The sequence below is a fragment of the Kitasatospora sp. NPDC028055 genome, assembly GCF_040637885.1.
Classification (GTDB): Bacteria; Actinomycetota; Actinomycetes; order Streptomycetales; family Streptomycetaceae; genus Kitasatospora.
In genome coordinates this window covers 1-113,872 of the sequence record NZ_JBEZXE010000002.1, presented here as the reverse complement: position 1 = coordinate 113,872, position 113,872 = coordinate 1, and the positions used below count along the sequence as shown (strand labels likewise).

102 protein-coding genes, 1 pseudogene and 3 riboswitches (1 of these 106 cut by a window edge) are annotated in these 113,872 nt (G+C 73.2%); of the genes and pseudogenes, 59 read left to right on the top strand and 44 right to left on the bottom strand.

All coding sequences use genetic code 11. The features are described 5' to 3' along the window. The 3 genes from AB0F71_RS04460 to AB0F71_RS04450 form a co-directional block, all read right to left on the bottom strand. Window positions 1-394, bottom strand: the 5' end (the start) of a protein-coding gene (locus tag AB0F71_RS04460) for a GAF domain-containing protein (RefSeq protein ID WP_360228001.1). The gene continues 1,634 nt to the left of window position 1, outside the view; 394 of the gene's 2,028 nt are visible here — the first part of the coding sequence; its start codon is at window positions 392-394; the stop codon falls past the left edge of the window. A gap of 81 nt (window positions 395-475) precedes the next feature. Beyond that, window positions 476-1,834: an MFS transporter gene (locus AB0F71_RS04455; RefSeq protein WP_360227998.1), complete on the bottom strand. Its 1,359-nt coding sequence runs from the start codon at window positions 1,832-1,834 to the stop codon at window positions 476-478. A gap of 138 nt (window positions 1,835-1,972) precedes the next feature. Further along, window positions 1,973-2,734, bottom strand: coding sequence for a 3-hydroxybutyrate dehydrogenase (locus AB0F71_RS04450; RefSeq protein WP_360227995.1), 762 nt, complete (start codon window positions 2,732-2,734; stop codon window positions 1,973-1,975). 310 nt (window positions 2,735-3,044) lie between these two features. Here AB0F71_RS04450 and AB0F71_RS04445 point away from each other — a divergent pair, with 310 nt between their 5' ends. Then, on the top strand, window positions 3,045-4,928 hold the full coding sequence (locus AB0F71_RS04445; protein WP_360227992.1) for a regulator: 1,884 nt from the start codon (window positions 3,045-3,047) through the stop codon (window positions 4,926-4,928). 28 nt (window positions 4,929-4,956) lie between these two features. Here AB0F71_RS04445 and AB0F71_RS04440 read toward each other — a convergent pair whose 3' ends face one another. The 3 genes from AB0F71_RS04440 to AB0F71_RS04430 all read right to left on the bottom strand — a co-directional run bounded on the left by AB0F71_RS04440 (window position 4,957) and on the right by AB0F71_RS04430 (window position 9,000). Beyond that, on the bottom strand, window positions 4,957-6,177 hold the full coding sequence (locus tag AB0F71_RS04440; RefSeq protein ID WP_360227989.1) for a cation:proton antiporter: 1,221 nt from the start codon (window positions 6,175-6,177) through the stop codon (window positions 4,957-4,959). 239 nt (window positions 6,178-6,416) lie between these two features. Beyond that, entirely contained in the window at window positions 6,417-7,748 is a 1,332-nt protein-coding gene (locus AB0F71_RS04435; protein WP_360227986.1) for an NAD(P)/FAD-dependent oxidoreductase, read from the bottom strand. Window positions 7,749-8,094: 346 nt separating this feature from the next. Beyond that, window positions 8,095-9,000 carry a TIGR01777 family oxidoreductase gene (locus tag AB0F71_RS04430; protein WP_360227983.1) on the bottom strand — a complete coding sequence of 302 codons (906 nt, stop codon included), beginning with the start codon at window positions 8,998-9,000 and terminating at the stop codon, window positions 8,095-8,097. A gap of 65 nt (window positions 9,001-9,065) precedes the next feature. Here AB0F71_RS04430 and AB0F71_RS04425 point away from each other — a divergent pair, with 65 nt between their 5' ends. Both AB0F71_RS04425 and AB0F71_RS04420 read left to right on the top strand, forming a co-directional pair. Next, on the top strand, window positions 9,066-9,566 hold the full coding sequence (locus AB0F71_RS04425; RefSeq protein ID WP_360227980.1) for a GNAT family N-acetyltransferase: 501 nt from the start codon (window positions 9,066-9,068) through the stop codon (window positions 9,564-9,566). Between the two features lie 109 nt (window positions 9,567-9,675). After that, complete coding sequence (locus AB0F71_RS04420; RefSeq protein WP_360227977.1) at window positions 9,676-10,764, top strand: DUF2510 domain-containing protein; 1,089 nt, start codon at window positions 9,676-9,678, stop codon at window positions 10,762-10,764. 13 nt (window positions 10,765-10,777) lie between these two features. Here the strand turns inward: AB0F71_RS04420 and AB0F71_RS04415 are convergent, their stop codons facing one another. The 7 genes and pseudogenes from AB0F71_RS04415 to cobU all read right to left on the bottom strand — a co-directional run. Continuing rightward, the gene (locus AB0F71_RS04415) at window positions 10,778-11,293 is read right to left on the bottom strand and encodes a DUF4240 domain-containing protein (RefSeq protein WP_360227974.1); all 516 of its coding nucleotides are present in this window, start codon (window positions 11,291-11,293) and stop codon (window positions 10,778-10,780) included. A 138-nt stretch (window positions 11,294-11,431) separates the two neighbouring features. Further along, the gene (sucB, locus tag AB0F71_RS04410) at window positions 11,432-13,204 is read right to left on the bottom strand and encodes a 2-oxoglutarate dehydrogenase, E2 component, dihydrolipoamide succinyltransferase (protein ID WP_360227971.1); all 1,773 of its coding nucleotides are present in this window, start codon (window positions 13,202-13,204) and stop codon (window positions 11,432-11,434) included. A 75-nt stretch (window positions 13,205-13,279) separates the two neighbouring features. Beyond that, window positions 13,280-14,668: a dihydrolipoyl dehydrogenase gene (gene lpdA, locus AB0F71_RS04405; protein WP_360227968.1), complete on the bottom strand. Its 1,389-nt coding sequence runs from the start codon at window positions 14,666-14,668 to the stop codon at window positions 13,280-13,282. A 406-nt stretch (window positions 14,669-15,074) separates the two neighbouring features. Then, window positions 15,075-16,580, bottom strand: a complete 1,506-nt coding sequence (locus AB0F71_RS04400; RefSeq protein WP_360227965.1) for a leucyl aminopeptidase — start codon at window positions 16,578-16,580, stop codon at window positions 15,075-15,077. A 257-nt stretch (window positions 16,581-16,837) separates the two neighbouring features. Next, a complete protein-coding gene (locus AB0F71_RS04395; protein ID WP_360228949.1) occupies window positions 16,838-17,629 on the bottom strand; it encodes an adenosylcobinamide-GDP ribazoletransferase in 792 nt (263 codons plus the stop codon). 214 nt (window positions 17,630-17,843) lie between these two features. Then, a complete protein-coding gene (locus tag AB0F71_RS04390; RefSeq protein WP_360227963.1) occupies window positions 17,844-18,959 on the bottom strand; it encodes a nicotinate-nucleotide--dimethylbenzimidazole phosphoribosyltransferase in 1,116 nt (371 codons plus the stop codon). Between the two features lie 11 nt (window positions 18,960-18,970). Continuing rightward, a pseudogene (gene cobU, locus AB0F71_RS04385) lies at window positions 18,971-19,543 on the bottom strand (bifunctional adenosylcobinamide kinase/adenosylcobinamide-phosphate guanylyltransferase); the annotation flags it as partial. A gap of 105 nt (window positions 19,544-19,648) precedes the next feature. Here cobU and AB0F71_RS04380 point away from each other — a divergent pair. Continuing rightward, entirely contained in the window at window positions 19,649-19,849 is a 201-nt protein-coding gene (locus AB0F71_RS04380) for a hypothetical protein (RefSeq protein ID WP_360227960.1), read from the top strand. A gap of 26 nt (window positions 19,850-19,875) precedes the next feature. On the opposite strand, the gene AB0F71_RS04375 is transcribed toward AB0F71_RS04380, so the two are convergent. Together AB0F71_RS04375 and AB0F71_RS04370 are read right to left on the bottom strand one after the other, a co-directional pair. Further along, window positions 19,876-20,616 carry a methyltransferase domain-containing protein gene (locus AB0F71_RS04375; RefSeq protein ID WP_360228946.1) on the bottom strand — a complete coding sequence of 247 codons (741 nt, stop codon included), beginning with the start codon at window positions 20,614-20,616 and terminating at the stop codon, window positions 19,876-19,878. A gap of 158 nt (window positions 20,617-20,774) precedes the next feature. Then, window positions 20,775-21,368, bottom strand: a complete 594-nt coding sequence (locus AB0F71_RS04370) for a DUF3043 domain-containing protein (RefSeq protein ID WP_360227957.1) — start codon at window positions 21,366-21,368, stop codon at window positions 20,775-20,777. Window positions 21,369-21,684: 316 nt separating this feature from the next. On the opposite strand from AB0F71_RS04370, the gene AB0F71_RS04365 reads away from it, so the two are divergent. Together AB0F71_RS04365 and AB0F71_RS04360 are read left to right on the top strand one after the other, a co-directional pair. After that, window positions 21,685-22,485, top strand: a complete 801-nt coding sequence (locus tag AB0F71_RS04365; RefSeq protein WP_360227954.1) for a PspA/IM30 family protein — start codon at window positions 21,685-21,687, stop codon at window positions 22,483-22,485. 34 nt (window positions 22,486-22,519) lie between these two features. Then, on the top strand, window positions 22,520-22,819 hold the full coding sequence (locus tag AB0F71_RS04360; RefSeq protein WP_360227951.1) for a hypothetical protein: 300 nt from the start codon (window positions 22,520-22,522) through the stop codon (window positions 22,817-22,819). A 236-nt stretch (window positions 22,820-23,055) separates the two neighbouring features. On the opposite strand, the gene nadA is transcribed toward AB0F71_RS04360, so the two are convergent. After that, window positions 23,056-24,240, bottom strand: a complete 1,185-nt coding sequence (nadA, locus tag AB0F71_RS04355; protein WP_360227948.1) for a quinolinate synthase NadA — start codon at window positions 24,238-24,240, stop codon at window positions 23,056-23,058. A 442-nt stretch (window positions 24,241-24,682) separates the two neighbouring features. Between nadA and AB0F71_RS04350 the strand changes: the two genes are divergently transcribed. Together AB0F71_RS04350 and AB0F71_RS04345 are read left to right on the top strand one after the other, a co-directional pair. Continuing rightward, window positions 24,683-25,147, top strand: a complete 465-nt coding sequence (locus AB0F71_RS04350; protein WP_270147404.1) for an Lrp/AsnC family transcriptional regulator — start codon at window positions 24,683-24,685, stop codon at window positions 25,145-25,147. 194 nt (window positions 25,148-25,341) lie between these two features. Beyond that, window positions 25,342-26,709 (top strand): pyridoxal-dependent decarboxylase, encoded by a 1,368-nt coding sequence (locus AB0F71_RS04345; RefSeq protein ID WP_360227945.1) that lies wholly within the window; start codon window positions 25,342-25,344, stop codon window positions 26,707-26,709. A gap of 81 nt (window positions 26,710-26,790) precedes the next feature. Here the strand turns inward: AB0F71_RS04345 and AB0F71_RS04340 are convergent, their stop codons facing one another. Next, the gene (locus AB0F71_RS04340) at window positions 26,791-27,654 is read right to left on the bottom strand and encodes a GNAT family N-acetyltransferase (RefSeq protein WP_360227943.1); all 864 of its coding nucleotides are present in this window, start codon (window positions 27,652-27,654) and stop codon (window positions 26,791-26,793) included. 244 nt (window positions 27,655-27,898) lie between these two features. Between AB0F71_RS04340 and erpA the strand changes: the two genes are divergently transcribed. Next, a complete protein-coding gene (gene erpA / locus AB0F71_RS04335; RefSeq protein ID WP_030061066.1) occupies window positions 27,899-28,252 on the top strand; it encodes an iron-sulfur cluster insertion protein ErpA in 354 nt (117 codons plus the stop codon). Window positions 28,253-28,357: 105 nt separating this feature from the next. On the opposite strand, the gene AB0F71_RS04330 is transcribed toward erpA, so the two are convergent. Beyond that, window positions 28,358-29,050 carry a hypothetical protein gene (locus tag AB0F71_RS04330; RefSeq protein WP_360227940.1) on the bottom strand — a complete coding sequence of 231 codons (693 nt, stop codon included), beginning with the start codon at window positions 29,048-29,050 and terminating at the stop codon, window positions 28,358-28,360. A 91-nt stretch (window positions 29,051-29,141) separates the two neighbouring features. After that, a complete protein-coding gene (locus AB0F71_RS04325) occupies window positions 29,142-29,351 on the bottom strand; it encodes a hypothetical protein (protein ID WP_360227937.1) in 210 nt (69 codons plus the stop codon). Between the two features lie 312 nt (window positions 29,352-29,663). On the opposite strand from AB0F71_RS04325, the gene AB0F71_RS04320 reads away from it, so the two are divergent. Next, window positions 29,664-30,638: a carbohydrate kinase family protein gene (locus AB0F71_RS04320; protein ID WP_360227934.1), complete on the top strand. Its 975-nt coding sequence runs from the start codon at window positions 29,664-29,666 to the stop codon at window positions 30,636-30,638. A 10-nt stretch (window positions 30,639-30,648) separates the two neighbouring features. On the opposite strand, the gene AB0F71_RS04315 is transcribed toward AB0F71_RS04320, so the two are convergent. Then, window positions 30,649-32,067 carry an aminotransferase class V-fold PLP-dependent enzyme gene (locus tag AB0F71_RS04315; RefSeq protein WP_360227931.1) on the bottom strand — a complete coding sequence of 473 codons (1,419 nt, stop codon included), beginning with the start codon at window positions 32,065-32,067 and terminating at the stop codon, window positions 30,649-30,651. Between the two features lie 369 nt (window positions 32,068-32,436). Here AB0F71_RS04315 and coxB point away from each other — a divergent pair, with 369 nt between their 5' ends. The 4 genes from coxB to AB0F71_RS04295 all read left to right on the top strand — a co-directional run bounded on the left by coxB (window position 32,437) and on the right by AB0F71_RS04295 (window position 36,921). Continuing rightward, on the top strand, window positions 32,437-33,291 hold the full coding sequence (gene coxB / locus AB0F71_RS04310) for a cytochrome c oxidase subunit II (protein ID WP_360227928.1): 855 nt from the start codon (window positions 32,437-32,439) through the stop codon (window positions 33,289-33,291). Then, complete coding sequence (gene ctaD / locus AB0F71_RS04305; RefSeq protein ID WP_360227925.1) at window positions 33,288-35,063, top strand: cytochrome c oxidase subunit I; 1,776 nt, start codon at window positions 33,288-33,290, stop codon at window positions 35,061-35,063. The genes coxB and ctaD overlap by 4 nt, the downstream gene beginning before the upstream one ends. Continuing rightward, window positions 35,063-35,485, top strand: coding sequence for a cytochrome c oxidase subunit 4 (locus tag AB0F71_RS04300; protein WP_360227923.1), 423 nt, complete (start codon window positions 35,063-35,065; stop codon window positions 35,483-35,485). The genes ctaD and AB0F71_RS04300 overlap by 1 nt, the downstream gene beginning before the upstream one ends. Before the next feature lie 179 nt (window positions 35,486-35,664). Beyond that, window positions 35,665-36,921, top strand: a complete 1,257-nt coding sequence (locus AB0F71_RS04295) for an Ig-like domain-containing protein (RefSeq protein ID WP_360227920.1) — start codon at window positions 35,665-35,667, stop codon at window positions 36,919-36,921. A 222-nt stretch (window positions 36,922-37,143) separates the two neighbouring features. On the opposite strand, the gene AB0F71_RS04290 is transcribed toward AB0F71_RS04295, so the two are convergent. The 5 genes from AB0F71_RS04290 to AB0F71_RS04270 form a co-directional block, all read right to left on the bottom strand. After that, window positions 37,144-37,515 (bottom strand): GntR family transcriptional regulator, encoded by a 372-nt coding sequence (locus AB0F71_RS04290; RefSeq protein ID WP_360227918.1) that lies wholly within the window; start codon window positions 37,513-37,515, stop codon window positions 37,144-37,146. Window positions 37,516-37,630: 115 nt separating this feature from the next. Further along, on the bottom strand, window positions 37,631-39,289 hold the full coding sequence (locus tag AB0F71_RS04285) for a ubiquinol-cytochrome c reductase cytochrome b subunit (RefSeq protein ID WP_360227915.1): 1,659 nt from the start codon (window positions 39,287-39,289) through the stop codon (window positions 37,631-37,633). Next, complete coding sequence (locus tag AB0F71_RS04280; RefSeq protein ID WP_360227912.1) at window positions 39,286-40,338, bottom strand: Rieske 2Fe-2S domain-containing protein; 1,053 nt, start codon at window positions 40,336-40,338, stop codon at window positions 39,286-39,288. The genes AB0F71_RS04285 and AB0F71_RS04280 overlap by 4 nt, the downstream gene beginning before the upstream one ends. A gap of 8 nt (window positions 40,339-40,346) precedes the next feature. Then, window positions 40,347-41,156 carry a cytochrome c gene (locus AB0F71_RS04275; RefSeq protein WP_360227909.1) on the bottom strand — a complete coding sequence of 270 codons (810 nt, stop codon included), beginning with the start codon at window positions 41,154-41,156 and terminating at the stop codon, window positions 40,347-40,349. 187 nt (window positions 41,157-41,343) lie between these two features. After that, entirely contained in the window at window positions 41,344-41,964 is a 621-nt protein-coding gene (locus tag AB0F71_RS04270; protein WP_360227907.1) for a heme-copper oxidase subunit III, read from the bottom strand. 406 nt (window positions 41,965-42,370) lie between these two features. Between AB0F71_RS04270 and AB0F71_RS04265 the strand changes: the two genes are divergently transcribed. The 3 genes from AB0F71_RS04265 (at window position 42,371) to AB0F71_RS04255 (ending at window position 45,772) form a co-directional block, all read left to right on the top strand. Next, window positions 42,371-42,796 carry a hypothetical protein gene (locus AB0F71_RS04265; RefSeq protein WP_360227904.1) on the top strand — a complete coding sequence of 142 codons (426 nt, stop codon included), beginning with the start codon at window positions 42,371-42,373 and terminating at the stop codon, window positions 42,794-42,796. A gap of 119 nt (window positions 42,797-42,915) precedes the next feature. Further along, complete coding sequence (gene trpD, locus AB0F71_RS04260; RefSeq protein ID WP_360227902.1) at window positions 42,916-43,992, top strand: anthranilate phosphoribosyltransferase; 1,077 nt, start codon at window positions 42,916-42,918, stop codon at window positions 43,990-43,992. A gap of 245 nt (window positions 43,993-44,237) precedes the next feature. Beyond that, a riboswitch (SAM riboswitch) is annotated at window positions 44,238-44,355 on the top strand. A gap of 52 nt (window positions 44,356-44,407) precedes the next feature. Then, window positions 44,408-45,772, top strand: coding sequence for an aminotransferase class V-fold PLP-dependent enzyme (locus AB0F71_RS04255; RefSeq protein WP_360227899.1), 1,365 nt, complete (start codon window positions 44,408-44,410; stop codon window positions 45,770-45,772). A gap of 3 nt (window positions 45,773-45,775) precedes the next feature. On the opposite strand, the gene AB0F71_RS04250 is transcribed toward AB0F71_RS04255, so the two are convergent. Beyond that, window positions 45,776-46,057 (bottom strand): Lrp/AsnC ligand binding domain-containing protein, encoded by a 282-nt coding sequence (locus AB0F71_RS04250; RefSeq protein WP_030240061.1) that lies wholly within the window; start codon window positions 46,055-46,057, stop codon window positions 45,776-45,778. A 42-nt stretch (window positions 46,058-46,099) separates the two neighbouring features. Then, window positions 46,100-46,882 (bottom strand): rhomboid family intramembrane serine protease, encoded by a 783-nt coding sequence (locus tag AB0F71_RS04245; RefSeq protein ID WP_360227896.1) that lies wholly within the window; start codon window positions 46,880-46,882, stop codon window positions 46,100-46,102. A 230-nt stretch (window positions 46,883-47,112) separates the two neighbouring features. Here AB0F71_RS04245 and AB0F71_RS04240 point away from each other — a divergent pair, with 230 nt between their 5' ends. From AB0F71_RS04240 to AB0F71_RS04215, 6 genes are all read left to right on the top strand, one after another. Beyond that, complete coding sequence (locus tag AB0F71_RS04240; RefSeq protein ID WP_360227893.1) at window positions 47,113-47,376, top strand: hypothetical protein; 264 nt, start codon at window positions 47,113-47,115, stop codon at window positions 47,374-47,376. 289 nt (window positions 47,377-47,665) lie between these two features. Then, window positions 47,666-48,967 carry an NYN domain-containing protein gene (locus tag AB0F71_RS04235; protein WP_360228943.1) on the top strand — a complete coding sequence of 434 codons (1,302 nt, stop codon included), beginning with the start codon at window positions 47,666-47,668 and terminating at the stop codon, window positions 48,965-48,967. 200 nt (window positions 48,968-49,167) lie between these two features. Beyond that, entirely contained in the window at window positions 49,168-50,202 is a 1,035-nt protein-coding gene (locus tag AB0F71_RS04230; protein WP_360227890.1) for an NlpC/P60 family protein, read from the top strand. A 338-nt stretch (window positions 50,203-50,540) separates the two neighbouring features. Next, window positions 50,541-50,697, top strand: a riboswitch (cyclic di-AMP (ydaO/yuaA leader). A gap of 10 nt (window positions 50,698-50,707) precedes the next feature. Further along, window positions 50,708-51,823 (top strand): NlpC/P60 family protein, encoded by a 1,116-nt coding sequence (locus tag AB0F71_RS04225; protein WP_360227888.1) that lies wholly within the window; start codon window positions 50,708-50,710, stop codon window positions 51,821-51,823. Between the two features lie 227 nt (window positions 51,824-52,050). Further along, the gene (locus tag AB0F71_RS04220; RefSeq protein ID WP_360227885.1) at window positions 52,051-53,097 is read left to right on the top strand and encodes an NlpC/P60 family protein; all 1,047 of its coding nucleotides are present in this window, start codon (window positions 52,051-52,053) and stop codon (window positions 53,095-53,097) included. 53 nt (window positions 53,098-53,150) lie between these two features. Beyond that, a complete protein-coding gene (locus AB0F71_RS04215; RefSeq protein WP_360227883.1) occupies window positions 53,151-54,293 on the top strand; it encodes a hypothetical protein in 1,143 nt (380 codons plus the stop codon). Window positions 54,294-54,340: 47 nt separating this feature from the next. On the opposite strand, the gene AB0F71_RS04210 is transcribed toward AB0F71_RS04215, so the two are convergent. Continuing rightward, the gene (locus tag AB0F71_RS04210) at window positions 54,341-55,696 is read right to left on the bottom strand and encodes a glycosyltransferase 87 family protein (protein ID WP_360227880.1); all 1,356 of its coding nucleotides are present in this window, start codon (window positions 55,694-55,696) and stop codon (window positions 54,341-54,343) included. A 212-nt stretch (window positions 55,697-55,908) separates the two neighbouring features. Here AB0F71_RS04210 and AB0F71_RS04205 point away from each other — a divergent pair, with 212 nt between their 5' ends. Continuing rightward, complete coding sequence (locus AB0F71_RS04205; protein ID WP_360227877.1) at window positions 55,909-57,045, top strand: glycosyltransferase family 4 protein; 1,137 nt, start codon at window positions 55,909-55,911, stop codon at window positions 57,043-57,045. A gap of 96 nt (window positions 57,046-57,141) precedes the next feature. On the opposite strand, the gene AB0F71_RS04200 is transcribed toward AB0F71_RS04205, so the two are convergent. Then, the gene (locus AB0F71_RS04200; RefSeq protein WP_360227874.1) at window positions 57,142-58,935 is read right to left on the bottom strand and encodes an AMP-dependent synthetase/ligase; all 1,794 of its coding nucleotides are present in this window, start codon (window positions 58,933-58,935) and stop codon (window positions 57,142-57,144) included. A 370-nt stretch (window positions 58,936-59,305) separates the two neighbouring features. Between AB0F71_RS04200 and AB0F71_RS04195 the strand changes: the two genes are divergently transcribed. From AB0F71_RS04195 to AB0F71_RS04175, 5 genes are all read left to right on the top strand, one after another. Then, window positions 59,306-59,740, top strand: a complete 435-nt coding sequence (locus tag AB0F71_RS04195; protein ID WP_360227871.1) for an SRPBCC family protein — start codon at window positions 59,306-59,308, stop codon at window positions 59,738-59,740. 34 nt (window positions 59,741-59,774) lie between these two features. Beyond that, the gene (locus AB0F71_RS04190; RefSeq protein WP_360227868.1) at window positions 59,775-60,947 is read left to right on the top strand and encodes an ArsA-related P-loop ATPase; all 1,173 of its coding nucleotides are present in this window, start codon (window positions 59,775-59,777) and stop codon (window positions 60,945-60,947) included. A 95-nt stretch (window positions 60,948-61,042) separates the two neighbouring features. Then, entirely contained in the window at window positions 61,043-61,456 is a 414-nt protein-coding gene (locus AB0F71_RS04185; RefSeq protein ID WP_360227865.1) for a DUF5304 family protein, read from the top strand. Window positions 61,457-61,648: 192 nt separating this feature from the next. Further along, window positions 61,649-62,590 (top strand): ROK family glucokinase, encoded by a 942-nt coding sequence (locus AB0F71_RS04180; RefSeq protein WP_360227862.1) that lies wholly within the window; start codon window positions 61,649-61,651, stop codon window positions 62,588-62,590. Between the two features lie 117 nt (window positions 62,591-62,707). Beyond that, window positions 62,708-63,454 carry an endonuclease/exonuclease/phosphatase family protein gene (locus AB0F71_RS04175; RefSeq protein ID WP_360227859.1) on the top strand — a complete coding sequence of 249 codons (747 nt, stop codon included), beginning with the start codon at window positions 62,708-62,710 and terminating at the stop codon, window positions 63,452-63,454. A gap of 48 nt (window positions 63,455-63,502) precedes the next feature. Here the strand turns inward: AB0F71_RS04175 and AB0F71_RS04170 are convergent, their stop codons facing one another. Beyond that, complete coding sequence (locus AB0F71_RS04170) at window positions 63,503-64,360, bottom strand: hypothetical protein (protein ID WP_360227856.1); 858 nt, start codon at window positions 64,358-64,360, stop codon at window positions 63,503-63,505. A gap of 10 nt (window positions 64,361-64,370) precedes the next feature. Then, a complete protein-coding gene (locus tag AB0F71_RS04165; protein ID WP_360227853.1) occupies window positions 64,371-65,165 on the bottom strand; it encodes an alpha/beta fold hydrolase in 795 nt (264 codons plus the stop codon). A 176-nt stretch (window positions 65,166-65,341) separates the two neighbouring features. Between AB0F71_RS04165 and AB0F71_RS04160 the strand changes: the two genes are divergently transcribed. The 3 genes from AB0F71_RS04160 to AB0F71_RS04150 are packed head-to-tail and all read left to right on the top strand — an operon-like array spanning window position 65,342 to window position 68,144. After that, window positions 65,342-66,157, top strand: coding sequence for a lysophospholipid acyltransferase family protein (locus tag AB0F71_RS04160; protein ID WP_360227851.1), 816 nt, complete (start codon window positions 65,342-65,344; stop codon window positions 66,155-66,157). Window positions 66,158-66,192: 35 nt separating this feature from the next. Next, window positions 66,193-67,437 carry a DUF5931 domain-containing protein gene (locus AB0F71_RS04155; RefSeq protein ID WP_360227848.1) on the top strand — a complete coding sequence of 415 codons (1,245 nt, stop codon included), beginning with the start codon at window positions 66,193-66,195 and terminating at the stop codon, window positions 67,435-67,437. Beyond that, the gene (locus AB0F71_RS04150) at window positions 67,434-68,144 is read left to right on the top strand and encodes a response regulator transcription factor (protein WP_360227845.1); all 711 of its coding nucleotides are present in this window, start codon (window positions 67,434-67,436) and stop codon (window positions 68,142-68,144) included. The genes AB0F71_RS04155 and AB0F71_RS04150 overlap by 4 nt, the downstream gene beginning before the upstream one ends. Before the next feature lie 58 nt (window positions 68,145-68,202). On the opposite strand, the gene AB0F71_RS04145 is transcribed toward AB0F71_RS04150, so the two are convergent. Beyond that, window positions 68,203-70,161, bottom strand: a complete 1,959-nt coding sequence (locus tag AB0F71_RS04145; protein ID WP_360227842.1) for an anthranilate synthase family protein — start codon at window positions 70,159-70,161, stop codon at window positions 68,203-68,205. Between the two features lie 304 nt (window positions 70,162-70,465). Here AB0F71_RS04145 and AB0F71_RS04140 point away from each other — a divergent pair, with 304 nt between their 5' ends. Both AB0F71_RS04140 and AB0F71_RS04135 read left to right on the top strand, forming a co-directional pair. Then, a complete protein-coding gene (locus AB0F71_RS04140; protein WP_360227839.1) occupies window positions 70,466-71,815 on the top strand; it encodes a class II 3-deoxy-7-phosphoheptulonate synthase in 1,350 nt (449 codons plus the stop codon). A gap of 171 nt (window positions 71,816-71,986) precedes the next feature. Continuing rightward, window positions 71,987-72,286 carry a (2Fe-2S)-binding protein gene (locus tag AB0F71_RS04135; protein ID WP_360227836.1) on the top strand — a complete coding sequence of 100 codons (300 nt, stop codon included), beginning with the start codon at window positions 71,987-71,989 and terminating at the stop codon, window positions 72,284-72,286. A gap of 9 nt (window positions 72,287-72,295) precedes the next feature. On the opposite strand, the gene bfr is transcribed toward AB0F71_RS04135, so the two are convergent. Next, window positions 72,296-72,775, bottom strand: a complete 480-nt coding sequence (gene bfr, locus AB0F71_RS04130) for a bacterioferritin (RefSeq protein ID WP_188303977.1) — start codon at window positions 72,773-72,775, stop codon at window positions 72,296-72,298. 231 nt (window positions 72,776-73,006) lie between these two features. On the opposite strand from bfr, the gene AB0F71_RS04125 reads away from it, so the two are divergent. Further along, on the top strand, window positions 73,007-73,642 hold the full coding sequence (locus AB0F71_RS04125; RefSeq protein WP_360227832.1) for a molybdopterin-dependent oxidoreductase: 636 nt from the start codon (window positions 73,007-73,009) through the stop codon (window positions 73,640-73,642). A gap of 59 nt (window positions 73,643-73,701) precedes the next feature. Here the strand turns inward: AB0F71_RS04125 and pknB are convergent, their stop codons facing one another. The 4 genes from pknB to thiO form a co-directional block, all read right to left on the bottom strand. Then, on the bottom strand, window positions 73,702-75,480 hold the full coding sequence (gene pknB, locus AB0F71_RS04120; protein WP_360228940.1) for a Stk1 family PASTA domain-containing Ser/Thr kinase: 1,779 nt from the start codon (window positions 75,478-75,480) through the stop codon (window positions 73,702-73,704). 88 nt (window positions 75,481-75,568) lie between these two features. Then, window positions 75,569-76,366 carry a thiazole synthase gene (locus AB0F71_RS04115; RefSeq protein WP_360227829.1) on the bottom strand — a complete coding sequence of 266 codons (798 nt, stop codon included), beginning with the start codon at window positions 76,364-76,366 and terminating at the stop codon, window positions 75,569-75,571. Window positions 76,367-76,369: 3 nt separating this feature from the next. Beyond that, window positions 76,370-76,570: a sulfur carrier protein ThiS gene (gene thiS, locus AB0F71_RS04110; protein ID WP_360228937.1), complete on the bottom strand. Its 201-nt coding sequence runs from the start codon at window positions 76,568-76,570 to the stop codon at window positions 76,370-76,372. An 80-nt stretch (window positions 76,571-76,650) separates the two neighbouring features. Then, window positions 76,651-77,826, bottom strand: a complete 1,176-nt coding sequence (gene thiO, locus AB0F71_RS04105) for a glycine oxidase ThiO (protein WP_360227826.1) — start codon at window positions 77,824-77,826, stop codon at window positions 76,651-76,653. 3 nt (window positions 77,827-77,829) lie between these two features. After that, window positions 77,830-77,942: riboswitch (TPP riboswitch) on the bottom strand. A 133-nt stretch (window positions 77,943-78,075) separates the two neighbouring features. On the opposite strand from thiO, the gene AB0F71_RS04100 reads away from it, so the two are divergent. From AB0F71_RS04100 to thiE, 3 genes are read left to right on the top strand one after another with little or no spacing between them, the layout of a single operon-like run. Further along, window positions 78,076-79,284, top strand: a complete 1,209-nt coding sequence (locus AB0F71_RS04100) for an FAD-dependent oxidoreductase (RefSeq protein ID WP_360227823.1) — start codon at window positions 78,076-78,078, stop codon at window positions 79,282-79,284. Window positions 79,285-79,326: 42 nt separating this feature from the next. Further along, window positions 79,327-79,692 (top strand): Rv2175c family DNA-binding protein, encoded by a 366-nt coding sequence (locus tag AB0F71_RS04095; RefSeq protein WP_360227820.1) that lies wholly within the window; start codon window positions 79,327-79,329, stop codon window positions 79,690-79,692. After that, complete coding sequence (gene thiE, locus AB0F71_RS04090; protein ID WP_360227817.1) at window positions 79,692-80,345, top strand: thiamine phosphate synthase; 654 nt, start codon at window positions 79,692-79,694, stop codon at window positions 80,343-80,345. Before AB0F71_RS04095 ends, thiE begins: the two co-directional genes overlap by 1 nt. A 31-nt stretch (window positions 80,346-80,376) precedes the next feature. Here thiE and AB0F71_RS04085 read toward each other — a convergent pair whose 3' ends face one another. Continuing rightward, on the bottom strand, window positions 80,377-81,483 hold the full coding sequence (locus AB0F71_RS04085) for a polyprenyl synthetase family protein (RefSeq protein WP_360227814.1): 1,107 nt from the start codon (window positions 81,481-81,483) through the stop codon (window positions 80,377-80,379). Window positions 81,484-81,667: 184 nt separating this feature from the next. On the opposite strand from AB0F71_RS04085, the gene metF reads away from it, so the two are divergent. Both metF and AB0F71_RS04075 read left to right on the top strand, forming a co-directional pair. Then, entirely contained in the window at window positions 81,668-82,582 is a 915-nt protein-coding gene (gene metF / locus AB0F71_RS04080; RefSeq protein WP_360227811.1) for a methylenetetrahydrofolate reductase [NAD(P)H], read from the top strand. A 165-nt stretch (window positions 82,583-82,747) separates the two neighbouring features. Continuing rightward, window positions 82,748-83,647: a hypothetical protein gene (locus AB0F71_RS04075; protein WP_360227808.1), complete on the top strand. Its 900-nt coding sequence runs from the start codon at window positions 82,748-82,750 to the stop codon at window positions 83,645-83,647. A 16-nt stretch (window positions 83,648-83,663) separates the two neighbouring features. Here AB0F71_RS04075 and AB0F71_RS04070 read toward each other — a convergent pair whose 3' ends face one another. Further along, entirely contained in the window at window positions 83,664-85,157 is a 1,494-nt protein-coding gene (locus AB0F71_RS04070; RefSeq protein ID WP_360227805.1) for an NAD(P)/FAD-dependent oxidoreductase, read from the bottom strand. 214 nt (window positions 85,158-85,371) lie between these two features. Continuing rightward, on the bottom strand, window positions 85,372-85,995 hold the full coding sequence (locus tag AB0F71_RS04065) for a DUF4126 domain-containing protein (protein ID WP_360227802.1): 624 nt from the start codon (window positions 85,993-85,995) through the stop codon (window positions 85,372-85,374). A 593-nt stretch (window positions 85,996-86,588) separates the two neighbouring features. On the opposite strand from AB0F71_RS04065, the gene AB0F71_RS04060 reads away from it, so the two are divergent. From AB0F71_RS04060 to AB0F71_RS04050, 3 genes are all read left to right on the top strand, one after another. Next, complete coding sequence (locus AB0F71_RS04060) at window positions 86,589-87,164, top strand: SAV_6107 family HEPN domain-containing protein (RefSeq protein ID WP_360227799.1); 576 nt, start codon at window positions 86,589-86,591, stop codon at window positions 87,162-87,164. Window positions 87,165-87,209: 45 nt separating this feature from the next. After that, window positions 87,210-87,962 (top strand): methyltransferase domain-containing protein, encoded by a 753-nt coding sequence (locus AB0F71_RS04055; RefSeq protein WP_360227796.1) that lies wholly within the window; start codon window positions 87,210-87,212, stop codon window positions 87,960-87,962. A 361-nt stretch (window positions 87,963-88,323) separates the two neighbouring features. Continuing rightward, a complete protein-coding gene (locus AB0F71_RS04050) occupies window positions 88,324-88,713 on the top strand; it encodes a DUF3040 domain-containing protein (protein ID WP_360227793.1) in 390 nt (129 codons plus the stop codon). A 94-nt stretch (window positions 88,714-88,807) separates the two neighbouring features. Here the strand turns inward: AB0F71_RS04050 and AB0F71_RS04045 are convergent, their stop codons facing one another. The 4 genes from AB0F71_RS04045 to AB0F71_RS04030 all read right to left on the bottom strand — a co-directional run bounded on the left by AB0F71_RS04045 (window position 88,808) and on the right by AB0F71_RS04030 (window position 94,386). Further along, on the bottom strand, window positions 88,808-91,246 hold the full coding sequence (locus tag AB0F71_RS04045; protein ID WP_360227790.1) for a DUF3488 and transglutaminase-like domain-containing protein: 2,439 nt from the start codon (window positions 91,244-91,246) through the stop codon (window positions 88,808-88,810). After that, on the bottom strand, window positions 91,243-92,565 hold the full coding sequence (locus tag AB0F71_RS04040; protein WP_360227787.1) for a DUF58 domain-containing protein: 1,323 nt from the start codon (window positions 92,563-92,565) through the stop codon (window positions 91,243-91,245). The genes AB0F71_RS04045 and AB0F71_RS04040 overlap by 4 nt, the downstream gene beginning before the upstream one ends. Window position 92,566: 1 nt before the next feature. After that, on the bottom strand, window positions 92,567-93,511 hold the full coding sequence (locus AB0F71_RS04035; protein ID WP_360228934.1) for a MoxR family ATPase: 945 nt from the start codon (window positions 93,509-93,511) through the stop codon (window positions 92,567-92,569). A gap of 332 nt (window positions 93,512-93,843) precedes the next feature. Continuing rightward, entirely contained in the window at window positions 93,844-94,386 is a 543-nt protein-coding gene (locus AB0F71_RS04030; RefSeq protein ID WP_360227784.1) for a carbonic anhydrase, read from the bottom strand. Between the two features lie 541 nt (window positions 94,387-94,927). On the opposite strand from AB0F71_RS04030, the gene rsmH reads away from it, so the two are divergent. The 16 genes from rsmH to AB0F71_RS03950 all read left to right on the top strand — a co-directional run bounded on the left by rsmH (window position 94,928) and on the right by AB0F71_RS03950 (window position 113,586). Then, the gene (gene rsmH, locus AB0F71_RS04025) at window positions 94,928-95,902 is read left to right on the top strand and encodes a 16S rRNA (cytosine(1402)-N(4))-methyltransferase RsmH (RefSeq protein WP_360227781.1); all 975 of its coding nucleotides are present in this window, start codon (window positions 94,928-94,930) and stop codon (window positions 95,900-95,902) included. 132 nt (window positions 95,903-96,034) lie between these two features. Beyond that, complete coding sequence (locus tag AB0F71_RS04020) at window positions 96,035-96,592, top strand: cell division protein FtsL (RefSeq protein WP_360227778.1); 558 nt, start codon at window positions 96,035-96,037, stop codon at window positions 96,590-96,592. Continuing rightward, the gene (locus AB0F71_RS04015; protein WP_360227775.1) at window positions 96,589-98,862 is read left to right on the top strand and encodes a penicillin-binding transpeptidase domain-containing protein; all 2,274 of its coding nucleotides are present in this window, start codon (window positions 96,589-96,591) and stop codon (window positions 98,860-98,862) included. Before AB0F71_RS04020 ends, AB0F71_RS04015 begins: the two co-directional genes overlap by 4 nt. Before the next feature lie 93 nt (window positions 98,863-98,955). Beyond that, window positions 98,956-100,521, top strand: a complete 1,566-nt coding sequence (locus AB0F71_RS04010; RefSeq protein ID WP_360227772.1) for a UDP-N-acetylmuramoyl-L-alanyl-D-glutamate--2,6-diaminopimelate ligase — start codon at window positions 98,956-98,958, stop codon at window positions 100,519-100,521. Further along, a complete protein-coding gene (gene murF / locus AB0F71_RS04005) occupies window positions 100,518-101,921 on the top strand; it encodes a UDP-N-acetylmuramoyl-tripeptide--D-alanyl-D-alanine ligase (RefSeq protein ID WP_360227769.1) in 1,404 nt (467 codons plus the stop codon). Before AB0F71_RS04010 ends, murF begins: the two co-directional genes overlap by 4 nt. Then, a complete protein-coding gene (mraY, locus tag AB0F71_RS04000; RefSeq protein WP_350504707.1) occupies window positions 101,921-102,982 on the top strand; it encodes a phospho-N-acetylmuramoyl-pentapeptide-transferase in 1,062 nt (353 codons plus the stop codon). The genes murF and mraY overlap by 1 nt, the downstream gene beginning before the upstream one ends. Then, a complete protein-coding gene (gene murD / locus AB0F71_RS03995) occupies window positions 102,979-104,421 on the top strand; it encodes a UDP-N-acetylmuramoyl-L-alanine--D-glutamate ligase (protein ID WP_360227766.1) in 1,443 nt (480 codons plus the stop codon). Before mraY ends, murD begins: the two co-directional genes overlap by 4 nt. Window positions 104,422-104,684: 263 nt before the next feature. Beyond that, on the top strand, window positions 104,685-105,950 hold the full coding sequence (ftsW, locus tag AB0F71_RS03990; protein WP_360228930.1) for a putative lipid II flippase FtsW: 1,266 nt from the start codon (window positions 104,685-104,687) through the stop codon (window positions 105,948-105,950). 6 nt (window positions 105,951-105,956) lie between these two features. Further along, the gene (gene murG, locus AB0F71_RS03985) at window positions 105,957-107,063 is read left to right on the top strand and encodes an undecaprenyldiphospho-muramoylpentapeptide beta-N-acetylglucosaminyltransferase (protein ID WP_360227763.1); all 1,107 of its coding nucleotides are present in this window, start codon (window positions 105,957-105,959) and stop codon (window positions 107,061-107,063) included. Further along, entirely contained in the window at window positions 107,056-107,862 is an 807-nt protein-coding gene (locus tag AB0F71_RS03980) for an FtsQ-type POTRA domain-containing protein (RefSeq protein ID WP_360227760.1), read from the top strand. Before murG ends, AB0F71_RS03980 begins: the two co-directional genes overlap by 8 nt. Before the next feature lie 363 nt (window positions 107,863-108,225). Continuing rightward, a complete protein-coding gene (gene ftsZ / locus AB0F71_RS03975; protein ID WP_360227757.1) occupies window positions 108,226-109,458 on the top strand; it encodes a cell division protein FtsZ in 1,233 nt (410 codons plus the stop codon). Next, entirely contained in the window at window positions 109,455-110,186 is a 732-nt protein-coding gene (pgeF, locus tag AB0F71_RS03970; RefSeq protein WP_360227754.1) for a peptidoglycan editing factor PgeF, read from the top strand. The genes ftsZ and pgeF overlap by 4 nt, the downstream gene beginning before the upstream one ends. Further along, on the top strand, window positions 110,186-110,974 hold the full coding sequence (locus AB0F71_RS03965; RefSeq protein ID WP_360227751.1) for a YggS family pyridoxal phosphate-dependent enzyme: 789 nt from the start codon (window positions 110,186-110,188) through the stop codon (window positions 110,972-110,974). Before pgeF ends, AB0F71_RS03965 begins: the two co-directional genes overlap by 1 nt. A 226-nt stretch (window positions 110,975-111,200) precedes the next feature. Next, on the top strand, window positions 111,201-111,809 hold the full coding sequence (gene sepF / locus AB0F71_RS03960; protein WP_030282899.1) for a cell division protein SepF: 609 nt from the start codon (window positions 111,201-111,203) through the stop codon (window positions 111,807-111,809). A gap of 98 nt (window positions 111,810-111,907) precedes the next feature. Beyond that, window positions 111,908-112,189 (top strand): YggT family protein, encoded by a 282-nt coding sequence (locus AB0F71_RS03955; protein ID WP_030282903.1) that lies wholly within the window; start codon window positions 111,908-111,910, stop codon window positions 112,187-112,189. Window positions 112,190-112,248: 59 nt separating this feature from the next. Further along, window positions 112,249-113,586 (top strand): DivIVA domain-containing protein, encoded by a 1,338-nt coding sequence (locus AB0F71_RS03950; protein WP_360227748.1) that lies wholly within the window; start codon window positions 112,249-112,251, stop codon window positions 113,584-113,586. Window positions 113,587-113,872: the final 286 nt, after the last annotated feature.

The window sequence follows — 113,872 nt, the reverse complement described above, 5'->3', positions numbered from 1 at the left end:
GGACGGAGACCGAGCCGTCGGTGACTCGCATGTAGGTGTCGCCGGCGGCCTCGTCCGGCAGGGTCAGGTACGCGGTGTCGGTGCCGAGCAGCATCCGGGCCCGGCGGACGATGGCCTGCAGCACGGTGTCCAGGTCCCGGGAGGCGGCGAGGTCCCCGGCGGTGTCGAACAGCGCCGTCAACTCGGCTTCCCGGCGCCGGTGTTGGCGCAGGGTGCGGTGCACCCGCAGGGCCTGCCAGGTGGCTTCGTCGATCTCGGCGAGGACGCCGGCCGGCGCCCCGCGGCGGCGGGCGTCGGCCAGCACCTCGGCGAAGTCCTCGGTGGCGGAGCCGGAGGCGAGCAGGTCGAGCAGCCGTCGCAGCGCGGGCGCGGCGCTCTCGTCGGGCCGGTTCATCCGGGGTGGTTCATGGTGCGGGCCGCCAATCGGCGTCGGGTCCGTCGGTGCCGAGGAATCGCGATGCTATCGGCTCGACGTTCAGGCCACGGCGGGCTTTCCGACCGTCGTACCGTCCGTCGACGGCTCCTCCGCGACCTCCGCCAGGTCCTGCCCCCTGGTCTCCCGCCCGCACAGCACCGCCAGCACGGTGACCGCCGCCGCGATCGCCACGTACACCGAGACGGGGGTGGCGCTGCCGTAGTCCTTGAGCAGCGCGGTCGCGATCAGCGGTGCCGGCGCACCGGCCGCCACCGAGGCGAACTGGGCGCCGATCGAGGCCCCGGAGTAGCGCAGCCGGGTCGCGAACAGCTCGGAGAAGAAGGCCGCCTGCGGGGCGTACATCGCGCTGTGGAACACCAGGCCGACCGTCACCGCGACGACCAGCTGCCCGAACGAGCGAGTGTCCACCAGCCCGAAGAACACGAACGCCCAGGCCCCGACCCCGGCCGCGCCCACCAGGTACACCGGCCTGCGCCCGACCCGGTCGGACAGCGCCCCGAACAGCGGGATCAGCGCGAACTGGATCGCGGAGCCGATCAGTACGGCGTTCAGCGCGCTCTGCTTGTCGAAGTGCGCGTGGGTGACGGCGTAGGCCAGGACGAAGGTGGTCATCACGTAGTACGAGATGTTCTCCGCCATCCGTGCGCCCATGGCCACCAGCACCTCCCGCCAGTGGTGCTTCAACACCCCGACCAGCGGCGCCTGTTCGGTCTCGGGCCGGTTCGCGACCGCCTGCCGGAACAGCGGCGACTCCTCCACGGCCAGCCGGATCCACAGCCCGACGCCGACCAGCACCGCCGACAGCAGGAACGGCACCCGCCACCCCCACGCCAGGAACGCGCTCTCCGACTGCACCGCCGTCATCAGCGACAGCACGCCCGCCGCCAGCAGGTTCCCGGCCGGCGCCCCGCCCTGCGGCCACGACGCCCAGAACCCCCGCCGCCGCCGGTCCCCGTGCTCCGACACCAGCAGCACCGCCCCGCCCCACTCGCCGCCGAGCGCGAAGCCCTGCACCAGCCGCAGCGCGGTCAGCAGCACCGGCGCCGCCACCCCGACCGAGTCGTACGTCGGCAGCAGCCCGATCGCCGTGGTCGACCCGCCCATCAGCAGCAGGCTCACCACCAGCAGTCTCTTCCGGCCCACCCGGTCGCCGAAGTGACCGAACACCAGCGCTCCGACCGGCCGGGCCGCGAACCCGATCGCGTAGGTCAGGAACGACAGCAGCGTCCCGGTCAGCGGGTCGGTGTTCGGGAAGAACAGCTTCCCGAACACCAGCGCCGCGGCCGTTCCGTACAAGAAGTAGTCGTACCACTCGATCGTCGTGCCGATCAGACTCGCGGCCACCACTCGCGGGAGTGAACTGGTGGTAGCCGCCGAAGCTCGTGCGGGGGCGTTCATGGTCACCACTTCCAGGTGCAGGGGGACGGGGACGGTGTCGCCACAAGGTAGGGAGCCCACGCTCGGCGGCCTATGTGGGCGACCCACACAGCCCGCCGGCCCCCGGTGGCCGGTCACTCCACGACGGTCGAGCACGCCCTAGTGCGCCGTCCAGCCGCCGTCGATCGGCAGGCTGGCACCGGTGATGTAGGCGGCGGCAGGGGAGCAGAGCCAGAGGGCGAGTTGGGCGACCTCCTCGGGTTCGATGAGCCGCTTGACGGCGGTCCGGTCGAGCATGATCCGCTCGACCACCTCCTCCTCGGGGATGCCGTGGGCCAGTGCCTGGGCGGCGATCTGCTGCTCAACCAGGGGGGTCCGGACGTACCCGGGGTTGAGGCAGTTGCTGGTGACCCCGTACGGGGCGCCCTCCAGGGCGACGGTCTTGCTGAGGCCCTCCAGGGCGTGCTTGGCCGTGACGTACGCGGACTTGAAGGCGCTGGCGCGCAGGCCGTGGACGGAGGAGACGTTGACGATCCGGCCCCACCCCCGCTCGTACATGTGCGGGAGGGTGCGGCGCAGGATCCGGAACGGGGCCTCGACCATGACGCGTTGGATGAGGGTGAAGCGTTCGACCGGGAACTCGTGGACGGGGGCGACGTGTTGGAGGCCGGCGTTGTTGACCACGACGTCGGCGTCCGCGGGCAGGGCGTCCACGGCCGCGGGATCGGCCAGGTCGGCGACGATCGCCCGCCCGCCGATCCGGTCCGCGAGCTCCCGGGCCGGGGTGGCCGCGAGGTCGACGACGTAGACCCGGGCGCCGGCCCCGGCGAGGGCTTCGGCGCAGGCCCGGCCGATGCCCGAGGCGGCCCCGGTGACCAGGGCCGTGCGGCCGTCGAGCGGGCGGGCAGTAGAGGTGTCCATGACCGAGAACGGTAGGAATCCGGCGGCGCCGCTCCCATGTGGCGGACCGACACAGCATCCCGCTGTGTCATGGCATCGACCACCACCGACGCCGGTTGACGGTTCGCCCCCGTACGGCCAAACCCATCCTGGCTTCGCTTCCCCACAATGGGCGCGCTTGCTTCACCCGTTCGGAGGATTGGTCGGTCAGATCCACCCATAGCGCCCGAATGCTCGCTACATTCACGCCGATTCCCGACAGGGGGCGCCGCCCCGGGCGAGCCGAACTGCTGGTGGAGCCCGGTGCGACGTCCGAGAGGTGTTGACTGACATGTCCCAACGGCCTGCAACCGACAGCCCGGCGTACGGACCGCTCGACCCGCTCGGCCAGCGCCGAGGCCCGGTCGGCCGGGCCCTTCCGGACGCGCCCGACGCCCTGACCGCCGACACGCTGACCGCTGATCCGCTGACCGCTGACCCGATGGCCGCCGACGCCCCGACCGCCGAGGAACTGCGACTGCCCGCGCAGGCCACACCCGCCCGGCACGAAGCCACCGCCGCGCCCGCCCCCGCGACCACCAGCGGCCACGGCAGCCACACCGGCCACTCCGGCCCGACGCCGCAGAACGGCCAACTCGCCGCCCTGATCGAGGAGGCCGGCTTCTCGCACGCGGGCCTGGCCCGCCGGGTCGACCAGCTCGGCCTGGAGCACGGCCTCGACCTGCGCTACGACAAGACCTCGGTCACCCGCTGGCTGCGCGGCCAGCAACCCCGCGGCGCCACCCCGGCGCTGATCGCCGAGGTCTTCACCCGCCGCCTCGGCCGCCGCCTCACCGCCCAGGACCTCGGCCTGGACGCCTGCGCCCCGGTCTACGCGGGCCTGGAGTTCGCCGAGACCCCGCAGGAGGCGGTGGACATCGTGGCGAGCATGTGGCGCAAGGACAACGGCCCGCAGTCCGAACTGCGCCGGATCGCCTTCACCCCGGCCGGCCTGGTCGTCCCCAGCCGGGACTGGCTGATCGGCCGCACCGACGAGCGGGTCGCCCGGGACGGCTCCACGCTGACCCGCCCGGACACCGCCACCGGTCCGCCCGGCGCCGCCCCCGGCGCGCCCGCGTCGAGCGCGCCCGGCGCACCCGCCGCGAGCCCGGCGCGCACCCAGCCCACCGGCGCCCCGGGCGTGCGCAGCACCGCCGGAACCACCGGCACCGCCGCCACCATCGGCCGGGTGCCCACCCAGAGCCGCCGCCCGCCCGCCGCCGTCGAACCGCCGTACACCGACCCGACCCGGGAGGCCCGCCCCGCCCTGCGGGTCGGCCGCGGCGACATCGCCGCCATCCGCGCCGTCGGCGACCTCTTCCGCGCGCTCGACCACGCCTACGGCGGCGGCCACGCCCGCCAGGCGCTGGTCCGCTACCTGGAGAGCGAGGCCGAGCCGATGCTGCGCGGCCGCTACGGCGAGCAGATCGGCCGCGCCCTGTTCGGAGCTGTCGCCGACCTCACCAGGCTGGCCGGCTGGACGTCCTTCGACATCGCCGCGCACGGCCTCGCCCAGCGCTACTTCGTCCAGGCGCTGCGCCTCTCCCAGGCCGCCGGGGACCGCGCGCTCGGCGGCTACGTGCTGGTGACGATGAGCCAGCAGGCCGTCCACCTGGGCCACGGCCGGGAGGCCGTCCAGCTCGCCCGGGTCGCCCAGCAGGGCGTCGGCACCGCCGTCCCGCCGGTGGTCCAGTCGCTGATGCACGCCGCCGAGGCCCGGGGCCACGGCCTGCTGGGCGACGTCCGCTCCTGCACCACCGCGCTGGTCCGGGCCGAACGTTCACTCGCGGCCTCCCGTACCGGCGACGAACTGCCCTCCTGGGCGCGGTACTTCGACGAGGCCCAGCTCTCCGACGAGTTCGCCCACTGCTACCGCGACCTCCAGCAGTGGCGCACCTCCGCGCAGCACGCCGAGAAGTCGCTGCGGCTGCGCTCGCCCGCCTACGCGCGCAGCCGGATCTTCTGCCGGCTGGTGCTGGCCACCGCCCGGCTCGGCATGGGGGACCTCGACGAGGCCTGCACCATGGCCACCGACGCGCTGCGCGCGGCGGGGGAGATGCGCTCGGCCCGCTCGCTGGAGTACGTCCGGGACTTCCACCGCCGCCTCACCCCGTACCGGGGCAGCCAGGTGGCCCGGGCCTTCGAGGAGACGGCCCGCCAGGCGGGCGTGATCTGACGGAACCGGCCGTGCGAGGGCCGGGAGCTCACCAGCTCTCGGCCCGGACCCTCGGCCGCTCGGCGTCGGCCGGCGCCTGCCGCCCGCCCCGCACCCGCTGCGCCGCCAGCGGGAACACCAGGACCGACAGCATCCCGGCGCCGACCAGCGCCGCCGCCGTCGAGGAGGGCAGGTGCCCGGCCTCCACCTCGATCGTGGTGATCACCACGACCAGCGGCAGCGCCGTCGACGCGTACAGCCCGAGCGCCGCACGGTCCCGCCCGCCCAGCCCGCCCGGGGCGAGCAGCCCGGCCGGCAGACCGCGTACGGCGAGGAACAGCAGCAGGAACACCGGGACGAGCAGCAGCGTGCCGGGGTCGTCCAGCAGCGCGTTCAGGTCGAAGTTCATCCCGCTGACCACGAAGAAGATCGGCACCAGGAAGCCGAAGCCGATGCTCTCCAGCTTGGCCTCGATCACCTCCTCCTCGGCCCGGCGGATGTCGGAGAGCAACAGCCGGGAGACGATCCCGGCGGTGAAGGCGCCGAGCAGCATGTCCAGGTCGAGCCAGAGCGCGGCCGCGACCATGACGGCCAGCACCAGGATCACCGCCCGGATCGCGAACTGCCCGGAGGTGCGCAGGGTCCGCTCGATCAGCCGGGTGGCCCAGGCCGGGCGCGGCCGGCGGGCGCCGAGCACGGCGACGGCGGTGATCACCGCGAAGGCGCCGAGGATGACCGCGGTCCGGGCGGGGGAGTTGCCGCTGAGCAGCACGGCGATCGCGATGATCGGGCCGAACTCCCCGACCGCACCGGTGGCCATCACCAACGAGCCGAAGGGAGTGGGCAGTTCGCCGGAGTCGCGGAGGATCGGCAGGATCGTGCCGAGCGCGGTGGTGGTGAGCACCAGCCCGGCGAAGGCGCCGTCCCACGGGTCCCGGTTGACCAGGGCGCCGATGCCGAGGGCCAGTACGAGCGAGACCAGCCACGCGGTGCCCGCCCGCTTCAACGGGCCGCCGCGCAGCTTGGCGAAGTCGATCTCGTACCCGGCGAGGAACATCAGCATGGCCAGGCCGAACTGGGACAGCGCCTTCACCAGGTCGTCGACGTGCGCCCAGTCCAGGACGTCCGGGCCGATCAGGACGCCGAGCACGATCTCGAACACCACGGTCGGCACGGCGATCCAGCGCAGCAGCCGGTCGGCGAGCAGCGGCGCGGTGACGGCTGCGGCGGGGATCAGGATCAGCGTCACCGGGTGGGCGGAGGTGCTCACCGGGCGGCCGGCCGGGCGACGGCGGTCGCTCGGACGGCGCGGGCCGCCCGAGCCATCCGATGAGCGGTCAGAACGGTCATGCCGGGCATCCTGGCACGCCGTCGGTCTGTCACCCCGGCAGACCGCTGGCGTGTCCCGGCACCCGCACCACCGCGCCCGCCACCGCCCCCGTCACCCCTCAGCGCCGCCCGTACGCACACACCGGTACTGCCGGGCGGCCCCGAGCGGCCCCGAGCGGCTCAGGCCGCCGCCTCGGCCTCCCGCTCCCCGGCCGGCAGCCCGAGGTCGCCGAGCACCGCCCGCGCCGCCCGCCGCCCGGAGACCAACGCGCCCTGCACGGTGCTGGTGTCCCGGTGGTCCCCGGCGACGTACAGCCCGGCCAGCAGCCGCACCGGACGGCGGAGGTTGTGCGGCGGCGGCATCGCGGGCAGCGCGTCCGGGACGTGCCGCACGCTGAGGAACTGCCAGTCCGCCGTCGAGGTGCCGTACAACTCGGCGAGCCGGGTGCGGACGGCCGGTTCCAGCCCGGCTGGGCCGCCCGCGTCGAAGGAACGCCGGCCGAGCACGGTGCTGGCGACCAGCGCCTGCCCGGCCGGGGCGTAGGACGGGTGCAGCTCGCTGAGCACCAGCGAGTGCGAGACCAGCGGCGGGTGTCCGTTCGGCCGGTCGGCGTCCAGCAGCAGTACGGCCTCGGCGAGCGGGGCGCGGTCGGCCGCGTGGAAGAAGGTGGTGACGGGGTGGAAGTCGGGCAGCCGCAGCCCCGGCAGCAGCTCGGCCGCGGAGCGGGCGTCGGTGGCGACCACCACGGCCTGGGCGCCGATCCGCCCGTGCGCGAGGGTCTCCACGCCGTCGGCGCCGATCGAGGTGACCTGCACCCCGGTCCGCACCGTGCCGACGGGCAGCGCGGCGGCCAGCTGGGCGGGCACGGCCGCGATCCCGTCGGCGGGCAGACAGAGCCGGCCGCGGGCGTACGAGCGCAGCACCAGGTCGGCGATCCGGCTGCTGGTGCCGAGGGCCGGGTCGCCGAGCAGGGCGCTGAGCAGCGGGCGCAGGAAGCCGTCGACGGTGCGCGGGGCGAGGCCGTGGCCGGCCAGTGCGCGGGCGGCGGTGGTCTCCGGGCGGGCCTGCGACCGGGCGGCGGGGGTGGTGGCGATCCGGTTCAACCAGGCGCCCAGGCGGGCCTTGTCCAGCGGGCTGCCGAGCGGGGCCCGGAGCGCGGCCTGGCGGGCGGCGGTGAGCTGGGGGTCCCCGGCGCGGTAGCGGCGGCCGGCGCTGTGCACGAGTACGCCGGGCGCGAGCGGGCGCAGGTCCAGGCGGTCGAGGTCGAGCGCCCGTCGCAGCTCCGGGTAGGCGGTGTTGAGCAGGTGGCTGCCGTCGTCGAGGCGGAAGCCGTAGAGCTCGCGGGTGGCCATCCGGCCGCCGATCCGGTCGGTGGTCTCCAGGACCTGGACGGTGAGGCCTTGGCCGGTGAGCGCGCGGGCGGCGGCCAGGCCCGCGAGTCCGGCGCCGACCACGACGACGTCCGGGTCGGACGGGCGGCGGGCGCGGCGGGTGAAGTCGTACGTGGGCACTGGCGTGCTCCCTCCCTGGGGTTCCCGGGGCTCCGGCCGACGCAGGCAGCGGGGTGCCGGGCACGGTCCGAGGAAGGTGATGCCCCGTCAGTGTGAGCATCAGACAAGCGGAGCGGACTCGATGCTGGGCTCGTGCGGGTCGTGCGCCGCCGGGCGGGGGCGCGGTCACGGACAGTGCGCCGTGGCGGCCGGGATGCCGGGTCGGCGGGCGCGCACGGTCACCGGGGGCGTGCGACGCGCCCGCCGTGTGCTCCCGTGCGCCCCCTCCCGGAGCCCCGTCCGACCCCGCCCGGCATATGCCCCTGGCCAGGGTGAATGCCGTAGCGGGCCTACGTAGAACGAGGGGTCACAGCGCCGCCCGCACCGCCGAGTCCAGGTCCGGGTGCGCGAACCGGAAGCCCGCGTCCAACAGCCGCCGCGGCACCACCCGGTGGCTCCCGACCACCTCGATCGCCAGCTCCCCGAGCACCGCCTTCAACACCGCCTCCGGCACCGGGAACGGCGTCGGCCGCCGCAGCGCCCGGCCGAGCGCCGCGGTCAGCTCGGCGTTGGTGGCCGGCTCCGGCGCGGTGAGGTTGAAGGCGCCGGAGAGGTCCTCGCGGTCGATCAGGAACCGCAGCGCGGCCACCTCGTCGGCCAGCGAGATGTAGCTCCAGTACTGCCGGCCGCTGCCGAGCCGCCCGCCCAGGCCCAGCTTGAACAGGGGGAACAGCCGCCCGCCCGCGCCGCCCGCGGCGGACAGCACCATCCCGGTGCGCGGGTGGACGACCCGGATCCCGGCCCGCTCGGCGGGCCGTGCGGCCGCCTCCCACTCCAGGCACACCTCGGCCAGGAAGTCGTCCCCGGCGGGGGAGTCCTCGTCGATCACCCGGTCGCCGGTCTGCCCGTACCAGCCGACCGCGGAGGCGCTGACCAGCACCTGCGGCGGCCGGGGCAGCTCCGCCAGCGCCACCGCCAGCGTCTCGGTGCCGTACACCCGGCTCTCCCGGATCTCCCGCTTGTAGGAGTCCGTCCAGCGGCGGTCGCCGACCCCGGCGCCGGCCAGGTGCACCGCGGCGTCGATTCCGGCGAGCCCCTCCCGGTCGACCTCGCCGAGCAGCGGGTTCCAGCCGATCGCGGTGCTCCCGTCGGGCTGCGGGCCCGTCCTGGAGCGGTGCCGGACCAGCCGGACCACCTCGTGGCCGTCCGCCAGCAGGGAGCGGACGAGGGCCGAACCGATCAATCCCGTGGAGCCCGTGACAGCGATGCGCATGGGCCCATCCTCGCAGGCCTTATCGCCTGTCACCTTTCGCACGCGCCCCAGTAGCATCACGCGGCATGACCCGCGAAGACGATCTGACCATCCGCCCGGCCCGCCCCGAGGACGAGCACGGGCTCGCCGAGCTCGACCGCGCCGTCTGGTCCCCCCTCTCCGAGGTCTCCCCGAAGCCGCCCGTCGGGAAGCGGGTCTTCGACGAGAGCCGCACCCCCGACCAGTTCCTGCTCGCCGTCCTGGACGGCCGGATCGTCGGCTACGTCCGCCAGATCCCGCCGACCCGACTGGCCGTCAACCGGCACGTCCGGCAGATCCAGGGCCTGGCCGTCGACGGCTCGGTCCGCGGCCGGGGCATCGGACGACGGCTGGTCGAGGCGGCCTGCGAGCAGGCCCGGGCGCTCGGCGCCCGCAAGCTGACCCTCCGGGTGCTCGGCTGGAACGCCCCGGCCCGCCGGCTGTACGAGAGCTGCGGCTTCACGGTCGAGGGCACGCTGGCCGAGGAGTTCCTGATCGACGGGCAGTACGTGGACGACGTGTGGATGGCCCGCCGACTGGCCGACTGAGCCGACCGAACCGCCGCCCGCTGCCCTGACGGCCCGTCAGGGCAGTTGCGGCGCAGTCGTGACGTACCTGCCCTGTCTGGAGCGGCGGACCGCCGGGTACCGTACGCCCGTGAGCAACTCGACGCCTCCCGGGTGGTACCCGGTCCCGGGTGCGGACGGCACCCCCGGTCACGAGCGCTGGTGGGACGGCAACGCCTGGACCGCCGAGGTCCGGCCGCTCCAGGCCCCCGGCGGACAGCTCGCCGACGCCCCGACCCAGGGCTGGCAGCCCCCCGCCCCGCAACCGCCGCAGGCCGGCTACGGCTACCCGGCACAGAGCGGCTCACCCGCCCCCGGCTACGGCTACCCGGCGCAGGACGCGCTCCAGTCACCCGGCTACGGCTACCCCGGCCAGGGCCCGTACGCCGGCCAGCAGCAGTACCCGGGCCGGCCGGGCTACCCCGGCCAGGAGGCCTACCCGGGCGCCGGCTACGGCTACCCGCCGCCCGCCCCCCGGAAGAACCGGACCGGCGTGATCGTCGGCAGCGCGGTCGCGGTGCTGGTCGTCGGCGGGATCATCGCCGGGCTCGCGTTCAGCGGCGGCGGGGACACCAGGGCCGACCCGACCCCGAACCCCACGGTCACCGTCACCCAGAGCGACAACCCGACGCCGAGCCCCACCCCGACCCGGAGCACGCCGGCCCCCAAGCCCGTCCCGTCGGTCAAGAGCACCGTCCCGGACCCGCAGCACGCGATCACCGTCCCGGTCCTGGACGGCTGGGACGCGGCGACCAACTCCGCGCACTCCACCGTCTACCTCGGCAGCGGCCGCTACTCCTGCGCCGACGGCAACTCCTGCATCCGCGGCCAGTTCTCGATCGAGAAGGACACCGTGCAGGGCGACACCCCCAAGGGGGCCGCCGACTCGGTGATGCCGACCTACGCCGGGACGATCTTCTCCGGGATCACCTCGCACACCGACTCCGGCTCCGGCTACGTCTCCGTCGCCGGTGTGCTCGGCTACGCCACCCGCTGGCACGTCCGCACCTCGGACGGCACCCAGGGCTACGTCCTGCTGGCCGCCGTCCCGGCCAAGGGCGGCGGCTACGTGATCTTCGAGGGCGGCGTGGACGACGACCCGGCGGCGCCGGACCCGGCGGTGCTCGACCAGATCCTCAAGGGCATCAAGCAGGACAGCTCCGCCGGCAGCAGCACCTGACCCCCCGAGAGGACTAGTCCCCGTACCGCTCCCAGAGTTTGGGGAAGCGCTTCGCCATCACGTCCGGGTCGTCGAAGTCCAGGAACGCCCCGGCCGGCCGCCCCGCCTGCCGCCCGCCCACCTCGGGCAGCGGCAGGCCGGTCAGCCGCTCGTACGCCTCGTCGGCGGCGTAGCCGAGGTCCTCGGCCTCGCCGTCCTCCTCCTCGTCGAACTCGGGCAGCAGGTCCGCCAGGTCGTCCGGTTCGGCCAGCCCGCCCTCGAAGACCTCCCGGCCCTGGCCGATCAGCCAGCAGCGGAAGTAGTCGAAGGTGTCCTCGGAGGCGCCGTCCAGCAGCAGGTGGGCCGCACCCCACAGGTCGTAGCGGTAGGCGCGCTGGAACCGGGCCTCGAACAGCCGCCCGAAGTCGATCACGTCGTCGGGGGTCAGCTGGACCAGGCGCTCCACCAGCCGCTCGGCCTGTTCGTCGGGATCGCCGTCGGCGGCCTCCCAGGTGTCGTCGATGATCTGCCAGAAGTCGGTCTCGTCCATCACCGCTCAAGCATCCCTTTTCTGTCGTCTCCACGCATGCCATGACCCGGCGGGAACCGCATCCCGGGAAGCGGCGGAGCCCCGCGCCGTCCGGTGACGACACGGGGCTCCGTAGGACCGCGCTGCGGTCGTGCTGTGCTACAGGCCGAGCTCGACCTCGAACTCGCCGGCCTCCAGGATCTCCTTGACCGCGACCAGGTAGCGGGCGGCGTCGGCGCCGTCCACCAGGCGGTGGTCGTAGGAGAGCGACAGGTAGGTCATGTCACGGATGCCGATGGCGGTGCCGCCGTCGGCCTCGATGACCACCGGGCGCTTGACGGTGGCGCCGATGCCCAGGATGGCGGCCTGGTTCGGCGGCACGATCACGGTGTCGAACAGGGCACCGCGCGAGCCGGTGTTGCTGATCGTGAAGGTGGCGCCGGACAGCTCGTCCGGGGTGATCTTGCTGTCGCGGACCTTGGCGGCCAGCTCGGCGGTCTTCTTCGAGATGCCGGCGATGTTGAGGTCGCCCGCACCCTTGATGACCGGGGTCATCAGACCCTTCTCGGAGTCCACCGCGATGCCGATGTTCTCGGTGTCGAAGTAGGTGATGGTGCCCTCGGCGTCGTTGATCCGCGCGTTGACGACCGCGTGGACCTTGAGCGCCTGGGCGGCGGCCTTCACGAAGAACGGCATCGGGGAGAGCTTGACGCCCTCGCGGGCCAGGAAGCCCTCCTTGGCCTTGGCGCGCAGCGACATGATCTTGGTGACGTCCACCTCGACCACGCTGGTCAGCTGGGCCTGCTCGTGCAGGGCCTTCATCATGTTGTCGCCGATGACCTTGCGCATGCGGGTCATCTTGACCGTCTGGCCGCGCAGGGCGGACGGCGCGGCGGCGGCCTTCGGCGCGGCGGCGGCCGGAGCGGCGGCGGCGACCGGGGCCGGGGCGGCCTTGGCGGCCTCCGCGGCGGCGATGACGTCCTGCTTGCGGATGCGGCCGCCGACACCGGTGCCGGTGACGGAGGACAGCGCGACGCCGTGCTCGGCGGCGAGCTTGCGCACCAGCGGGGTGACGTAGGCGTCACCGGCGTCGGCCACCGGGGCGGCCGGAGCGGCGACGGGGGCCGGAGCGGCAACCGGAGCCGGAGCGGCAACCGGAGCCGGAGCAGCGACCGGGGCGGCCGGGGCAACCGGGGCCGGGGCAGCGACCGGGGCGACCGGAGCCGGGGCGGCAACCGGGGCCGGAGCGGCCGGAGCCGGGGCGGCGACGGGGGCCGGGGCGGCAGCCGGAGCCGGAGCGGCAGCGGCGGCACCCGGGGCACCGATCAGCGCGAGCTGGGCGCCGACCTCGGCGGTCTCGTCCTCGCCGACCAGGATCTTGACGACGACGCCGGCGACCGGCGACGGGATCTCGGTGTCGACCTTGTCGGTGGAGACCTCGAGCAGCGGCTCGTCGATCTCGACCGTCTCACCCTCGGCCTTGAGCCAACGGGTGACGGTGCCCTCGGAAACGCTCTCGCCCAGGGCGGGCAGCAGCACCGGGGTGGCGTCGCCGGCCGGAGCAGCCGGAGCGGCCGGGGCGGCAGCCGGAGCAGCCGGGGCCTCGGCGACCGGAGCCGGAGCGGCAACGGGGGCCGGAGCGGCGACGGGCGCGGCCTCGGCCACGGGGGCCGGGGCGGCGGCCGGGGCACCGGTGCCGTCGTCGATGATCGCCAGCTCGGCGCCGACCTCGACGGTCTCGTCCTCGCCGACCTTGATCGAGGAGAGGATGCCGGAAGCCGGGGCCGGGATCTCGGTGTCGACCTTGTCGGTCGACACCTCGAGCAGCGGCTCGTCGACCTCGACGCGCTCACCCTCGGCCTTGAGCCAACGGGTGACAGTGCCCTCGGAAACGCTCTCGCCCAGCGCGGGCAGTGTTACTGAGACCGCCATGGTTTCAGCGACTCCTATCAAGTCTTGCGTACGGGAAGTACGGGAAGTACCGGAAACGGGGGGTGGTGGGCGCGATCAGTCGTGCGCGTGCAGCGGCTTGCCGGCCAGCGCCAGGTGCGCCTCGCCCAGGGCCTCGGACTGGGTCGGGTGCGCGTGGATCAGCTGCGCGACCTCGGCCGGCAGGGCCTCCCAGTTGTAGATCAGCTGGGCTTCGCCGACCTGCTCGCCCATGCGGGCGCCGACCATGTGGACGCCGACCACGGCGCCGTCCTTGACCTGGACGAGCTTGATCTCGCCGGCGGTCTTCAGGATCTTGCTCTTGCCGTTGCCGGCCAGGTTGTACTTGAGGGTGACGACCTTCTCCTTGCCGTACAGCTCGACGGCCTTGGCCTCGGAGATGCCGACGGAGGCGACCTCCGGGTTGGAGTAGGTCACGCGCGGGACGCCGTCGTAGTCGATCGGCACCGGCTTGAGGCCGGCCAGCCGCTCGGCGACCAGGATGCCCTCGGCGAAGCCGACGTGGGCCAGCTGCAGGGTCGGGACGAGGTCGCCGACGGCGGAGATGGTGGGCACGTTGGTGCGCATGTACTCGTCGACCAGGACGTAGCCGCGGTCCATCGCGACGCCGTTCTCCTCGTAGCCGAGGCCGGCCGAGACCGGGCCGCGGCCGATGGCGACGAGCAGCAGGTCGGCGTCGATCTGCTTGCCGTTCTCGGTGGAGACGCGGACACCGGACTCGGTGTACTCGACGCCCGAGAAGCGGGCCTTGAGCTCGAACTTGATGCCGCGCTTGCGGAAGGCGCGCTCCAGCAGCTTGGAGGAGTTCTCGTCCTCCAGCGGGACGAGGTGCGGCAGCGCCTCGACGATGGTGACGTCGACGCCGAAGGACTTCCAGACCGAGGCGAACTCGACGCCGATGACGCCGCCGCCGAGGATGACGGCCGACTTCGGGATCCGGTCGAGCTTGAGGGCGTGGTCCGAGGAGATCACGCGGTTGCCGTCGATCTCCAGGCCCGGGATCGAGCGCGGCACCGAACCGGTGGCGAGGACGATGTGGCGGCCCTCGATGCGCTGGCCGTTCACGTCGACCGAGGTCTGCGAGGAGAGCTTGCCCGCGCCCTGGATGAAGGTGACCTTGCGGGACGCCACCAGGCCCTGGAGGCCCTTGTACAGGCCGGCGATGACGTCGTCCTTGTACTTGTGGACGCCGTTGATGTCGATGCCCTGGAAGGTGGCCAGGACGCCGAACTCGGCGGCCTCCTTCGTCTCGTCCGCGATCTCGGCGGCGTGCAGCAGGGCCTTGGTCGGGATGCAGCCGCGGTGCAGGCAGGTGCCGCCCAGCTCACCCTTCTCGACCAGGGCGACGCTCAGACCCAGCTGAGCGGCGCGGAGCGCCGCGGCGTAACCGCCGCTTCCGCCTCCGAGAATGACTACGTCGAAAACGGTGCTGGCGTCGTTCGCCACGTCACGTCCTCCATGCAATGGGGTGGGTCGCCGGGCCGGTCGCGGTCCGGTGGGTCGGAAGCCTTTGTGGGGCGCCCAGTCGTGCCGGAAATACATCTTCGCACTTGTTCGCGGTGGCTGATGTCCGGGTCCACCCCAGGGGTGTCCCACGGAGTGGTCACCGGGGCGGGAACACCCCCGACGGAAGGGCATCATCGCAGCTCAAGGCCTTGTTGACAGCCGCCGGACGGGCGTCTTCCGCCCGCTTCGGCACCACCTCTTCCGCAGTGCGGAACAAAGTTTCGCCCGTGGCGAACAGAGGTGCGGTGGGGTCTCCGGGCCTACTCGCAGGTAACCCGTGCGGGAACGCCGACGGGGGCCCGGCGCACGCGCGCCGGGCCCCCGTCGGGATTCGGATCCGCTCGGATCAGGCCTTGCCGTTGGCCGCGGTCTGCTCCGCGAACCGGACCAGGGTGCGCACCGCGCTCGCGGTGCCGCCCTTCGGGGTGTAGCCGAACGGGGCGCTCTCGTGGAACGCCGGGCCGGCGATGTCCAGGTGCGCCCAGTCGATGCCCTCGGCCACGAACTCCTGGAGGAACAGACCGGCCACCAGGCCGCCGCCCATCCGCTCGCCCATGTTGGCCAGGTCGGCGATGGTCGAGTCGGTCATGCCCTTCTTGAGCTCGGCCGGCAGCGGCATCGGCCAGGACTGCTCGCCCACCTCGCCCGCGAGGGCGTGCAGGTTGTCGCGCAGCTCGTCGTTGTTGGCCATCACACCGAAGGTGCGGGTGCCCAGGGCCAGCACCATGGCGCCGGTCAGGGTCGCCACGTCGACGATGACGTCCGGGTTCTCCTCGCCGGCCTTGACGATCGCGTCGGCCAGCACCAGGCGGCCCTCGGCGTCCGTGTTCAGCACCTCGACGGTCTTGCCGCCGTACATGCGCAGCACGTCACCCGGGCGGGTGGCGGAGCCGGACGGCATGTTCTCGGCCAGCGCGAGCCAGGCGGTGACGTTGACGGCCAGGCCCAGGCGCTTGGCGGCCACCACGGCGGCGAACACGGCGGCGGCGCCGGCCATGTCGCACTTCATGGTCTCGTTGTGGCCGGCCGGCTTGAGCGAGATGCCGCCCGAGTCGTAGGTGATGCCCTTGCCGACGAAGGCCAGCGAGGCCTTCGCCTTCGGGTGGGTGTAGGCCACCTTCACCAGCCGCGGCGGGTTGGTGGAGCCGTTGCCGACACCCAGCAGGCCGCCGAAGCCGCCCTTGGTCAGCGCCTTCTCGTCCAGGACCTCGACCTTGAGGCCGTGCTCCTTGCCGGCCGCCTGGGCGATCGCGGCGAAGCTCTTCGGGTTCAGGTCGTTCGGCGCGGTGTTGACCAGGTCGCGGGCGCGGTTCATCTCCTCGCCGATCGCGGTGGCCCGCTCCACGGCGGCCTTGGCGTCCTTGTTGCCCTTGCGGGCGGTCAGCAGGACCAGCTCGCCGACCGGCTCCTTGCCGTTGCCGTTGCCCTTGTACGTGCCGAAGGCGTACGAGCCGAGCAGGCCGCCGAGCGCGACCGCCTCGACCTCCTCCGCGGACTCGGCCGGCAGGGCCAGCGCGGCCTTCTTGACGCCGGCCAGGGCGCGGGCGGCGACACCGGCGGCGCGGCGCAGCGCCTCCAGGCCGTAGCCGTCCTCGGCCGCCTCGCCGAGGCCGACCGCGAGCACGAGCGCGGCCTTGAGACCGGCGGGGGAGGCGACCTTGACGGTGTCGCCCTCGGCACCGGTCGCGCCCAGGGTGCCGAGGATCTCGGCCAGCTTGCCCTCGAACGCCTCGTTCACGGCCTCGGCACCGGGGGCCAGCACGATCCCCTTGGGGCCCTTCGCGACACCGACCACCAGGGCGTCCGCGCGCAGCGAGGCGGCGGAGGAGGTGCTCACAGACAATGCAGTCACGTAATGCGTCCTGTTCTTTCGCGGTCCACGGCCGGTCGCGGCGTGACTGCCGCACCGGCGCAGCCCGCCGTCGCAGGCCGTCCGCCGGCGGGCCCTGTGGGTCCGGGCCCCCTGGCGCGCGCGTCCGCCGGAGTGGCCGCGCACACCAGAGGCCCCGGCTCCTCGGTGCGCGCCGGGCGGGCAGGACCTGCCACGGTGCAGGGCTGCGGTGCTTCACGCATGGTAGTCCGCATGGTGGGATCACGCGCCGCCCGGTGTCAGCCGAGCAACGCCAGGGCGAACAGCGTCCCGGTGGCGGCGGTCTCGGCCGTCGCGCCGAGCACGTCCCCGGTGATCCCGCCGAACCGGCGCACACACCGGGTGAGCAGCAGCCGGGAGCAGCCGACGCCGAGCACAACGGCCAGCGGGAGGCGTACGGCTGACCATCCGTCGAACAGTCCGGCCGCGGCCACGGTGAGCGCGGCGGCCAGCGTCCCGGTGGCGGCCGCGGCCGGGGCGACGGTGCTCGCCACCATCGCCCCCAGCCCGCCCGGGCGGGCGGCCGGCACCGAGCGCAGGCAGCCCCAGGCCAGCGCGCAGCGCGCGGCCACCGCCGAGGCGAGCACCGCGAGGGCGCCGCGCGGCGCCGACTGCCCGAACTGCCCGGCCAGGGCGGCGACCTGGGCGAGCAGCACCAGCAGCAGGGTCAGCACCCCGAACGGGCCGATGTCGGACTGCTTCATGATCCGCAGCGCGTCCTCGGCCGGCTTGCCGCTGCCCAGGCCGTCGGCGACGTCCGCCAGGCCGTCCAGGTGCAGCCCCCGGGTCAGTGCGGCGAGCACCCCCACCGCCGTCACCGCGGCGAGCGGTCCGCCCGCCCGCCAGGCCACCAGGGCGCCGGCCCCGGCCGCGATCGCGCCCAGCACCAGGCCGACCACCGGAGCCGCCGTCATCGCCCGGCCCGCCGCGGCCCGGTCCCAACGCTCGACCCGCACCCGCAGCACCGACAGCGTCCCGAACGCGAACCGCAGCCCTTCACCCCAGGTCGCCCGCTCGCCGCCGTCGGCCATCGCTCCCACTCGCTCCTCCACCGCACCCGAACCGCACCCGAACCGCACCCGAACCGCACCCGAACCGCACCCGCCGCGCACCGGGGCTCGCCCTGACCAGCGGAAGCCCCCCCGACAAGCAGAATCCCCGCGCCCCGGAGAAGGGGCGCGGGGAACCGCGCGAAGCGGAAGGCCACGGGCCAGGAGCCGACCTCCGACGCCCCCGTGGCAGCCGCTACAGCTTCCTGAGCAGGTCGGCGGCCGACGGCAGCTTCGGCTGCTCCTTCGGCGCCGAGGGCACGAACGGCCGGGGCGCCTCGTCCGCGAGCGCGTCGCCCGCGGCCTGGAGCAGCGGCAGTGCGAGGACCGCGCCGACGCCCTCGCCCAGGGTGATCCCCTGGTCCTGCAACGGCGTCAGGGTCAGCCGGTCGTACGCCTTCGCCTGGGCGGGCTCGCCGCTGGACTGCCCGGCCCGCCACCACTCCGGCGACCGGAAGGCGATCCGCTGTGCGACCAGCGCGCAGGCCGAGGAGACCACGCCGTCCAGCACCACCGGCAGCCGGCGGACGGCGGCCTGGAGCAGGAAGCCGGTGATCGCGGCGAAGTCCGCCCCGCCGGTGGCGCCGAGCAGCGCCAGCTGGTCGCCGAGCACCGGGCGGGCCCGTCGCAGCGAGTCCCGGATGGTGGCGCACTTGACCATCCACACCCGGTCGTCGATGCCCGAGCCGCGTCCGCACACCGCGGCCGCGTCCGTCCCGCACAGCGCGCCGACCAGGACGGCGGCCACCGTGGTGGAGCCGACCCCGAGGTCGCCGAGCAGCACCAGGTCGGTGCCGGCGTCGGCCTCCTCGTCGGCCACGGCCATGCCGGCCCGGAAGGCCCGGACGGTCTCCTCCGGGGTGAGCGCGTCCTCGACGTCGATCCGGCCGGAGCCGCGCCGGATCCGGTGGGCGACCACCTCGTCCGGGAAGTCCGCCGGGTCGGCGTCCACCGCGACGTCGACGACCCGTACGTCGGCGCCGTAGCGCGCGGCCAGCCGGGCCACCGGGGCGCTGCCGTCGAGCACCGCCCGCACCCGGGCCGCGGTGCCGCCGTCGGCGGGCAGTCGGGAGACGCCGAGCGCGGCCACGCCGTGGTCGGCGGCGAACAGCAGCACCTTGGGCGCCGAGACCGGCCGCACCGGGGAGCGCCCCTGTACGGACGACAGCCAGCTGCCCAGCTCCTCGAGCTTGCCCAGGCCGCCGCGCGGTCGGCCGGCTTCCTGCCAGCGTTCCTCGGCGGCCCGTCGGGCGCTGTCGTCGGGGCGCTCGACGAGCGAGGAGAACGTATCGAGATCCACGGTCGTGTCCATCGTCCGGAAGGCTACACGGCGCGGGTGTGCGGGCTCGGCTTGACCGTCAGAACCTGTCCCGCGACCACCAGCAGGACCTGCTCGGAGGCGTCCGCCACGGCCATGTTGAGCCGGCCCAGGGTGTCCCGGAAGCGCCGTCCGGCGGCGGTGGCCGGGACGACGCCCATGCCGACCTCGTTGCTCACCGCGACGGCCGTCCGCCGGGTTCCGGCCCAGGCCGCGGCCAGGGAGGCGCAGCGGCGCTGCACCGCGGCCTCGCCGCCGGCCGCCCAGGCGTCGTCGTCCCAGGCGTCGCACTCGTCCATCACGGCGGTCAGCCACAGTGCCAGGCAGTCGATCAGCACCGGCGCCGGGTCCTCGGCGTCGGCGAGTACGGCCTCCAGCTCGCAGGTCTCGGCGGTGCGCCAGCTCGCCGGCCGGCGGTCCCGGTGCAGGGCGACCCGCTGGGCCCACTCGGCGTCGCCGTCCCGGGTGCCGCCGGTGGCCACGTACAGGACGTCCGGGTGCTCGGCGAGCAGCTGCTCGGCACGGGTGGACTTGCCGGAGCGCGCGCCGCCGAGCAGCAGCGTGCGGGGGAGCGGGGGGTGCGTCGCCATGCCGTCCATCCTGCCCGACAGGCATACGGAAGATCGGGCCGGGCAGGCTAACCTGCGCAGCACACAAGGCAGCGTCAGTGGGAGGAGCCGGGCATGGTCTGGACGTGGCGGTACGAGAAGGCGGACGGCAGCGCGGTGGCGTCGACCCTCGGACAGGAGGAGTTCGCCGGCCAGGGCGACGCCGAGACCTGGATCGGGGAGAGCTGGAAGCAGCTCGCCGAGGAGGGCGTGGACAACGCCGTCCTGCTGGACGACGACCGGGTGATCTACTCGATGAGCCTGCACGAGGGCTGACCGACGCAACTGCCCGTCAGGGGTGGTTACTTCGCACCGATCACGTGCAGCAGCGCGGCGACCTGCCGGTACGGGTCGGTGCGGCCGGCCCGGTCCTCGGCCTCCAGCAGCTGGGCCAGCTGCCGCCCGTCCACCGGCGGGGCGGCGTCGTCGGGCGCGTTGTCGGTGAAGACCCGGACGCCGTACCAGTGCCGGACCGGCACCGAGACCTCGGAGAGGGTGACGGTCAGGTCGGCGAGCCGGTCGGCCCGGGCGGCCAGTCCGAGCCGGTTGTAGTACCGGTCGCTCTCGAAGGCGTGCAGGGCGGCCCGCCAGTCCCCGGCGGCGGCGGGCCGCAGCGCGAGCGCGTCGCCGTTGCGAACCAGCAGCGAGAGCAGCCCGCCCGGCGCCAGCAGCCGGGCCAGCGAGGCGATCATCGGGTCCGGGTCCGGCAGGTACATCAGGACGCCGTGGCAGAGCACCACGTCGAAGCTGCGCGGGCCGAACCAGCGCCCGCACTGGTGGCCGTCGCCGCTGAGCAGCTGCAGCCGGCCGTGCACCTCGGGCGGCTCCTGGGCGAGCGCCCCCTGGGCGACGCCGAGCGCGACCGGGTCGGAGTCGATCCCGGTGACGTAGTGGCCGGCCCGGGCCAGCCGCAGCGCCTGGGTGCCCTGCCCGCAGCCGATGTCCAGGACCCGCTGGGCGGTGCGGCCGGCGAGCTGCTCGGCGAGCTGCCGGGAGACGAGCTCCTGCCGGACGAAGTTGCGCAGTCCGCCGAGCCGGTCCAGCCAGGCCGCGGTGCCGCCGGCGAAGGAGCCGCTGCGGGAGGGCAGCCGACGCTCCTGACCGAGCCGGTCGTGGCCGCCGTCCCCCTGCCCGGGCAGTGCGTAGAGGCCGGGCCCCTCCCAGGAAGGCGGGGCCCAGCCGGAGTGCACCGGTTCGGCGGTCAGGGCTTCTCCCCGCGCCGCACCTGCGGCTTGGGCAGGCGCAGCCGCCGCATCTGGAGGGTGCGCATGATGCCGTAGGCGACCACGCCGCGGGTGTTCTGCCCGGCGAAGCGCTCGCCCAGCTGCTTGCGCAGGCCGAGGCCGAGGCGGACGAAGTCCAGGATCACCAGGACGAAGAACAGCAGGAACAGCAGCGTGGACAGCAGCTGCAGGGCGGGGATCTTGACGATGCTCAGCACCAGGATGACCACGGCGGCCGGCAGGAAGAACTCGGCGAGCGACCAGCGGGAGTCCACGTAGTCGCGGGCGAACTTGCGCACCGGCCCCTTGTCGCGGGCCGGCAGGTGGCGCTCGTCGCCGTCGATCAGCGCCTGGCGCTGCTTCTCACGCTCGACGCGCATCCGCTCGCGTGCCTGGCGGGAGGCCTCCTTGCGGTCCTTGGGCACCACGACCCGGGTGCGCCGGCTGGCCTCGGCCTCGCTGCGCTTGGGGGTGGGGCGGCCCTTCTTGGCCTGCGGGTGGCGGGCCTGGGGCGTCTCGTCCTCCAGCACGGTGGCGGAGGCGGCGGCATCATCTGAACGGCGTCGGAACACACCCCCAGCGTACGGGGTGCGGCACCGTGACCACGGGTCCCCTCGGACCCAAACGCGTATCGATCCGTTCGGCCGCGTTCCGACCGGGGTTTCCCGGGCTCTTCCCGTAGGGGATCAATCGGATGGAGTATGGGGAGGATGAGAGGCGGATCCACCCGGGGGATGAGGTTCTGCCGCTGGTCGCTGTAGCAGTCTTGTTGCAGGCAGGTGCACTGCGGCGACGGGCTCGCTGCACATACACTCGTCGTGTCTGGTAACGAGATTTAAGACCGCAGGCCGGAGAAGGGGGCACCCGAGGCCCATGAGCGACGGAATCATGAAGCGTATGGGGCTGATCTTCCGCTCCAAGGCGAACAAGGCCTTGGACCGGGCGGAGGATCCCCGTGAGACGCTCGACTACTCCTACCAGAAGCAGCTCGAACTGCTGCAGAAGGTACGGCGTGGCGTCGCGGACGTCGCGACCTCGCGCAAGCGCCTGGAACTCCAGCTGACCCAGCTGCAGCAGCAGTCGGCGAAGTACGAGGACCAGGGCCGCAAGGCGCTCTCCCTCGGCCGCGAGGACCTCGCCCGCGAGGCGCTGACCCGCAAGGCCAACATGCAGTCCCAGATCACCGATCTGGAGACGCAGTACCAGGCCCTGCAGGCCGAGGAGGAGAAGCTCACGCTCGCCTCCCAGCGGCTCCAGGCCAAGGTGGACGCCTTCCGCACCAAGAAGGAGACCATCAAGGCCACCTACACCGCGGCGCAGGCGCAGACCCGCATCGCCGAGTCCTTCTCCGGGATCTCGGAGGAGATGGGCGACGTCGGCCTGGCCATCCAGCGCGCCGAGGACAAGACGGCGCAGATGCAGGCCCGGGCCGGTGCGATCGACGAGCTGCTGGCCTCCGGCGCGCTCGACGACTCCAGCGGTCTCGGCCGCAAGGACGACATCGAGGCCGAGCTGGAGCGGGTGGCCGGCGGTTCCGACGTCGAGCTGGAGCTGGCCCGGATGAAGGCCGAGCTGTCCGGCGGCCCCGCCGCCGGTCCGGCCGCGATCGAGCAGGGCAAGCCGGCCCAGCAGCCGCAGTCGCAGGACTCGCACCCGCAGGACACCCCGCGGATCAACTACAACAAGTGAGCTGGAACCACCCACGAACCAGGAGAAGCGCAGCATGATCATGAGGGTCATGGGTGAGGGGCAGTTCGAGGTGGGCGAGGACCACCTGAGCCTGCTCAACCAGCTCGACGACGAGCTGCTCACCGCGGTGGAGTCGGGCGACGAGGACACCTTCCGCCAGGCCTACGGCAAGCTGCTGGACGCCGTGAAGCAGTACGGCACCCGGCTGCCGGACGACTCGCTGGAGCCGTCCGAGCTGATTCTGCCGAATGCCGAGGCGACCCTCGACGAGGTCCGGTCCCTGCTGCTCTCCGAGGGCGAGGGCGTCATCCCGGGCTTCCCCGAGTACGAGTAGCCGCGCGGCCGCTGCCAGACGAAAGGGCGGGTCCCCTCCGATCGGAGGGGACCCGCCCTTCGCTGTTACTCGCCCGCTCGCCTCCGGGGCGCTTGGACCCGGTGCCGACGGTCGTCGCTCCAAGGCCCTCGTTCCTCGGGCCTCCTCGCTCCTCGCTTTCGGCACCGGCGCGCCCCTTCGGCTCGGGGCGGGGATTCGCCCACTCGCCTCCGGGGCGCTCGGACCCGCGCCTCCGGCTACGGGAGGGCCAGCATCCGGTCCAGCGCGGCCTTGGCGTACTTCTCGGTCTCCGGGTCCACCGTGATCACGTTCGGCACCCGGCCCTCGACCAGCGACTCCAGCGCCCAGACCAGGTGCGGCAGGTCGATCCGGTTCATGGTCGAGCAGAAGCAGACCGTGCGGTCCAGGAAGACGATCTCCTTGTCCGGGTGCGCCTTGGCCAGCCGGCGGACCAGGTTCAGCTCGGTGCCGATGGCCCACTTGGAGCCGGGCTCGGCCGCGTCCAGGGCCTTGATGATGTACTCGGTCGAGCCCACCATGTCGGCGGCGTCGACCACCTCGTGCTTGCACTCGGGGTGCACCAGGACGGTCACGCCGGGGATCCGCTCGCGGACGTCGTTCACCGAGTCCAGGCTGAACCGGCCGTGCACCGAGCAGTGGCCGCGCCAGAGGATCATCTTGGCGTTCCGCAGCTGCTCGGCGGTCAGGCCGCCGTTGGGCTTGTGCGGGTTGTACAGGACGCAGTCGTCCAGCGACATGCCCATGTCCCGCACCGCGGTGTTGCGGCCGAGGTGCTGGTCGGGCAGGAAGAGCACCTTCTGGCCCTGTTCGAAGGCCCACTCCAGCGCTCGCTGGGCGTTGGAGGAGGTGCAGATGGTGCCGCCGTGCTTGCCGGTGAAGGCCTTGATGTCGGCGGAGGAGTTCATGTACGAGACCGGGACGGTCACATCGGCTATGCCGGCGTCGGTCAGTACGTCCCAGCACTCGGCGACCTGCTCGGCGGTGGCCATGTCGGCCATCGAGCAGCCGGCCGCGAGGTCCGGCAGCACGACCTGCTGGCGGTCGCTCGTGAGGATGTCCGCGGACTCGGCCATGAAGTGCACGCCGCAGAAGACGATGTACTCGGCCTCCGGGCGGGCCGCGGCGTCGCGGGCGAGCTTGAAGGAGTCGCCGGTGACGTCGGCGAACTCGATCACCTCGTCGCGCTGGTAGTGGTGGCCGAGGATGAAGACGCGGTCGCCCAGCGCGGCCTTGGCCGCCCGGGCGCGCTCGACGAGGTTCGGGTCCGAGGCCGGCGGGAGGTCGCCGGGGCACTCGACGCCGCGCTCGCTGTTCGGGTCGGCCTCTCGGCCGAGCAGCAGCAGAGCGAGCGGCGTCGGAGTGGGGTCGACGCCGTGGGTCTCGGTGATGGTGGTGGTCACGGGCGGGTGCCCTTCTGTGCGGCCGAACGAGCGGTGGGGCCTTTTCGTCTATCTGACGCTATCTATTCTAACCGGTTAGCGTCAGAGTGACGATGGCCATCCTGTCGATGTGACGAGAACCGCTCTCCGGATCGGATGCTTCCTGCCGTGGCCGAATCGATATTTCGAAGCCCCGGGCCGGGCTGGGCCATGAACATGAAGACCGCCCGGGGCCGGTCCGTAGGCGAGGCCCTTCGGTCGACGACAGGCGTGGCGATCGGTGCCCGCCCGGTGGACCGATGGCCTTCTCCCGGTCATCCGCGCGCGATGAACTCGTTCAGGTCATCCGCCAGAATGGGTGGCGAACCGTTTCGGCAGTGGCGCCGGCGGGTGCGACCGCACCGCCCGCCGCCCGGGACGCTCCCCCCCACCCCCACCGCACGACCCGTGGAGCCCCGCACCGATGACCAGCAGCCGAGCGCACGAGGTGATCGGGGCAGACCTGGACGAGACCGACCGGCAGCTCCTCGCCCGCCTCGGCAGCGACGGCCGCGCCTCCTACGCCGAGATCGGTCTCCAGGTGAACCTCTCCGCCACCGCCGTGCGCCGCCGGATCGACCGGCTCCGGGCACGCGGTGTGGTGCGGGGCTTCACCGTGGTGCTCGACCCGGCCGTGCTCGGCTGGCAGACCGAGGCCTTCGTCGAGGTCTACTGCCGCGAGCGGACCGCCCCCGAGGAGATCCTGGCCAGCCTGCGCCAGTTCCCCGAGGTGGTCGCCGCCTGGACGGTCACCGGTGACCCGGACGCCCTGGTGCACCTGCGGGCCGCCGACATGCGCCATCTGGAGGCCGTCATCGAGCGCATCCGGCGCGAGCCCGGCGTGCAGCGCAGCCGCTCCTCGGTGGTCCTCTCCCAGCTGATCGGCTGATCGCCGGGCCCGGTTCCCGGGGCACGCAGGAAACCTGCGCGGACCGCCCCGAAGACGCTCGAAAGCTGCCTGACCAGCCGCGTTCCGACGCGCGGGGAAGCGCCCCCGCTGCCTACGCTGATCACGTCCGGTCAGCGCGGTGAGGCGTCCCGCCGACCGGATCCCCCCGACACCCACAGCCGAGAGGGACAGCCGTGTCCGCAGCACCCGACCGCATGCACCGGCCCGACAACGAACTGGTCGACCTGGTTTTCGACTACATGCGGGAGCGGCTGCAGTACGACCCCGTCCCGCTCGACCACCCCGGTGACGGCGAGCACCTGCGCACCCAGCTGGCCGGCCTGCTCAACCAGGACGGCAACAACCCGGCCGACGTCCTCAAGCTGTACGACCACGAGCTGTCCCGCGCGGTCATCTCCGCCGACAGCCCCCGCTACCTGTCCTTCATCCCGTGCGCCCCGACCAAGGCCGCGCTGCTGTTCGACATGGTGGTCTCCTGCGCCTCCCTGCAGGGCATCTCCTGGCTGGAGGCGGCCGGCGCCATCGCCGCCGAGAACCAGGTGCTGCGCCTGATCGCCGACCGGGCCGGGCTGCCCGCCTCGGCCGGCGGCTGCTTCGTCTCCGGCGGCTCCGCGGGCAACCTGTCCGCCCTGGTGGTCGCCCGCGACACCGCCCGCCGCAAGCTCGGCGTCGGGCCGGAGGCCCGGCTGCGGATAGCCGTCGCCGACCAGGTGCACTCCTCGGTCAAGAACACCTTCAACATCATCGGCGTCGAGGCCTTCAAGGTCCCGACCGTGAACCGGCGCTTCACCGGCGAGGCACTGCGCGCCGCCCTGGCCGCCGACCCGAACCCGGAGACGGTGATCGCCGTCGTCGGCACCGCCGGCACCACCAACGAGGGCATCGTCGACGACCTGGCCGGCCTGGCCGAGGTCGCCCGCGAGCGCGACCTGTGGTTCCACGTGGACGGCGCCTACGGCGGCGCGGGCCTGTTCGCCCCGTCGGTGCGCGAGCGCTACAACGGCATCGAGCACGCCGACTCCTTCGTGGTCGACCCGCACAAGTGGCTGTTCGCCCCCTTCGACTGCGCCGCGCTGATCTACCGCAACCCGCAGCTCGCCCGTGCCGTGCACACCCAGGACGCCTCCTACCTGGACGTCCTGCACACCGACGGCGACGAGTGGAACCCCACCGACTACGCCTACCACCTGACCCGGCGCGCCCGCGGCCTGCCGCTCTGGTTCTCGCTGGCCGTCCACGGCGTCCAGGCGTACACCGACGCCATCGAGACCGGCCTCCAGCTCGCGCGGGACACCGCCCAGCTGATCCGCGACACCGAGCACCTGGAGCTGCTGTTCGACCCGCAGCTCTCCGCGGTCTGCTTCAAGCGCAAGGGCTGGACCAACGACGACTACTACCGCTGGTCGCAGCAGCTGCTCGCGGACCAGATCGGCTTCGTCACCCCGACCGGCTGGGACGGCGAGACGGTCGCCCGCTTCGCCTTCCTGCACCCGGGCACCACCATGGAGATGGTCCGGGAGATCCTGGACACCATGGCCTGATCCGGGCCCCGTCCGCCCGTCCGTCCGTACGTACGGCCCCACCGGCCCGCCCCCGGTGGGGCCGTACGCGTTCCCGCCGGGCTACAGGAAGGCCCCGCTGGGCAGGTACGGCGCGGGCGGCCGCATCCCGCGCACCCCGACGAAGCCACCGGTCTCCGGCGTCAGCCCGACCTCCAGCCCGACGTCCAGCGCCCACTCCTGCTCGGCGGTCAGGTACTCCACCCGGGCCTCGGTCCCGTCCGGCACCCGGGCCAGCGCCTCGCGCAGCAGCCGGGCCGCGATCCGCTTGCTGGTGGCCGCCAGCAGCCGCACCGTGCCGCCGTCCCGGTAGCAGTAGCCGCTGCCGGCCAGCGCGTCGGCGACCAGCAGCTCCTCGAAGTGGCCGAGCATCAGCTCGTGGTCCGGGCCGTGCGCGGACCCGCGCAGCCGCCGGTCCACCGAGTCCAGCAGGTGCAGGTGGGTGGCGTTGCCGCGGTGCACCGGGATGTCGCCGGGGTCGATCAGCCCGTCCCGGTCCACCCGCCCGGTCAGCCGCATCGCCGGGTGCAGGGTGAAGCCGGCCAGCCGGTAGCGGCGGGCCGCCGCGGGGGAGTCGGAGGCGCAGACCATCCCGCGCAGGCAGCCCCGGGCGTGCGCGAGGGCCCGTTCGAACAGCAGCGGCCCGACCCCCCGGTCCCGGGCGGACGGCCGGACGGCGAACAGCGAGGGCATCCACAGGCCCTCGCGGCGCATCGACAGCACCACCCCGACCGCCTGCCCGCCGCTCTCCGCCAGCCAGCAGCCGCCGGGGTCGGTGCGCGCCAGGTGTCTGGTCCGGGCCAGCTGCAGCGGCGTCGGTCGGGCCGGTCGGGCGGGGTCGTCGGACGGTCCGGCGAACGCGGCGAGGGACAGTTCCTGGACGGCCTCCGCGTCCGCTGCGGTGTCCCTGACCTGGCGAAGGATCATGCCGCCATCCTGGCGTCCGGCGGGCGGCCGTGGGGCCCGTTCGACCGGATCCGTGACGCGGGCGGTGCCCGGTCCGCCCCGGTTGTGCGAGCATGGGGAGCGTAGAGGCCCGGGTGACGCGCCCGGCCCACGGAGAACCAGCCGTCGAACAGGCCGTAGAAATCCCCCGCCGTCCGGGAAATGAATCCGGGCGGTCGGTGGTTGGCACTGGCGGCAGACCGTCGTCAAGACCGGGAGAAAGCAGATGACCGTCCAGGACGAGACCACCGTCGAGAGTGGCATCCTCCTCACCGATGCCGCCGCGGCCAAGGTCAAGGCCCTGCTGGAGCAGGAAGGCCGCGAGGACCTCGCGCTGCGCGTCGCCGTCCAGCCCGGTGGCTGCTCCGGCCTGCGTTACCAGCTGTTCTTCGACGAGCGCTCGCTCGACGGCGACGTGATCAAGGACTTCGGTGGCGTCAAGGTCGTCACCGACCGGATGAGCGCCCCGTACCTGGGTGGCGCCACCGTCGACTTCGTCGACACCATCGAGAAGCAGGGCTTCACGATCGACAACCCGAACGCCACCGGCTCCTGCGCCTGCGGCGACTCGTTCAGCTAAGCCTGACGGCGGGTCTCGAACGCGGAAGGCGGCCCCGGGGATCTCCCCGGGGCCGCCTTCCGCGTTCCATCGTGTCCGGCACCGGCTGCTGTCCGGCACCGGCCGCTAGCGCGCGGCGCCGTCCGGGGTGACCGGGTCCGGGCCCGCGTGGGCGTCGCCCTCCAGCGGCACCTCCTGGCCGCTCGTCCGGTCCACCACCGTCCGCCCGGCCAGCGGCGAGCGCAGGTCGACGGAGACGGCCTGCCGCTTGGCCATCGCGGTGCAGACGTGCCCGGGCTGGACGGTCGGCGGGCCCGGCACGATCACCACGCCCACCTGGTTCGGCTGCGACTCGTCCGCCTTCACCGCGTACGTGGTGCAGACCCCGCCGAAGAAGTAGACGGTCAGCTTGTTGCTGCCGTCCAGCCGGTAGCCGGTCGGCGGCCGGACGTTGGAGTTGGCCGGGCCGCCACCGGCCGGGTTGGGCTCACCGGGGGCGATCCCGTTGGCCGGGGGAGTGGCCGGTGTCGTGGGCCGCCCGGGTGCGGGCTCGGCCGGGGTCGGCGTCGCCTTGCCCGACGGGGCCCCTGCGGGCGCCGGCGCGGACGGCGAGCCGGAGTCCGCCGGGGCCGACGGGGCCGTCGGGGAACCGCTCGGCGAGGCCGAGCTGCTCGCGGAGGCCGTGGCGCTGCTCGCCGCCGAGTCCCCGGAGCCCTTGCCGTCGCCGCCGCAACCGGCCAGGGTCACCACCGCCGCCAGCGCGGCCACCGCCAGGGCCACCGCCCGCCGACCGCGGCGGGGCATCGTCTCCAGATCCATCTGCACATCCTCCCGAGGGCTCAGCGGCGCCGCCTCCTCGGCCGCACCGCGCGGATGTGACGTGCCCCGGTCGGATCCGGTTCCCCGGTCCTCACATGCCGTACTCGGCCATCCCGGCGACCAGCCGCTGCGCCCCGGACGGCACCCGGACGCCGACGGACGCGGGGGCGGCGGGCTCCGGCCCGGCCGTCACCAGCGGCCAGAACCGGCGCAGCCGGCGGGAGGAGCGGACCAGCGCGTCGAGGGTCTCGGCGTCCGCGTCGGCCCGGCGGGCGCTCGGGGGGAATCGGTCGGACATCATCGGGCATCGCTCCGATCAAGAACCGTTCAAGAACCGTTCAAGGGCCGTTCAAGGGCCGCGGCCGCATCACCGCGGTCGACGACGGGGCCCGCCCGGTCGCGGCGGGGCTCCATGGGGCCGACCCTAGGCCCGGCCCGGTGGGCCCACCAGTGCTACCCGGAGGTAGTACACGTTCGAGGGTCCCGGGTGCCACCATGGCAGGGAAGGCGACCGGCAGCTTGCGGGACTATTGCTGGCGGGCTGTGCCGGACGGGTACCGTGGGTGGGTTCATTCGCCCCCGCTGGCCCTGTCGCCATCCTGAGGAGACCCCCGTGCGCATCGCCGTCGCCGGCTCGATCGCCACCGACCACCTGATGACGTTCCCCGGTCGGTTCGCCGACCAGCTCGTCGCCGAGCAGCTGCACACCGTGTCGCTGTCCTTCCTGGTCGACGCCCTGGACATCCGCCGCGGCGGCGTCGCGCCGAACATCGCGTTCGGCATGGGCGTGCTCGGGCTCCGGCCGATCCTGGTCGGCGCCGCCGGCGCGGACTTCGCCGAGTACCGCAGCTGGCTGGAGCGCAACAACGTGGACTGCAACTCCGTCCACATCTCCGAGACCCGGCACACCGCCCGCTTCATGTGCACCACGGACGAGGACCACAACCAGATCGCCTCGTTCTACACCGGTGCCATGGCCGAGGCCCGCAACATCGAGCTCAAGCCGATCGCCGACCGCGTCGGCGGCCTCGACCTCGTCCTGGTCGGCGCCGACGACCCCCAGGGCATGGTCCGCCACACCCAGGAGTGCCGCACCCGCGGTTACGCCTTCGCCGCCGACCCCTCCCAGCAGCTGGCCCGCCTGGACGGCGAGGACATCCGCGAGCTGGTGGACGGCGCCTCGTACCTCTTCACCAACGAGTACGAGGCCGCGCTGATCGAGTCCAAGACCGGCTGGGACGCCGAGGAGCTGCTCACCCGCGTCGGCACCCGGGTCACCACCCTGGGCAGCAAGGGCGTCCGGATCGAGCGCAAGGGCGAGGCCCCGATCGTGGTCGGCTGCCCGGCCGAGGAGGCCAAGGTCGACCCGACCGGCGTCGGCGACGCCTTCCGGGCCGGCTTCCTGTCCGGCCTGTCCTGGGGCCTCGACCTGGAGCGCGCCGCCCAGCTCGGCTGCATGCTCGCCACCCTGGTGATCGAGACCGTCGGCACCCAGGAGTACGACCTGCGCCCGGCCGCCTTCCTGAAGCGGTTCGAGGACGCCTACGGGGCCGAGGCCGCCGCGGAGATCCGCACCCACCTGGTCTAGTGGTCCCCGCTCAGGAGCGGCGCACCACCAGGTAGGCCGCGCCCCGGTCGCCGCCGTAGTCGGCGGCCGGGGCCTCCCCGGCGTACTCCTGGCCGCGCATCCCGCACCAGGCCGGGACGTCCAGCCGGGCCGCCTCGTCGTCCGCCAGCACGGCGACCGTGCCGCCCACCGGCACCTCGCCGATCCGCTTCGCCAGCTCGATCACCGGCAGCGGGCACCGCTTGCCGAGCGCGTCGATGACGAGCAGGGGCCCGGCGGCGCCCGCCGGCGCCGGCAGGTCCAGCCCGAGCGGGGCGCGCACCCCGGCGACCACCTCCGGCAGCACGGTGAGGAAGCGCTCCACGTCGGCCTCGGCCGTCCCGTACGGCAGCGAGACCCGGACGTTGCCCTCGGTGAGCACGCCCATGGCGGCCAGCACGTGGCTCGGCGTCAGGGTCGAGGAGGTGCAGGAGGAGCCGGAGGAGACCGCGAAGCCCGCCCGGTCCAGCTCGGTCAGCAGCACCTCGCCGTCCACGTACAGGCAGGAGAAGGTGACGAGGTGCGGCAGTCGCCGTACCGGGTCGCCGACCACCTCGACCTCGGGCACCAGCTGCGGCACCCGGCTGCGGATCCGCTCGACCAGGGCGTGCAGCCGGGCGTTCTCCTGCTCGGCCTCGGCCCGGACGGCGCGCAGCGAGGCGGCCGCGGCCACGATCGCGGGGACGTTGACGTAGCCGGGCACCCGCCCGCCCTCGCGCTCGTCGGCCGGCAGCGGGGAGGCGTACCGGACGCCCTTGCGCACGGCGAGGACCCCGACCCCGGGTGGCCCGCCCCACTTGTGGGCGCTCGCGGTCAGCAGCGACCAGCCCGCCGGGACGTCCATCCGTCCGGCGCTCTGCGCGGCGTCGACCAGCAGCGGTACCCCGGCCGCGGCGCACAGTTCGGCGACCTCGCCGACCGGCTGGATCGTGCCCACCTCGTGGTTGGCGCTCTGCAGGGCGGCCAGCGCGGTGTCGGTCCGGAGCAGGGCGCCGAAGGCCTGCGGCTCCACCCGCCCGGTGCGGTCCACCGGGGCCACCGAGACCTCGCCGCCGCCGGCTCCTCCGCCGGCCTCCGGCCGGGGGGACCCCCATCGTTCGGCGACGTGCAGCACGCTGGAGTGCTCCACCGCGGAGTGCACCAGGTGCCCGCCGCGCCGCCGGTTCCCGGCCAGGGCGCCCAGCAGCCCGAGTTGGACGGCCTGCGTCCCGCTCGCGGTGAAGGAGATCTCGTCGGGCCGCGCGCCCAGGACGGCGGCGACCGTCTCGCGGGCGGCGTCCAGCAGCATCCGGGCCTGCCGGCCGGAGCGGTACAGCCGGGCCGGATCGGCCCAGCCCTCGTCCAGGGCGGCGGTCAGGGCCTGCCGCGCGACGGGGTGCAGAGGGGCCGTCGAAGCCACGTCGAAGTACACGGTCACATTTAACGACACACCCGGACCCCTGGGGCTCGGTCCGAATTGCTCACCGGCCGTCAGTCGATCACCCCGAATGTCCGCTTCGTCCGGTACCGACGGACCGTCACCCGCGTTGTTCGAGGTCATCCCCCGAACGGGCGTAAGGACCTCGAATGCCTGGGATGACCTGCGACGCAGCGCCTGCCGGGCCTGATCGGGCGACCGGGCGGCGCGTTACCGGGGGCTGCCCGTCAGGAGCGCATAAGGCTGGAGTAGGGTTTGGCCCGCATAAGCATTCAAACCGTGCCCGTGGACGGGTCGCCGGAGGGGCTCACACTCCCCTCCCGGTGCGACGCGAAGGCGGGCGAGACTTCGGGAAGGCGCTACGTGAGTCCCAACGGCTCCGACCGCTCGCCGCGGCGCACGATGCGGCGGAAGCTGCCTCAGGCGCTGGCACTGGGCCTCGTCATCGCGACCGCCACCGGCTGCTCGGCCAACGACCTCCCCAGGCTTGGCCTCCCGAGTCCGGTCACGAAGGAAGGACCCATGGTCCTCCAGATGTGGCAGGGCTCCTGGATCGCGGCGCTGGTGGTCGGCGTACTGATGTGGGGTCTGATCATCTGGAGCGTGGTCTTCCACCGGCGCAAGCGCACCGGCGTGGAGATCCCCCCGCAGACCCGGTACAACGTGCCCATCGAGGCGCTCTACACCGCGGTCCCCATCATCATCGTCTCGGTCCTCTTCTACTTCGTCGCCCGCGACGAGGCGAAGCTGACGCATGTCTCCGCGAAGCCGCAGCACTACGTCAACGTGGTCGGTTTCCAGTGGAGCTGGGCGTTCAACTACGAGAACACCGAGACCCCCGACCCGGCCAACAAGGACGCCGCGTACGAAGTCGGTACGCCCAAGGACGTTCCGACGCTCTGGCTGCCGGTCAACGAGACGGTGCAGTTCCGGCTGACCTCTCGTGACGTGATCCACGACTTCTGGCCCGTCAACTTCATGATGAAGATGGACGTCGTGCCGGGCGTGGTGAACAAGTTCGAGGTCACCCCGACCGTCAAGGGCGACTACATGGGCAAGTGCGCCGAGCTCTGCGGCGTCGACCACTCGCGCATGCTGTTCAACGTCAAGGTCGTCGACCGCGCCGACTACGACAAGCACCTGGCCGACCTTCGCGCCAAGGGCCAGAACGGTGCGGTGCCTTCCGGCCTCATCAGCATGGGAAGTGAAGAGAAGTGACCATCCTCAACGAGCCCGCCGCGGCCGGCGGGGGCGCCGAGGCCGTCACGGTCGGGGCGCAGCGGACCCGCAAGCCGGGTTCGACCATCATCAAGTGGTTGACCACCACTGACCACAAGACGATCGGCACCCTGTACCTGGGCACGTCGTTCGCCTTCTTCCTGATCGGTGGCATCCTCGCCCTGGTCATGCGCGCCGAGCTGGCTCGTCCCGGGACCCAGATCCTGTCGAACGAGCAGTTCAACCAGGCGTTCACGATGCACGGCACGATCATGCTGCTGATGTTCGCGACCCCGCTGTTCGCGGGCTTCGCGAACTGGATCATGCCGCTCCAGATCGGTGCCCCGGACGTGGCCTTCCCGCGTCTGAACATGTTCGCGTACTGGCTGTACCTCTTCGGTTCGTCCATCGCGGTCTGCGGCTTCCTGACCCCGAACGGCGCCGCCGACTTCGGCTGGTTCGCCTACTCCCCGCTGTCGGACGCGGTGCACTCGCCCGGCGTCGGCGGCGACATGTGGATCATGGGTCTGGCCTTCTCCGGCTTCGGCACGATCCTCGGTGCGGTCAACTTCATCACCACGATCATCTGCATGCGCGCTCCGGGCATGACGATGTTCCGGATGTCGATCTTCGTCTGGAACGTCCTGCTGACCTCGGTGCTGGTCCTGCTGGCCTTCCCGGTGCTGGCCGCCGCGCTGTTCGCCCTGGAGGCGGACCGCAAGTTCGGGGCCCACGTCTTCGATCCCGCCAACGGCGGGGCGATGCTGTGGCAACACCTGTTCTGGTTCTTCGGCCACCCCGAGGTGTACATCATCGCGCTGCCGTTCTTCGGCATCGTGTCGGAGATCATCCCGGTCTTCAGCCGCAAGCCGATGTTCGGCTACTCCGGCCTGATCGCGGCCACCATCGGGATCGCCGGTCTGTCCGTGACGGTGTGGGCGCACCACATGTACGTCACCGGGCAGGTGCTGCTGCCGTTCTTCTCCTTCATGACCTTCCTGATCGCGGTCCCGACCGGTGTGAAGTTCTTCAACTGGGTCGGCACCATGTGGAAGGGCTCGCTGAGCTTCGAGACGCCGATGCTCTGGACGGTCGGCTTCCTGGTCACCTTCCTCTTCGGTGGTCTGACCGGTGTCCTGCTGGCCTCGCCGCCGATCGACTTCCACGTCTCGGACTCGTACTTCGTCGTCGCCCACTTCCACTACGTGGTCTTCGGCACCGTCGTCTTCGCGATGTTCGCCGGCTTCCACTTCTGGTGGCCGAAGATGACCGGCAAGATGCTGGACGAGCGCCTCGGCAAGATCACCTTCTGGACGCTGTTCTTCGGCTTCCACACGACCTTCCTGGTGCAGCACTGGCTCGGCGCCGAGGGCATGCCCCGCCGCTACGCCGACTACCTGGCCTCGGACGGCTTCACCACGCTGAACACCGTCTCGACCATCGGCTCCTTCGTGCTCGGCCTGTCGATCCTGCCGTTCCTCTACAACGTCTGGAAGACCGCCAAGTACGGCGAGAAGGTCACCGCGGACGACCCGTGGGGCTTCGGCCGCTCCCTGGAGTGGGCGACCTCCTGCCCGCCGCCGCGGCACAACTTCCTCACCCTGCCCCGGATCCGCTCCGAATCCCCGGCCTTCGACCTCCACCACCCGGAGATCGCCGCGCTGGACTACCTGGAGAACCACGGCGAGCCGGCCAAGCACCTCGCGGGTGTGACCCCGGCGAAGTACGACGCCCCGAAGCTCAGCAAGGGCAAGCAGGAGGGTGACGCCTGATGAAGGAACAGGGAAAGATCTTCCTGGGCCTGTCGGTCTTCGTGCTGGCGATGGCCATCACGTACGGCCTGTGGACCAACAACGCGAAGGACGGCCCGGGCCTGGAGGCGGCGGGCACCACCGCGCTGTTCCTGGCCTTCGGCCTCTGCGCCTTCATCGGGTACTACCTCGCCTTCACCGCCCGCCGGGTGGACAGCGGCGCGGGTGACAACCCCGAGGCCGAGGTCGCGGACGACGCCGGCGAGCTGGGCTTCTTCGCCCCGCACAGCTGGCAGCCGCTCTCGCTGGCGCTCGGTGGCGCGCTGGCCTTCCTGGGCGTGATCTTCGGCTGGTGGCTGATGTTCTGGGCCGCCCCGATCATCCTGATCGGCATCTTCGGATGGGTCTTCGAGTTCTACCGGGGCGAGAACCAGAACCAGTAGGTTCCGCCTCCGGCGACAGGGCCGGTCCTCCCGCAAGGGGAGGACCGGCCCTGCTGCGTCCCGGGGGTGACCGACTCACTCCCCCGGGTGAACGCGGGGCCGCTCGGATGTCGCTCGTTCCAGGGTGTTCCTACGATCTGATCAATCGTACGAATCGTGCGAACCCCTCGGAGGCGGTCATGGCCGACAGGCGCGGAATCGCAGGCATCGGCAGTATCTCGCTGGCCCTGGCAGTACTGGCCCCGCTGGCCGCCTGCTCCTCCGGCGGGGACGAGGCCGCCGGGCCGCACCGGATCGACGCGGGCCCCCTCGTCCACCTCTCGGCCGAGGACAAGGTCGACCCCTCCAAGCCGGTCACCGTCACCGCGGTGGCGGGCAGCCGGCTCACCGACGTCACCGTGGTCGGCCCGGACGGCCGGGTGGTGGAGGGCAAGCTCGCCGACGACCAGCACAGCTGGCAGACCACCGGCCGGTTGAAGGCGAACACCGCGTACACCGTGCGGATCTCCGCCGACGACGGCCGGAACGGGCGCGGCGACACCACCCAGAACTTCTCCACCCTGGCCGCCCAGCGCCTGCTCACCGCCAAGCTCGGCCCGGACTCCTCGGGCAGCGGCGTCTACGGGGTGGGCCAGCCGCTCACCGTGCAGCTCTCCGAGCCGGTGAAGGACCCCCAGGCCCGCCAGGAGGTCGAACGGGCGCTGACCGTGACCTCCCAACCGGCCGTCACCGGCGCCTGGTACTGGGTGGACGACAAGAACCTGCACTTCCGCCCGGAGGACTACTGGCCGGCCGGAACGACCGTCTCGCTGGCCTTCGAGGGCACCGGCAGCCGGATCTCGGACGGCCTCTACGGCGGCGACCGCAGCGCACTGCGGCTGCGGATCGGTGCGCGGGTCGAGTCGGTGATCGACGCGGCCGCCCACGAACTCACCCTCAAGCGTGACGGCGAGGCGGTCCGGAGCATCCCGGTCACCACCGGCAAGCCCGGCTTCGACACCCGCAACGGCATCAAGGTGGTGCTCGGCCAGGAGCGTTCCGTCCGGATGAACGGCGAGACGATCGGTATAGCGGCCGGCAGCTCCGAGGCGTACGACCTCGAGGTGCTGTGGGCCACCCGGGTGACCTGGAGCGGCGAGTACGTCCACGCGGCGCCCTGGTCGGTCGGCTCGCAGGGCTACGAGAACGTCAGCCACGGCTGTACCGGGATGAGCACCGACAACGCCAAGTGGTTCTACGACAACACCCGGGTGGGGGACCTGGTGACGGTGGTGAACAGCCGCGGCGCCACCATGGAGCCCTTCGGCAACGGCTTCGGGGACTGGAACGTCTCCTGGACGGACTGGGTCAAGCACAGCGCCCTCGGACAGCCCCTCAGCACCACCGTCCCGGCCGGCCAGGCCCCCGCCGCGGGGATGATGCGGCCCGAGGTGTAGGGCGTGTCTGACAATTCCCGCCGGGCGCGCGACGCTCCCCCAGCCTTCGGCCGGGAGGTACCCCCAGGGCACAAGCGCACCTCGCCGCGTTGTCGTCGGTCGCCGATGCTCCGCATGGACTCCCTCCTCCGCCTTGCGATGCACGCACCCCAACGCCGCGCGCTGATCCGACGCGAATTGTCAGACACGCCCTAGGGCACCTCCGGTGGCTCGGGAGGGCCCTCAGGCCTCGGGGTAGGCCAGGCCCAGGGCGGTGACCACGGCGGCCAGGGCGTCCGGGTGGGACAGGCCCAGCCGGCTCGCGCGTTCGGCGTACTCGGCGGCGGCCTCGGCGGCCAGCCGGTGGGCGGCGTCCCCGGCGGCCGCGATCAGGGTGCCGCGCCGGCCGTGGGTCTCCACCACGCCGTCCGCCTCCAGCTCCTTGTAGGCCCGGGCGACCGTTCCGGCGGCCAGCCCCAGCTCCTCGGCGAGGGCCCGGACGGTGGGCAGCCGCAGCCCGGTCGGCAGCGCGCCGGAGCGGGCCTGCTCGGCGATCTGGGCGCGGATCTGCTCGTACGGGGGAGTGGCGGCGGCGGGGTCGACGGACAGCTGCACGGGTGGCTCCTGGGGCGCGGCGGGTGCGGGGCTGGCGATGGAGGCAAAGCCCGAGGGCCGCCGACCAGATGAACTCTGGTCAGCGGCCCTCGGGATGACGCGGGTGCGTACGGGATCAGTGGTGGCCGTGGCCGCTGGTGATCTCGTGGTGCTCCTCGGCGGTGGGCTTGGGGATCTGGCTGCCCTCGCCGTAGAAGCCGCGGGAGAGCTTGGCCCGGGTGCGGGTGAGCGCGCCGGCCTTGCGGGCCACGCCGTTCTCGTCCGTCTGGGCCGGCAGCTCGACCGGCTGGTTCTGCTCGTGCGCCGTGAGGGTGTGCAGGTCCTTCTGCGGCAGCTGGGCGTGCACCTCGATGAACTCACCGTGCGGCAGGCGCTTGATGACGCCGGTCTCGCGGCCGTGCAGCACCTTCTCCTTGTCACGGCGCTGGAGGCCGAGGCACCAGCGCTTGGTGACGATGAAGGTGATGACCGGCACCACGAAGAAGCCGGCGCGCACGAAGTAGGTGATCGAGTTGATCGACAGGTGCAGGTGGGTGGCGAACAGGTCGTTGCCACCACCGACCAGCAGCACCAGGTACAGGCTGATCCAGGCGGCACCCAGGGCGGTGCGGACCGGGGCGTTGCGCGGGCGGTCCAGGATGTGGTGCTCGCGCTTGTCGCCGGTGATCCAGCCCTCGATGAACGGGTAGACCGCGATCGCGACCAGGACCAGCGGGAAGATCATCAGCGGGACGAAGACACCCAGGTTCAGGGTGTGGCCCCACAGGCTGATCTCCCAGCCCGGCATGACGCGGATCAGACCCTCGGAGAAGCCCATGTACCAGTCGGGCTGGGCGTCGGTCGACACCTGGTCCGGACGGTACGGGCCGTACGCCCAGATCGGGTTGATCGTGGCGATCGCCGAGATGGCGGCGATGATGCCGAAGACCAGGAAGAAGAAGCCACCGGCCTTGGCCATGTAGACCGGCATCAGCGGCATGCCGACGACGTTCTTCTCGGTCTTGCCCGGGCCCGCCCACTGGGTGTGCTTGTGGTAGAAGACCAGGATCAGGTGCGCGACCAGCAGGCCGAGCATGATGCCCGGGATCAGCAGGACGTGGATGGTGAAGAACCGCGGCACGATGTCGTGGCCGGGGAACTCGCCCCCGAACAGGAACATCTGGATGTAGGTGCCGACCAGCGGGACCGCGAGGATCGCGCCTTCCATGAAGCGGATACCGGTGCCCGACAGCAGGTCGTCCGGCAGCGAGTAGCCGAAGAAGCCGTCGAACATGCCGAGGACCAGCAGCAGGAAGCCGAAGACCCAGTTGATCTCGCGCGGCTTGCGGAACGCGCCCGTGAAGAACACGCGCATCATGTGCACGAGCATCGCGGCCACGAAGACCAGGGCGGCCCAGTGGTGGATCTGGCGGATCAGCAGACCGCCGCGGATCTCGAAGCTGATGTCCACCGTCGAGGCGTACGCCTCGGACATCCCGATGCCCTTGAGCGGCACGTACGAGCCGTTGTAGACGACCTCGGCCATCGACGGCTTGAAGAACAGCGTCAGGTAGACACCGGTCAGGATGATGATGACGAAGGTGTAGAGGCAGATCTCGCCCAGCATGAAGGACCAGTGGTCCGGGAAGATCTTGCGCAGGTTGGCCTTGGCGAGGGAGTAGATCCCCAGCCGGCCGTCCGTCCAGTCAGCCGCGGACTCCCACTTGTTGGCGGGGTTCGCGCGCGTGCTGGAGGGCTTGGCGGCACCGGTCTTGGTGCTGCTCGCGCTACTCATCGAGCACGCTCCCAGAAGCTCGGGCCGACAGGCTTCTCGAAGTCGCCGGTGGCGATCAGGTTGCCCTTGTCGTCAGTGGTGATCTTCAGCTGCGGCAGCGGGTGGCCGGCCGGGCCGAAGATGACGCGCGCGCCGTCCGCCAGATCGAAGGTCGACTGGTGGCAGGGGCAGAGCGCGTGGTGGGTCTGCTGCTCGTACAGGCTGATCGGGCAGCCGACGTGGGTGCAGATCTTGGAGTAGGCGAGGATGCCCTCGAAGCCCAGCTCCTTGGACTTGTCGTCCTTGATGTCCTCCGGCGCGATGCGCACCAGCATCAGGGCGTCCTTGGCGATGCGCTGCTGGAAGTCCTCGTCGTGCGTGGTGAGGCCCTCCGGCATCGCGAAGGTCAGCGAGCCGATCACGAGGTCCTCGGGCTTCATCGGCTGCATGGTGCTCATGTTGACGAGCTGCAGCGGCTTGGCCGGGGTGGCCTCCTTCCAGCCCGTCTCCTGGAGCTTCTTCTCCGGCAGCGGGCCCAGGTCGCGGAGCAGGACCACGCCGGAGAGCGGGACCAGCGCCATCGACCCGATGAGGGTGTTGCGGATCATCTTGCGGCGGCCGAAGCCGGACTCGGCGGCACCGGTCTTGAACTGCTCGATGACGTCGTTGCGGACCTCGTCGGAGGCCTCGATCGGGTGACGCTCGGCGGGCAGCTCGACGTCCGACATCAGGGTGCGGGCCCAGTGGACCGCGCCCGCGCCGATCATGAACAGCGCGACGCCCAGGGTCAGGCCGAGCGCGAAGTTCAGCGCGCTGACGTGGCCCAGCGGGAAGATGTAGACGATCTTGTCCGGGTCGATGGCCACGTACGAGGCGATGAAGCCGATCGTCGCGAGCATCGAGACCACGAACATCAGCGAGACCTGACGCTCGGCCCGCTTGGCGGCCCGCTCGTCGATGTCGGTGCGACGGGGCTCGTGGGCCGGCAGGCCCGGGTCGGCGAACGGGTTGCCGTGGTCGGCCACCTCGCCGGCGGAGCCGTGCGGCTCCGGGAGCTTCTCTTCTGACATGTCGTGGCTCATGACTTCTTGGCCTTGGTGGTGTGGGCGGCGACCCAGATCGCGACCGCGATGAGCGTGCCGAGGCCGAAGATCCAGCCGAACAGGCCCTCGGTCACCGGACCGAGGCTGCCCAGGGTGAGACCGCCGGGGTTGGGCTCATCGTTGGTGGTGTGGCGGACGAAGGCCACGATCTGCTTCTTCTGCTCCTCGGGCATGGTGCTGTCCGGGAACGACGGCATGTTCTGCGGGCCGGTCTGCATGGCCTCGTAGATGTGCTTGGCGTCCACGCCCTCCAGCGACGGGGCGTACTTGCCCTTCGTCAGGGCACCGCCCTGGCCGGCGAAGTTGTGGCACTGGGCGCAGTTGGTGCGGAACAGCTCGCCACCCTTGGAGATGTCGTCCGGGTTGGTCGAGGTGTACTGCTTCGCGTCCGGCGTGGTCGGGCCGGGGCCGAGCGACTGGACGAACGCGGCGAGCTGGTCGATCTCGCTCTGGCTGTAGATGGCCTTCTTGCGCGGCACCTGGGCACCGGGCTGCTGGGCCGGCATGCGACCGGTGCCGACCTGGAAGTCGACAGCGGCGGAGCCCACGCCGACCAGGCTCGGACCGTCACTGCTGCCCTGGCCGTTCAGGCCGTGGCAGGAGGAGCAGCCCACGGCGAAGAGCTTCTTGCCCTCATCGATCGCGAGCGACTGCGCGGCGACGTCGGCCTGCGCCTTGTCGGCGGGCGCGAACGCGGCGTACAGCCCCCCGGTTGCCGCCAGGGCGAGAAGTAGGACGACCAGCGCCGCCAATGGGTGGCGCCGTCGTGCGGAGAGCTTTTTCACGGAATAACCCCGGTGTCAGGATCTGGTCGACTGGTGGGTGCACCCGGCGGCCGGTCTGGCCGGCACGAGGTTGCCTGTCCAAGGCTGCGCGCGCGGTCGGTCGGTGGGAGCGTCGGCACCGGCAGAAGCGGCCCGTCGCCGGTGAGGGCGGGGGCCGCTGCCGGTGGCCAGCGACCTGATCAGCTGGTTACTTGATCAGGTAGATGGTCGCGAACAGGCCGATCCACACGACGTCGACGAAGTGCCAGTAGTAGGACACGACGATCGCGGCGGTGGCCTGCTCGTGCGTGAAGCGCTTGGCTGCGTACGTCCGTCCCAGGACCAGCAGGAAGGCGATCAGACCGCCCGTCACGTGCAGACCGTGGAAGCCGGTGGTCAGGTAGAACACCGTGCCGTACGGGTCCGAGGACAGCGAGAGGCCGTCGTTCTTGACCAGCTCGGTGTACTCGTAGACCTGTCCGCCGATGAAGATCGCGCCCATGAAGAACGTCAGGGCAAACCACCCGCGGAGCTTCTTCACGTCACCGCGCTCGGCGGCGAACACGCCGAGCTGGCAGGTGAGTGAGGAGAGCACCAGGATCGTGGTGTTGACCGAGGAGAACGTCACGTTGAGGGCGTGCGCCTTCTCGGCCCAGAACTCGGCTCCCTTGACGGAGCGGAGCGTGAAGTACATCGCGAAGAGGGCCGCGAAGAACATCAGCTCGGAACTGAGCCAGACGATCGTTCCGACGCTGACCATGTTCGGTCGATTGACCGATCCGTGCGCGTGCCCGGTTTCTGTTGCTGTTGCTGTCGCCACGACGGACATTATGTCGGTCCCTTATTCCGTCTTCACGTCGGGGGGTGTCCCTCGGAGTGTCCGGTGCGTGCGGTATGCCCGCTTGACGGGCGACGGGGGGTCCGGACGGAGGCTGAGCAGCGGCGTGTCCCTTTTCTGACGGTTCCTCGGAGGGGCCCGCGACCCCGTTGCCCGGCGCGTCGTTGCACGGTCGGCCCAGTGCCGTGCCGTAGGGGGACGGGACGCCGCACGGCCGTCCGGGTGGACCGGGCGGGTCCGGGCGGGTCCGGGTGACGGGCCGTCCTCCGAGCGGGTGAGTCACGGGCGCGGCGGCTTGAGGGGGAACGTGCGCGAGGGGGACCGGCGACGGGGGAAACGGGAGTAGCATCCGGATCAGGTGAACGTGGTCCGGATCACACTTGAGGGAGCAGGGTCCATGGCGTACACGACCGACGAGACGCTCACCGTCCTCGTCTACAGCGACGACCGCAACACCCGCGAGCAGGTGCTGACGGCGCTCGGCCGTCGCCCTGCCGAGGATCTTCCGGAGCTGTCCTACCTCGAATGCGCGACCACCCCCGCGGTGCTCAAGGCATTGGAGAAGGGCGGCGTCGACCTCTGCGTGCTGGACGGCGAGGCGGTGCCGGCCGGCGGCCTCGGCCTCGGGCGCCAGCTCAAGGACGAGATCTACGGGTGCCCGCCGGTGTTGGTGCTGATCGGCCGGCCGCAGGACTCCTGGCTCGCCGCCTGGAGCCGGGCCGATGCCGCGATCTCCCGCCCGGTCGACCCGGTGGCGCTGGCCGAGGCGGTCGCCACCCTGCTGCGGGCCCGGATGGCCAAGCGGGCCCCGGCCACGCGTTGAGCGGTGCCGTCTCAGTACTGGAGATGAGGGCGCCGTAGGCGCCCCGCCGCTCGATAGGCTGGCTCCATCCGTACGGACGTCCCCCCTCGCGGGGGAACCGACAACAGCTGGAGTCAGCCATGGTGAACGTGAACCCTGCGAACGGTGGTACCGACCCCGCGCAGGTGGTCCGCACCTGGCCGGACCTCCTGGCGGCGCTGTTGAAGGGGGAGGACCTCGACCGCTCGTCCACCGCGTGGGCGATGGACCGGATCATGAGCGGCGAGGCGTCCCCCGTCCAGGTGGCCGGGTTCATGGTGGCGCTGCGGGCCAAGGGTGAGACGGTCGACGAGATCGCCGGCCTGGTGGACGCGATGTACGACCACGCCGAGCCGCTGGACATCCCCGGCCCGGCGGTCGACATCGTCGGCACCGGCGGGGACCGGGCGAAGACCGTCAACATCTCGACCATGTCGGCGATCGTCGCCGCGGCGGCCGGGGCCAAGGTGGTCAAGCACGGCAACCGGGCGGCCTCCTCCTCCAGCGGCTCCTCGGACGTGCTGGAGAAGCTCGGGGTGGCGCTGGACCTCTCCTCCCGGCGGGTGGCCCAGGTGGCCGAGGAGGTCGGGCTCACCTTCTGCTTCGCGGCGAAGTTCCACCCCTCGATGCGGCACGCCGCCACCGCGCGGCGCGACCTCGGGGTGCCCACCGCCTTCAACATCCTCGGCCCGCTGACCAACCCGGCGAGGGTCACCTCGCACGCGATCGGCTGCTTCGACACCCGGCTGGCCGGGCTGATCGCCGGGGTGCTCGCCCGGCGCGGGGCGACCGCGCTGGTGTTCCGCGGCGACGACGGGCTGGACGAGCTGACCATCACCACCACCTCGCGGGTCTGGCTGGTGCGCGACGGCGTGGTCACCGAGACCACCTTCGACCCGCGGGACGTCGGCATCGAGCTGGTCGGCATCGAGGCGCTGCGCGGGGCCGACGCCGCGTACAACGCCGAGGTCGCGCGCCGGCTGCTGACCGGGGAGCGCGGGCCGGTGCGGGACGCCGTCCTGCTGAACACGGCGGCGGCGCTGGTCGCACTGGACCTGGGCGACGCCCCGCTGGCGGAGCAGCTCGCGGCGGGCATGGCGCGGGCGGCCGAGGCGATCGACTCCGGCCGGGCGCAGGACCTGCTGCGGCGCTGGTCGGAGGCCACCAGCCGGATCTGAGGCGGTAGTTGGGGCCCGTGCCGATCCGTCGGCACGGGCCCTTCGTGCCCGCCTCGATGTACCCGCCCCGAGCCGAAGGGGCGCGCCGGTGTCGAAAGTCGAGGAGCGACAAGCGAGGTACGAGCGCCGGAGCGACGAGCGTCGGCGCCGGGTCCGAGCGCCCCGGAGGCGAGCGGGCGAAGACACCGTCCGGATGGTGGATGCCTGTTTGACCGTCCGACGTGCCCGACCTAGAGTCTTCGCCAGGTCATGAGTGACAGCGCCAAGCCCCAGCTGGCTGTCCGGCAACCCTCCGTCCGTGGCGGGGTGCCCTGGGTGAGGACCGGGTCGCCGGGCAAGCCGTCCGCGCGACAAGCGCGGACACCGGACGATCTGCACTCCCGGGGTCCCTTACCCCGTGAAGGAGTGCATCCCCATGTCCCTCTCCCTCGGAACCAGCGCCCCGCTCGCCGTCCTCGGCCACGACGTCGAGGTCCCGCTCGTCAGCGGTGAGAAGGTCGGCTACGCGGCGCTCGACTACGCGGCCAGCGCGCCGGCGCTCCAGCGGGTGTGGGACGACGTCGCCGCCTACGCCCCCTACTACGGCAGCGTGCACCGCGGCGCCGGCTACCTCTCCCAGCTGTCCACCGACCTGTTCGAGCAGAGCCGCCGGACCGTCGCCGAGTTCCTCGACCTGCGCGAGGGCGACCAGGTGGTCTTCACCCGCGCCACCACCGACTCGCTCAACCTGCTGGCCGCCGCCGTCCCGGCCGGCACCCGGGTGTTCGCCTTCGAGACCGAGCACCACGCCTCGCTGCTGCCGTGGGCGCACGCCGGGCTGGAGGTCGGCTACCTGCGGGCGCCGCGCTCGCGGGCCGAGGCGGTGGCCGCGCTGGAGGAGGCGCTGGCCGCGGCGCCGGAGGGCCCGAAGCTGCTGTGCGTCACCGGCGCCTCCAACGTGACCGGCGAGCTGTGGCCGGTCGCCGAACTGACCGGGACCGCGCACCGGTACGGCGCCCGGGTGGTGCTGGACGCCGCCCAGCTGGCCCCGCACCACCGGGTCTCGGTGCGCGAGCTGGGCGTCGACTGGATCGCCTTCTCCGGCCACAAGCTGTACGCGCCGTTCGGCGCCGGGGTGCTGGCCGGCCGCTCCGACTGGCTGGACGCGGCCGAGCCCTACCTGGCCGGCGGCGGGGCGACCCGGACGGTGGCCCGGGAGCTGGACGGCTCGGTGGCGGTGCAGTGGCACACCGGCCCGGCCCGGCACGAGGCCGGCTCGCCGAACGTCATCGGCGCCTACGCGATCGCGTCGGCCTGTCGGGCGCTCACCGAGGCCGGCTTCGACGCGCTGGAGGCCCGGGAGCGGGAGCTGGTCGAGCGGCTGACGGCGGGGCTGGCGGAGATCCCCGAGGTCCGGGTGCTGAACCTGTTCGGGGCGGGCTCGGCCCGGGTGGGCGTGCTGTCCTTCGTCGTCCGCGGCTGGAACAGCTCGCACTTCGCGGCCGCGCTGTCCGCCGAGTACGGCATCGGCGTGCGCGACGGACTGTTCTGTGCGCACCCGCTGGTGCGCACCCTGCTCGGTGACGAGGATTCGGCGCCCTCCGAGTGCGGGGCGCCCGAGCCCTCGCTGCCCGGTGAGCGCAGCCTGAACGCGATCCGGGTGAGCTTCGGGGCCGGTACGCCGGACGAGCACGTCGAGCGCTTCCTGGCCGCGGTCCGCGAGCTGGTCACGGACGGCGCGGCGTGGAACTACCGCAACGAGGGCGGCCGTTGCGTCGCCGACACGCGCCGCGCGGGCTGAGTCCTACTCGTCCAGGCCGAGGGCGAAGGCCGCTTCCAGGTCGTGCTGGGAGTAGGTGCGGAAGGCGATCTGGGTCTCCGTGTGGGCCACACCCGGGACCTTGTTGAGCCGGCCCGGGATGACCTCGGCCAGGTCGTCGTGGCGGCGCACCCGGACCATCGCCACCAGGTCGTATCCGCCGGTCACCGAGTACACCTCGCTGACGCCCTCGATCGCGGCGATGGCCTCGGCGATCTCGGGGATGCGGTCGACACTGGTCTTGATCAGGACGATGGCGGTGATCACAGTTCGGGCTCCTTGATGCGGGTGCGGCCAGCGTATCGGGCCTCAGCCGGGGCGTCTCGGGGGGTGGCCGACCACGGTGCAGGCGTACAGGAAGCCCGCCGAGAAGCCGATCACGTGCACCAGGTAGGCGACCCCGGGCCCGGCCGAGTGCACCGACCACCACTGCAGGGCGAACCAGAGGCCGAGCACCAGCCAGGCCGGGAAGCGCAGCGGGAGGAAGAGGAGCAGCGGGACGAGGGTGGTCACCCGGGCCCGCGGGTGGAAGCGCAGGTAGGCGCCGAGCACGGCGGAGATCGCGCCCGAGGCGCCGATCAGAACCCGGGTGGAGTCGGGCGCGTGCGACTCGGCGAGTGCGAAGCCGTACGAGGCGGTGCAGCCGGCGGCCAGGTAGAAGAGGAGGTACCTGGCCCGGCCGACCCGGCGTTCCACGGTCGGGCCGAAGACGTGCAGGAAGAGCAGGTTGCCCAGCAGGTGCAGCCAGCCGGCGTGCAGGAAGAGGCCGGTGAGGGCGGACACCGCCGGGTGCTTGCCCGGGGTGGGGGCGGCGGGGCAGCCGGGGACCGGGTCGGGGGCCTCGGCCAGCTGCCCGGCGGTCAGCGGGTGGCCGGTCAGCAGTTCGGCGGGGACGGCGCCCCAGCGCTGCTCGTACCGCTGCTCGGCGCAGATCCGGGTCTGGCCGGTGCCGTACAGGGGGTTGAGGCCGGCCGCCGGGCCGAGCAGGAAGACCAGGGTGTTGACCGCGATCAGGGCGTAGGTGACCGCCGGGGCGGGCAGCGCCGGGCGGCCGTCCCGCGCGTCGGTGTGGTCGGGGGCCGTGAGCGCCATGCGGCCAAGCATCCCTCCGGGCGCGGCAGGTGACACGGCGGTTTACGGCAGGTGGACTACTGGGCCGTCCGGCGGGGCGGGACGGGCTCCGGTCATCTCGGCTGACCGGTGGTCCTGGTGGTTGCCCCAGGCAATAGGCTTGGGGCGGGCATTCCCGCCTCCCGCCGCCGACGCCGGGGCTCCGGGGGGAGCGCCTCGCCCGCCCAGGGACCAGCCGAGAGGACCCCCCGATGACCGTCGCCGCTCCGACCGCCGAGACGCGCTGGCGCTGCACGCTGTGCGGCAACCTCACCCGCTTCGACGTGACCCGCTCCGCGCGGGTGACCGAGTTCCTGCACTTCGACCTGGCCGGCGAATCCCGGGTCGAGGAGACCGAGGTGCACAGCGAGACCGTGGAGTCGGTGCGCTGCCGCTGGTGCAACGCGGTGGACCAGGTCGAGCTGGTGGCCCGTCCGGGCGCCGAGGGCGTGGAGGCCCCCGCCGCGCAGGGCTGACCCCGCCGGTGCGGTGGGCGGTGCGCGACGCCGCCGTCCACCGCACGGGACAATACAGACAAGACGCACGGAGCGTGACGACAGGGGCGGCCGCGGCCGCACCCGCTGGACCAGGATCGGAGCCGAGGACGTGGTGGACGCAGCGAGGGAGCCCGGCGAAGCGCAGGGGCTTCAGCCCGCTGCGCCGGCACCGGAGCCGGCCGCCGAGCCGGGCCCGTCCGAGACCGAGCTCCCGGAGGGCCCCGGCGCGGCCCCGGCCGGTGCGGGTGCCGAGCGGGCGGCCGAGAAGCTGGACCGGCCGCTACCCGAGGGGGTGCGCCGGCGGGTGGTCGGGCTGGCCTCGGACGCGCTGGGCGGGCTGCCGCCCGGGGAGCTGCCGCAGAGCCTGCGTCAGTACGTCAAGTTCACCCCCGCGCGGCGGGCCAAGTACGCGGCCACCGCGCTGGCGGCGGCGCTGGAGTCCGAGCCGGCCTTCCGGGTGCGGATAGCGGAGCGGCTGCGGCTGGGCCAGCCGGACCTGGTGAAGGCGCTGGAGTCGGGGACCGTCCCCGGCGCCGCCGATCCGATGGACGTCGCCGCCGCCGCCTACCTGGTGCGCTCGCCCGGCTGGAGCCGACTGGTCGCCGAGGCGGGCGAGGAGGCCGAGCGGGCCGGCGCCGAGGACGCGGCGGCGGAGGCCTCCCGGCTGGTGGAGAAGCTCCAGGCCGAGCTGGCCGAGGTGCGGGCCGCGGCGCGCGCGGACCTGGAGCGCCAGCGGGCGGAGTTCGAGGGCGTCCGGCGCGAGGCCGAGTCGCTGCGCAAGAAGGTGCGGTCGCTGGAGAGCGACACCCGGCGGGCGCAGGCCGAGACCCGGCGGGTGACCGGGGAGCTGGAGGCGGCGAGGGCGCAGGCCGCCGGGGAGCGCAGCGCGGCCGAGTCCGAGGCGCGGCGGCTGCGGCACCGGGTGTCCGAACTGGAGACCGCGGTCGAGCAGGGCCGCCGCTCGGCCCGGGAGGGCCGCAGCGTCGAGGACATGCGGCTGCGGCTGCTGCTGGACACCGTGCTGCAGTCGGCGCAGGGCCTGCAGCGGGAGCTGGCCCTGCCGGTCTCCCAGATCCGCCCGGCGGACCTGGTGGAGGCGGTGGTGCCGGGGGCGGCCTCGCCGCACGACGTGGCCCGGCGCGGCCTGGCCGAGGACGACCCGGCGCTGCTGGACCAGCTGCTGGCGATCCCGCAGGTGCACCTGGTGGTGGACGGCTACAACGTGACCAAGACCGGGTATCCGGCGCTGCCGCTGGAGCAGCAGCGGATCCGGCTGCTGGGCGGGCTGGCGATGCTGGCCCAGCGCACCCAGGCGGAGGTCACCTGTGTGTTCGACGGGCAGGACCTGGACGTACCGGTCATCATGGCGCCGCCGCGCGGGGTCCGGGTACGGTTCAGCCGGACCGGCGAGACCGCGGACGAGCTGATCCGCCGTCTGGTCCGGGCCGAGCCGCAGGGCCGCCCGGTGGTGGTGGTCTCCACCGACCGGGAGGTCGCGGAGGGCGTGCGGAAGGCGGGTGCGCGCCCGGTGGCCTCGGTGCTGCTGCTGAACCGGCTGGCCCGGCCCTGAGCTGGGGCCGGAGGCGGTGACGGCAGGTCAGTGGGGTTTCCGTGCGGGTGTGCGGATCCGGTGAAGTCAGTGGGGGAACCGGAGTTCACGCCTTCGGGGGAGTGGCAAAACGGGTAGATCTTCACTAGGGTCTGGCGTCAAACCTATTTTCCGGAATCTCACCTGATCAGGTGAGTCCGATGGAAGAAGGAGCCGGTCTCTTGGCCTCCCACCGCCGTCCGAAGCAGCCCAGCCGCGCACGGGTCTCCGTGCTCACCGCTGCTGCTGCGACCGCGGTCGCCCTCTCCGCGCAGGTCGCCGCGCACGCGGCGCCGCAGCCGAACAAGAGCGACGTCAAGGCGCAGATCGACCAGCTCCAGCAGGAGCAGGAGCAGGCGGCCGAGAAGTACAACGGCGCCAAGGAGCGTGCCGACCAGCTCCGCAAGCAGGCCGACCAGCTCCAGGACCAGGTGGCCCGCAGCCAGGACCAGATGAGCCAGCTCCAGGTGGGCCTGGCCCAGGTCGCGGGCGAGCAGTACCGCACCGGCGGCATCGACCCGTCCGTGCAGCTGATGCTCTCCTCCGACCCGTCCGGCTACCTGGACAAGGCGTCGAGCGTCCAGCAGGCCAGCACCACCCAGACCGAGGCGCTCAAGGGCCTGCTCGACCAGCAGCGCCGGCTGGACCAGGAGAAGGCCGAGGCGGCCGCCGTGCTCGCCTCCCTGGACTCCACCACCAAGGACCTCAACCAGGCCAAGGCGGACGTCAACACCAAGTTGAAGGCCGCCCAGGACCTGCTGAACTCGCTCAGCGCCGCCGACCGGGCCGCGCTCCGGGCCCAGCAGCAGCAGGACGACCGCGCCTCCCGCGGCGCCGACCGGGTCGACCTCAGCAACCTGCCGCCGGCCAGCGGCTACGCCGCCGTGGCGGTGGCCAAGGCGATGAGCAAGCAGGGTTCGCCGTACGTCTGGGGCGCCACCGGGCCCTCCACCTTCGACTGCTCGGGCCTGATGGTCTGGGCGTACGGTCAGGCCGGCGTCTCGCTGCCGCGCACCTCGCAGGAGCAGGGCCACATCGGGACCGCCGTGACGCTGGCCACCGCCCAGCCGGGCGACCTGGTGATCTACGGCGGCGACATGCACCACGTCGGGATGTACATCGGCAACGGCATGGTGGTCCACGCGCCGCACACCGGTGACGTGGTGAAGGTGATGAAGGCCGACGCGATGTCGATCAACACGATCCGCCGGATCTGACGCCCCGGCACCACCCCGAGGGCCGGTTCCGGCCCTGTGATCCGCGCCACCTCCGATCGGGGGTGGCGCTTCGGGTGTGCGTCCCCGATGGGCCGGACGGTGAGAGTCGATCAGCTTTGCGTGCGGCGCTGATCACCATCAGTCATTTTCACAAAAGAACATGGGTAATCTTCCGTCTTTTTTCTGACAAGGATTTGAACCGATCACGGTTCAGTTACTAGGGTCGTGCCCCGAACCACCGCACAGTCGATCACCCAGCCCGGGTGGCGGCGGTGGTTACCGCCGAGTTCGCGAAACAGCGGGGCAGGTCGCAACGACTGCCCGACAGGGGAGCCCAGTAGTCGGGGGCGCTGCGGAGCGGAGCCGGGGAACCACACGTTCCTCCGGGGTGAATCGGCGCCAGGTCGGCCGTAGGTGAGGCCGGTGAGGCGTCGTAGGGCATGCTTCCGGCCCGAACCCGTCAGCTCACCCGGTAGGCGGGAGTAGGAAGAAGGAGTCCGCCTTCGTGGCGTCCCATCGTCGTCCCAAGCCCGCCAGCCGTACCCGCGTCTCGATCCTGACCGGTTTCGCCGCCGCGGCCGTCGCCCTCTCCGCGCAGTCCGGCGCGCACGCCGACCCGCAGCCGACCAAGGACCAGGTCAAGGAGCAGGTCGACCAGCTCAACGAGCAGGCCGAGCAGGCGACCGAGAAGTACAACGCCGCCCAGGAGAAGCAGCAGGAGCTGGAGAAGCAGGTCTCCGGCCTCCAGGACCAGGTGGCCCGGCAGCAGGCCCAGGTGACCGACCTCCAGGGCGGCCTGGCCGAGATCGCCGGCGAGCAGTACCGCAACGGGGGCATATCCCCGACGGTCCAGCTGATGTTCTCCTCCAGCCCGGACAACTTCCTCAACCAGGCCGGCGCGCTGAACCAGGCGGGCAGCACCCAGAAGAACCAGCTCAAGCAGCTGCAGGACCAGCAGCGCAAGCTGGACCAGGACCGCACCGAGGCCCAGGGCAAGCTCGGCGAGCTGGAGGCCACGACCCAGCAGCTGAAGGCCTCCAAGGACGAGGTCCAGAACAAGCTCAAGGCCGCCCAGGACCTGCTCAACACGCTGACCGAGCAAGAGCGCCAGGCGATCAAGGCGGCCGAGGAGAAGGCCGCCGCCGACGCCGCCGCGAAGGCCGCCGCCGCCGCCAAGCCGGCCACGCCGGACCGCGCCTCGCGCGACAACAGCCGCAGCGACCTCGGCTCGGGCTCCACCGCCGCGCCGGTCAAGGTCGCCCCGGGCAGCTCGCACGGTGCCGCCGCGCTGGCCGCCGCCGCCACCAAGGTCGGCAGCCCGTACGTCTGGGGCGCCACCGGCCCCGGCTCCTTCGACTGCTCCGGCCTGATGGTCTGGGCGTTCAACCAGGCCGGGGTGTCGCTGCCGCGCACCTCGCAGGAGCAGGCCGGCGCCGGCACCCGGATCGGCTCGGACATCTCCCAGGCCCAGCCCGGCGACATGCTGATCTTCTACGGCGACGCCCACCACGTCGGCATCTACGCGGGCAACGGCCAGGTGCTGCACGCTCCCAAGCCGGGCGCGTCGGTGCGCTACGAGGCCGTCTCCAACATGCCGCTGTCCTCCATCGTGCGGGTCTGATCCCCACCCACGCGTTCACGGGCCCGGTCCTCCGTCACGGAGGGCCGGGCCTGCGGCTTTTCCGGCGGATCGACCTGGTGTCCGATTAGGGGTCAAATATTCGGGTCGGTAGGGGTTTGGACTCACTTGCCCGGACTCGCTAACGTCTGCCACCGGACTCCCGCTCGACGGCCGCCCACCGGGGCGCGGCCGCGGGGCCGCGCCGCAGGACTGGAGCCGTTGCCGCCATGCCCGTGCACCGTCGTTCCCAACTGCTCGCCCGTGCGCTGGTACTGACCGCGGCCGCCACCACGGCCCTGGGCGTGGCGACCGCCGGCAGCGCCCAGGCCGCCCCCGGGGCGCCGGACGCGCCCGACCGCAAGGACGTCAAGGCCCAGGTCGAGCAGCTGTACGACGAGGCCGAACAGGCCTCGGAGAAGTACAACGCCGCGCAGGAGGCGCAGAAGCGGCTGCAGGGCGAGACCACGATCCTCCAGGGCGAGGTCGCCACCGCCCAGGAGCAGCTCAACGAGCTGCGCGGGGACCTCGCCACGGTCGCCGGGGCCGAGTACCGGGGCGGCGGGATGACCCAGACCGCCCAGCTGATGCTCTCCAGCGACCCGGAGGCCTACCTCACCCGCGCCCGCACCCTCGGCCAGGCCGCCGAGCGCCAGCAGGAGACCCTGCACGAGCTGGTCACCCGTCAGCGCCGGCTCGACCAGCGCCGCACCGAGACCGCCGCCAAGCTCGCCGAGCTGGACGAGGCCCGCCGCTCGCTCGCCGACAGCAAGCAGCAGATCCAGCAGCGCCTCGCCACGGCGCAGAAGCTGCTCAACAGCCTGGGCGCCGCCGAGCGGAACCGGATGGTCGCCCAGGACGCCCGGGAGGCCGAGCAGCGCGCCACCCGCGGCACCGACCGGCTGGACCTCGGCAACGCCCCGGCCGCCTCCGAACGCGGGGCCGCCGCGCTGGCCGCCGCGGTGCGGATGGTCGGCTCGCCCTACGTCTACGGATCCACCGGGCCGCGTGCCTTCGACTGTTCCGGTCTGATGTACTACAGCTGGCGGCAGGCCGGAGTGACCCTGCCGCGCACCTCGCAGGCCCAGGCGTACGCCGGGCAGCGGATCAGCCTCTCCGAAGCGCGGCCGGGAGACCTGGTGATCTTCTACCGGGACATGCACCACGTCGGGATGTACGCCGGCGGCGGAGTGATGGTGCACGCCCCGTACCCCGGCGCCAAGGTCCGGTACGAGAGCGTCAACGCGATGCCGGTCTCGGGAGTGGTCCGGCTCTGAGCACGACGCCCCCCGGGTCGGACGGCCCCCACCCGATAGACCCCGCGCGCCCGGTGCTGTCCCGGCGCGGCGCGCTGCTGCTGGCGGCCGGCGGGCTGGCCCAGCTCTCGTTGCCCCCGGTGGCCCCGCCGCCGGGCGGGCGGGCCGTCGACCGGCAGGCCGAGGTCACCGCCCTGCTGGCGGCGCGGGCGCGCTCGCTGCCCGTCTGGTCGGGGCTCACCGGGGCCGAGGCGGCGTACCGGAACCTGGTGCTCTCGCCGCCCGCCGGGCCGGAGCGGCAGGACGCGTCCGTCGAGCTGGCGCTGCGGATCGCCGGGTACGACGAGTACCCGGTGGTGTACCCGCGCCGGATCGAGCTGGTCCGGGACGGGGGCGGCTGGCGGGTCGAGCACGAGGAGGGCACCGGCGGGCCCCCGGCACCGTGGGACCTCGGCCCCGTCCGCACCGCCGCCGGAGCCCACTGCCTGGTGCTCGGCCTGGCCGACGGGCCCGACCCGGCCGGGCTGGTCCCGGTGGGGGACAAGGCGGTGCCGGCCGTCAGCGCGGTCTGGGGTGACGCCTGGCCCGGCCGGCTGCTGCTGGAACTGCCCGCCACCGAGCAGCAGTTCGCCCGGCTGCTGGAGGCCGACCCGGCGGGCTGGACGGGCATGGCGGCGGTCACCGTGGCCGCGCCCGGCGCGCCCCGGCACACCCCGGCGGACCGGGTGGTGGTCAACCCCGAGGCCTTCGCGAAGCTCAGCGACTTCGGCCGCCAGGTGGTCGTCACCCACGAGACCACCCATGTCGCGACCCGGGCCGACACCCGGGCGTGGACCCCGCTGTGGCTCTCCGAGGGCGTCGCCGACTGGACGGCCTACCGGGACTCCGGGCGGCGCCCGCAGCAGATCGCGCCCGAGCTGGCCCGGGACGTCGCCGCCGGGAAGCTGCCCACCGCGCTGCCCGCCGACGCGGACTTCGCCGCGGGCGCCGACGGCATCGCCCAGGCCTACGAGCAGTCCTGGCTGGCCTGCGAGCTGATCGCCCGCCGGTACGGGGCACAGCGGCTGGTCGCCTTCTACCGGGCGGTCGGCGCGGCCGACGGGGCGGGCGAGGACCGGGCGCACCGGACGGACCGGCTGCTGCGGGCCGAACTGGGCGTCGGACTGGCCGAGTTCACCGGGCTGTGGCTGACCGAGGTCGAGGCCTTGAAGGGCTAGGGCTGGTAGGGCCGGGCACGGGAGGGCCGGGACCTTGGGCTGGGCCGCTACCGCCCGGCGGGGTGGTCGATGCCGTCCAGCAGGTCCTGCTCGTACGCGATGCCCGGGCGGACCGGGTAGGCGGAGGCGGCCGGCAGGGCCGGGGGTTCGGCCAGGACCACGGTGGGCGCCAGGGCCGTCGAGGCGCGGGTGGAGCGCCAGAGCCGGATGCCGGAGAGCACGGCGGCGGTCAGCAGCAGCAGGTTGCGCAGGCCCAGCACGGCGACCGCGAGCGGCTCGCTGTTCAGGACCTGGGTGAACATGGTCGGGAACTCGAGCAGGGTGAGCGGGCAGGCGACCAGGACCAGCAGCGCCACCGGCCGCTGGCTGGTGCCGCGCACGGTCAGGCAGACCGCCGCGACGCCGATCAGCCAGACCAGGTACTGCGGGCTGATCACCCGGCTGGTCACCACGAAGATCAGCAGCGCGCAGAGCGCCGCGTCGTACATGGTGGCGGCGTTGCGCCGACGGGCGGTGAAGCGCCACAGCAGCAGCCAGAGGAAGCCCAGCACGGTGCCGGCCATCATCACCTTGCTGATCACGCTGACCCACGGCCCGAGCATCTCGGGGGAGCCGTAGTTCATGGTGACCCTGCCGTCCCAGCCCCCGGCCAGCCGGGCGATGTGCAGCGGCAGCGCGCCCACCGACTCGACCTCGATGCCGCGGGCCCCCTGGAAGGCCAGGAAGCCGAAGGCGCCGTTCATCCCGGCCGCCAGCAGGAAGCCGACCGAGACCGCCGTGGCGGCGGCCAGCGTCCAGGAGCGGCGGGTGCGGCGGCCGGACGGGGTGCCGATCAGGCCCAGCAGCGGCCAGATCTTGAGGATGCCGCCCAGGCCCAGCAGCAGCCCGCCGATCGCCGGGCGGCGGACCAGCGCCAGCAGGCCGGCCAGGGCGAGCGCGGTGACCAGCAGGTCGAAGCGGTTGTAGATCATCGGACCGAGCAGCGGGACGGCGACCACCCACAGCCAGGCGCCGGTCAGCACCCGGCCCCGGCGCAGCCCGGTGCGGATCAGCAGCGCGGCCGCGGCGGCGTCGGCGATCCCGCAGATCACCCAGAACGAGGTCAGGTACGACCAGGGCAGCAGGCCCGGCAGCAGGATCACCAGGGCGGCGCCCGGCGGGTACTGCCAGGTGACGTCGTCGAACGGGAAGGTGCCGGTCTGCAGCACGCCGTACCAGGCGTGGTAGATCATCCAGACGTCGGCGGTGACGTCGCCGCCGGGCGCTCTCAGCACCCCGGTCATCAGCAGCACCAGCACGGTGCGGGTGGCCACCCAGGTCGCCCCGAGGGCGGCGAGCGCCCCGAGCGGGCGGCCGAGGCGGCCGGGTGAAGAACCGGACTCGGTGGCCGGGGCCAACTCCACTGCGCTCCCTCGTTCGTCTCGACGTCCTCACCGGAGGCGTCGTACGGACGGACGCCCGGGCCGCCGCATCCGCGGCCTAGGTACTAGGACTGACCCGGGGGTCAAACGGTTGCCGTGTGCGGTTCCGTTCCCGGCGGGTCATGGTGTTGACCTATCGTACGGATCACCCAGCGGTACACCGAGCACCCCCCGACCGAGCGAGCCGTGGCCTGATGCACAGAACCTTGATCGTCACCAATGACTTCCCGCCCCGCCCGGGAGGCATCCAGGCCTTCGTGCACAACATGGCCGTCCGTCAGCCCGCCGGGAGCATCGTGGTGTACGCCTCGACCTGGCGGGACGGCACCGAGGTGCGCGCCTTCGACGCCGAGCAGCCGTTCCCGGTGATCCGGGACCGTACGAAGGTGATGGTTCCCACACCCCGGGTCACCCGGCGGGCCGCCGAGATCCTGCGCGCCGAGAAGTGCGACTCGGTCTGGTTCGGGGCGGCCGCCCCGCTGGGCCTGATGGCGCCCGCGCTGCGCCGGGCCGGGGCCGGGCGGCTGCTCGGCATGACCCACGGGCACGAGGCCGCCTGGGCCCAGCTGCCGGGCTCCCGGCAGCTGCTGCGGCGGATCGGCGCGGGCACCGACGTGCTGACCTACCTGGGTGAGTACACCCGCTCGCGGATCGCCGCCGCGGTCGGGCCGCGGGCCGCGGCCCGGATGGTGCAGCTGCCACCGGGCGTGGACGAGACGACCTTCCACCCCGGCTCAGGGGGCGCCGAGGTGCGCCGGAGGCTGGGGCTGGCGGACCGGCCGGTGGTGGTCTGCGTCTCCCGGCTGGTGCCGCGCAAGGGCCAGGACACCCTGATCGAGGCGATGCCGCTGATCCTCCGCGACGTGCCGGACGCGGTGCTGCTGATCGTCGGCGGCGGGCCGTACCGGGCGGAGCTGGAGAAGCTGGCGGACGCCACCGGGGTCCGGGACTCGGTGCGGTTCACCGGCTCGGTGCCGTGGGCCGAGCTGCCCGCCCACTACGGGGCCGGGGACGTCTTCGCGATGCCCTGCCGGACCCGGCGCGGGGGGCTGGACGTGGAGGGCCTGGGGATCGTCTACCTGGAGGCCTCGGCGACCGGCCTGCCGGTGGTCGCGGGGGACTCCGGCGGGGCGCCGGACGCGGTGCTGGAGGGCGAGACCGGGTACGTGGTGCCGGGCGGCTCGGCCGAGGCCTCGGCCGAGCGGATCGTCCGGCTGCTGCGGGACGAGGAGCTGCGCCGTCGGATGGGGGAGGCCGGTCGGCGCTGGGTGGAGCGCTCGTGGCGCTGGGACCTGCTGGCCGGGCGGCTGACCTCGCTGCTGGCGGGCTGACGCCCGGTACGCCGGCAAGACGCCGGTACGACGCCGAAGGGCCCCGGGGGAGTCCCCGGGGCCCTTCGGCGTACCGTCCTGGCCGCCGGTGCGGCCCTACTTCCGGTACAGCGCCTCAATCTCGGCGGCGTAGTCCTTGAGCACCACGTTGCGCTTGAGCTTGAGAGAGGGCGTCAGGTGGCCGCTCTCCTCGGAGAACTCGGTGTCCAGCAGGCGGAACTTCTTGACCGCCTCGGCGTGCGAGACGGCCGCGTTGCCGTCGTCCACGGCGGACTGCAGGGCGGCCAGCAGGTCCGGGTCCTCGGCGAGCTCGGCGACGGTGGCGGTGGCGGGCTTGCCGTTGAGCTCCTTCCACTTCGGGAAGAAGTCCGGGTCGACGGTGATCAGGCAGGCGATGAAGGGCTTGCGGTCGCCGACCACCATGACCTCGCCGACCAGGGCGTGGGCCCGGATGCGGTCCTCGATCACGGCCGGGGCGACGTTCTTGCCGCCCGCGGTGACGATGATCTCCTTCTTGCGGCCGGTGATGGTCAGGTAGCCCTCGGAGTCCAGCGCGCCGAGGTCGCCGGTGGCGATCCAGCCGTCCTTGAGGGTGTCGGCGGTGGCCTGCGGGTTGTTCCAGTAGCCGGTGAAGACGTGCGGGCCCTTGAAGTAGACCTCGCCGTCCTCGGCGATCCGGACCGAGGCGCCGGGGACGGGCTGGCCGACCGTACCGATCTTCGGCTTGTCCCACGGGTTGAAGGCGGTGGCCGCGCAGGTCTCGGTCAGGCCGTAGCCCTCCAGGACGGTGAAGCCGATGCCCCGGTAGAAGTGGCCGAGCCGCTCGCCGAGCGGGGCGCCGCCGGAGATCGCGTGGGTGGCCCGGCCGCCGAGGGCGGCTCGCAGCTTGCTGTAGACCAGCTTGTCGAAGACGGCGTGCTTGAGCCGCAGCACCAGGCCCGCGCCGCCGGCGTCCAGCGCCCGGCTGTAGGCGATCGCGGTCTCCGCGGCCTTGTCGAAGATCTTGCCCTTGCCGTCGGCCTGGGCCTTGGCGCGGGCGGTGTTGTAGACCTTCTCGAACACTCTGGGCACGCCGAGGATCAGGGTCGGCCGGAACGACGCCAGCTCGGCGGTGACGTCCCTGATGTCCGAGACGTGGCCCAGCTTGATCGGGGCCATCACCGGGGCGATCTCGGCGATCCGGGCGAGCACGTGGGCCAGCGGCAGGAAGAGCAGCACGGAGCTCTCACCGGTGCGGAACAGCGGGGTCAGGCGCTCGACCACGTTGCCGCACTCGGCGAGGAAGTTGCCGTGGGTCAGCTGGCAGCCCTTCGGACGGCCGGTGGTGCCCGAGGTGTAGACGATGGTGGCGATGTCGTCGGGGCCGGCGATCGCCCGGCGCTCCTGGACGGTCGCGTCCGGGACGTCCCGGCCGGCCTCGGCCAGTGCGGCGAGCGCGCCGCCCTCGATCTGCCAGGTGTGCTTCAACTCCGGCAGCCGGTCGCGGACCTCGGCGACCACCTCGACGTGCCGGTCGGTCTCGGTGACGAGGGCGACGGCGCCGGAGTCGCCGAGGATCCACTCGACCTGCTCGGCCGAGGAGGTCTCGTAGACCGGCACGGTGATCGCGCCGGCCGTCCAGATCGCGAAGTCCAGCAGCGTCCACTCGTACCGGGTGCGGGACATGACGCCCACCCGGTCGCCGGGCTCGATGCCCGCGGCGATCAGGCCCTTCGCGGCGGAGTGCACCTCGGCGAGGAACTGGACCGAGGTCAACTCCTGCCAGCGGCCGTCCACCTTCCGGCTGAGCACCGCGACGTCCGGGTGCTCCTCGGCGTTCCGGTGCACAGGGTCGGAGAGGTTACCGCCGCTCGGTACCTGGTAGAGGGCCGGAAGGCTGAAGTCGAGCAAGACTGCTCCTCGTTCGCGACGCTGCGGGACGGCAGGACGTTACTGCCCGGTAGGCAGCTTCGACCAGGGGGGTCGGCCCCGGTGTTCGAAGTGTCACACCCGGCCGGGTCGGACCAGGCCGTGACCGGGTCGTTCGACTGGCACCCTACGGCAGCCCACAGGTGACCGGCCGGTAGCATGCCCCGCCGGCCGTCCCGCCCGCCGTCCCTTGGGCCGTCCCGCCTCGACCGCCGCCTTCATCCCGCCTGCCGTCGCCGGTGCCCGCGCCGCCGAGGAGATCGCCGGTCGCGATAGCCTGCTCCGGGCGGATCGGGCCGAGCGTGCCCCGACCGGACCGGGCAGGCAGAAGGACGAGGCGGAGGGCCTTTCCATGGCGGAGCACACCAGGTCGAGCATCATCATCGACGCGACCCCGGCCGCGGTCATGGCCGTGATCGCGGACTTCGCCGCCTACCCGGCCTGGACCGGTGAGGTCAAGGAGATCGAGGTCCTGGAGAGCGGCGAGGACGGCCGCGCCGCCCAGGTCCGGCTGCTGCTCGACGCCGGGGCCATCCGCGACGAACACACCCTCGCCTACACCTGGGACGGCGACCGCGAGGTCAGCTGGACCCTCGTCCGCAGCCAGATGCTCCGCTCGCTGGACGGCTCCTACACCCTCGCCCCGCTGTCCGGCGGCCGCACCGAGGCCACCTACCAGCTCGCCGTGGACGTCAAGATCCCGATGCTCGGCATGATCAAGCGCAAGGCCGAGAAGGTCATCATCGACCGCGCCCTGGCCGGCCTGAAGAAGCGCGTCGAGGGCTGACGGGCCCGGGCACGGCGGAACGGGGGCTGACGGCATGACGGCGACACGCACCATCCTGGTCAGCGGCGACGCGGGCGCACCCGTCGTGGCCGCCGCCACCGCCCTGCACGCCGCCCGGCGCGGCCACCGCACCTGGCTGCTGGCCGCCGACGACCCGCACCGCGCCCTGGACTCCGCGCTCGGCACCCGGCTGGAGCCGGAACCGCTCCGCTACGCGCCGGGCCTGACGGTCTCCCGGATCGACGAGCAGGCCGCCTTCCGCTACGCCGTCGGCGAGTTCACCGGCCGCCTCAAGCCCGCCCTCGACCTGCTCGGCGCCGAACAGCTCGACCCCGAGGAGCTGACCGCCCTCCCCGGCATCGCCCGGCTCGCCCTGCTGCGCGCGCTGCCCGCCGCCGACCAGGACGTCCTGGTGGTGCTCGCCCCGGCGCCCGCCGAGCTGATCGCCACCCTCGCCCTGCCCGAGCAGCTCACCCGCTACCTGGAGCGGCTGGTCCCCGAGCAGCGGCAGGCCGCCCGCGCGCTGCGCCCGCTGCTGGCCGGGCTGGCCGGCGTCCCGATGCCCGCCGAGTGGCTGTACGAGGGGCGCACCAAGGCCGCCGCGGTGCTCGCCGAGTCCCGCGCCGCGATCAGCGACCCGGGCACCAGCGTGCGGCTGGTCGTCTCCGCCGACGGCCACCCGTACGAGCAGCTGCGCCGGGTCCGGGCCGGGCTCGCGCTGTACGGCCACCGGCCGGACGCCGTCGTGGTGCACGGCGCGCTGCCGCCCGCCGCCCTCGCCTCGCCCGACCCCTGGCTGGCCGAGCTGGCCCGCCGCCGCCAGGAGGAGCTGGACCGGCTCGCCGCCGAGACCGACGCCCCGGTGCTGGTCACCGGCCTGGCCGAGGCCACCCTGGAGGCCGTCGCCGACCGGCTGTACGGGGCGGGGCCCGGCCCCGAGCGGCTCGAACCGCAGCCCTGGCCGGTCGAGGACCGGCTGGCCGAGGACGGCCTGCTGGTCTGGCACCTCGACCTGCCCGGCGCCGACCGCTCCGGGCTGGACCTGGTCCGCCGGGGCGACGACCTGGTGGTCGGCCTCGGCGCCCACCGCCGGGTGCTCCCGCTGCCCGCCGCGCTTCGCCGCTGCACGGTCGCCGGGGCGGGGCTGCACGAGGGCGTGCTGTCGGTGCGGTTCGCACCCGACCCTTCGCTCTGGCCGCAGGGCTGACGGGCCTTCCGGCCTTTCCTCGGGGCCCGGCCGGTCGGGTAGCGTCGGCCCGAACGGGGCCGCGGGGTGCGGCCACGGCTGAGGAGGCGCCCGCGATGACCAGCACCGACGACCGTACCGAGCCCGGCACGGAGCAGGGGAGCGGGCCGTCCCACCCGTTCGGACCGGAGCTGGGCCCGCTGGTGGACGAGGTGCGCCGGTTCGCCACCGCCGTCGGCGAGAAGGCGCAGGAGACCAGCGCCACCACCCTGATCGCCCTCTCCGGGCTGGCCGACCGCCTGCGCACCCAGCAGCCGGAGGTCTACTCGCACCTCGCCGCGGCCGGCTCCGGGCTGGCCGCCGCCGGTGCCGAGCTGCTGGCCGCCTACCGGGCCGCGGTGGCCGGGCACGAGCAGCGCTGGACGGCCGGGGAGGGGTCGTCGGTGGAGAAGATCGACCTCGACGCGCCCGGCCGGGCCGAGGGCGCCGAGGACGCCGACGGGGCTGACGGGCCGTCCGCCAAGCAGTGAATCCGTGAATTCCGCAGCGTGATCAAGCTGCTCCCGTACGTCACGAAGAGGGAAATTCGATACGACTTTTGAAGCATCCCGGCCCGGCAGTCCCAGAATTGTCTTCGGATAATGTATGCGAGGCTGTGTACGGGGGCAGGGTTGGGCGGTACCGTTCCGTCCAGCGGGAACGAGTGAATAGCTGAGGGACACATGGCTCTGACCATCGGCGTCGATGTCGGCGGGACCAAGATCGCGGCAGGCGTGGTCGACGAGGCGGGTGCGATCCTGGCGCGGACCCGGGTGCCCACCCCGGCCGACCCCCAGTGGGCGGTCGACGCCATCGCGCAGGCCGTGCGCGAGCTCAAGGAGCAGCACCCCGGTGTCACCGCCGTCGGCGTCGGAGCCCCCGGCTTCGTCGACAGCAACCGCTCCACGGTGATCTTCGCGCCCAACATCGACTGGGAGAACGAGCCGCTGCGCGGCCGGATCGAGGAGCTCACCGGCCTGTCCGCGGTGGTCGAGAACGACGCCAACTGCGCCGCCTGGGCCGAGTTCCGCTTCGGCGCGGCCGCCGACCACCAGGACATGGTGCTGATCACCGTCGGCACCGGCATCGGCGGCGGCATCGTGCTCGACGGGCGGCTGCACCGCGGCCGCTTCGGCGTGGCCGGCGAGATCGGCCACCTCAACATGGTCCCGGACGGCCTCCAGTGCGGCTGCGGCGGCAAGGGCTGCTGGGAGCAGTACGGCTCCGGGCGCGCGCTGCGCCGCTACGGCCGGGAGAAGGCCGCGGCCGACCCGGTGCGCGGCAAGCGGATGCTGGACCTCAACGACGGCGTCGCCGAGACCATCCGCGGCATCCACATCACCGAGGCGGCCGAGGAGGGCGACCCGCTCGCCCTGGAGTGCTACGCCGAGCTGGCCGACTGGCTGGGTCGCGGCATGGCCGACCTCGCCGCGCTGTTCGACCCGGGCGTGTTCGTGCTCGGCGGCGGCGTCTCCGACTCCGGCCGGCTGCTGCTCGACCCGGTCGCCAAGGCCTTCGAGCACTACCTGACCGGCGGGGTGCACCGCCCCCGCGCCGAGGTCGTGCTGGCCTCCATGGGCTCCGCGGCCGGCATCGTCGGCGCGGCGGACCTCGCCCGCACCTGACCGCGGTACCTCCTGCCAGACCCGCCGGCGGCGGTGCGACCGGGCCCCGACCAATCCCGGACGCGCCGCCGCCGTCGCACTACCGTCCTTCCCAGGACACCGCACCAGGGGAGGACCATGACCGCCGCACCCGTCGAACCGCCGCCGGGCGGCCCGCGCCGACTGCGCCTGCTCAGCTACAACATCCGTTCGCTGCGCGACGACCGGCGGGCGCTGGCGCGGGTGATCCGGGCCTGCGCGCCCGACCTGGTCTGCGTCCAGGAGTCACCGCGCTACTGGCGCCCGGAGGGCCAGGCCGCCTGGCTGGCCCGGAACACCGGGACGGCCGTCCTGGCCGGGGGCGGGCGCACCGCCGCCGGACCGCTGCTGCTCGGCCGGCCCGGCGCGGTCGAGGTGCTGGGCGTGTACGACCGGCTGCTGCCCAAGACCCGCGGCCTGCACGCGCGCGGCTTCGCCACCGCGCTGCTGCGGCTGCCCGGTACCGCGCCCTTCACCGTCACCAGCTGCCACCTCAGTCTGGACCCGCAGGAGCGGTACGGGCAGTTCGAGCTGCTGCTCGACCAGCTCGCGATCACCGAACACGGCATCGTGGCAGGGGACTTCAACGAGCACCCGGACGGGCCGGGCTGGCAGCTGCTGGCCTCCCGGATGCGGGACGGGTACCCGACCGCGCCCTGGGGCGGCGAGTTCACGTCCGTCCCGGAGAACCCCTACCAGCGGATCGACGCCGTCTTCGCCACGCCCGGGATCGCCGTCCTCGGCTGCGGGGTGCCGCACGGGCTGCCCGGGGTCACCGGGGCCGACCTGCGGGCCGCGACCGACCACCTGCCGGTGCTGGCCGTGCTGGAGCTCCCGGCAGCCTGACCTCGCGACCCGGCAGGGCCCGCCACGATCCACGCTGGACGGGCGGTCCTAGACGACGGCGCCGTGGTCCGGGTCCTCCGGCTCGTCCTCGTCGCGGTCCTTCATCCGGGCGACCAGGGTGACGAAGCCGCCGAGGAAGGCGGTGACCCCGACCCAGGCGGGCCAGCCGGAGATCTCCCGCCACACCACCGCGTCGATCAGCAGCAGGGCCGGGCCGCCGAGCACGGCCAGCCAGGCGAACTTGGCGGTGGTGTCGGCGGGCGGCAGCGGCGGGGGCTCCGGCGGGACGAAGTGGCCCTCGTCGGTGTCCTCGGCCAGCTCGAAGTCACGCGGACCCGGGGCCGAGGCCGGGAGGACGGGACGGCCGGAGCGGGCGCGCGGCTGCGGGGCGAGGTCCGAGAGGTCGTCCGGGTCGCCCTGGCCGGCCTTGGGGCCGCCGTCCTTGTAACCGTCCTTGTAGCCGCCCTTGAGTTCGTTCTGGGCCCGGAGGTTCTCGACCTCGGGCCAGTTGGGGTTGGTGAGGTCGACCGGGTCGTCGAACTGGGCGACCAGGGCCGCGAAGATCGCGTCCTGCTCGGCCTGGCTGCGCTCGGGGGCGCTGCGGCGCGGGCGGGACTGCGCCGCAGCCGTGGTGTCCTCCCCGGCGGGCCCGCCCGGCGCGGCGCCGTCGGCCTCCGTACCGCCCGCGGCCGGGCCGCCCTGGACGCCGCTGTCCTGGACACCGCTGCTCTGGACGCCGCCGTTCTGGACCGTGCCGTCCCCGTGGACGGTGGCGTTCCCCCCGCCGGCGGCGTCCCCCTGGGCGGTGGCGTCCTTCGGCACACCGTCGGTGCGCGCTCCGTCCGTCCGCGCGCCGTCCTCGCGGGGCTTGTCGTCCCCGCCGCCCGCCGTGCTGCTCTCGTGCACTTCCGGCCCTTCAGCCATGGTGATCGTCGGATTCGGCCCTGTCGGCGCCCGCCGCGTGCGCGGGAGCCAGCCGTCGGATGAAGTCCAGGCTCGCCGCGAATATTTCCGCCGCGTCGTGGTCCAGCGTCGCGACGTGGAAACTGCGCTGGCACAGCCGTTCCGTCACGTCCGTCGAGGATATCCGGGCCAGCACCAGGTCCGAGTTGGCCGGCGAGACCACGTGGTCCTGCGGGCTGTGGAAGAGCAGCACCGGCTGGGTCACCTCGGGCAGCCGCCGCTGGACCTCCTGCCACAGCCGGCTCAGCGACCACGCGGCGTGCAGCGGCGTCCGGTCGTAACCGAGCTCCCGGGCGCCGGGCTTGTGGATGTCGTTGGCGATCCCCGGGATGCTCGGGACGAGGTGCCGCAGCACCGGCAGCAGTACCCCGGCGGGGTTGTCCGAGCGCACCGACGGGTTGACCAGCACCAGCCCGGACACCGTGGCGCCGTGCAGCGCGGCCAGTCGCAGCGCCAGCGCGCCGCCCATCGACAGCGCGCAGACGAACACCTGCTCGCACTCCTCGGCGAGGGTCAGCAGCTCGCGCTCGACCGTCGCGTACCAGTCCTCCCACCGGGTGACCTGCATGTCCTGCCAACGGGTCCCGTGCCCGGGCAGCAACGGGAGCGAGACGGTGAACCCGGCCGCCGCCAGTTCCTCGGCCCACGGCCGCAGCGACTGGGGGGACCCGGTGAAGCCGTGGCACAGCAGCACCCCGACCGGTCCGCCACGGTGGCGGTACGGTTCGGCACCGGGCAGCAGCGGCATGGCGGACTCCTTCGCGGGCGGGTGGCGCTGGGGGAGGGGACGCTGAGAGGGGAGCTGCAGGAATCCGCATCGTCCCACGCCCCGCGCCGGGACGTACACCCCCTACGGCGGGCCCGGGCACAGCGGGTGGCCGCGGGGCATTAGGATCGACCGGTCCGCATAACAGGAGGCCCGGGTTGTTCTACCGACTGATGAAGATGATCGTCGCGCCACTGCTTCGGATCTTCTTCCGGCCGTGGATCGAGGGTGAGGAGAACATCCCCACCGAAGGTGCGGCGATCATCGCGAGCAACCACCTTTCCTTCTCGGACTCGTTCTTCTTCCCCGCGCTGATCAGGCGTCGGGTGACCTTCATCGCGAAGGCCGAGTACTTCAACACCCCTGGCCTCAAGGGCCGGTTGACCGCCGCCTTCTTCAAGGGCGTCGGCCAGCTGCCGGTGGACCGCTCGGGTGTGCGCGGCGCCGGTGAGGCCGCGATCCGCAGCGCCATCGCGGTGCTGGACCGCGGCGAGCTGTTCGGCGTCTACCCCGAGGGCACCCGCTCGCCGGACGGCAAGCTGTACCGCGGCAAGGTCGGCGGCCTGGCCCGGGTCGCGCTGGCCACCGGCGCCCCGGTCATCCCGGTCGCCATGATCGACACCGAGAAGGTGCAGCCGCCCGGCCAGGTGGTGCCCAACTTCGGCATCCGCCCGGGCATCCGGATCGGCCGCCCGCTGGACTTCTCCCGCTACCACGGTATGGAGAACGACCGCTTCATCCTCCGTTCGGTGACGGACGAGGTGATGTACGAGATCATGCGGCTCTCCGGCCAGGAGTACGTGGACATCTACGCGACCGCCGCCAAGCGGCAGATCGCCGACGAGAAGAAGAAGGCCGACGCCGAGCGCCGCGCCGCCGCCAAGGCGGAGAAGGCCGAGGCCGCCGAAGCCGAGAAGGCGGCCGAGGCCGAGAAGGCCGCGCAGCAGGAGCAGAACGGCACCGGGTCGGCCTGACCGACCCGGTCGGGTCCAGGGGGAGGGGCCGGGAGATGGCGGACGGCGCGAGAACGGGTGCCGCGGTGGGCGGCGCGGTGGCGGCCGGCGGCATGTCCGTCGAGCTCCCGCTGTGGAAGGCGATCTCGTACTTCCGGGTGCTCGCCCTCTGCTACGCCCTGCTCCGGTACTTCAACTCGTACCTGCACTTCCTGCACCCGGTCGCGGGCTGGATCTACTTCGGCGCGCTGATCCTCTGGACGCTCGCCAGCACCCGGGCCTTCGCCAACCCGCAGCGCTGCACCTGGTACGTCCTCGGCTTCGACCTCGCCCTGGCCGTGACCGGCATCGTGATGAGCGGGATGACCGACGCCCCGGCCCGGATCAGCCACGGCGCGCCCACCCTGCCGACCATCTGGGCGGCCGGCACCGTCCTCGGCTTCGCCGCCAAGGGCGGCTGGCGCCCGTCGGCGGCGGCCGGCGCGGTGATCGGGGTGGCCAACATCCTCTTCCACGGCGGCCCGACCGGCGACAACATCCACAACATCGTGCTGCTGCTGGTGGCCGGCTGCGCCATCGGGTACGTGATCGAACTGGCCCGGGCCAGCGAGGCCACCCTCACCCGGGCGCTCCAGGTCGAGGCGGCCACCCGGGAGCGCGAGCGGCTCTCCCGGGACATCCACGACGGCGTGCTCCAGGTGCTCGCCCTGGTCCAGCGCCGGGGCGCCGAGCTGGGCGGGGGCGGCGGGACCGGCGGCGGTAGCAGCAACGGTTCCGACTTCGCCGAGCTGGGCCGCCTCGCCGGTGAGCAGGAGCGCGCGCTGCGGGCCCTGATGACCGGCGGCCCGCTGCCGGCCCAGCGGACGCCGGAGCCGGACCGGGCCGAAGCGGTCGACCCGGCCGGGCCGCGCGACCTGACCGCACTGCTGCGCCGCTACGCCGACGAGCGGATCACGCTCTCCGCCCCCAGCACCCCGGTGCTGCTGCCCGGCCCGGCGGCGGGCGAGCTCGCCGCGGCGGTCGGGGCGGCCGTCGACAACGTCCGCAAGCACGCCGGGGAGTCGGCCCGGGCCTGGATCCTGGTGGAGGACGAGCCGGAGGCCGTCACGGTCAGCATCCGCGACGACGGCCCGGGCTACGCCCCCGGGCGGCTCGGCGAGGCGGAGCGGGCCGGGCGGCTGGGCGTCTCCCAGTCCATCCGCGGCCGGGTGCTGGACCTCGGCGGCACCGCCGAGCTGTACTCGGCGCCCGGGGAGGGCGTCGAGGTCGAACTGCGCGTTCCGAGAAGGGCCTCTCAATGACCGACCAGCCGATGACCGACCAGCCGGCCGCGGGGCCGCAGGCCACCGACCGGCCGGTACGGGTGATGGTGGTGGACGACCACCCGATGTGGCGGGACGCCGTCTCGCGCGACCTGGCCGAGGCGGGCCTGGACGTGGTGGCCACGGCGGGCGACGGCGAGGAGGCGGTGCGCCGCGCCCGGGCCTGCTCGCCGCAGGTGGTGGTGCTGGACCTCAACCTGCCCGGCCTGCCCGGCGCCGAGGTGTGCCGTCAGGTGGTCGGGCACGACCCGGCGGTCCGGGTGCTGGTGCTGTCGGCGAGCGGCGAGCACCAGGACGTGCTGGAGGCGGTGAAGTCCGGGGCGACCGGGTACCTGGTGAAGTCGGCCGGGCGGGAGGAGCTGCTGGACGCGGTGCGCCGTACGGCCGTCGGCGACGCGGTGTTCACGCCGGGCCTGGCCGGGCTGGTGCTCGGCGAGTTCCGCCGGCTGGCCGCCGAGCCGGCCCCGGCCTCGGCACCGGCCGTCCCGCAGCTGACCGCCCGGGAGACCGAGGTGCTGCGGCTGGTGGCCAAGGGCCTGTCGTACCGGCAGATCGCCGACCGGCTGGTGCTGTCGCACCGGACGGTGCAGAACCACGTGCAGAACACCCTGGGCAAGCTGCAGCTGCACAACCGGGTGGAGCTGGTGCGGTACGCGATCGAGCAGGGGCTGGACGAGGAGCTGTAGGACCGGCCCTCGAACTCCCGTCCCGCAGGCGGGAGTTCGAGGACCGGCCCGGGTCCGTTCAGCCTCGGACGGCCGCCGCCTCGCGCAGCAGGGCGGCGACGATGTCCACACCGTCCCGGGTGAGCACCGACTCCGGGTGGAACTGCAGGCCCGCGAAGCCGGGGCCGCGCAGCGCGTGGACGTCGCCGGTGGCGGTGCCCCGGGCGACCTCGACGCCCTCGGCGGCGAGCCGGGCCGCGTCGGCCTCCGAGCAGCGCGCGGTGAAGGTGTTGTAGAAGCCGACCGTCCGCTTGTCGCCGAACAGGTCGATGCGCTCCTGGGCGCCCTGGTACGGGACGGCCTTGCGGCCCAGCGCGAGCCCGAGTTCGGCGGCGAGCAGCTGGTGGCTGAGGCAGACCGCGAGCAGCGGGGCCGTCCGGGCGCCGGAGCGGACGGCGGCCAGGGCGTCCGCGACGACCGGGCGCAGCACCGCCATCTTGGGGTCGTCGGCGAGCGCCGGGTCGCCCGGGCCGGGGCCGAGCACGAGGGGGCCGCGGTGCGCCGCGACCAGTTCGCGCAGGCCCGGGCGGTCGAAGCGGACCACGGTCACCTGGTGGCCGAGCGAGGTCAGCAGGTGGGAGAGCATCGACGTGAAGGTGTCCTCGCCGTCCACGACCAGGGTCGGCAGGGCCTCGGTGACCCGGGACGGCGCCTGCATCCGCAGCCAGAACGGGGCGAGGTCGGCCCGGCGGGAGTCCAGTGCGGCCTGCACGCGGTGGTCGTCGGCGAGCCGGGGCCCGCCGGGGTGCGGCAGCCGGGCGGGGGCGGGCCGGGCGCCGATCGCGGTGAGCACCCCGGCGGCCTTGGCGTGGGTCTCGGCGACCTCGGACTCGGGGACGGAGTGGCGCACCAGGGTCGCGCCGACCCGGACGACCAGCCGCCCGGTGGCCGGGTCGATGTCGGCGGTGCGGATGCAGATCGGCGAGTCGAGCAGCTGCCCGCCGCTCGCGGAGCGTCCGATCAGGGCGAGCGCGCCGGAGTAGTAGCCGCGCCCGGTGGGCTCGTAGCGGCGGATCACCCGGGTGGCGTTCTGCACCGGGCTGCCGGTCACGGTGGCGGCGAACATCGTCTCGCGCAGCACCTCGCGGACGTCCATCGAGGTGCGGCCGCGCAGCTCGTACTCGGTGTGGGCGAGGTGGGACATCTCCTTGAGCCGGGGGCCGAGCACCTGGCCGCCGAGGTCGCCGACCGTGCACATCATCTTGAGTTCCTCGTCGACCACCATGGTGAGCTCCTCCAGCTCCTTGGGGTCGTGGAGGAACCGCAGCAGCGAGTCGAGGTCGGAGCCGCCGGCCGGGTAGCGGTAGGTGCCGGAGATCGGGTTCATCACGACGGTGCCGCCGCTCTGCCGGACGTGCACCTCGGGGGAGGCGCCGACCAGGATGCGACTCGGCCCGCCTCCGGCAGGCCGTTCCCCGGTGTGCACCAGGAAGGTCCAGTACGCGCCGCGCTCCTGCTCCAGCAGGCGGCGGAAGAGCGTGAGGGCGAGGGCCGGCCCGAAGTCCTCCAGGGTGGCGTGGAAGTCGCGCCGGATCACGAAGTTGGCGCCCTCGCCGTTGCCGATCTCGTCGTCGATCACCCGGCGGACGATCGCCGCGTACGCCTCGTCGTCCACGTCGAAGGCGCCGCCGGACAGCCGGACCGGCTCCTGCGGCAGGGCGGCGGTGAAGGCGGCCAGCGGCAGGGCGTGCTGCTCGGTCACCGCGAGGGCCTGCAGCGGGGTGCCGTCGTCGTGGGCCTCGAAGCCGCGCTCGCGGATCTGCCGGTACGGGACCAGCGCGAGCAGGTCGTGGACCGGTCCGGCGGCGGGGATGCCGGCCCGGACCGGCAGGTCGGCCAGGGTCGGGTAGCTGTCGACGGTGCCCAGCAGCACCTCGACGGTGTCCGGGGCGTGCCGGGGGGTGCGGCGGTGCAGCAGGGCGAAGGCGGGGGCGCCGGGGGCGGTGAGGCGGGCGAGCAGCTCGGCGGGGGTGGTCACGAGTACGGTTTCCTTCCGGGGTGGATGGCGAGGGCGGTGCGGGTTCCGCTCCCGGAGGGCCGTCTGCTCCGAACGCACGACGGCCGCCCCGAGGGGCGGCCGTCGTGTTCGTCTAGGAACGCGCGATCGGTGGGCCACCCAAGGGGGAGGCCCACCACCAGGAGTGGTTGTGGGGCGCGTGCATGGGGTCGAGCGTAGCGGACGGGGCCGTGCGGGTGAGCCCGCTCACCCGAGATGTCCGGGACGCGTCTCACCCATCGGGCAATGGTCACGGAACGCTCGCGGCACCCCGTAGCCTTGCCGTGTGACCGCAACGACTGAGACAACGAGGACTGGCCACTCCTGGCAGTCCCTGCCCGCGGCGCAGCAGCCTGAATGGCCGGACCAAGAGGCTCTGCGCAAGACCCTTGCTGAGCTCGCCTCCTATCCGCCGCTCGTCTTCGCCGGCGAGTGCGACCAGCTGCGCGCCCGGCTCGGCGCCGTGGCACGGGGGGAGGCCTTCCTCCTCCAGGGTGGCGACTGCGCCGAGGCCTTCGACGGCGTGTCGGCGGAGCACATCCGCAACAAGCTGAAGACGCTGCTCCAGATGGCCGCCGTGCTGACGTACGCGGCCTCGGTGCCGGTCGTGAAGGTCGGCCGCATCGCCGGCCAGTACTCCAAGCCGCGCTCGAAGTCGACCGAGACCCGGGACGGCGTGACCCTGCCGGTCTACCGCGGCGACTCGGTGAACGGCTTCGAGTTCACCCCCGAGTCCCGGATCCCGGACCCGGAGCGGCTCAAGCGGATGTACAACGCGTCCGCCGCGACGCTGAACCTGGTGCGCGCCTTCACCACCGGTGGTTACGCCGACCTGCGCCAGGTGCACGCCTGGAACCAGGACTTCGTGCGCAACTCGCCGGCCGGCCAGCGCTACGAGCAGCTCGCCCGGGAGATCGACAACGCCCTGGCGTTCATGAACGCCTGCGGGGTGGCCCCGGAGGAGTTCAAGACCGTCGAGTTCTTCTCCTCGCACGAGGCGCTGGTCCTCGACTACGAGACCGCGCTGACCCGCGTGGACTCGCGTACCGGCGAGCTGTACGACGTCTCCGGCCACATGGTGTGGGTCGGCGAGCGCACCCGCCAGCTGGACCACGCGCACATCGAGTTCGCCTCCAAGATCCGCAACCCGATCGGGGTCAAGCTCGGCCCGACCACCTCGGTGGACGAGGCGCTCGCCCTGATCGAGAAGCTGGACCCGGAGCGCGAGCCCGGCCGGCTGACCTTCATCACCCGGATGGGCGCGGGCAAGATCCGCGACCACCTGCCCTCCCTGGTGGAGAAGGTCACCGCCTCCGGCGCCAAGCCGGTGTGGATCTGCGACCCGATGCACGGCAACACCTTCGAGGCCTCCAGCGGCCACAAGACCCGCCGCTTCGACGACGTCCTGGACGAGGTCAAGGGCTTCTTCGAGGTGCACCGCGCGCTGGGCACCCACCCGGGCGGCATCCACGTGGAGCTGACCGGCGACGACGTCACCGAGTGCGTGGGCGGCGGCGACGAGGTGCTGGTGGACGACCTGCACCAGCGGTACGAGACGGCCTGCGACCCGCGGCTCAACCGCAGCCAGTCGCTGGACCTGGCGTTCCTGGTGGCGGAGATGTACCGCGGCCAGTAGGTCCTGAGCAGGGCGAATGTGACGAAGGCCCCTCCGGATTCGGGATTCCCGAGCCCGGAGGGGCTTTTTCGCGCCCGGATCGCCGGGTAAGGTGAGGCTTAGTGAACTAAGGCAAGCCTTAGTCAAGATCCACTCCGTGCCCCACGGCGCTTCACCCCGGGAGATACCGCGATGTACGTGTGCATGTGCCATGCGGTCACCGAGGACCAGGTGAAGAAGGCGATCGACGGCGGTGCCAACACCCCGCGCCAGATAGCCAAGGGCTGCAAGGCCGGCACGGACTGCGGGTCCTGTGTGCGCCGGATCCAGGCCCTGCTCGGCGAGCACGGCGCCCGGCCCTGCCCGACCGCCCGGCTGGCCGCGAGGCTCGGGCTCGCCGACCCGGAGGTCCAGGACGCGCCCGCGCCGGCCGCCGCGAAGCCGGCCCCGATCGCGCCGGTCGCCCCGGTGCTCCCGCTGCGGGTCGCCTGAGGCAGGGGCTCAGGACTCCGGCTGCTCGATCAGCTGGGCGAGGTAGAGCGCCTCACCGAGCTTCTCCAGGAGTTCCAGCTGGGTGTCCAGGTAGTCGATGTGATGCTCCTCGTCGGCCAGGATGTCCTCGAAGATGTTCGCCGAGGTGACGTCGTTCTTGGCCCGCATCACGACGATCCCGCGCTTGAGCCGGTCGATCGCCTCGACCTCGATCTGGCGGTCCGCCTCGAACATCTCCTTGACCGTCTGGCCGATCCGGACGTGGAACAGCCGCTGGTAGTTGGGAAGCCCCTCCAGGAACAGGATCCGGTCGGTGAGCGTCTCGGCGTGCTTCATCTCGTCGAACGACTCGTGCCGGGTGTACTTGGCGAGTTTCGTCCAGCCGAAGTTCTCCTGCATCTTGGCGTGCAGGAAGTACTGGTTGATCGCGGTGAGCTCGGCCGTGAGTTGCTCGTTGAGGAACTCGATGACCTCCGGGTCGCCCTGCATGGTGCTGCCTCCCTGCGCTACGTCCTGCGGTGAGTCCTGCGCTGCGCATCCTGGCACCGTATCGGGAGGAAATTCCAGTAAGTTCACACTCACTAGGACATGTGTCGGAATATCCGATTTGGGAGATAAGTGGGGGGGCGCACGATCGACCACTGGCCCGTACGGGCGGGGCGTGCACCCGGGCCAAGGGGCGCGCGCCGGGGCCCGTCCGCCGTCTGTCACCATGGAGCCATGGGTCAGTCCGAACAAGAACCGCTTCCGCCGTCTGACCCGACCCCGACCCTCCCCCCGGGGCAGCGCGCGCAGCGCGGCTGGCCCGCCCTGCACTACGGACCGGTGCCCCGCTTCAAGCCGCTGACCTGGGACCTCCAGGTGTTCGGGGCCACCGCCTCGGCGGAGAAGCACAGCTGGGACTTCGCGGCCTTCACCGCGCTGCCGCGCACCACCGTGGTCGCCGACCTGCACTGCGTCACCAAGTTCTCGATGCTCGGCAACGAGTGGACGGGCGTGCCCGCGGCCCTCCTGCTCGACCTGGTGCCCCCCGCGCCCGGCGTCACCCACGTGATGGTCTGGGCCGAGTACGGCTACAGCGCCAACCTGCGGCTGGCCGACTTCGCCGACCCGCACACCGTGCTCGCCACCCACCGCAACGGCGAGGCGCTGACCGCCGAACACGGCTTCCCGGTGCGCCTGGTGGTGCCGCGGCTGTACGCCTGGAAGGGCCCCAAGTGGGTGCGCGCGGTGGAGTACATGCGGGCCGACCGGCGTGGCTTCTGGGAGGAGCGCGGCTACCACAACCAGGCCGACCCGTGGCGCGAGCAGCGCTACTCCTACCAGGAGGAGCCGGGCGACGGGCCGCTCCGCTGAGCGGTGGACCCCGTGCGGGCCGGGCGGTGAACCCTGTGAGGGCTGAGCGGTGAACCCCGTCAGAACAGCGAGAAGTTGACCGTCACCACGGTCTTCTGCGGGCGCCGCTCGCCGGCCGCCGGGGACTGGCTGCCGACCTTGCCCATGCCGAGCGTCCAGTCCGTGCCGGCCTTCATGGTGAAGCCCGCCGCCTGCAGCGCCCGCTGGGCGTCGTCCCGGCTCATCCCGCCGACGTCCGGCACCGGCACCATGCCCTTGCTGACCACCAGCGAGACCGCGGAGTTCTCCGGCAGCTGCTGCCCGGCCGCCGGCGTGCTGCTGATCACCGAGCCCTCCGGCACGGTGTCGTTGTAGGTCTGGGTCACCCCGCCCCTGGTCAGCTGGGCGCCGGCCAGGGCGGCGGCCGCGTCGTCCGCGCTCTTGCCGGTGACGTCCGGCACGGCGATCCGCTTGGGGCCCTTGGAGAGGGTGACCGTCACCGGGTCGCTCTTGCGGGTGCGCGCGCCCACCCCTGGGTCGGTGGAGATCACCTGCCCGGCCGGGACGGACTCGCTGAACACCTCGACGAAGCGGCCGTGCATGCCCTCGCCGTCCAGGATCCGCTGCGCCTGCGACCGGTCCTTGCCGAGCACGCTCGGCACCGAGCCGTACAGCCCCTCGGAGATCCCGTAGGTGACCCCGCCGACCGCCAGCACCAGGGCGGTCAGTGCGGCCGCCCAGAGCAGCGCCTTGCGCGGGAGGCGGCGTGCCCGGCCGGGCCGGCGGGTCCGGACCGGGGTCGGCTCGTCGTACGGGCGGGGCTCGACCAGCAGCTGGTCCAGCAGCTCGGCCGGCACGTCCAGCACGCTGGTGCGCTCCGCCGGCGGGGCGTCGGCGGGCCCGGGGAGCGGCTGGATCACCGAGGTCGGCTCGCTGGTCGGGTAGCGCGGGCTGGGCCGGGTGGAGGCCGGCGGCTCGGCGTCCAGCTCCTCCGGGGTGAGCGTGCGGCGGACCCGCTGGAGGGCGGCGAGCAGCTCCACCGCGTCGTACGGGCGGGCGTCGGCGGCCCGGGCGCAGGCGCCGGCCACTATGGCGTCCAGCGCCGGGGCGACGGCGGGGGCGGTCAGCGAGGGGGCGGGGACGTCCTCGTGCAGGTGCTTGTACATGACCTGGACGGGGTTGTCGCCGGTGTGCGGACGGCGGCCGGTGAGCATCTCGTACAGCAGGATGCCGGCCGCGTAGACGTCGACCCGCTGGTCGGTGGGGGCGTCCGGGAGGATCTGCTCGGGGGCCAGGTAGGAGACGGTGCCCATGACGGTGCCGCCGGTGGCGGTGCTGGTCGAGGTGGGCGCGCCGTCGGCGCTGCCGAGCACCCGGACCAGGCCGAAGTCGGCGACCTTGACCAGGCCGCTCTCGGTGATCAGCACGTTCTCCGGCTTGACGTCCCGGTGGACCAGCCCGGCCCGGTGGGCGGCGCCGAGGGCGGCGAGCACCGGCTCCAGCACGTCCAGCGCGGCCCGGACGGACAGCGCGCCGCGGTCGCGCAGCAGGTCGCGCAGGGTGCGGCCGGGCACGTACTCCATGGCGAGGAAAACGTTTCCGCCGTCCGCGCCCTGGTCGAAGACGTTGACCACGTTGGGGTGGGTGAGCTTGGCGACCGCCTTGGCCTCGCGGATGAAGCGGGCGGTGAAGCCCTCGTCCCCGGCGAGCTGGGGGTGCATCACCTTGAGGGCGACCACCCGGTCCAGCCGGGTGTCGGTGCCCCGGTACACGGTGGACATCCCGCCGGTCGCGATGCGCTGCTCGACCCGGTACCGGTTGTCGAGCACGGTACCGATCAGGGGGTCGTGCAGTGCCATGTCCACCCGGGGGAGTCTAGTGGGGCGGGCGCGGGCCGGTCCCGGCGGACACCGCCTCCGGGACCGGCTTGTGACATCCGCTACGGGTTCAGAACGCCGGCCGCTCGCGGGTGTCCAGGTCGGCGCGGCCGGCCATCGCCGAGGAGGCCTCGGCGTGGAAGCGGCGCGGGATGCGCCCGGCCCGGTGGGCGAGCCGGCCCGCCTCGGCGGCGTGCCGCATCGCCTCGGCCATCAGCACCGGGTCCTGGGCCCGGGTCACCGCGGAGGCGAGCATCACCGCGGCGCAGCCCAGCTCCATCGCCAGCGCGACGTCGGAGGCGGTGCCGGCGCCCGCGTCCAGGATCACCGGGACGCCCGCGCTCTCCACGATCAGCTGGAAGTTGTGCGGGTTGCGGATGCCCAGCCCGGAGCCGATCGGCGAGCCCAGCGGCATGATCGCCGCACAGCCGACGTCCTCCAACTTCCGGGCCAGCACCGGGTCGTCGTTGGTGTACGGGAGCACCGTGAAGCCGTCGTCGACCAGCGTCTCGGCGGCCTCCAGGGTCTCGATCGGGTCCGGCAGCAGGGTGCGCTCGTCGGCGATCACCTCCAGCTTCACCCAGTCGGTGCCGAGCGCCTCGCGGGCCAGTCGGGCGGTCAGCACCGCCTCGCCGGCGGTGAAGCAGCCGGCGGTGTTGGGCAGTACCCGGATGCCGTTGCGGGTCAGTACGTCCAGGACGGAGCCCTGGGTGTTCGCGTCCACCCGGCGCATGGCCACGGTGGTCAGCTCGGTGCCGGAGACGAGCAGGGCGCGCTCCAGGACCTCCAGGCTCGGCGCGCCGCCGGTGCCCATGATGAGCCGGGAGGAGAAGGTCGTCCCGGCGATGGTCAGCAGGTCGTCGGCCATGGTTCAGCCTCCCTGGACGGCGGTCAGGATCTCGATCCGGTCGCCGCTGTCCAGCGTCGTCCCGGGCCATGAACTGCGCGGCACCACGGCCTCGTTGAGGGCGGCCGCGACGCCGGAGTTGGCGGCGCTGACGGTGGCCACCAGTTCGGCGAGGGTGGTGGCGGCGGGCAGCCGGCGGGGCTCGCCGTTGACGGTCAGGGCGATCTCGTTCGGGGCGGTCTCGGTCGAGGCGGTCTCGTTCGGGGCGTTCTTGTTCGGGGCGTTTTTGTTCGGGGCGGTCTCGGTCATGCGCAGGCCTTCGCGACGGGGGTTTCGGGGGAGAACCGGGTCGGCGTGAACGGCCGTGCCAGGTCGGGGACTTCGCCGGTCGCCAGGTAGTCGGCGAGCAGGTCGGCGGTGACCGGGGTGAGCAGCACGCCGTTGCGGTAGTGGCCGGTGGCGGCGACCAGTCCGGGCAGGGCGGTCGGGCCCAGCAGCGGGGCGTTGTCCGGCGAGCCGGGGCGCAGCCCGGCGGAGGTCTCGCGCAGCGGGAGTTCGGTGATCCCCGGTACCAACTCGTGGGCGTCGCGCAGGAGTTCGTACACCCCGCCGGCGGTGACGGTGGTGTCGTAGCCCTGCTCCTCGGTGGTCGCGCCGATCACCAGCTCGCCGTTCTCCCGGGGGACGAGGTACAGGTGCTGCCCGCGCACCACCGCGCGGACGTTGCGGGACAGGAACGGCCGGTAGGCCTCCGGGATGTGCAGCCGGACGATCTGCCCCTTCACCGGCCGCACCGCGGGCAGCACCCCCTCGGGCAGCCCGGGCAGCCGGTGGCTGCGCGGGCCGGCGGCGAGGACCACCTGCTCGGCGGTCAGGGACTCCCCGTCGTCCAGCCGGGCGCCGACCGCGCGGCCGCCGTCCACCAGCAGCCCGACGGCCTCGGCCCGGTGCAGCCGGACGCCGGCCCGCTCGCAGGCGGCGACCAGGGCGTTCAGCAGCCGGCGCGGATCCACCTGGTGGTCGTCCGCGACGTGCAGGCCGCCGCGCACGCCGGGGGCGAGCATCGGCTCCAGCCGACGGGCCTCCCGGCCGGTCAGCCAGCTGGAGTCCAGGCCCAGCCGCTGGTGGAAGGCGTGCAGTTCGCGCAGCTCCGCGCGGTCGTCGGAGTCCAGGGCGACGGCGATGGTGCCGCAGCGGCGGTAGCCGGTGTCCAGGCCGCCACTGGCTTCGGTGAGCTCGGCGGCGAAGGTCTCGTACCGCTGGTTGGAGGCCATCCCGAGGTGCAGCAGCGGCTCCTCGCCGTACTGCAGCTCGGTGACCGGGGCGAGCATCCCGGCCGCGACGCCGGCCGCCCCCCGGCCGTGGCCGGGATCGACCACGATCACGTTCCGCAGCCCGCGTTGCGCGGCGCGCCAGGCGACGGCGAGGCCGATGACGCCCCCGCCGATCACCAGCACGTCGGCGCGGCTGCCCGATGGCATGCGTGACAAAGCTGCTCTTCTCCCTTCGCCGGTATGACCCGGATCAGGTTCGGACGGTCGCAGGCCGTGCCAGCCCGCCTCTCAGCCCGGTCCGCCGGGCTCCCGTGTGGTGCGTCCACCTTAACGCCGGGGGTCGGCCCGGCCGAAGGGCCGTGTGAGGGGTGAGACGGGGGCGGCGGCCCGGGCCGTCGGGCGGGCGAGCGGTCCGGTGGTGAGCGGCTCAGAGCCGGTTCAGCGGTGCTGGGTACAGTGACGGGCGTGGCAGAGCTGAGCGGAACGGACCGGGTGGTTGTCGTCGTCGGAGCCGGGCTGGCCGGGGCGCAGTGCGCCCTGCGGCTGCGGCAGGGCGGCTGGCCGGGGCGGATCGTCCTGGTCGGCGAGGAGCGGCACGCGCCGTACGACCGGCCGCCGCTCTCCAAGGACGTGCTGCTCGGCAAGGCCGACGCCACCACCCTGGACATCGACTACGGGCCGCTCGGCATCGAACTGCTCACCGGCCGCCGGGCCACCGGGCTCGCCCCGGGCGTGCTGCGCACCGACGGCGGCGACCTCCCGTACGACGCGCTGGTGATCGCCACCGGCGCCACCCCGCGCGCCCTGCCCGGGGCCGAGCGCGCCCACCTGCTGCACACCCTGGACGACGCCCTGGCGCTGCGCGCGCTGCTGCGCCCCGGGCTGCGGCTGGTGCTGGTCGGCGCGGGCTGGATCGGCGCCGAGGTGTCCACCGCCGCGCGGCAGGCCGGCTGCGAGGTCACCGTGGTCGAGGCCGGTCCGGCGCCGGTGCCGGGCGCGCTGCCGACCGCGGTCGGCTCGGCGATGGCCGCCTGGTACGCCGAGGCCGGGGTCGACCTGCGCTGCGGGGTCGGGGTGGCCGCCGTCGAGCCGGGGGCGGTGCTGCTGGCCGACGGCTCCCGCCTGCCGGCCGACGAGGTGGTGGTCGGCATCGGCGCCCGGCCCGCGACCGGCTGGCTGGCCGGCTCGGGCGTCGAGCTGGACGCCTCCGGAGCGGTCGTGGTGGACGGGCGGCTGCGCACCGGCCTGCCCCGGGTGTTCGCGGCCGGGGACTGCGTCAGCTATCCGTCGGCCCGCTCGGGCGCCCGGCTGGCCGTCCAGCACTGGGACCACGCGCTGCAGTCCGGCTCCGCCGCGGCCGCCGCGGTGCTCGGGGCGGACGCGCCGTACGACCCGGTGCCGTACTTCTGGTCCGAGCAGTTCGGGCGGATGGTCCAGTACGCCGGCCGGCACGCCGAGGGCGACGAACTGCTGTGGCGCGGCAGCCCGCAGGAGGCCGCCTGGTCGGTGCTCTGGCTGCGCGACGGGGTGCCGAGCGCGCTGCTGGCGGTGGACCGGCCGCGCGACCTCACCCAGGGCCGGAAGCTGATCGAACGCGGTGCGGTGCTCGACCGGGCGCTCGCCGCGGACCCCACGGTGGCGCTCAAGGGAGCCGTCGCGGGGTAGCGAGTGGTGCGCGGCGGGCCGCGGAGGTGGCAGTCTGGTGGCGTGAGTGAGATCGAAAGCAAGATTGAAGCCCTGGTCACCGACTGGATGTACCTGCCCGACATCTCGGAGCAGTGGGGGGTCCGGGTCACCGAAGTGCGTGACCTGGTCAAGAACGGCGGCCTGATCGCCGTCCGGCGCGGCCCGAACAAGTCGCTGCAGGTCCCGGCGGCGTTCATCGACGGCCAGGGGCTGGTCAAGCACCTGTCCGGCACCCTGACCGTGCTGCGGGACTGCGGGTACAACGACGTGGAGATCCTGGAGTGGCTCTTCACCGAGGACCCGTCGCTGCCCGGCAGCCCGATCCAGGCGCTCCGGGAGAACCGCGGCACCGAGGTCAAGCGCCGCGCCCAGGCGATGCTGATCTGATGGCGGCGGACACGCTGCGCGCCCGCCTGGCCGACGCCCGGCTCTACCTGTGCACCGACGCCCGTCGCGAGCAGGGCGACCTGGCCGAGTTCCTGGACGCGGCGCTGGCCGGCGGGGTGGACATCGTCCAGCTCCGCGACAAGGGCCTGGAGGCCAAGCAGGAGCTGGCGGCGCTGGAGGTCTTCGCCGACGCCTGCCGCCGGCACGGCAAGCTGCTGGCCGTCAACGACCGCGCCGACGTCGCCCACGCGGCCCGACCGGACGTGCTGCACCTCGGCCAGGACGACCTGCCGGTGCCGGCCGCCCGGGCGATCCTCGGCGAGGACGTGCTGATCGGCCGCTCCTGCCACGCCGAGTCCGAGGTGGACGCGGCGGTCGCCGAGCCCGGCGTGGACTACTTCTGCACCGGCCCGGTCTGGCCGACCCCGACCAAGCCGGGCCGCCACGCGCCGGGCCTCGGCCTGGTCTCGTACGCGGCGCGGCAGGCCACCGACCGGCCGTGGTTCGCGATCGGCGGGATCGACCTCGGCAACCTGGACGAGGTGCTGGCCGCCGGCGCCCGCCGGATCGTCGTGGTCCGGGCCGTCACGGCGGCCGAGGACCCGCGGGCCGCCGCCGCCGAGCTCGCCCGCCGGGTGCGCGCGGCGGCCTGACGGCCTCCGGGGCCGTCGCCGCCGTCGTCTCTCAGTACTTGCGGACGGTGGCGGCCTCGGCCAGCGCCAGCAGCACCGTGCGGGCCCGCTCGTCGGCGAGCGGCGCCGCCGCCAGCGCGGCCAGCGACTCCCGCATCAGCTCGTCGATCCGGGCCTCCACCAGCTCCGGCGCCCCGCTGCGGGCGATCAGCTCGCGCAGCCCGGCCACCTCCTCGGCGGCCAGGTCCGGTGCGCCGAGCCGGGCGTCCAGGTGCCGGGCGTCGGCCTGCGGCAGGCCCCGCATCGCGTGCGCGACCAGCAGGGTGCGCTTGCCCTCGCGCAGGTCGTCCCCGGCGGGCTTGCCGGTGACGGCCGGGTCGCCGAAGACGCCGAGCAGGTCGTCCCGCAGCTGGAAGGCCTCGCCCAGCGGCAGCCCGAACGCGCCGAGCGCCTCGACCAGCTCCGGCCCGGCCCCGGCCAGCAGGGCGCCGACCTGGAGCGGCCGCTCGATGGTGTACTTCGCCGACTTGTAGTGCAGTACGGTCCGGGCCCGCTCCGGCGCGCCCTGGTCGGCGGAGTCGCCGGCCACCGGCTCCAGCACGTCCAGGTACTGGCCGAGCATGACCTCGGTGCGCATCAGGTCGAACCGCGGCTTGGCGGCCAGCACGGCGGCCGGGTCCAGGCCGGAGCGCAGGAACAGCTCGTCGCACCAGATCAGCAGCAGGTCGCCGAGCAGCACCGCGGCCGAGGCGCCGTACTGCTCGCGGTCGCCGCGCCAGCCGCTGTCCCGGTGCAGCGCCTCGAAGCGGCGGTGCACCGAGGGCAGGCCGCGCCGGGTGTCGCTGCGGTCCATCAGGTCGTCGTGCACCAGGGCGCTGGCCTGGAGCAGCTCCAGCGCGGCGGCCGCGTTGGCGATCCCCTCGCCGTCGGCGGGGCCGCCCGCGGCGCGCCAGCCCCAGTAGCAGAAGCCCGGGCGCAGCCGCTTGCCGCCGTCGAGCAGGAAGTCGCGCAGGGCGTCGGCGGCGGGCGCCAGCTGCGGCGAGATCGTGCCGAGCAGCGCCGACTGGCCGGCCATGAACGCGGCGAGGGCCGCGTTGACGCGGGTGCGGACGTCCTCCACGTCCATCGGGTTGGCCGGCCGGGTGCTGGACGAGGTCACGATGATGCTCCGCTGGTTCGCTGGGGTGCAGCAAGCGTAGCGGGGCGGCCGGGAACGGATGTGCGAGCAGGGCCGCCGGGGGCGCGCGGGGCGGCCGGTGCGGAAGCGGAGGCGCGTCCACTACTTGTCCCGAATCGTGGGATCGAGTTGTCCGGCCCCTTCGGGCGCCGGATAACCTGCCAGCATGGCACTCGGCATCGCTTCCACGAGACCGGACCGCGCACAGACGGTCCGCGAGCTCCTGGCGGCCGGAAAGCGCTCCTTCTCCTTCGAGTTCATGCCGCCGCGCACGGAGGTCGGCGAGCAGAAGCTCTGGGACGCCATCCGTCGACTCGAACCGCTGGACCCGAACTTCGTCTGCATGACGTACGGCGCCGGCGGCTCCTCGCGCGAGCGCACCGTCAACATGGTCGGCCGGATCGCGACCGAGACCACGCTCACCCCGGTCGCCCACCTGACCGCGGTGGACCACTCGGTCGCCGAACTGCGCAACATCATCGGCCAGTACGCCGACCAGGGAGTGCGGAACGTCCTCGCGGTCCGGGGCGACCCGCCCGGCGACCCGATGGGCGAGTGGGTCCGTCACCCGGACGGCGTCACCTACGCCTACGAGCTGGTGGAGCTGATCAAGGGCATCGGCGACTTCTGCGTCGGCGTCGCGGCCTCGCCGAACATGCACCCGCGCTCGGCCGACTGGGACGAGGACATCCGGCACTTCGTCGCCAAGGTCCGCTCCGGCGCCGACTACGCGATCACCCAGATGTTCTTCGAGGTCGACGACTACCTGCGCTACCGCGACCGGGTCACCGCCGCGGGCTGCGCGACGCCGATCATCCCGGAGATCATGCCGGTGACCAACGCCAAGCAGCTGGAGCGCTTCCCGCAGCTCAGCGGCTCGGCCTTCCCGGCGGAGCTGGAGGCCCGGCTGCGGGCCGTCATCGACGACCCGGCGGCGCTGCGCGCGATCGGCATCGAGCACGCCACCACGATGGCCGAGCGGCTGCTCGCCGAGGGCGCGCCCGGCCTGCACTTCATCACGCTCAACCACTCCACGGCGACGCTGGAGATCTACCAGAACCTGGGGCTGCACCAGCGCTGATCACCGCTGTTCACGGGCCCGTCACCGCCGTCCGGTGGCGGGCCCGGTCGTGTCCGGCCGGTGCCGCCGAGGGCGGGAACGCGATGCGGTACCCCGGCCGTTGAACCGGTACAGTCGCCGCACACGCGCGGCCGGCGCGGGCACGCGACTGGAGGTAGCGCGCGGATGGGCATCGGATACCTGCTGCTGTACGTCGCGTTGGCGGTGGTGGCGCTCTGGCTGGTCGCCGAGGTGCTGCTGCAGAACCGGGCCCCGGTGCACTGGCGGGCGCTCGCCCTGGTCGGCTTCCTCGGGGTGGCCGTCGGCATGGGCCTCGGCTCGGTCCTGGTGATCGGTGCCGGAGCGGGCCTGTTCGCGGTCGGCCAGACCTTCGTCACCCTCTCGGTCAAGAAGGGGTACCAGGCCGGCTGGTCGCTGCGGAAGGCCGACGGCAGTCTGCCCGGCCCGCTCGCCAAGGTGCCCCTGCTGGGCGCCCTGACCGGCGGCGCGGCGGTCGCGGCCGCGGCGGCCGAGGAGAAGCGGGTCGGCGAGGTCAGCGCGGTGGAGGAGACCCCGGCCCCGGACACCGCCCTGGCCCCCGAACCGCTCGCCGAGGACGCCCCGGAGGTCGAGCGGACCGCCGCCTTCGAGCTGCGGGAACTGGCCCAGGACGGCGTCTACGCCCCCTCGTACTACGAGCAGCCGCAGGCCCAGCAGCAGCCGCAGGACCCGTACGCCCCGGCCTACCAGTCCGGCTACGAGCAGCAGCAGTGGCAGCCCCAGCAGCAGCCCGCCTACGCCTACGACCAGCAGTCCTACGGCGGCTACCCGCAACAGCAGCAGGACCCGTACGGCGGCTACCAGCAGGCCCAGGACCCGTACGCGGGCTACCAGCAGCACCAGCAGGCCTGGGACCCGAACGCCCAGCAGCACCAGCCGCACGAGCACCAGCCGCACGAGCACCAGCCGCACGAGCAGCAGCAGTGGCAGCCCCAGCCCGAGCAGCACGGCCAGGGCGTCCCGCAGCAGCCGGCCTACGACCAGAACTACGGCTACCAGCAGCAGAACACCTGGCACCAGGGCTGACCGGCCCGGGCCGGCGTCACGCCGGGCCGATCAGCCCGGCGGCGATGCAGGCCGACATGCCGGCCCGTGACAGCCCGCCGCCCGGGTGGGCGTTGCCGCCGACCAGCAGCAGACCGGGGACGGGCGACTCGTTGGCGGTGCGCAGCCACCGGCCCCCGGCGCCGGCCAGCGCGGGCCGGGCGACGGCGCCGGCCAGGGCGCCGGTCTCCCGACGGGTGTCCTCGGGCGTGCGCACCACCCGCCACAGGACCCGTTCGCGCAGGCCCAGGCCGGCCGCGTCGGCGTGGGCGAGCAGCCGGTCGGCGTAGCGGTCGGCGGCCCCGGGGGCGGTCCAGTCGAACCCGTCCAGGGCCGGGACCGTCGCGGTCAGCACCACGGACTCGTGGGCGTCGTCGGGCCGCAGCGCCGGGTCGTCCGGGCGCAGCACCTGCACGGTGGGGCGGTCGCACAGCGGGCCGGCGCCGGTCAGCGCGGCCTCCTCCGCCGCCGGGTCGGCCGCGTGCACCACCGTCCGGTGCGCGGTGCCCTCCGGGCGCGCCCCGCGCAGGGCCAGCAGCACGCCGAACCGGCCGGGCACCCCGCGCGGCTCCCACTGCCCGGCCGGTCGGCCGGGCCACTCGGCGAGGCCGTGGCGGTGCAGCGCGCCCGCGTCCATCGCGGAGACCACCAGGTCGGCGTCGATCCGTCCGTCCGCCGTCTCCACCCCGCGCGCCCGGCCGTCCTCGACGAGCACCCGGGTGACCGGGGTGTCGAAGCGGAAGTCGACCTTGCGCAGCTCGCAGCGCCGGAACACGGCGTCGGCCAGGGCCCGTAGGCCGCCCCGGACGTACCAGACGCCGAAGGACTGCTCCATGTACGGCAGCACGGTGGCCCCGGCCGGGGCCTCGCCGGGGGTGAAGCCGTACCGGACGGCGGCCTCGGCGAGCAGGGCGGTCAGCCCGGGGTGGCCGCCGAGCTCGCGGGCGGCCACGTCCCGGAGGGTCCACGGCCGGGGGCGGCGCAGCCGGGCCAGGCCGGTGGGTGCCGGGACGGGGTACGGGTCGGTGCCCAGGAAGGCGTGGTCGGCCGGGAGCGGCTCCTCCAGCAGCGGGCGGCGGGTCGCCTCCCAGACCGTCCGGCCGTGGTTCATCACCGTGCTCCAGCGGGCGCCGGAGCCCGCGCCGAAGGCGGTGTCGAGGGCCTGGCCGACGCCGCCGCGGGAGGCGTTGGGCAGGGTGACGGCGGTGCCGTCGGGGAACAGGTGCCGGCTCTCCGGCTCCACCGGCGCCAGCTCGACCAGCTGCTCCAGCGGCTCCTTGCCGGTCTTGAGCGCGAGGTCGCGGTAGACGGCCGGCAGCGGCAGCAGGCCGGGCCCGGTGTCGAAGGCGAAGCCGTCGCGCTCGTACCGGCCGACCATGCCGCCGTAGCCGCCGCCCGCCTCGCAGACCGTCACCCGGTGACCGATGGTCGCCAGCCTGGAGGCCGCCGCGAGCCCGCTCATTCCTGCGCCGATGATGACGATCCGTGCCATGGCACCCGATCCTAGGGCCCGGCTTCAAACTCCCGTCTGCGGGGCGACGCCGGTGCACGCACCTCGCCGCGTTGTCGTCGGTCGCCGATGGCCCCCAGCCTTCGGCCGGGAGGTGCCCCCACCGCATCGCGTCCCTCCTCCGCCTTGCGATGCACGCACCCCAACGCCGCCCCGCCCGCCCTCCGGGCGAACGACGGGAGTTTGAAGCCGGGCCCTAGGCCCGACCTGCGTACGCTCCGGCCGCGGCCTCGGCGGCCTTGACGGCCCTGCGCTCGCGGCGGCGGGCCCGGAAGGCGCGGATCCGGCTGACCGCCAGCCAGACCAGCAGCAGACCGACCAGCAGCAGGACGGCGGCGATCGAGGCGGCCGCCCACGGGTGGAAGATCGCCAGGGTGACCAGCCCGGCCACCGAGAGGTCCTCGGTCAGGCTGACCGCGATGTTGCTGAACGGTTCCGGCGTGGTGTTCACGGCCATCCGCAGCGAGGCCTTCACCAGGTGGGTGACCAGCGCGGTGGTGCCGCCCATCGCCCCGGCCGCGACCTCGCTGAGCGAGCCCGGGTCGGCGCTCGCGATCAGCACGCCGACGACGGCGCCGGCGATCGGCCGGATCACGGTGTGCACGGCGTCCCAGACGGTGTCCACGTACGGGATCTTGTCGGCCACCGCCTCCAGCAGGAACAGCACGGCCGCCGCGACCAGCACGTCGGTGCGCTCCAGCGCGTGCGGCACCGACTCCGCGCCGGCGAACCGGCCCAGCAGGCCGAGCAGCAGCACCACCGCGTACGCGTTGATGCCGCTCGCCAGACCGCTGGTGAAGATCAGCGGCAGGACCGTCATCGCGTCCCCCTCCTCGTTCTCGCGGGCCTCGCGACCCCCGTTCGGGCCGCCCCGGCCACGCCGTACCGTACCCGGAGCCGGGACTCCCCGGGCCGCCGCCGCGGTTCCGCTCCGGGGGCGCGGCATGCGACTGAGTACAGGTACTCAGTTCCGCGGTTGAGTACGTCAGCGGATGGCCTCCGACCTGCTGGGACGGGAGAGTGGTGGCACCCGGGAGGGCGGCGCGTCGGGCGCTGGCCGCCCGGGCGGCGGATCCGTCCGCCCCCCTGGCCGGGAGGGCCCCGGGGGGCGGTGCCGGGTCCGCGTCGGGTGCCGGTCACGGGCCCCGCACCGCCGGCACGGGGCGGCGGAGCGGGCCGGGGGGAGACCGGTGACCGAACGGGGGAACGGGGGGAAACGGGGGGAACGGGGGAGATCGCACCGCCGCCCGGTGGGGGGTGGGCGGAGCGACGGCGGACGGCGGCGGGTGCGGACCGGGGGGACCGCGCCCGCCGCCGCCGCGTCCGTTCCCGGGGCCGGTTGTCAGTGGTGCCGGTCACGATGGAGGAGCACGGACCACCCGGCCCGCGCGCTGCCTCGGAACGGGGGAGACCATGACCATCAGCCATCCTGAGCCCGTCACCGCCCGCCTCCACTCCGCCGCCCTGCCACTCACCCCGGACACCCCGGGCGCCGCCGCCCGGGACGTCCACCCCGTACTGCGCCGGGCCGCCGCGCCGCCGGCCGCCCTCGACCTGCTCGCCGACGCCCACCGCACGCTGGCCCGCGCCCGCGCGCTGGAGGACCCGCTGGAGCGCTACGCCACCGCGCACCTGGCCGCGCTGCGCACGGTGGCGGCCGTGCTGGCCGTCCGCGGCCGGCCGGAGAAGAACCCGCGTCGGCGAAAAGCCATCCGCAGTGCCTGGGAGGTGCTGCCCGAGGTCGCCCCCGAACTGGCCGAGTGGGCGCTCTACTACGGTGCCGGCGCCCGCCGCCGGGCCGCCGCCGAGGCCGGTATCCGGGGCGCCGCCTCGGCCCGCGACGCCGACGACCTGATCCGCAACTCCGCGCTGTTCCTGCGCCTGGTCGAGCGGCTGCTCGGCCTGCGCCCGGCCCCGCCCGCGGCCCGGCTGCCGCTCGACGGGGACGAGCTGCCCGGCGAGGGCGGAGCGGCCGGGCGGCAGGCTTAAGGTGGAGGCATCCTGATCGATCTGCACGTGCCAAGGAGCCCGACCGTGTACCCGACGCGTCCCCGCAGTGCCCTGCGTACCGCCGTGGTCTGGGAGGTGGTGCGGGCGGCCCTGGAGAAGCGGTCGGCCGAGCTGGACCAGCCGGTGCTCGACGTGGTCGACACCGGCGGCGGCACCGGCAACTTCGCCGTGCCGGTGGCCAGGCTCGGCCACCGGGTCACCGTGGTCGACCCGAGTCCGGACGCGCTGTTCGCGCTGGAGCGCCGGGCCGCCGAGGCCGGGGTGACGGACCTGGTCCGGGCCGTCCAGGGCGACACCCAGACGCTGCCCGAGCTGGTCGCCCCCGGCAGCGTGGACGCGGTGCTCTGCCACGGCGTGCTGGAGGTCGTGGACGACCCGGCCGAGTCGCTCGGCAGCCTGGCCGCCACCCTGCGCAAGGGCGGCCTGGTCAGCCTGCTGGCCGCCAACCGCAACGGCGCCGTGCTGGCCCGGGCGCTGGCCGGCCACTTCAACGAGGCCCGTACGGTGCTCTCCGCCGAGGACGGGCGCTGGGGCGAGCAGGACCCGATGCCGCGCCGCTTCACCGGTGAGGAACTGGGCCGACTGGCCGAGGGCGCGGGCCTGCGGGTGGAGTCGGTGCACGGCGTCCGGGTCTTCGCCGACCTGGTGCCCGGGGTGCTGGTGGACACCGAGCCGGGCGCCGTGGAGGCGCTGCTCAAGCTGGAGGAGGCCGCCGCCGCGCAGCCCGCCTTCCACGCCGTGGCCACCCAGCTGCACCTGCTGGCCACCCTGGCCTGACCCCGCCCGGAGCCCCCGGCCGCCCGCCCCTCGCCCGGGTGTGCTCCGGACCCTCCCCAGGTCCGGGCCGATTCCATCGGGTCGGGCACTTGTCCGAGCCGTCCGGCGTTGACCCGGGTGCGGCCCTGCCCGGTCGAAGTGGCCCGTCCCACGCGGCGCAGACCACTCCGTAACGGGCCCACGGACCGTATGATCTGGGTAAAGCCGGTAAGCATGACAGCCGGATGCGTGGGGCATATGGACGACACGGGCCGGGTCCCCCGCACGGGCGTCCGACCGTGTGCCCAAGGCTGATTGGACTGGCCTCCCCGACCGGGGAGGCGGACCGGTCGCACCCGCGACCGACGAGTAGGAGGACTCCGTGCCGCTCTCGGAGCACGAGCAGCGACTGCTCGATCAGATGGAGCGAGCGCTGTATGCCGAAGATCCCAAATTCGCGTCAGCGCTTGAGGGAACCGGGCTGCGCACCTTTACCCGTCGGCGGGTCTACCTGGCCGTCGCGGGCTTCGTGGTGGGGATCGGCCTGCTGATGGGCGGCATGGTCGTTCCGGACCAGATCTGGGTCAGCGTCGTCGGTTTCCTGGTGATGCTCGGGTGCGCGGTGTTCGCGGTGACCGGCTGGCGCCGGGCGCCCGCGGGCCAGGGCGCCGGCCCCCGGCAGGCCGCGGCCCCGCGTCGCAAGGCCGGGATGATGGACCGGGTGGAGCAGCGCTGGCAGCGCCGCCGGGACGAGCAGACCGGCGGGTTCTGAGCCGCAGGCCCCGCCGAGGACGTACGAGGACGTACCGACGACGAGAGCCGGGGCGGGCAGTCGACCGACTGCCCGCCCCGGCTCTCGCGTTCCGTCAGGACTCCGGAGTGGACCCCTTGCGCCGGCCGGTCAGCCGCCGCACCGGACCGGTGACCGCCTCGGCGGCCCGGCCCACCCGGGTGGCGACGGCCGCCCGGGCCGCCCGCACCGTGTCGGAGGTCCGCCACCACAGCTGGGCCGAGGACGGCGGCAGCAGCAGGGCCCGCAGCCGCCCGGCCCGGCCGGCCCCGGCCCACAGGGCCCGCCGGGCGGTGCGGACGTCGGCGGCCAGCGGGGCCGTGGTGACCTGCCCGGCCGGGGCGTAGAGCACCCGCTCGGTGGCCAGCGCCAGCCGTCCGGCGGCGGCCGCCGCGTCCGCGTCCAGGTCCGCCGTCTCGGTGATCCGCCGGGCGGCCGAGCGCGGGGTGCGTGACTCGTCCGGGGGAATTCCGACGTCCCAGGCGGAGTCCACCAACTCGTCCCAGGCGGCCAGCACCTGGGCGTCGGTGAGCTCGACCGGGCCGTCCCCGCCGGGTCGGCGCCGCCCTCCGCCGCCGAGCCGACGGCGTCGTACGGCGGTCCGCCAGAACATCGGTACGAGCAGCAGCGCGATCAGCACCACCACGACGGCCAGGGTGCCGAGCACCTGGCCGGACAGCAGCCAGGACTCGTCGGCGGTCCGGCTGGCCGCCTTGCTCTTGGGCCCGCAGTCGCCCAGCTGGCGCTGCTTGGCGGTGCAGTCGGAGCTCTGGGACGGCGCCGGGACGGCGGCCGAGCTGGTCGCCGCGGCGGTCGGCTGCTGGGAGGGCGCCGTGGTCGGGGCGCTGGACGCCTCGGAGTAGCGGGCCGGGACGCCCCGGCTCGGGGTCGGCTCGAAGCGCATCCAGCCGTAGCCGGGGAAGTACAGCTCGGGCCAGGCGTGGTACATCCGGCCGCTGACCGAGTAGACGTCGCCGCCCTTGCTGTCGCCGGGGGTGAAGCCGACCGCGACCCGGGCCGGGATCTTCAGCACCCGGGCCATCGCCGCCATGGTGGAGGCGAAGTGCACGCAGAAGCCCCGGCGGTCGCGCAGGAAGACCGCGATCGCGTTGCTGCCGGTGCCGCCCTCGATCGAGGTGTCGTACTTGAACCCCGGGCCGGTGAACCAGTTCACCAGCGCGGTGGCCCGGTCGTAGTCGGTGCGCGCGTCGGCGGTGACCGCCTTGGCCTGCTCGGCGACCACGGCCGGCAGGTCGGACGGGAGGGCGGTGTAGCGCTCCCGGACGTCCTGCGGGGCGGGCGGCGCGGTGCGCAGCTCGTCCGCGGTGGGCCGCAGGTCCAGCGTGCTGACGTGGTAGCTCAGGCCGCTGATCGCCTTGTCGTTGGGCGACAGGACGGTGCGGGTGATCGGGTCGAGCTTCCATTCGCCGCGGTTGGGGACCTGGACGGAGGCGGCCGGGTACGGCATCGGCAGCCAGCTCTTCTCCAGCCCGGTGATCTTGAAGTCGCCCTCGATCCGGGGGACGTTGGTGACCCGCAGGCCCTCCGGGGTGGGCAGGGTGGCCGGGAGGTCGCTGACCACCGTGCTGCCGAGCTTCCAGTTGGTGCCGTCGAACTGGTCCAGTGAGCCGGTGCGCAGGTAGATCTGGTCGGCGAGGTCGCTGTCCAGGGTGTAGGTGAGCAGCTCGTTGTCGGACGGCTTGCTGATCGCCGCCTCCAGGCTGACCAGCGGGTCGAGGCTGGTGGTCACGCTCCCGCCGGTGCCGTGCCCGGACGAGCCGCCGGACGAGCCGGAGTCCAGCAGCCCGAGGTCCCAGCGCGGCAGGAAGACCGGCAGCAGCAGGGCCAGGGCCAGCGCCAGGACGCCGACCTGCTGGCCGCCCTGGCTGATCCGGCTGGAGCTGATCGTGCCGCGCGCGCTGCCGCGGAAGACCCGGCCCCAGCGGGAGACCCGGTCCTCGCCCTCGGCGAACAGCAGCACCAGGTAGCCGGCCGAGGCGAAGCCGAACCAGACCCAGCTGCCGTGGTCCCCGGCCACGCCGTTGCCGATCGAGTACAGCGCCAGCAGCGGCAGCCCGGCCAGCGCCGAGCGCCGGTAGGTCACCGCGATGGTGTCCACCAGCACGGCGATCAGGCCGACCGAGGAGACCAGGATCAGCCGCAGGCCCGCGGTCGGCGGCGCCGGGAGCGCGTACTGGGCGATGTCGTCCAGACCGGAGGAGAAGACCTGGCTGAGCAGCCGCATCGCGGGCGCCCCGGGCAGCACCCCGCCGGTCAGCGCGGACCCGGCGAAGCCGAGCAGCATCAGCATCAGCAGCACCAGCACCTGGGCCACCGGCACCGACCAGCGGTACAGCGGGGAGCGGCGCAGGCCGGCGCCGACCGCCGAGACCACGGCGATCACCAGGAAGGCGTGGGTGAGCCAGCTGCGGGTGCTCAGCAGCGGCAGCATGCACAGCGAGGCGAGGGCGGTGGCCAGCGCCGAGTAAACGGTCAGTTTGGCCCGGGTGGTCACGCGCCGGCCTCATCTCGGTAGGGGGCGGTGGTCTTGGCGCCGTCGGCGGCCCGCCACAGGTCCGGCACGGAGTCGCCCGCCCGGACCGGCAGGACGGTCCAGCCGGCCGCGCGCAGCTCCCGGACCCGCTCGCGGAACTCCTCGCCGCCGGTGTCGGGGGCGAGCATCCGCAGACCGGCCCAGGTGCCGGTGTCGAGCAGGAAGGCGATCGCCCCGCCGGTGCGGCTGCGCAGCCGGGCCAGCCGGGTGGCCTGGGCCGCGTCCAGGTCGCCGAGGACGGCCACCAGCAGGCCCTCGCCGCCGGCCCGCAGCGGCTCCTCGGCGCGGGACAGCCCGGCGCCGTCCGACAGGTCGGCGACCGCGAGGGCGTCCAGGATCAGCCCGGAGGTGTCGGCGGCGACGTTGTGGCCGCCGCTGCCGGGCCCGGGCACCCAGTGCCCGGTGTCGGTGAGCAGCTGGGTCTGGTAGCCGCGCTCCAGCAGGTGCACGGCGACGGAGGCGGCGCAGCTGACCGCCCACTCGAAGGAGGAGGCCGGGCCGCTGCCCCGGTGGGCCACCTCGCGGGTGTCCAGCAGGACGGTGGCGCGGGCCTTCTGCGGCTGCTCCTCGCGGCGCACCATCAGCTCGCCGTACCGGGCGGTGGAGCGCCAGTGCACCCGGCGCAGGTCGTCGCCGGGCCGGTACTCGCGCAGGATCACGTCGTCGTCGCCGGCCAGCGCCAGGGTGCGGGTGTGGCTCTCGCCCTGGCCGATCCACTCACCGCTGAGCCGCACCTGCGGCAGCGCCTGGACCTGCGGGACGACGGTGAGCACGTCGGAGGCGGCGAAGGCGCGGTTGACCTCGCACATCCCGAAGGGGTCGGACAGCCGCAGCTGGAGCGGCCCGAGCGGGTAGCGGCCGCGCAGGTCGGAGCGGACCCGGTAGGAGACCTCGCGGAAGCCGCGCGGCTCGACCCGGTCGAGCACGAACCGCGGCCGCGGCCCGAGCACGTACGGGACCTGGTCCTCCAGGAGCAGCAGCCCGGTGGGCACCCGGGAGACGTTGTCCACCCGCAGGTGGACCCGGGCCTCCTGGCCGGCGATCGCCCGGTGCGGGCTGAGCCGGCGTCCGCTGGCCACCCGGTACCGGGTGTTGGCGACCACCGCGGCGGCGGCCAGCGGCAGGGCGGCGAGCAGGACGCCGACCCGCAGCAGCGCGTCCTGGTCGAGCAGGTAGGCGCAGACCACCGCGGTCAGACCGGCCGCGAGGAAGGAGCGGCCCCGGGTGGTGAGGCCGTGCAGTCCGGCCCGCAGCCCGCCCGTTCCGTCGGATGAGGCCACCTCAGCCCCTCCGGACGGCCGGGCCGCCCTGCGGACGGGGCAGCGGCACTCGGGCGACCAGGTCGGTCACGATCTGCTCGGCGGTACGGCGGCCGAGCTGGGTCTCGGCGGTCGGCATCAGGCGGTGCGCGAGGACCGGGACGGCCAGCCGCTGGATGTCGTCCGGGGTGACGTAGTCGCGCCCGTCCAGCGCGGCGGCGGCGCGGGCGGCCCGGACCAGGTGCAGGGTGGCGCGCGGCGAGGCGCCCAGTCGCAGCTCGGGGCTGGTGCGGGTGGCGCCGACCAGGTCGACGGCGTAGCGGCGGACCGGGTCGGCGATGTGCACGGTGCGGACCAGCTCGACCAGCTTGAGGATGTCGGCGGCGTGCGCGACCGGCTGGAGGTCGGCCAGCGGGTTGGCGCCGGCGTGCACGTCGAGCATCGCGAACTCGGCCTCGGGGCTGGGGTAGCCGATCGAGACCCGGGCCATGAAGCGGTCCCGCTGGGCCTCCGGGAGGGGGTAGGTGCCCTCCATCTCGACCGGGTTCTGGGTGGCCACGACCATGAACGGCGAGGGCAGCTCGTAGCTGGTGCCGTCGATGGTGACCTGGCGCTCCTCCATCGACTCCAGCAGCGCGGACTGGGTCTTCGGCGAGGCGCGGTTGATCTCGTCGCCGACCACGATCTGGGCGAAGATCGCGCCCGGGCGGAACTCGAAGTCGTGCTGCTGCTGGTCGTAGATGTTGGTGCCGGTGACGTCCGAGGGCAGCAGGTCGGGGGTGAACTGGATGCGGCGCACGGTGCAGTCCACGGACTTGGCGAGCGCCTTGGCCAGCATGGTCTTGCCGACGCCGGGCACGTCCTCCAGCAGCAGGTGCCCCTCGGCGAGCAGGACGGTCAGGGCGATCCGGACGGCCTCCGGCTTGCCCTCGATCACGCTCTCGATGTTGGCGCGGACCCGTTCCACGACCGCCGCGAGCTCCGGGAGCCCGACCGGACGGTACCCGTTCGCCCTCTGCTCGCCCCCCGCAGGACTGCCGAGACCGGCCTGATCGTTGTAGCTCGTCACCCGTTACGCTCCCTGGCACACCGTGCCCGCCTCACCCGAGGCCGGACCCCACCCCATGCTTGACGCGGCCGTCCCGGGGGCGGTTCCGAACGAGGATCCGGCGCCGGTGGGCGGCCTGCGGCCCGGCCTCCCCAGGTGGTTCGGGGTCCGACCGGCAGGCGCATTCTCCCCCGTTCGGCGGTCAGAAGTCACCATTCGGCCCTCGCCGAATGAGAGCGGGCGGGCTCCGCTCAGCGGATCTCGCGCAGCAGCCCGGTGTGGACGTCGAAGACGAAGCCGCGGACGTCGTCGGTGTACGGCAGGAACGGGGAGGTGCGCACCCGCTGCATGGACTGGCGGACGTCGCCGTCCAGGTCGACGAAGGCCTCCACCGCCCACTGCGGGCGCTGGCCGACCTCCAGCTCCAGCTCGCGGCGGAAGTCCTCGGTGAGGCCGAGCAGTCCGCAGCCGGTGTGGTGGATCAGCGCGATCGAGCGGGTGCCCAGGGCGCGCTGGCTGATGGTCAGGGACCGGATGGTGTCGTCGGTCACGACACCGCCGGCGTTGCGGATGACGTGGGCGTCGCCCAGTTCGAGGCCGAGCGCCGCGAAGAGGTCGAGCCGGGCGTCCATGCAGGCCACCACGGCGATCTTCTGCACGGGACGGGCGTCCATGCCGCCGTCGCGGAAGGTGACCGCGTACTCGCGGTTGGCCGTCACGAAGCGGTCGATGATGCTGGGTCCGGCGGGGTCGGCAGCGGCGTTCGGCGTGGGCCGGTCGGGGGTCACTGTCATGGTGGCGACGTTAGTGCGGTCCGGGGCCGCGCGGTGGGGCGGAGAGCTACAGAACGCACCGCCGTGAGCGGGTGCATAGCGACAACCGCAGGGTTCGTCCGGGCCGGTCCGGGCGTGGGTTCGTACCCGGTCGCCCGACAGGGGCGCGCGCCGGCCGCCGGGGGCCGCCGGCCGGGACCCCCGCCGGACTGCTCCGACGGCCGCGACCTGCGGTGATCCGTACCGCCGCCCGGGTGGTGCGCCGGAGCGGACCATTGACTGGCAGGGTCCGCGCGATAGAGTTGCGGCGCGTTGGAGCACACCCCTCGGAGCCCGTCAACCGGGCCGTGCCGACCGGTGTGCGGCCCGGCCGATGCGGCTCGTGGCCTCCACCCGCTCCGTGTTCACCTGGCGCACCTTCCCCGGCGCCGGGCGGTCACGACCTTCCCCTCGAGCGGGCGGGGACCACGGGCCGCGTCGTCGTGCCGGCAGGTGGTGGGCGAGAATGGTCGGAGCTCCCGGTCGTCGGGCTGCTCCGCACCGAGGAAGGGCGCCACCGCGCATGACCACCAATGAACCGGGTCCCAAGCACGTTCCGGTGATGCTGCAGCGGTGCATGGACGCGCTGGCGCCGGCGATCTCCCGCCCGGGTGCCGTGGTGGTCGACGCGACCCTGGGCCTCGGCGGCCACAGCGAGGCGCTGCTGACCCAGTTCCCGGAGGTCCGGCTGGTCGCGGTGGACCGCGACCCGCAGGCGTTGAAGCTCTCCGGTGAGCGGCTGGCCCCCTTCGGCGACCGGGCCACGCTGGTGCACGCGGTGTACGACGAGATCCCCGAGGTGCTGGAGCGCCTGGGCATCGACCGGGTCGACGGCATCCTGTTCGACCTCGGCGTCTCCTCGATGCAGCTGGACGAGGCCGACCGCGGTTTCGCCTACGCCCAGGACGCGCCGCTGGACATGCGGATGGACCAGACCCGGGGGATCAGCGCGGCCGAGGTGCTGAACACCTACAGCCACGGCGACCTGGCCCGGATCCTCAAGGTGTACGGCGAGGAGCGGTTCGCCGGGAAGATCGCCTCGGTCATCCTGCGGGAACGGGAGAAGGAACCGTTCACCAACAGCGCGCGTCTGGTCGAGTTGGTGCGCAACGCCATTCCGGCGGCGACCCGCCGTACCGGCGGGAACCCGGCCAAGCGGACGTTCCAGGCGCTGCGGATCGAGGTCAACGGCGAGCTGGAGGTCCTGGACCGGGCGATCCCGGGGGCACTGGACGTCCTGGCGGTGGGCGGCCGGATCGCGGTGATGTCGTACCAGTCGCTGGAGGACCGGCTGGTGAAGCAGTACTTCGCCGCCGGAGCGACCAGCACCGCCCCGCCGGGGCTCCCGTTCATCCCGGAGGAGCACCAGCCCTGGCTCAAACTGATCACCCGCGGTGCCGAGCTGGCCACCGAGGAGGAGATCGAGGAGAACCGGCGCGCCGCGCCCGTGCGGCTGCGGGTGGCGGAGAGGATCAGGGACCGAAGCAAGCGGGGCTGAGGAACGGCTCCGGCGGGGTCCGAAGGGTGGAGGAGAACGGTGGGGCCGGTGGCCGGTGAGGTCCGGGCGGGGCGGGGAGGACTCCCCGGACAGGGCAGGGCGCGGATCACGGTCCGGCCGGGGCGGCGGCCCGTGCGCGGGCGCACGCCGTTCGCGGTGCTCGTGGTGGTGCTGCTGGCGGCGGGGCTGCTCGGGCTGCTGGCGCTGAACACGGCGCTCAACGAGGGCTCCTTCGAACTGTCCCGGCTGCAGAAGCAGACCACCAAGGCGACCGACGAGCAGCAGAGCCTCCAGCACGAGATCGACCAGAGCTCGGCCCCGGACGCACTGGCCAAGCGGGCCGGCGAACTGGGCATGGTCCCGGCTGGCGGGATGGCCTTCCTGGACGTGCCGAACGGCGGCAAGGTGCTCGGCACGCCCGGCCCGGCGCAGGACAGCCCGCCGGTGAAGAAGTCGACGGTCGATCCGTGGCCGACGAAGCCCGCGCCGGCCGCGCAGAGCCCGGCCCCGGCGCAGAGCCCGGCCCCGGCGCAGCCCTCCGGGCAGCCGTCCGGCTCGCCGAGCGCCCAGCCCCCGGCCCAGCCGAGCCCCTCGGCGCCGCCGACCCCGGCGGCCTCGGCCGGTGACTCGGTGATCCAGCTCAACCCGGTGACGACCGCGCCGGCCCAGCACGGGGGTGGTACCCGATGACGACGCCTCGTCAGCCGTCCGGCTCCGGCTCGGGGTCCGGCTCCGGCCGCCGTCAGCCGCCGCGCAGCGGTACGGCCCGGCCGGTGGCCGGGCGCGGCCAGCCCGCGAAGGGGCAGCCGGCCAAGGGGCAGGCCGCCCGCGGCCAGTCCGGCAAGGCCCAGCCCGCGAAGGCCCAGCCGCCGAAGGCGCAGAGCCCGAAAGCCCAGCCCGCCAAGGGCCAGCCCACGCGCGGCCAGTCGGCCAAGGCGCAGCCCGCCAGGTCCGGCTCCGTCGGCCGCACCCCGCGGGCGCCGCAGCAGCGCCGCCCGGAGGGCCGTCCGCCGGCCCGCAGCCAGGCGGCCGTACGACCGCGCCCGAAGTCCAGGCTGCCGCACCGCCCCAAGGCGCTGCGGCTGGCCGAACCGAAGCGCCGGCTGCGGGTGATCACCGTGGTGCTGTCGCTGGTGTTCTCGGTCTTCGCCGGGCGCCTGGTGCAGCTCCAGCTGGTGGACGCCGACGCGCTGGCCGCCGACGCGAACACCAACCGCTACCAGAACATCCCGATCACCGCCGAGCGCGGCTCGATAACGTCCTCCGACGGCGTCGCCCTCGCGGCCACCGTGGACGCGTACGACATCACCGCCGACCCGGCGATGTTCACCCCCGAGGCGACCGGCATCCCGGACGCGCCCGAGCAGGCGGCCGCGCTGCTGTCGCCGATCCTCGGCGTGGCCAAGGAGAGGATCGCCGCCGACCTGCACACCCCGAAGACCCGCTACAAGCGGCTCGCCGCGCAGCAGACCCCGGCCGCCAAGAGCCAGATCAGCGACCTCAAGACCGGCCTGGAGAAGAAGGCCGGTTCGCGCGCCTGCCAGGCCCAGCGGAAGCTGCTCGGCAAGCCGGCCGACCAGGGCGGGCGCACCCGGGTGGACAACGAGTGCGCCAACCCGCTGGCCGGGGTGTTCAACCGGGAGACCCAGAAGCGGATCTACCCGGCCGAGGGGCTGGCCGCCAACCTGGTCGGCTTCGTCAACGGCGAGGGCGAGGGCGCCGGCGGGCTGGAGCTGCAGTACCAGAAGCAGCTGGCCGGCAAGGACGGCCACAGCAGCTACGCCCAGGCGGGCGGGCGGCTGGTGCCCACCGCCGGCGGCTCGATGGACCCGGCCGTGCCCGGCAGCGACATCAAGCTGACCATCAACCGGGACATCCAGTGGGCCGCCCAGCGGGCGATCACCGACCAGGTGGCCAACTCCGGCGCGGAGAAGGGCTACGTGGTGGTCCAGGACGTGAAGACCGGCCAGGTCATCGCGATGGCCTCCGCGCCCGGCTTCAACCCCAACGACCTGAGCCTCGCCAAGCAGTCCCAGATGGGCAACCCGGCCCTGGTGGACGCGTACGAGCCGGGCAGCACCGCCAAGCTGATGAGCCTGGCCGCCGTCCTGGACACCGGCAAGGCCAACTGGGACACCAAGGTGACGGTGCCCTACCCGCTGATCCGGGCCGGGCAGGAGTTCAAGGACGACGTCGTGCACGGCACCTGGTACCTGACCCTGGCCGGGGTGCTCGCCAAGTCCTCCAACATCGGCACCATCGAGGCGGTCGAGACCCTCGGCGACGGCGACCAGCTCAAGGCCAACCAGATCCTGGACGGGTACCTGCGCAAGTTCGGGGTGGCCCAGCCGACCGGGCTGAACTTCCCGGGGGAGACCGCGGGCAAGCTCAAGAAGCCGGAGGACCTGGTCGCCTCGGAGAAGTACAACATCTCCTTCGGCCAGGGCCCGATGCAGATGAACGCGCTCCAGGCCACCTCGGTGTACTCGACCATCGCCAACGGCGGGGTGCGGGTCGCGCCCAGCATCGTCCAGGGGATCACCGGGCCGGACGGCAAGTACGTCCCGACCCCGGCCGGCGAGCAGACCCGGGTGGTCAGCGAGCAGACCGCCAAGACCCTCACCTCGATGCTGGAGTCGGTCGTCGACGACGAGCAGGGGACCGGCGGCAAGGCCGCGATCCCCGGCTACCGGGTCGCCGGGAAGACCGGCACCGCCAACCGGGGGGCCGCCGACGGCAAGGGCTACGACGGCTACACCGCCTCGTTCATCGGCTTCGCGCCCGCCGACGCCCCCCGCTACACCGTCTCCTGCACCCTCCAGGGCCCGGTCAACGGGCACTTCGGCGGCCAGCTGTGCGGGCCGGTGTTCAAGCAGGTGATGGAGTTCACCCTGAAGACCATGCAGGTCCCGCCGAGCGGGAGCCAGGCACCGAACCTGCCCGTCGAGTGGAAGCCGTGAACGAGGATGAGCAACCAGCGGGCCGGTGCGGACGGCGGCGCGGCGAGGGCCCGGTTTGGCCCTGGGCACCCTTCGGCGGATAGCCTTCCCGCCGTGCCGAAACCCGATCAAACCACCGTGAGTCCGCCCCGCCCGACCGGGACCGCCGCTCTGCCGCTCGCCGAGCTGGCGTCCCGGCTGGGTCTGCCGCCCGTCGAGGGCGCCGCCGTCACCGGTGTCACCCACGACTCCCGTGCGGTGCGCCCGGGCGACGTGTACGTGGCCTTCCCGGGCGCCAACCACCACGGCGCGGCCTTCGCCGGCCAGGCCGCGGCGGCCGGCGCGGTGGCCGTGTTGACCGACCCGGCCGGCGCCGAGCTGGCGGCGCCCGCGGGCCTGCCGCTGCTGGTCGTCGACCGGCCGCGGGCCCGGATGGGCGAGCTGGCCGCGATCGTCTACGGCCACCCGTCCGAGCGGCTGCTGATGCTCGGGCTGACCGGCACCAACGGCAAGACCACCACCTCGTACCTGGTCGAGGGCGGTCTGCGCGGCGCCGGGCGGGTCCCGGGTGTGATCGGCACCGTCGAGATGCGGGTCGGCGAGGAGCGGATCAAGAGCGAGCGCACCACCCCCGAGGCCACCGACCTGCACGCGATCCTCGGCGTGATGGCCGAGCGCGGCGCGGATGCGGTGACCATGGAGGTCTCCAGCCACGCCCTGGTCTTCGGCCGCACCGACGGGGTGGCGTACGACGTCGCGCTGTTCAACAACCTCACCCCCGAACACCTCGACTTCCACCCGGACATGGAGGACTACTTCCAGGCGAAGGCCCGGCTCTTCCAGCCCGGCAAGTCCCGCCACGGTGTGGTCAACCTGGACGACGAGTACGGCCGCCGGCTCGCCGCCGAGGCCAAGATCCCGGTGACCACCTTCTCCGCGACCGGCGACGCCGGGGCGGACTGGCGGGCCGTGGACGTCCAGCTCGGCCCGATCGGCTCCACCTTCCGGGTGGTCGGTCCGGACGGCGCCGGGGCCGACGCCTCCGTCCCGCTGCCCGGCCCGTTCAACGTCGCCAACGCGCTGGCCGCGATCACCGTGCTGGTCGCCGCCGGGCTGCCGCTGGAGCGGGCGGTGGCCGGGATCGCCGCCGTCCCCGGCGTGCCGGGCCGGCTGGAGCGGGTGGACGGCGGGCAGCCGTTCGTCGCCGTGGTGGACTACGCCCACAAGCCGGACGCCCTGCAGGCCGTCCTCGCCTCGCTGCGCGAGGTCACCAAGGGTCGGCTGCACGTGGTGGTCGGCTGCGGCGGCGACCGCGACCCGCACAAGCGCGGTCCGATGGGCGCGATCGCCGCCCGGCTCGCCGACACCGCCCTGCTGACCAGCGACAACCCGCGCAGCGAGGACCCGCTGGCGATCCTCGCCAGCATGCTGACCGGCGCCGCCGCGGTGCCCGAGGCCGAGCGCGGGGACGTCCTGGTCGTCCCCGACCGGGCGGAGGCGATCCGGCTCGCGGTCACCCGCGCCCGGGCCGGGGACACCGTGCTGGTGGCCGGCAAGGGCCACGAGCTCGGCCAGTACGTCCGAGACGAGATCCGCCCCTTCGACGACCGGGAGGTGCTGCGCGAATCCATCGCGCGGACCACGGCCGACCGGGGCGACCGAGGAGTAGAGCAGCAGTGATCGCACTGACCCTCGCCGAGGTGGCCGCCGCCGTCGGCGGCACCCTGGACGGCGCCGCCCCGGACACCCTGGTCACCGGCCCGGTCGAGGTCGACTCGCGGAAGGTGAGCCCCGGCGGCCTGTTCGCGGCCTTCGTCGGCGAGCACGTGGACGGCCACGACTACGCGGCCGTCGCGGTCGAGGCCGGCGCCGTCGCGGTGCTGGCCTCCCGCCCGGTCGGCGTGCCCGCCGTCCTGGTCGACAGTGTGGTGGAGGCCCTCGGCAGGCTGGCCCGCACCGTGGTCGCCCGCGCCGCGGGCACCGCGGTGGTCGCGCTGACCGGCTCGGCCGGCAAGACCAGCACCAAGGACCTGATCGCCCAGCTGCTCCAGCGCCACGGCGAAACGGTCTTCCCGCCCGGCTCGCTGAACAACGAGATCGGCCACCCGATGACCGCGCTCCGGGTCGAGGACAGCACCCGGCACCTGGTCATGGAGATGGGCGCCCGGCACAAGGGCGACATCGAGTACCTCACCTCGATCACCCCGCCGCGGATCGGCCTGGTGCTGAACGTCGGCACCGCCCACCTCGGCGAGTTCGGCTCCCAGGAGGCGATCGCCGAGGCCAAGGGCGAGCTGGTCGAGGCGCTGCCCGCCGACGGCGCCGCGATCCTGAACGCGGACGACCGGCTGGTGCGCGCCATGGCCTCCCGTACCAAGGCGAAGGTGGTCCTGTTCGGGGAGTCCCCGGACGCCCACGTCCGGGCCACCGACGTTCGCCTGGACGCCACCGGACGGCCATCGTTCACGCTCACCACCCCGGCCGGTTCCGCACCCGTGCAACTGCGCCTGTACGGTGAGCACCACGTCTCGAACGCCCTCGCCGCCGCCGCGGTGGCGACGGAGCTCGGGATGACCGTCGACGACACCGCGGCAGCCCTGGGCGAAGCGGGTGCGCTGTCCCGCTGGCGCATGGAGGTCGTCGACCGGGCCGATGGTGTCACCGTCGTCAACGACGCCTACAACGCGAACCCCGACTCGATGCGGGCCGCGCTGCGGGCGCTGGTCTCGATGGGCGGCCGCGGTCCGGAGCGCCGCCGCACCTGGGCGGTGCTCGGCGAGATGCGGGAGCTCGGCGAGGAGAGCCTGGCCGAGCACGACGCCATCGGGCGGCTCGCCGTCCGACTCGACGTCACCAAGCTGGTGGCGGTGGGTGGACGCGAGGCGGCCTGCATGGAACTCGGTGCGAGGAACGAAGGTTCGTGGGGTGAGGAGTCGGTGCTGGTGTCCGACGCGGACGCGGCGGTCGAACTGCTGCGCAGTCAGCTTCGGCCGGGGGATGTGGTCCTGGTGAAGGCGTCCCGTTCGGTGGGGTTGGAGAAGGTGGCCGAGGCCCTCCTGGCGGACGGTGCTGCCCGATGATGAAGCAGATCCTCTTCTCCGGGATGATCGGTCTGATCCTCTCGCTGGTCGGCACGCCCGCCCTGATCAAGCTGCTCGCGCGAGGGGGCTACGGCCAGTACATCCGTGACGACGGCCCCAAGGCGCACCACAGCAAGAAGGGCACGCCCACCATGGGCGGCATCGCCTTCATCCTGGCGACCCTGATCGCGTACTTCGCCACGAAGGCGATAACGGGCGACAGCCCGACCGCCTCCGGGCTGCTGGTGCTCTTCCTGACCGCGGGCCTCGGCCTGGTCGGCTTCCTGGACGACTACATCAAGGTCGTCAAGCGCCGTTCGCTCGGCCTGCGGGCGAAGGCGAAGCTGGCCGGCCAGTCCATCGTCGGTCTGGTGTTCGCCGTCCTGGCGCTGCAGTTCCACGACGACCGCGGGCTCAGCCCGGCCTCCCAGTCGCTGTCCTTCGTGCGCGACTTCAAGTGGTCGATCGGCCCGGTGCTGTTCGTCATCTTCGCGTACTTCATGATCGCGGCGACCTCCAACGGCGTGAACCTGACGGACGGCCTGGACGGTCTGGCCACCGGTGCCTCGGTGATGGCCTTCGGCGCCTACACCTTCATCGGCGTCTGGGAGTACACCCAGAGCTGCGCCTACTTCATCTCCGCCACCGGCGCCTGCTACGACGTCCGGGACCCCCTGGACCTCGCGGTGGTGGCCTCCGCCCTGATGGGCTCCTGCTTCGGCTTCCTCTGGTGGAACACCTCGCCCGCCAAGATCTTCATGGGCGACACCGGCTCGCTCGCCCTCGGCGGCGCCCTGGCCGGTCTGGCGATCTGCTCGCGCACCGAGCTGCTGCTGATCCTGCTCGGCGGCCTCTTCATGATCATCACCCTGTCGGTGATCATCCAGGTCGGCTCCTTCCGGATGACCGGCAAGCGCGTCTTCAAGATGGCGCCACTGCAACACCACTTCGAACTCAAGGGCTGGAGCGAGGTCCTGGTCGTGGTCCGGTTCTGGATCATCCAGGGTCTGTGCGTGGCCGTCGGCCTCGGCCTCTTCTACGCGGGATACCGGACCGGATGACGACGAATCCTGACTTCTCGAACCTGCCCGTGGTGGTCGCCGGACTCGGCGTCTCGGGCATCAGCGCCGCGCGCGTCCTGAACGGGCTCGGCGCGAGCGTCACCGTGGTCGACGGCGGCAGCGGCGAGGGCCTGCGGGCCCGCGCCGCCGAGCTGGAGGCCCTGGGCGTCACGGTGCGCCTGGGCGACGGCGCGAGCCTGCCCGAGGGCACCGCACTGATCGTCACCTCGCCCGGCTGGGCCCCCGACAGCCCGCTGTTCGCCGCCGCCGCGGCGGCCGGCGTGCCGGTCTGGGGCGACGTGGAGCTGGCCTGGCGGCTGCGCAGGCCGCTGCCGGGCACCGGCGAGCCCGCCCCCTGGCTGGCCGTGACCGGCACCAACGGCAAGACCACCACCGTCCAGATGCTCGCCTCGATCCTCGCCGCGGCCGGCAAGCGCACCGCCGCCGTCGGCAACGTCGGGGTCTCGGTGCTGGACGCGGTGCTCGCCGAGGAGCCGTACGACGTGCTCGCCGTCGAGCTCTCCAGCTACCAGCTGCACTGGGCGCCCTCGCTGCGCCCGTACTCGGCGGCCGTGCTCAACCTGGCCCCGGACCACCTCGACTGGCACGGCTCGATGGAGGCGTACGCCGCCGACAAGGGCCGGATCTACGAGGGCAACGTGGTGGCCTGCGTGTACAACCTGGCCGACCCGGCCACCGAGGCGCTGGTCATGGCGGCCGACGTCGAGGAGGGCTGCCGGGCGATCGGCTTCGGCCTCGGCGCGCCGAGCCCGTCGAACTTCGGCGTGGTGGACGGCCTGCTGGTGGACCGCGCCTTCGTCGAGGACCGGACCAGGAACGCGGCCGAGCTGGGCGCCGTCGAGGACGTCAACCCGCCGGCCCCGCACAACATCGCCAACGCGCTCGCCGCGGCGGCGCTGGCCCGGGCGTACGGGGTCGACCCGAAGGCCGTCCGGGAGGGCCTGCGGGCCTTCCGCCCGGACGCCCACCGGATCGCCGAGGTCGGTACGGTCCGCGAGGTCACGTACATCGACGACTCCAAGGCCACCAACACCCACGCCGCGGCGGCCTCGCTGGCCGCCTACCGGCCGATCGTCTGGATCGCCGGGGGACTGGCCAAGGGCGCGACCTTCGACGACCTGGTCCAGGGCGCGGCCGAGCGGCTGCGCGCGGTCGTGCTGATCGGGCAGGACCGGGCGCTGATCCGCGCGGCGCTGGAGCGACACGCTCCGGATGTGCCGGTGATCGAGGCGGCCGAGGGCCAGACTGGCGCGGTGGCGATGACCGAGGTCGTTCGAACGGCCGCGTCGCTCGCCCGATCGGGTGACACGGTGCTGCTGGCCCCGGCCTGCGCCTCGATGGACATGTTCACCAACTACGGCGAGCGCGGGGACCTGTTCGCGGCGGCCGTCCGGGAGCTGGCGGACTCCGGCGAGTGAGGCTGGGCTCCGGCGAGTGAGCCGAAGGGCCGCGCCGACGCCGAAAGGGAGAAGCGAGGAGGCCCCGAGGAACGAGGGGCATCGGAGCGACGACCGTCGGCGTCGGGCCGGAGCGGCCCGGAGGCGAACGAGCCGCAGAAGAGGGAGAGCGGGGAGCGGTGGCGGGGCAGGGCAGGGCGGATTCCGGTACGACCGGGCAGGACACCGCCGAGCCGTGGCGAGTGATCTCCGCCACCACGACCAAGTACAAGTCGGCCGGTCCGCTGGGGCGGTTGCAGGCCTTCCGGGCCCGCGTCCGCTACTGGCTGGACCGGCCGCTCACGCCGTACCTGCTGATCGTCGGCACGACCCTGCTGCTGGTCGTGCTCGGTCTGATGATGGTCTTCTCGGCCTCGCAGATCCTGGCGCTGAACCAGCACCACACCGCGCAGTACTACTTCCTCAAGCAGCTGATCGCGGCCATCCTCGGGCTGGTCCTGCTGGCCGGCTTCGCCTCCGTCCCGGTGGCGGTGCTGCGGGTGATCGTCTACCCGGTGATGTTCGGGGTGATCGGCGCCCTCGCGCTGGTCGCGGTGCCCGGCATCGGGGTGCGGATCAACGGCAACCAGAACTGGCTGGACTTCGGGTTCTTCCAGTTCCAGCCCTCCGAGTTCGCCAAGCTCGCGCTGGTCCTCTGGGGCGCCGACCTGCTCGCCCGCAAGCAGAAGGCCGGCACCCTCACCACCTGGAAGCACCTGCTGGTCCCGCTGGTGCCCGGGGCCCTGCTGCTGCTCGCGCTGATCATGATCGGCGGTGACATGGGCACCTCGATGATCCTGGTGGCCATGGTGTTCGCGCTGCTCTGGATGGTCGGCGCACCGCTGCGGCTGTTCGTGGCCACCGTCGGGGTGGCGGTCGTGGTCTGCACCGCCCTGGTGATCACCGTCCCGCACCGGGCCGAGCGCCTGGGCTGCATCGGCGTCACCAAGCTCGACCCGGACGGCGCCTGCTTCCAGGCCCTGCACGGCGTCTACTCCTTCGCCCTCGGTGGCGGCTTCGGCACCGGCCTCGGCGCCGGCGTGGAGAAGTGGGGCCAGCTGCCGGAGGCGCACACCGACTTCATCTTCGCCGCGACCGGCGAGGAACTCGGTCTGGTGGGGACGCTGTCGGTGATCGGCCTCTTCGCGGCACTAGGCTACGCGGGTATCCGTGTGGCCATCGGTACGAAGGACCCCTTCGTCAGGTACGCCGCGGGAGCCGCCACCACCTGGATCATGGCGCAGGCCATGATCAACCTGGGGTCGGCGCTGGGACTGCTGCCCATCGCGGGCGTCCCGCTCCCGCTGTTCTCCTACGGCGGTTCCGCCATGCTGTCGGCCATGTCCGCGATCGGAGTGCTGCTGTGCCTGGCACGCAGCTCCTCGGGCGCGAAGGCGGCCCTGGCCGCCCGGAACAAGAACTCCCGGATCAGGAAGCGACTGGCCCGGGTGCTGCCACGACGACGAACCACAGCGCGCGCGGTCCCCGGACCGGCACGCAGGGAGCGGTGAATTTCGGTGCATGTCGTACTCGCCGGCGGGGGGACCGCCGGTCACATCGAGCCGGCCATGGCCCTCGCGGACGCACTCCGCAGGCACGACCCGTCCATCGGGATCACCGCCCTGGGCACCGAGAAGGGGCTGGAGACCCGACTGGTACCCGAGCGCGGCTACCAGCTGGAGCTCATCCCGGCTGTGCCGCTGCCCCGCAAGCCCACCCCCGAACTGATCACCGTCCCCGGCCGGCTGCGCGGCACCGTCCGGGCCGCCCAGGAGATCATCGAGCGGGTCAACGCCGACTGCGTGGTCGGCTTCGGGGGCTACGTCGCGATGCCCGCCTACCTGGCCGCCAAGCGGGCCGGCGTGCCGATCGTCGTGCACGAGGCCAACGCCCGCCCCGGCCTGGCCAACAAGATCGGCGCCCGTTACTCCGACTTCGTCGCGGTCTCCACCCCGGACAGCAAGCTGCGCGACTCCCGGTACATCGGCATCCCGCTGCGCCGGACCATCGCCACCCTGGACCGCAACGCCACCCGGCCGGAGGCCCGCCAGTACTTCGGCCTCGACCAGCGGCTGCCCACCCTGCTGGTCTCCGGCGGCTCCCAGGGCGCGCGCCGGCTCAACGAGACGATCACCGCGATCGCCCCGCGGCTGCAGCAGTACGGCGTGCAGATCCTGCACGCGGTCGGCCCGAAGAACGAGCTGCCGCAGACCGCCGACGTCCCCGGGATGCCGCCGTACCGCCCGGTGCCGTACATCGACCGGATGGACCTCGCCTACGCGGCCGCCGACCTGATGCTCTGCCGGGCCGGCGCGATGACCGTCGCCGAGCTGGCCGCGGTCGGCCTGCCCGCCGCCTTCGTGCCGCTGCCGATCGGCAACGGCGAGCAGCGGCTGAACGCCCAGCCGATGGTGAAGGCCGGCGGCGGCCTGCTGGTGGACGACGCCGAGCTGACCTCGGACTGGGTGCTGCAGAACGTGCTGCCGGTGCTCACCGACCCGCAGCGGCTGTGGGACATGAGCCGGGCCGCCGCCGAGTTCGGCCGCCGGGACGCGGACGACCTGCTGGTCGGCATGGTGTACGAGGCGATCCAGGCACACCGGGGCGGTCGCCGTCGTGGCTGACGGCCGGCCCGCCGGCTCACCCCCGGCCGCCGGCCGGGGGTACTCCCACGAGGAGGACGAGTTCGGGGACGAGGAGTCCGCTCCCCGCCTCCGGCTCTCCCGGCGGGGCGTCGTGGTGCTGAGCGCGCTCGGCGCCGCGGTGCTGGGCGCGCTGGCCTGGGTGGTGTTCTTCTCCTCGTTGCTGGACGTGCGCGACGTCGCCGTCCAGGGCGCCGCGGACGAGAAGCTGACCTCGGACCAGGTGCGCGCGGCCGTCGGCGGGCTCGCCGACGGCCCGCTGGCCCGGGTCGACCTGGACGGCGTCCGCCAGCGGGTCGAGGCGATCCCCCGGGTGGCGAAGGCCGAGGTCTGGCGGGGCTGGCCGCACACCCTGCAGGTCAAGGTGGTGCAGCGGACGGCGGCCGCCGCCGTCAAGGGGGATGACGGTCAGTTCACCCAGGTGGACGCCGCAGGCGTGAGCTTCGCCACCGAGGCGGCCCCGCCGGCGGGCGTGCCGGTGGTGGAGCTGCGGCTCAGTCAGTCCGCGAAGGACGTGGACGGGGTGATCTCCCGGGGACAGTTGGTGCAGGGCGCGGTGACGGTGGCCGCTGGGCTCCCGCCGGAGATCGCCAAGCGGGCCGGATCGGTCCTGGTGCACTCCTACGACGACATCGAACTGCAGCTCAGCGGGGGTGCGACGGTGCGCTGGGGGAGTCCGGACCAGACCGACCGAAAGGCCCGGGTGCTGCTCGCACTGATGAAGCAGAAGGGCAGCAACTTCGACGTGACGGCGCCGGAGGCGCCGGCGGTGTCCGGCTGATCCGCTAGATTCTCTGCCCGAGGGAGGGGTTGACGCTTCGGAGTGTCGGCCCGACCCTTGGTGGTCACCCCGGTTTCCATTGCCGGCCGATGATCACATAGGCTCAAAAGAAAAAGGGAAGCTCGGCGTGTTCGTTGAAACGCGTGCCCGGAGCCACCTAGTGTCCTGTGTCACCAGACTGTGTCCATTGGTGATGTGACGGAGACACAGGACTAACCCTAAAGGTCAAGTTTAGGGTTGGGGTCGGCGGTCGGCATTTCGGACATTCAGTCAGAAACCAGGCTCCCTACCCATCGACATCCGTCGACACGGCCCCCCGCTGGGGCGGGTCGACCCGGAAATTCGAGGCGAGAGGCCTTCGACGTGGCAGCACCGCAGAACTACCTCGCAGTCATCAAGGTCGTCGGAATCGGCGGCGGTGGTGTCAACGCCATCAACCGGATGATCGAGGTCGGTCTCAAGGGCGTCGAGTTCATCGCGATCAACACCGATGCGCAGGCCCTCCTCATGAGCGACGCCGACGTCAAGCTCGATGTGGGCCGTGAACTCACCCGGGGCCTCGGCGCCGGCGCCAACCCCGAGGTCGGCCGCAAGGCCGCCGAGGACCACCGCGAGGAGATCGAGGAGGTCCTCAAGGGGGCCGACATGGTCTTCGTGACCGCCGGCGAGGGCGGTGGCACGGGCACGGGCGGCGCGCCCGTCGTCGCCAACATCGCCCGCTCGCTGGGCGCCCTGACCATCGGCGTGGTCACCCGCCCCTTCACCTTCGAGGGCCGCCGCCGGGCCAACCAGGCCGAGGACGGCATCGCCGCCCTGCGCGAAGAGGTCGACACCCTCATCGTGATCCCCAACGACCGGCTGCTGTCCATCTCGGACCGCCAGGTCAGCGTGCTCGACGCGTTCCGCTCGGCCGACCAGGTCCTGCTCTCCGGTGTCCAGGGCATCACCGACCTGATCACCACCCCGGGCCTGATCAACCTCGACTTCGCCGACGTCAAGTCCGTCATGTCGGACGCCGGTTCGGCGCTCATGGGCATCGGCTCGGCCCGCGGTGAGGACCGCGCCAAGGCCGCCGCCGTGATGGCGATCTCCTCGCCGCTACTGGAGGCCTCGATCGACGGCGCCCGCGGCGTGCTGCTGTCCATCTCGGGCGGCTCCGACCTCGGCCTGTTCGAGATCAACGAGTCGGCCCAGCTGGTCAGCGAGGCCGCCCACCCCGAGGCCAACATCATCTTCGGTGCGGTCATCGACGACGCGCTCGGCGACGAGGTGCGGGTCACCGTCATCGCCGCCGGCTTCGACGGCGGCCAGCCGCCGGCGATCGTCCGCGACCCGGTGGTGAAGTCCACCACCCCCGCCGCCCCGGCGACCCCGCCGGCCGCCCCGGAGCGCCCGGCCGGCCGGCCGTCCTACGGGAGCATCGGCTCGGTGACGTCCCGTTCGGAGGGGGAGGCCCCGGCCGCCCCGGCACGTTCGGCCGAGACCTCGGCCACCACGACCGCCGCCGCCCCGGTGCCGCCGCAGGTGCAGCCGGCCCGGCAGCCGTTCGTGGAGAGCCCGGCCGAGGAGCTCGACGTGCCGGACTTCCTTAAGTGATCGATCACGCGGTTCGCGCCGGTGCTCACTTCGCCTTCACCGATCGGTGGGGCGGGGTGAGCACTTCGCCGTACGGGGAGCTCAACCTCGGCGGTGCGGTGGGCGACGACCCGGAGGCGGTCCGGGAGAACCGGGCCGTCGCGGCCCGGGAGCTGGGGATCGACCCGGCCGACGTGGTCTGGATGAACCAGGTGCACGGCGCCGAGGTCGCCGTGGTGACGCAGCGCCAGCCGCTCGGGCAGGCCCCGACGGTGGACGCGGTGGTCACCGACCGCCCGCTCGCGCTCGCGGTGCTGACCGCGGACTGCACCCCGGTGCTGCTGGCCGACCCGGTGGCGGGCGTGGTGGGCGCGGCCCACGCGGGCCGGCCCGGGCTGGCGGCCGGAGTGGTGCCCGCGGTGGTGCGGGCGATGGTCAAACTGGGGGCCGAGCCGGCGCGGATCACCGCCGCCACCGGCCCCGCGGTCTGCGGCCGCTGCTACGAGGTGCCGGCCGGGCTGCGCGCCGAGGTGGCCGAGGTCGTCCCGTCGGCCTTCGCCGAGACCTCGTGGGGAACCCCGGCGCTGGACGTGCCGGCGGGGGTCGCCGCCCAACTGGCCGCGGCGGGGGTCACCGAACTGGTGCGCTCACCGGTCTGCACCCTCGAATCCGCCGATCACTTCTCCTATCGTCGCGAGCAGCGCACGGGTCGGCTCGCGAGCTACGTCTGGTTGGACTCTGATCACTGATGACGAACGACATCTACGGACCGTTCCCGGGGAGCAGGCAGTTCTCGGAGGCTCTGACGAACGGCCAGCGGGCCCGGTACGAGCAGCTCGGGACCAACCTCGAAGTGGTCGAGCGCCGGATCGCGGACGCCTGTGCGGCGGCCGGACGCCCGCGCGAGGACGTCAGCCTGATCGTCGTCACCAAGACCTACCCGGCCGAGGACACCGCGCTGCTGGCCGGGCTGGGTGTGACGGACGTCGCGGAGAACCGCGACCAGGACGCCGCTCCCAAGGCGGAACAGTGCAGAAACCTTCCTCTTAGTTGGCACTTCGTCGGCCAGCTCCAGACCAACAAGGTCCGCTCGGTGGTCCGCTACGCGAACCACGTGCACTCGGTGGACCGGCTGCGGCTCGTCGAGTCGCTCTCGGCGGCCGTGCTCAAGTCCGAGCGTCCGGAACTGGGCTGCCTGGTGCAGGTGGCACTGGACAAGGAGCACGGGGAGGGCGCGCACCGGGCCGGGGTCGCCCCCGAGGACGTCGCCGAACTCACCGACGCGATCGCCGACGCGCCCGGGCTGCGCCTGGACGGTGTGATGACGGTCGCTCCGCTGGCCGGCCCGCTGGCCGGAGACCCGGTCCGGGCCTTCGAGCGGCTGGCGGAAATCGCAACCGCCGTACGGGCGGCCCATCCGGCTGCCACCATGGTCTCCGCAGGCATGAGCGGCGACCTTGAGCAGGCGATTGCCGCCGGAGCGACACATGTACGCGTCGGAACGGCGGTACTCGGAGTGAGGTCACCCCTCGGGTAACGTCACCGGGTAGTAGATCAGACTGCAGGACAAAATAGGACAGAAGCTAGCAGCTTTCCGAAGTGCTAGCCAACCGTGGATCGCAGCTCCGCGGCCCCAATCCCACGAACTCTGACGGCGCGTCGCCTTGACGGGCCGTCGTGGGCGGACCGCGGAATCCGCAGGCAGGGCCGCGGCCCGCCCGCTGGGACGGAGCCGGTCCACCACAAGCGGAGGAGACAGGAGCATGGCCGGCGCGATGCGCAAGATGGCGGTCTACCTCGGCCTCGTGGAGGACGAGACGTACGACGGCCAGGGGTACGACCCCGACGACGACTACGACGCGGACCCCGAGCCGATCCGCACGGGGCAGCGGACCGAGGACATTCCCCGGCCGGCAGCCGCCCCCGCGCCCGCCCCGGTCTCCTCGATCACCCCGCAGCCGGTGCCGGCCGCGGTGCCGATCCGGCAGGAGACCCCGAGGATGGCCCCCGTGTCGTCCATCACACCCGAACGCCGCCACAACCTGGAGAAGAGCGCCCCGGTGATCATGCCCAAGGTCGTGAACGAACGAGAGCCCTACCGCATCACCACGCTGCACCCCCGGACCTACAACGAGGCCCGTACCATCGGGGAACAGTTCCGCGGCGGGACCCCCGTGATCATGAATCTGACCGAGATGGACGACACGGACGCCAAGCGGCTCGTAGACTTCGCCGCTGGACTCGTCTTCGGTCTGCACGGCAGTATCGAGCGCGTGACACAGAAGGTGTTCCTGCTGTCGCCTGCTAACGTCGATGTCACGGCGGAGGACAAGGCTCGGATCGCCGAGGGTGGGTTCTTCAACCAGAGCTGACCCGGCCACGACTTTACGTGTGGATCTGATCAACAGTGGTTGGCGACAGGTGACGAGCGGCGGGCCCCAGGGCCCGGGACCGGGGAGAGGGAAACGCGATGGACATCGTGTGGGCGGTGCTCTACTACGCCCTGACCGTCTTCCTGGTGTTCCTGCTCGTGCGACTGGTCATGGACTGGGTCTTCCAGTTCGCGCGTTCGTGGCGGCCGGGCAAGGCCATGGTCCTGGTCCTGGAGGCCACGTACACTGTCACGGATCCGCCGCTCAAGCTTCTTCGGCGGTTCATCCCGCCGTTGCGTTTCGGGGGCGTGGCGCTCGACCTGTCCTTCTTCGTACTGATGATCATTGTGTATGTCCTGATCTCGCTTGTGCACCCCTAGTCGTAGGTGAGCGATGCGACAGGATGCCGGTGTGCCGACGATCACGTTGAGGTGAAGAGATGCCATTGACCCCCGAGGACGTTCGGAACAAGCAGTTCACGACCGTCCGCCTGCGTGAAGGCTATGACGAGGACGAGGTCGATGCCTTCCTCGACGAGGTCGAGGCGGAGCTGACCCGCCTCCTCCGGGAGAACGAGGACCTGCGGGCCAAGCTGGCCGCCGCGACTCGCGCCGCCGCGCAGAACCAGGCCAACATGCGGAAGGAGCCGCCGCAGGACGCCCAGCGTCCGGCCGCTCCCGTCCCGGCCGCCATATCCGGCCCGCCGGTCCCCGGCCAGCAGGGTCCGGGTGGCCCGCAGCAGATGGGCCCCGGCGGCCCGCAGCAGATGGGTCCGGGTGGTCCGCAGCAGCAGCAGCAGATGGGCAACCAGCCCCTCGGCCTGCCGTCCGGTGCGCCGCAGCTCCCGGCCGGCCCGGGTGGTCCGATGGGCCCCGGCGGTCCCCAGCAGATGGGCCAGACCATGGGCGGCCAGCAGCAGCTGGTCCAGCCGATGGGCGGTCAGATGCTCCAGCCCATGGGCGGTCCCGGTGGCCCGCAGCAGATGGGCAACCCGATGGGCCAGGGCATGGGCCAGCAGCAGCAGATGCAGCCGATGGGTGGCCCCATGGGCGGCCCGCAGCAGATGGGCGGCCCGCTCGGCGGCCCGATGCAGCAGCAGCAGGGCCCCGGCGGCGACAGTGCCGCCCGTGTGCTGGCGCTCGCCCAGCAGACCGCCGACCAGGCGATCTCCGAGGCCCGTTCCGAGGCCAACAAGATCGTCGGCGAGGCGCGCAGCCGGGCCGAGGGTCTGGAGCGGGACGCCCGGGCCAAGGCCGACGCCCTGGAGCGGGACGCGCAGGAGAAGCACCGCGTCGCGATGGGGTCGCTGGAGTCCGCGCGGGCCACGCTGGAGCGCAAGGTCGAGGACCTGCGGGCGTTCGAGCGTGAGTACCGCACGCGCCTGAAGTCGTACCTGGAGACCCAGCTGCGTCAGCTGGAGTCGCAGGCCGACGACTCGCTCGCGCCGCCGCGGATCCCCGCCACCGCGTCGCTGCCGCCGGCGGCGTCGTCGATGGCTCCGGCCGGTGGGGGGTCGATGGGCTCTGCGCCGTCGTTCGGTGGGAACCAGCCTTCGTTCGGTGGCAACTCGCCGTCGTTCGGGGGGCAGAGTTCCTTCGGTGGGAACCCGCCGGCGCCGAGCTTCGGTGGGCAGCAGGGTGGGAACGGTGCGCCGCAGATGCAGCCGGCCGGGATGACCCAGCCGATGGCGGCCGTGCGGCCGCAGCCGCCGCAGCCGATGCAGCAGGCTCCGGCGCCGATGCGGGGCTTTCTGATTGACGAGGACGGCGACAACTGAGGTTGTAGCTGGGGTTTTGGGGCGTCCCCTTTCTGGCCTTTGGGCTGGGGAGGGGGCGTCTTTTTTGTGTTCGGGGGCGGGGGGCTGATGCGGTAGGGGGCCGCTGCGCGGGGCTGGGGTGTGGGGGTGGGCTTTCGGGAGGGTGGGTGGGTCCGGGGGCGGTTCCGGGGGTGGGCGCTCCGGGGGCTGGATGATTTTCGGACCGCCGACTCTGTGGGTGGGGTGTTGGGCGCCGTTGGCGGTCTGAAAATCACCCGTCACGCCCCTCTCCGCACCCACCCCCTCC

Coding starts and splice junctions, on each gene's coding strand:
- AB0F71_RS04365 (WP_360227954.1), top strand. CDS start 21,685: ATGAAGCGTATGGGGCTGATCTTCCGCTCCAAGGCGAACAAGGCCTTG.
- AB0F71_RS04070 (WP_360227805.1), bottom strand. CDS start 85,157: ATGGCACGGATCGTCATCATCGGCGCAGGAATGAGCGGGCTCGCGGCG.
- AB0F71_RS03950 (WP_360227748.1), top strand. CDS start 112,249: ATGCCATTGACCCCCGAGGACGTTCGGAACAAGCAGTTCACGACCGTC.
- bfr (WP_188303977.1), bottom strand. CDS start 72,775: ATGCAGGGCGACCCGGAGGTCATCGAGTTCCTCAACGAGCAACTCACG.
- AB0F71_RS04270 (WP_360227907.1), bottom strand. CDS start 41,964: ATGTCCGTCGTGGCGACAGCAACAGCAACAGAAACCGGGCACGCGCAC.
- AB0F71_RS04150 (WP_360227845.1), top strand. CDS start 67,434: ATGACCGACCAGCCGATGACCGACCAGCCGGCCGCGGGGCCGCAGGCC.
- erpA (WP_030061066.1), top strand. CDS start 27,899: ATGACCGTCCAGGACGAGACCACCGTCGAGAGTGGCATCCTCCTCACC.
- AB0F71_RS04330 (WP_360227940.1), bottom strand. CDS start 29,050: ATGGATCTGGAGACGATGCCCCGCCGCGGTCGGCGGGCGGTGGCCCTG.
- AB0F71_RS04155 (WP_360227848.1), top strand. CDS start 66,193: ATGGCGGACGGCGCGAGAACGGGTGCCGCGGTGGGCGGCGCGGTGGCG.
- AB0F71_RS04075 (WP_360227808.1), top strand. CDS start 82,748: ATGGGCATCGGATACCTGCTGCTGTACGTCGCGTTGGCGGTGGTGGCG.
- metF (WP_360227811.1), top strand. CDS start 81,668: ATGGCACTCGGCATCGCTTCCACGAGACCGGACCGCGCACAGACGGTC.
- thiE (WP_360227817.1), top strand. CDS start 79,692: ATGGCGGCGGACACGCTGCGCGCCCGCCTGGCCGACGCCCGGCTCTAC.
- AB0F71_RS04455 (WP_360227998.1), bottom strand. CDS start 1,834: ATGAACGCCCCCGCACGAGCTTCGGCGGCTACCACCAGTTCACTCCCG.
- AB0F71_RS04030 (WP_360227784.1), bottom strand. CDS start 94,386: ATGACAGTGACCCCCGACCGGCCCACGCCGAACGCCGCTGCCGACCCC.
- sepF (WP_030282899.1), top strand. CDS start 111,201: ATGGCCGGCGCGATGCGCAAGATGGCGGTCTACCTCGGCCTCGTGGAG.
- AB0F71_RS04425 (WP_360227980.1), top strand. CDS start 9,066: ATGACCCGCGAAGACGATCTGACCATCCGCCCGGCCCGCCCCGAGGAC.
- AB0F71_RS04430 (WP_360227983.1), bottom strand. CDS start 9,000: ATGCGCATCGCTGTCACGGGCTCCACGGGATTGATCGGTTCGGCCCTC.
- AB0F71_RS04450 (WP_360227995.1), bottom strand. CDS start 2,734: ATGGACACCTCTACTGCCCGCCCGCTCGACGGCCGCACGGCCCTGGTC.
- AB0F71_RS04180 (WP_360227862.1), top strand. CDS start 61,649: ATGGCTCTGACCATCGGCGTCGATGTCGGCGGGACCAAGATCGCGGCA.
- AB0F71_RS04185 (WP_360227865.1), top strand. CDS start 61,043: ATGACCAGCACCGACGACCGTACCGAGCCCGGCACGGAGCAGGGGAGC.
- AB0F71_RS04125 (WP_360227832.1), top strand. CDS start 73,007: ATGGGTCAGTCCGAACAAGAACCGCTTCCGCCGTCTGACCCGACCCCG.
- pknB (WP_360228940.1), bottom strand. CDS start 75,480: ATGGCACTGCACGACCCCCTGATCGGTACCGTGCTCGACAACCGGTAC.
- AB0F71_RS04255 (WP_360227899.1), top strand. CDS start 44,408: ATGTCCCTCTCCCTCGGAACCAGCGCCCCGCTCGCCGTCCTCGGCCAC.
- rsmH (WP_360227781.1), top strand. CDS start 94,928: ATGACCACCAATGAACCGGGTCCCAAGCACGTTCCGGTGATGCTGCAG.
- AB0F71_RS04325 (WP_360227937.1), bottom strand. CDS start 29,351: ATGATGTCCGACCGATTCCCCCCGAGCGCCCGCCGGGCCGACGCGGAC.
- AB0F71_RS04265 (WP_360227904.1), top strand. CDS start 42,371: ATGGCGTACACGACCGACGAGACGCTCACCGTCCTCGTCTACAGCGAC.
- mraY (WP_350504707.1), top strand. CDS start 101,921: ATGAAGCAGATCCTCTTCTCCGGGATGATCGGTCTGATCCTCTCGCTG.
- AB0F71_RS04300 (WP_360227923.1), top strand. CDS start 35,063: ATGAAGGAACAGGGAAAGATCTTCCTGGGCCTGTCGGTCTTCGTGCTG.
- AB0F71_RS04240 (WP_360227893.1), top strand. CDS start 47,113: ATGACCGTCGCCGCTCCGACCGCCGAGACGCGCTGGCGCTGCACGCTG.
- AB0F71_RS04165 (WP_360227853.1), bottom strand. CDS start 65,165: ATGCCGCTGCTGCCCGGTGCCGAACCGTACCGCCACCGTGGCGGACCG.
- AB0F71_RS04115 (WP_360227829.1), bottom strand. CDS start 76,366: ATGGCCGACGACCTGCTGACCATCGCCGGGACGACCTTCTCCTCCCGG.
- AB0F71_RS04280 (WP_360227912.1), bottom strand. CDS start 40,338: ATGTCAGAAGAGAAGCTCCCGGAGCCGCACGGCTCCGCCGGCGAGGTG.
- AB0F71_RS04395 (WP_360228949.1), bottom strand. CDS start 17,629: ATGGCCGACGGCGGCGAGCGGGCGACCTGGGGTGAAGGGCTGCGGTTC.
- murD (WP_360227766.1), top strand. CDS start 102,979: ATGACGACGAATCCTGACTTCTCGAACCTGCCCGTGGTGGTCGCCGGA.
- AB0F71_RS04415 (WP_360227974.1), bottom strand. CDS start 11,293: ATGGACGAGACCGACTTCTGGCAGATCATCGACGACACCTGGGAGGCC.
- AB0F71_RS04445 (WP_360227992.1), top strand. CDS start 3,045: ATGTCCCAACGGCCTGCAACCGACAGCCCGGCGTACGGACCGCTCGAC.
- AB0F71_RS04285 (WP_360227915.1), bottom strand. CDS start 39,289: ATGAGTAGCGCGAGCAGCACCAAGACCGGTGCCGCCAAGCCCTCCAGC.
- AB0F71_RS04350 (WP_270147404.1), top strand. CDS start 24,683: ATGACCAGCAGCCGAGCGCACGAGGTGATCGGGGCAGACCTGGACGAG.
- AB0F71_RS04135 (WP_360227836.1), top strand. CDS start 71,987: ATGTACGTGTGCATGTGCCATGCGGTCACCGAGGACCAGGTGAAGAAG.
- AB0F71_RS04065 (WP_360227802.1), bottom strand. CDS start 85,995: ATGACGGTCCTGCCGCTGATCTTCACCAGCGGTCTGGCGAGCGGCATC.
- AB0F71_RS04340 (WP_360227943.1), bottom strand. CDS start 27,654: ATGATCCTTCGCCAGGTCAGGGACACCGCAGCGGACGCGGAGGCCGTC.
- AB0F71_RS03955 (WP_030282903.1), top strand. CDS start 111,908: ATGGACATCGTGTGGGCGGTGCTCTACTACGCCCTGACCGTCTTCCTG.
- AB0F71_RS04060 (WP_360227799.1), top strand. CDS start 86,589: ATGACCATCAGCCATCCTGAGCCCGTCACCGCCCGCCTCCACTCCGCC.
- thiO (WP_360227826.1), bottom strand. CDS start 77,826: ATGCCATCGGGCAGCCGCGCCGACGTGCTGGTGATCGGCGGGGGCGTC.
- AB0F71_RS04245 (WP_360227896.1), bottom strand. CDS start 46,882: ATGGCGCTCACGGCCCCCGACCACACCGACGCGCGGGACGGCCGCCCG.
- AB0F71_RS04205 (WP_360227877.1), top strand. CDS start 55,909: ATGCACAGAACCTTGATCGTCACCAATGACTTCCCGCCCCGCCCGGGA.
- trpD (WP_360227902.1), top strand. CDS start 42,916: ATGGTGAACGTGAACCCTGCGAACGGTGGTACCGACCCCGCGCAGGTG.
- AB0F71_RS03965 (WP_360227751.1), top strand. CDS start 110,186: ATGACGAACGACATCTACGGACCGTTCCCGGGGAGCAGGCAGTTCTCG.
- AB0F71_RS04015 (WP_360227775.1), top strand. CDS start 96,589: ATGACGACGCCTCGTCAGCCGTCCGGCTCCGGCTCGGGGTCCGGCTCC.
- AB0F71_RS04295 (WP_360227920.1), top strand. CDS start 35,665: ATGGCCGACAGGCGCGGAATCGCAGGCATCGGCAGTATCTCGCTGGCC.
- AB0F71_RS04390 (WP_360227963.1), bottom strand. CDS start 18,959: ATGGACACGACCGTGGATCTCGATACGTTCTCCTCGCTCGTCGAGCGC.
- AB0F71_RS04190 (WP_360227868.1), top strand. CDS start 59,775: ATGACGGCGACACGCACCATCCTGGTCAGCGGCGACGCGGGCGCACCC.
- sucB (WP_360227971.1), bottom strand. CDS start 13,204: ATGGCGGTCTCAGTAACACTGCCCGCGCTGGGCGAGAGCGTTTCCGAG.
- AB0F71_RS04380 (WP_360227960.1), top strand. CDS start 19,649: ATGGTCTGGACGTGGCGGTACGAGAAGGCGGACGGCAGCGCGGTGGCG.
- AB0F71_RS04360 (WP_360227951.1), top strand. CDS start 22,520: ATGATCATGAGGGTCATGGGTGAGGGGCAGTTCGAGGTGGGCGAGGAC.
- AB0F71_RS04195 (WP_360227871.1), top strand. CDS start 59,306: ATGGCGGAGCACACCAGGTCGAGCATCATCATCGACGCGACCCCGGCC.
- AB0F71_RS04220 (WP_360227885.1), top strand. CDS start 52,051: ATGCCCGTGCACCGTCGTTCCCAACTGCTCGCCCGTGCGCTGGTACTG.
- AB0F71_RS04175 (WP_360227859.1), top strand. CDS start 62,708: ATGACCGCCGCACCCGTCGAACCGCCGCCGGGCGGCCCGCGCCGACTG.